This is a genomic window from Pseudomonas sp. 1, assembly GCF_056626735.1.
This window is the reverse complement of sequence record NZ_JBWXMQ010000015.1, coordinates 109,661-190,633: the sequence shown is the minus strand read 5'-3', so window position 1 is coordinate 190,633 and position 80,973 is coordinate 109,661. Positions and strand designations below refer to the sequence as shown.

Sequence of the window (80,973 nt, the reverse complement as noted above, 5' to 3'; positions counted from 1 at the left end):
CGCTATCAAGCGGGGCCTTGTGTACCGGTTACCAACGCGGACCACCGTAGTAGTGTGGCCGACCGTAGTAACCACGCGGCGGACCGTAATACACCGGGGCCGGTTGGACGTAGACCGGTTGCTGCACATAAACCGGGGCCGGCTGATAGTAGACCGGTGGCGGCGGTTGCTGCACGTAGACCGGTGCCGGTTGAGCGTAAACAGGCTGTTGGACGTACACCGGCCGATCCTGGTTGATGAGCGCCGAGCCGATGATGGCCGAGCCGACGATCGCACCAAATACCGCCGGGCCCTGCCAGCCACCGCCGTGGGCTTCTGCCTGACCCGTGATCGCGAATGCACCAATCAACAAGGCCACGATGGGGAGTTTACGAATCATGATAATTCCTCGGTTCTTCGACCCGGCGTCCGAGTCTGCAACAGGCTCGGGATGGCGCGGGGATACTTCTAAGACAGCAACATTTTGAAAAACAGCACGGCCGCTAGGTAAATTTTGTGTAAGGTCTGTACCGGTTTGTTTACCGGATTTCCGGCATCGGCTGTGATGCCCGGAACAGACCGCCTTATGATCGTTCAGAACCCGATGGTCTGGCTAATCCCGTCCATCCGAAAGTGCATTCGAAGGAGCCTCCCATGCAGATGAACCCCAACAAAGACACCCAACTGTGCATGTCCCTGTCTGGGCGTCCCGGGAATTTCGGTCTGCGGTTTCATAACCATTTGTATGAACAACTGGGACTGAATTTCTACTACAAGGCGTTCAGCAGTCAGGACCTGCCCGGTGCGGTCGGCGGAATTCGAGCGCTGGGGATTCGCGGTTGCGGCGTGTCGATGCCGTTCAAGGAGGCGAGCATTGCGTTGGTCGATGAGCTGGATGCCTCGGCGGCAGCGATCCAGTCGATCAATACCATCGTCAACACCAACGGCCATCTGAAGGCCTACAACACCGATTACATCGCCATTGCTCAATTGCTGGAAACCCACGCGGTGCCGAAGGACACGACGTTCGCCCTTCGCGGTAGCGGCGGCATGGCCAAGGCTGTGGCCAGTGCCTTGCGCGATGGCGGTTACAAAAACGGTTTGATCGTGGCCCGCAACGAGCGCGCCGGTCGGGCGCTGGCGGATTCCCTGGGCTATCGCTGGCAAGCAGAACTGGGCGACGAGCGTCCGCAGATGCTGGTCAACGTCACCCCGTTGGGCATGGACGGCGGCCCGGAGGCGGGTCAGCTTTCTTTTGACGTGGATGTGATCAAGTCTGCAGACACTGTGTTCGATGTAGTGGCGATTCCCTCGGAAACCCCGCTGATCGTGCGTGGCCGTGCCGAAGGTAAAAAGGTGATCACCGGGCTGGAAGTGATCGCGATCCAGGCGCTGGAGCAGTTCGTGCTGTACACCGGCGTGCGGCCGACGGTCGAGCAGTTCGATGCAGCGGTGGCGTTCGCGCGCAGTTGATGAAGCCTGTTCAACGGTAAATCCGCCCGGATTTGCCGTTGCCTATACTGCCGGATCAGCAGGCGCAGACTTGCCCATCACAAAAAGCCGAGGTTTGCATGCATCCGCCGATTCTCAACCTGAATGATGTCGAACTCGAACCACTGCCCGCAGCCCTGTCTCCCGAAGGCGAAACCGCCGGGCGTTATCAGCAGCGTCTGGCCCGGATCGGCCAGCAACTGGGCGCGCAGAAACTTGGTTATCGACTGTATGCGCTGCCGCCGGGCATGCGCGGCAGCCCGTTTCACAGTCATCGTGTGAATGAGGAAATGTTTTATGTGGTGGCCGGGGAAGGGGAAGTGCGCCTGGGCGCCGAACGTTTCCCGATTCGCGCCGGGGACGTGATCGCCTGCCCCCCGGGCGGCGCGGAAGCCGCGCATCAGATCATTAACACCAGTGCTGCGGAGCTGCGCTATCTGGCGGTCAGTACCCAGCAGCAACCGGAAATCTGCGAGTACCCGGATTCGAACAAATACGCGGTAATGGATAACTTCAACGTCGATGCCGAAGGCAATGCCTCGGGATTTGTCGCGGTGGCGCGGCAAGCGGACGGGGTGGATTACTGGGACGGCGAATAACGCCGCCCCGGTGCGTTTATTCTTCGAGGCGGGCCAGACGTTCTTCCAGCGCCGCAATCCGCGCTTCCAGTTCATCGATTCGCTCCACCGACACACCGCTGGCAGCCCCACGTTCGCTCGGATTCTGCCGGGCCGCGATAATCGCCTCGATGTCCGCCGGATCGCCCAGTGCGTGGGTGTAGCGATCCTCTCGTTGGCCGGCCTGGCGCGGAATCAGCACCGCCAGCTCCCGGGCGATCAGGCGTTCCAGCTGATGCACCACTTGTTCGGCGTCTTCGAATTCATGCATGCGACCGCTGCGGGTCAGCAGTTCGTTGACCGTCTGCGGGCCGCGCAGGAACATCAAGCCAGTCAGGATCAATTGCGCCGGCACCAGTTCCAGCGCCTTGTCGACCTTGTGCTCCCAGCGGTCGGCGCGGCTGCCCATCACCAGTTTGGCGAAACCGCGGCTTTCGAGGGCGCGCAGGCTTTGGCCGACCTGGCCCTGGGTCAGGTTCATCACCGGTTCCCGGCTGGTTTTCTGGTTGCAGGCCAGTACCAGCGCGTTGAGGGTCAACGGGTAGGTTTCCGGGCTGGTGGCCTGTTTCTCGATCAACGAGCCCAGAATGCGGATTTCCGTGGCGTTGAGCCGTGGTTCGTCGGAGCGGGTTTCAAATTCTGTGGTCATCGCGCGTTCCCTCTGCAGTCGAAGGCGCCTAGCCTAATCCTTGCTGGATAAAAGACAAGCCGCGCCGCCATGCGAGCATGGCTATAATCGCCCCCCAAGATTCACCCAGCCACCACGTGAGACTGCCATGACCATTTCCCTGTACGCCGCATCCGTTCCGGTTTTCCAACAAATGCTCAACGCCGTGAGCGATGTGCTGAAAAAGGCTGAAGCCCACGCCACCGAGAAAAACATCGATCCGAACGCCTTCCTGCAAGCGCGTCTGTACCCGGACATGTTTCCGCTGGTGCGTCAGGTGCAGATCGCCGTGGACTTCGCCAAAGGCGTGTCCTCGCGTCTGGCCGAAATCGAAATCCCGAAATATGACGACACTGAAACCACCTTCGCCGAGCTGCAAGCGCTGATCGCCAAGGTTCTGGCCTTCATCGGCGAGATCAAGCCAGAGCAGATCAATGGCAAGGAAGGCATCGAGATCGTGACCCGTCCGGGCACCCCGAAAGAGAAGCGCTTCAGTGGCCAGGCTTACCTGCTGAGCTACGGTCTGCCGCAGTTCTTCTTCCACGTCACCACCACTTACGCGCTGCTGCGTCACAACGGTGTGGAAGTGGGCAAGCGCGATTACATGGGCGCGTTCTAAAACGCTCTGCAACAAAAAAAGCCCGCCAAGGTTTACGCCTTGGCGGGCTTTTTGTTGCGCCGGGTTTTTACGCCGGGCGGCGGGCTTTCTGTTCTTCGCCCAGGCAAGCGGCAGCGGTGAACAGTACGTCGGTGGAGGAGTTCAGCGCCGTCTCGGCGGAATCCTGCAGCACGCCGATGATGAAGCCGACTGCCACCACCTGCATGGCGATTTCGCTCGGGATGCCAAAGAGGCTGCACGCCAGCGGAATCAGCAGCAGCGAGCCCCCGGCCACGCCCGAGGCGCCACAGGCACAGATCGCGGCGACGACGCTGAGCAGGATCGCGGTCGGGATGTCCACGGCAATGCCCAGGGTGTGCACGGCAGCGAGGGACAGCACGGTGATGGTGATCGCCGCGCCGGCCATGTTGATGGTGGCGCCGAGCGGGATCGATACCGAGTAGGTGTCTTCATGCAGACCCAGGCGCTTGCTCAGTTCCAGGTTGACCGGAATGTTCGCCGCCGAGCTGCGGGTGAAGAATGCGGTGATGCCGCTTTCGCGCAGGCACTGGAGTGTCAGTGGGTAAGGGTTGCGACGCAGCTTCCAGAACACGATTAGCGGATTCATCACCAGCGCCACGAACAACATGCAGCCGAGCAGCACTGCCAGCAGATGCGCATAACCGATCAATGCTCCAAACCCGGAGGTGGCCAGGGTCGATGCCACCAGGCCAAAAATACCCAGCGGTGCGAAACGGATGACCACCCGAACAATCACCGTCACGCCGTTGGACAGATCCCCCAGCACTTCGCGGGTGGTGTCACCGGCGTGCCGAATCGCCACGCCCATGCCGATGGCCCAGGCCAGAATGCCGATGAAGTTGGCGTTCATCAGTGCGCTCACCGGGTTATCGACCACGCTTAGCAAAAGGCTTTGCAGCACTTCACTGATGCCGCCCGGCGCGCTCACCGCGATGTTGTCGGTGGACAGCACCAGATGCGACGGGAACATCATGCTGGCAATCACCGCGACCACGGCGGCCGCGAAGGTGCCCAGCAGATACAGGAACAGAATCGGCCGGATGTGGGTTTCCTGGCCGTGCTTGTGGTTGGCGATCGAGGCCATGACCAGCACGAACACCAGGATCGGTGCCACGGCCTTCAACGCCGAGACGAACACCTTGCCGATGAAGGCCGTGGCCTTGGCCGCTTCCGGCGCGAACAGCGCGAGCGCGATGCCGGCAATCAGGCCGATCAGGATCTGTGTCACCAGGCTGAGGCTTTTAAGACGTTGCAATAGAGAAGGGGATGAAGCGGTCATGAACGGCATCTCTGTTTTTTATAGGGTGCAAGGTTGCGCAATCCGGGCGTTGAATCGGGGCAGGCCACAGACACGAACCAAAAGGACTGACGCGCCAGCCACGCCGTTAAACGGGTGGTTGAACAGGGTGTACGTTTCGCAGGGCGCGGACTTTATCACAGCGTCGTCCGATTCCTTCAGGCATGTGACGATCTGCCACCGGAACCCTCTGCAACTTAGACAGGTTTGTGCAAGTCACTCGGGAAACACTCTGTTAAGATTGCGCATCCTTATTTTCAAATTCTGCCAGCGGGCCTTCGGGTCAGCGCTGGTGTCGTCGTTTTGCTGGAGTTCCTCATGCTGTTGCCCATCCTTCTGTTGTCCGCCGCCGGATTCACGGTGCTGACTACGGAGTTCGTCATTGTCGGCCTGCTGCCGGCGATTGCCCGCGACCTGGCCGTCACCATCCCGCAGGCCGGGTTGCTGGTGACTCTATTCGCTTTCACCGTGGCCATGTTCGGTCCTTTCTTGACGGCATATTTCGCCCGCTTCGAGCGCCGCAAACTGTTCATCACCATTCTGATCATGTTTGGGCTGGCCAATACCGTTGCGGCGCTGGCGCCGAACATCTGGGTCATGGCCATTGCCCGGCTGATCCCGGCGCTGGGGCTGCCGGTGTTCTGGGCGTTGGCCAGTGAAACGGCAGTGGATATCGTCGGCCCGGACTTCGCCGGTCGCGCGATCGCCAAGATCGGCTTCGGCATCGTCTGCGCCACCGTGTTCGGGATTCCGGTCGGCACGCTGATTTCCGATGCGTTCGGCTGGCGCAGTGCGTTCGCCATTCTGGCGGTGATCGCGTTCGCCAAGGCGTTGCTGCTGTTTGTCTATCTGCCGAAAACCAGCCTGCACCAGCATCAGGTCAGCTTCGCTTCCCAGTTCAAGATACTGCGCAGCCCACTGATGCTGGGCCATGTGCTGTTGTCGATTCTGGTGTTCAGCGGCATGTTCACCGCCTACACCTATCTGGCGGATATCCTTGAGCGTCTGGCCGGCTTCAATGGCACCGTGGTCGGCTGGTGCCTGATGGGCTTTGGTGCGGTTGGCTTGATCGGTAACTCGCTGGGCGGTCGTGCGGTGGATCGCCATCCGCTGATGGCTTCGGTGATGTTCTGTGCGTTCATGATCCCGGGGATGGTGGCGCTGGTGCCGAACATCAATTCGTCGCTGGGTCTGGCGGCGGCGATGGGCATCTGGGGCGTGACCCAGGCGGCCCTGTTTCTGGTCAGCCACGTGCGTTTGATGAAAGCGGCACCGGAAGCGCCGGCCTTCGCTGCGTCGCTGAACATTGCCGGGGCCAACCTCGGGATCGGTCTGGGCGCGATCATTGGCGGTCGAGTGATCGACAGCGCTGGTCTGGGTTTTGTGGGCTTTGCCGCTGCCGGATTCATTCTGCTGTCGATTTTCCTCGCCATGGTGCTGATGGTGCTCAAGCCGCGCGACGTCTGCGCGCCGGCTTAAAACGCTGTAAACAGTTCGCGTCGGGCACCTTCGGTAATCGCTTTGATGCCGGGGTGCTTGACCTTGCGCTCCACCGAGATCGCGTAGAACGACTCGCTCACCGCATCGGTCTGGCCGATTAACTCGACGCCGTACTGGCGCTTCACCTCATCGGCAATCACGCTCGGGCCGATGAAAATCCCGCTGCCGGACTGACCAAACGCCTGCATCAAGGCGCTGTCATCGAATTCCCCGACAATCCTTGGCTGAATCTGCTGCTCGGCGAACCAGCGCTGCAAACGGCTGCGCACTACTGTTTCCGCGCCGGGGATCAACAGCGGCGCGCCGTGCAGACTGCGCGGGAAATCCTGACCGTATTGCGCTGCCAGTTCGGCGGTGGCGAAAAAACTGATCCCGCATTCCCCGAGTTTCTGACTGTAGCCCTTGATGTCCAGGTGCGAGGGCATGGGGCTGTCGGAGATCACCAGGTCCAGGCGCTGGATCGCCAGATCCGCCAGCAGGCGCTCGAGTTTGTCTTCGCGGCAGGTAATGCGCAGCGGTTCGCTCAATTCCATGGTCGGCGCGATCAGGCGATAGACGATGGATTTGGGCACCACGTCCGCCACGCCGACCCGGAACAGAATCTGCTGTTCGTTGGGCTGGGCGCGCAGCATCAGTTCCAGTTCGCCACCGAGCTGGAACATCTGTTCGGCGTAAGGCAGGGCCTGACGCCCGGCTTCGGTCAGCTCAAGCTGCCGGCCGACCCGCTGAAACAACTCGATGCCGTAGGTCTGTTCGAGCAGGGAAATCTGCCCGCTGATGGTTTGCGGCGTCAGGTTCAGTTGCTCGCAGGCGCGCACGATGCTGCCGGTCTTGGCCACCACCCAGAAGTAATGCAGTTGTCGGTAATTGAGCATGGGGTTCGGTCCGTCAAATACAGTTCGTATAAATCGAAGTATAGCCGCTAAAAATACGAATTTTCCTGAAGTGTTTGTCTCCCTAGAATGCCCAGCCATCGACGGCCGGTCTGTATGGCGCTGTCTGTTCTATCGAGGGAAGCATCATGAAACTAAAAACTACAGCGCTACTGATCGCGTCTTTACTGGTACTGGCCGGTTGCGACCAGGCCGAAAAGAGCGCCCAGCAACTGATGGGGCAGGCGGCCGAGGCGGCGAAACAAGCCATCGACGACACGCACAAAGCCGCCGAACAGGCACTCAGCGATGCCACCGGCAATCTGATCAGCAAGAAAGAACCGAAAGACGACGAAGAAAAATCCGAATCGTCCTCCCAGGAAATCTAAACCGTCTTACACAGAGTCAGGACTGACCCATGGAATACCTGTTAGAACTCGCTTCCAGCCCGACGGCCTGGATTGCCTTGGCCACACTGGTGGTGATGGAAATCGTGCTCGGCATCGATAACCTGATCTTTATCTCGATCCTGACCAACAAGCTGCCCGAGCAGTACCGGCAGAAGGCCCGTCGCCTCGGTATCGGCATGGCGCTGATCATGCGTCTGGCGCTGTTGAGCACCATCGCCTTCATCGTGCAGTTGACCGAGCCGGTCATCGAGATCCTGGGCCAGGCGTTCTCCTGGAAGGACATGATCCTGATCGCCGGTGGTCTGTTCCTGGTGTGGAAAGCGACGACCGAGATCCATCACAGCATGGATCCTGCGCCGGAAGATCCGAAGAGCGCCACCTCGACGGTGACTCTGGGCTTCGCCGCCGCGATCGGGCAGATCCTGATGCTGGACATGGTGTTCTCGATCGACAGCATCATTACCGCTGTCGGCATGACCGAACACTTGCCGATCATGGTGATTGCGGTGGTGGTTTCGGTGCTGGTGATGCTGTTTGCAGCTGATCCGCTGGCCAAGTTCATCAACGACAACCCGACGGTGGTGATGCTGGCTCTGGGCTTCCTGATCATGATCGGCATGACGCTGATCGCCGAAGGCTTCGGCGCCCACGTACCGAAAGGTTATGTGTATGCCGCCATGGCGTTCTCGGCTGCGATTGAAGTGCTGAACATGATGTCGCGCCGCGCCAAGCAGAAGAAATTGACTGCCGAAGCGTAATTGCTGGAAAACCAAAGGCCGCCTGAACTCGCGAGAGTCCAGGCGGCCTTCTTGTTTGTGTCGGCTACAGAAAATCAGTGCGCGGTGGCGTGACGAGCATTGTGTTTCTCGATCTTCCTGGTCGGTGCAGGTTGTACCGGGTGGTGATGGCGCCGGGAAATCCGCAACACGCCCCACAGCATGGCGGCCGCAACGGCCAGCCAGCCGGCAATCAGCATTACGATGGTCATGGTCAGGCTCATCTGTGCCTCCTCTTGCCCTGCGTCGGGCGCTCGCTCTTTGGCTCTTATCTGAGTGACAGTCTAGTCGCTGGTGTGTTTCAAGCTATTGACCAAAGGTCGGTGGTGACCAATCAGTTTGCTCTATGCGGCCGATGGATCTGTCGCTTTGGGCTATACCGCAGCGTGGCACCGTCCTATGATCCTCGACCAAGCCGGAACACGATGACCGGTAACTGATCAAGAGAGTGACGATGGTGCAGCTATTTTCCCGGATTCGTGCGGCGCTGCTGGTGGCCGGTTGCGTGACAGCTTTGGTGGGGTGTGCGGGCAGTGTGGCGCCGGAGGTCAAGCGCCTGCCGGAGCGGGTCGAACTCAGCGGCACCTTCTATCGCGGTGAGGCCAATCAGAGCGGGCCGCAAGTGCTGGCCAGCCTGTTGTCGCAGCAGGGCATCGTGATCACGCCGGGGCTGCTGGAAAAACCGCTGCATTTACCGGGCGCCGAGGATAAGTTGCAACAGAATCTGCAGAGTCTGGCGCGCGAGTACGGCATGGTCGTGTATCCGCTGGACAGCAATCTGCCGGCGCTGCTGACTCAGGTGGCGGCCGGGTATCCGGTAATGGTGCGTTTCAGTGAGGGTTCGGCGTTTTGGGCTGAGCCGCGTTACGCGATTCTGTCCGGTTACGATCGTCTGAAGCAGAAGGTGCTGCTGCGCGCGGGGATGAATCGCCGTGAATTGATGAGCTTCAGTTCGTTCGAGTCGGCCCTCGAAAAGTCCGGTGGCTGGGCGGTGTTGATCCAGAAACCGACGCAGATTCCGGCGGCGGTCGATCAGCAGCGCTGGCTCAAGGCCGCCGACGCGCTGGCTCAGGCCGGGCAGGAACGGGAAGCGGCGCAGGCAAGGAAGGCACTGGCAGCGCATTGAGGCTCCGTTCGTCGCCTGTCGGGCACCCTGGCGGAGCATGTGCTTCTGAACTGTAGCGTCCCGTGTTTTACGGGCCAGTATCAGGAGGCGAGCATGGCAATTCCAAATTCACCCAGCGGTCCGCATTCTTCCGAGCATGGCAATGGCGACGATCTGGGCTTCGATCCGGACTCGCCGGATCTGGACGATCCGCAAGTCGATCCCGTCGGCCCTGCAAAGGCGCCGAAGGATGTGCAGCCGGGCGATGATCCCAAGCGTCCGGCCAAGCCTTACGATCCCTTGGCTGATCTCAAGCCTTGAAGCGAGGTGCGTATGAGTACCGATTCGAGTTTCAACGACCACAAACCTGACAGTGTGCCTGCCACACCTGAGCCGGAGGTTGATCCGGTGCTGGATCCGGACAGCCCTCTACGCGATCCGTTGGCGCGTCCGGCAGTGGTCACGCCAGAGCATTCGCGCGACCCGAGCGCCGGTGACGGCATTCCCGATGACGACAAGATGCCGTTGCCCAACGACTGAGTGCATGAATGAAAAAGCCCCGACGATTCGGGGCTTTTTCATGGGGGGGCGGATTACTTTGAGGCTTCGATCACGCCGCTCTGGCGACTCTTGAGGTTCTTGTCAGCCTTGTATTGCTGGGCCACGGCCGGGACGTTGGCGCTCTTGCCGGTTTCCACCCAGCTGCGGATGCGGCTGGCATCGGCGAAGTGAGTGTATTTGCCGAACGCGTCGAGAATCACCAGCGCGACGGGACGGTTGGCCATGCGGGTCACCAGCACCAGGCAATGACCGGCGGGGTTGGTGAAACCGGTCTTGGTGATGCGGATATCCCAGTCGGCCTTGTTGACCAAGTGATCGGTGTTACGGAAACCCAGGGTGTAATTGGGTTTGCGGAACGAGACGGTCTTTTCCTTGGTGGTGGTCAGCTCGATCAGAAGCGGCTGTTTGTGCGCGGCTACCAGCAACTTGCTCAGGTCGCGGGCGGTGGAGACGTTGCGCTCCGACAGACCGGTGGGTTCCACAAAGTGCGTGCTGGTCATGCCCAGCGCCTTGGCCTTGGCGTTCATCGCTGCGATGAATGCCGCGTAACCGCCCGGATAGTGGTGAGCCAGGCTAGCGGCGGCGCGGTTTTCCGAGGACATCAGGGCAATCAGTAACATCTCTCGGCGGGGCAGTTCGCTTCGCAGTTTGACGCGAGAAAACACACCTTTCATTTCAGGTGTATGGCTGATGTCAACGTCAATCCATTCGTCCATGTTCTGGTGCGCTTCGACCACTACCAGGCCAGTCATCAACTTGCTCACGGAAGCGATGGGCACCACCACGTCCGGGTTGCTGGAATAAATGACTTTGTTGGTCTGCAGATCCATCAGCAGGGCGCTGCCGGAGGCAATCTTCAACTGCGAAGCGTCTCGAGGGGCAGCGGTGGTTTCGGCGGCGTTGACCGTTGGCGTGAGGAGCGTGCCTGAAAATGCAAAAACCAGGCTCAGGATGGACAGGCGAATATTCACGCGGGCGAACTCATGAAGGTTGGAAATGCCGTAATTTGTAACGGCCTGTGTCGTAAAAACGACGCATTTTAGGAGTATGGCTGAAGAACTGTCGATGGTTGTTTGAGGCGCATGAAAAAGTCGTGAAAAGCCCTGTAAAAATAGGGGTTTCCGGCGAACGGTAAAGGTTTTTTCGAGGGCATGAAAAACCCCGCACGAGGCGGGGTTACAGGCAAGCTGAAAACACGACTCAGGCGTGCAGGGTTTCTGCTGCGTAGAGGGTATTTTCCAGCAGGCAGGCGCGGGTCATCGGACCGACGCCGCCCGGTACCGGGGTGATCCAGCCTGCGCGCGGCAGGGCGGTTTCGTACACGACATCACCGACCAGTTTGCCGTCTTCCTGACGGTTGATGCCGACGTCGATGACGATCGCGCCTTCCTTGATCCACTCGCCCTTGACCAGACCCGGCTTGCCGGCGGCCACGACCACCAGATCGGCGCGGCCGACGTGGCCGGCCAGATCCTTGGTGAAGCGGTGGGTGACGGTCACGGTGCAACCGGCCAGCAACAGTTCCATCGCCATCGGGCGACCGACGATGTTGGACGCGCCAACAACAACGGCGTCCATCCCGTACAGATCGGCGCCGGTGCTTTCCAGCAGGGTCATGATGCCCTTCGGGGTGCACGGGCGCAGGAGCGGAATGCGCTGGGCCAGGCGGCCGACGTTATAAGGATGGAAACCGTCGACATCCTTGTCCGGGCGGATGCGCTCCAGCAGTTTGGAAGCGTCCAGGTGCTCTGGCAGAGGGAGTTGAAGCAGAACGCCGTCGATTGCCGGGTCATCGTTCAGTCGATCGATCAGATCGGTCAGCGCTTCTTGAGTGGTTTCGGAAGGCAGGTCGTAGGCTTGAGAGAGGAAGCCGACCTCTTCACAGTCTTTACGCTTGTGCGAGACATAAACCTGAGAGGCAGGATCGCTGCCAACCAGGATCACCGCGAGGCCAGGCGTGCGCAGACCTTGCTGGCGACGTTCGGCAACCCGTTGGGCGATCTGCTGGCGCAGGCTGGCGGCGATCGATTTGCCGTCGATTAGTTGTGCAGTCATTGCGCGTGATTAACCATCGAGAGGGGAAAAAAAGAGAACGCATTCTCGCATGTCAAACGGTGAGGGCAAAGGCGCTTGGTCAGCAAATTCCCCTAAGCCCTTTAATTAAATGAATTTTTTTTAAAAAGGATTTGACGACCTTCGGGTCGCTCTATACTATTCGTCGCACTTGTCGGGCACAGCCTAGCACTGGTTAAGAAGGTCGAACGGAATTACGGTTTCGAATGACTGGAAAGCACTTAGTTTGTAGTCCTCCAAGGGTACAGCTAACAAGGCGCCCGTAGCTCAGCTGGATAGAGCATCCGCCTTCTAAGCGGATGGTCGCAGGTTCGAGTCCTGCCGGGTGCGCCATTAGGCAGCATTGGCACAAGTAGCGCGATATGGTGGGCGTAGCTCAGTTGGTAGAGCACGGGATTGTGACTCCCGTTGTCGTGGGTTCGATCCCCATCGTCCACCCCATATTTCGAAAGGCGCCAGATGTAACAGTCTGGCGCCTTTGCTTTAAAAAGCTTCATCCGCGGATGTGGTGGAATTGGTAGACACACTGGATTTAGGTTCCAGCGCCGCGAGGCGTAAGAGTTCGAGTCTCTTCATCCGCACCAATCAAAGCTTCATTCATGCCGTTGGCCGGGTGAAGTTTTACAAAGAAGTTGTTTGGCTTCTTTGGCACGCAATATGGTGGGCGTAGCTCAGTTGGTAGAGCACGGGATTGTGACTCCCGTTGTCGTGGGTTCGATCCCCATCGTCCACCCCATATTCCGAAAGGCGCCAGATTTAACAGTCTGGCGCCTTTTTTGTTTTACGGTTTCGGATTTTCGCGGCTGCAGGTTTCGGGTCGCAGGGCAGGGTGCTTCGTCGTATTAATGTTGCTCGATGATGCGCGCTGCCTGCCGACCATGCTTGCGCGGTCGGCTGTCAGGGAGATGATTCAACCGCCTCTATATATAGAAGAGGTTGGTGTAGAGCCCTGGCTTGAATTGGCTGTATTTGCTAACAGGGCGAGGTGCAACCGTTTGTCCCCGCCTTCAAATGGCCTGCTGTTTTTTTACCCGTTTTCAGTAGGGTGACTTCTTGAGTTTGACCTACTAGAATGCTTGCCCTTGATTCTTGGGTCGGAAACGGCCGGCTAACGTCTGTGCAACGAGGAATATCCATGCAAGTTTCTGTTGAAAATACTACTGCTCTTGAGCGCCGCATGAGCATCACCGTGCCGGCTGAGCGCATCGAGACTCAGGTCAACAAGCGTCTGCAGCAGACTGCCCAGAAGGCCAAGATTGCTGGCTTCCGTCCAGGCAAAGTGCCAATGAGCGAAATCAAGCGCCGCTTCGGTGCTGATGCGCGCCAGGAAGCGATCGGTGACCTGATCCAGTCCTCCTTCTACGAAGCTGTGGTCGAGCAGAAGCTGAATCCGGCCGGTTCGCCGTCGATCGAGCCAAAGTCGCTCGAAGCTGGCAAGGACCTGGAATACGTAGCCGTATTCGAAGTTTTCCCTGAGTTCACCGTTGCCGGTTTCGAAAGCATCAACGTTGAGCGTCTGAGCGCTGAAGTGGCTGACGCCGATCTGGACAAGATGCTGGACATCCTGCGCAAGCAGAACACCCGTTTCGAAGTGGCTGAGCGTGCTGCCCAGAACGAAGACCAACTGAACATCGATTTCGTTGGCAAGGTCGACGGCGAAGTGTTCGCTGGCGGTTCTGCCAAGGGCACTCAGCTGGTGCTGGGTTCCGGTCGCATGATCCCTGGCTTCGAGGAAGGCCTCGTTGGCGCCAAGGCCGGTGAAGAGCGCGTTCTGAACCTGACCTTCCCAGAGGACTATCAGAACCTGGACCTGGCTGGCAAAACCGCCGAGTTCACCGTGACTGTCAACACCGTTTCCGAGCCAAAACTGCCAGAGCTGAACGAAGAGTTCTTCGCTCAATTCGGTATCAAGGAAAGCGGCATCGACGGTTTCCGCTCCGAAGTTCGCAAGAACATGGAGCGTGAACTGCGTCAGGCGATCAAATCCAAGGTCAAGAATCAGGTAATGGACGGTCTGCTGGCCACCAACCCGATCGAGGTGCCCAAGGCTCTGTTGTCCAACGAAGTTGACCGTCTGCGCGTGCAGGCTGTTCAGCAGTTCGGTGGCAACATCAAGCCTGACCAACTGCCTGCCGAGCTGTTCGAAGAACAAGCCAAGCGTCGCGTTGTACTGGGTCTGATCGTGGCCGAAGTGGTCAAGCAGTTCGAGCTGAAGCCAGACGAAGCCCGCGTTCGCGAAATGATTCAGGAAATGGCTTCGGCTTACCAGGAGCCTGAGCAGGTCGTGTCCTGGTACTACAAGAACGAGCAGCAACTGAACGAAGTCCGTTCGGTTGTGCTGGAAGAACAAGTTGTGGATACTGTTCTGCAGAAAGCTAGCGTGACCGACAAAGCGGTCTCTTACGAAGAAGCGGTCAAGCCGGTAGAAGCTCCAAAAGCCGACTGATTGTTTTTGCGTTAGAAGCACACACCATAAGCCAGCCTTCGAGCTGGCTTATGCGTATTCAAGACATGACTATTTGGGAGTGACTGCAGAGCATGTTCCGTAATTCCTATATTCAGCAGAACTCTGATATCCAGGCCGCCGGCGGCCTGGTCCCGATGGTTGTCGAGCAATCTGCTCGTGGCGAGCGCGCCTATGACATCTACTCGCGTCTTCTCAAGGAGCGAGTAATCTTTCTGGTGGGCCCTGTAGAGGACTACATGGCCAACCTGATTTGCGCGCAATTGCTGTTCCTTGAAGCGGAAAACCCGGACAAGGACATCCATCTTTATATCAACTCCCCGGGCGGTTCGGTGACAGCGGGCATGTCGATCTACGACACCATGCAGTTCATCAAGCCAAACGTATCGACTACCTGTATCGGTCAGGCGTGCAGCATGGGCGCGTTCCTGCTGACGGCCGGTGCACCTGGCAAGCGTTTCTGCCTGCCTAACTCGCGCGTGATGATTCACCAGCCACTGGGCGGTTTCCAGGGCCAGGCATCGGACATTGAAATCCATGCCAAGGAAATCCTCTTCATTCGCGAGCGTCTCAACACGCTGATGGCCAAGCACAGCGGCCGTACGCTTGAAGAAATCGAGCGCGACACCAACCGCGACAACTTCATGAGTGCAGAAGCTGCGAAGGAATACGGTCTGATCGACGAAGTGATCAACCAGCGCCCAGCTTAAAAACAAGCAGCTCAAAATAGGCTTGGTCGGCGCGTCTGATCAGCGGCGGGCTTGAAAAAGCCCGCAATAGCCTTCATCTTGTGTTGCAAGCCTATCGGATTTGGATCGAACGAATGACTGACACCCGCAACGGCGAGGACAACGGCAAGCTGCTCTATTGCTCCTTCTGTGGCAAAAGCCAGCATGAAGTGCGCAAATTGATTGCCGGCCCCTCGGTCTTTATCTGCGACGAGTGCGTCGACCTGTGCAATGACATCATCCGCGAGGAGGTGCAGGAAGCACAGGCCGAAAGCAGCGCGCATAAATTGCCTTCGCCTAAAGAAATCAGCGGCATCCTTGATCAGTATGTAATTGGTCAGGAGCGTGCCAAGAAGGTTCTGGCAGTGGCGGTGTACAACCACTACAAGCGTCTGAACCAGCGTGACAAAAAGGCTGACGACGTCGAACTCGGCAAGAGCAACATCCTGCTGATCGGCCCGACCGGCTCCGGTAAAACCCTGCTGGCCGAAACCCTGGCCCGCTTGCTGAACGTTCCGTTCACCATCGCCGACGCAACCACCCTCACCGAGGCGGGTTACGTGGGTGAAGACGTCGAGAACATCATTCAGAAGCTGCTGCAGAAGTGCGATTACGACGTAGAGAAAGCCCAGATGGGCATTGTCTACATCGACGAAATCGACAAGATTTCGCGCAAGTCCGACAACCCGTCGATCACCCGGGACGTTTCCGGTGAAGGCGTGCAGCAGGCCTTGCTCAAACTGATCGAAGGCACGGTCGCTTCGGTTCCGCCGCAAGGTGGCCGCAAGCATCCGCAGCAGGAATTCCTTCAGGTTGATACCCGCAACATCCTGTTCATCTGCGGTGGCGCATTCTCCGGTCTGGAGAAGGTCATTCAGAACCGTTCTACAAAGGGTGGCATCGGTTTCAACGCAGAAGTGCGCAGCAAGGAAGAAGGCAAGAAGGTGGGCGAGTCCCTGCGTGAAGTCGAGCCTGACGATCTGGTCAAGTTCGGTCTGATCCCGGAATTCGTCGGTCGTCTGCCGGTCCTGGCGACGCTGGACGAGCTGGATGAGGCTGCTTTGATGCAGATCCTCACCGAGCCGAAAAATGCCCTGACCAAACAGTATGCCAAGCTGTTCGAGATGGAAGGCGTGGATCTGGAATTCCGTTCCGACGCGCTGAAAGCAGTCGCCAAACGTGCCCTGGAACGTAAAACCGGTGCCCGTGGCCTGCGTTCGATTCTCGAAGGTGTACTGCTCGACACGATGTATGAGATCCCCTCGCAGTCCGAGGTGAGCAAAGTAGTGATCGATGAAAGCGTGATCGAGGGCAAGTCCAAACCACTGTATATCTACGAAAACAGTGAGCCGGCTGCCAAGGCTGCACCGGACGCGTAAGCGTCCGGTCTGCCGGAACAAAGAAGGGGCCTTCGGGCCTCTTTTTTTTTATGTCGTTTTTTACACCCCCTTTACGCTTGTTTTTTTTCAAGTCAGCCCCCATCTTGGTTTCAAGTTCAATTCCATCTGATTACGGCCATATGGCCGCCGTAGAGGCGAAATCATGAAGACCACCATCGAATTGCCTCTCCTGCCATTGCGTGATGTCGTTGTGTATCCGCACATGGTTATCCCGCTGTTCGTGGGGCGCGAGAAATCCATCGAAGCCCTCGAGGCCGCGATGACGGGCGACAAGCAGATCCTGCTGCTGGCCCAGAGAAACCCGGCTGACGACGATCCCGGTGAAGAAGCTCTCTATCGCGTAGGTACCATCGCCACAGTTCTGCAACTGCTGAAGCTTCCGGACGGCACCGTCAAGGTTCTGGTCGAAGGCGAGCAACGTGGCGCTGTCGAGCGCTTCAGCGAAGTCGATGGCCACTGTCGTGCCGAAGTCTCGTTGATCGACGAAGTCGACGCCGCCGAGCGTGAGTCCGAAGTGTTCGTGCGCAGCCTGCTGTCGCAGTTCGAACAATACGTGCAGCTGGGCAAGAAAGTCCCGGCTGAAGTCCTGTCGTCGCTCAACAGCATCGACGAGCCTGGCCGCCTGGTAGACACCATGGCCGCGCACATGGCACTGAAGATCGAGCAGAAGCAGGAAATCCTCGAAATCATCGATTTGTCAGCCCGGGTCGAGCACGTTCTGGCCCTGCTGGACGCCGAGATCGACCTGCTGCAAGTCGAAAAACGCATTCGTGGCCGCGTCAAAAAGCAAATGGAGCGCAGTCAGCGCGAGTACTACCTGAACGAGCAGATGAAGGCCATTCAGAAAGAGCTCGGCGACAGCGACGAAGGCCACAACGAAATCGAAGACCTGAAAAAGCGTATTGATGCTGCCGGTCTGCCGAAAGATGCCCTGGCCAAGGCCACTGCCGAGCTGAACAAGCTCAAGCAGATGTCGCCGATGTCTGCTGAAGCCACCGTGGTGCGCTCCTACATCGACTGGCTGGTTCAGGTGCCTTGGAAGGCTCAGAGCAAGGTGCGTCTGGACCTGGCCCGTGCCGAAGACATTCTCGACGCCGATCACTACGGCCTCGAAGAGGTCAAGGAACGCATCCTTGAATACCTCGCCGTGCAAAAACGCGTGAAGAAAATCCGTGGCCCGGTGTTGTGCCTGGTCGGTCCTCCAGGCGTGGGTAAAACCTCGCTGGCGGAGTCGATCGCTCATGCCACCAACCGCAAATTCGTGCGCATGGCCCTCGGTGGTGTGCGTGACGAAGCGGAAATCCGTGGTCACCGTCGGACTTACATCGGTTCGATGCCAGGAAGATTGATTCAAAAGATGACAAAAGTGGGTGTGCGCAACCCGCTGTTCCTGCTCGATGAAATCGACAAAATGGGCAGCGACATGCGTGGCGACCCGGCGTCGGCGCTGCTCGAGGTGCTCGATCCGGAACAGAACCACAACTTCAACGACCACTATCTGGAAGTCGATTACGACCTTTCGGATGTGATGTTCCTGTGCACCTCGAACTCGATGAACATCCCGCCAGCGCTGTTGGACCGGATGGAAGTGATCCGCCTGCCGGGTTACACCGAAGACGAGAAGATCAACATTGCGGTCAAGTACCTCTCGCCAAAGCAGATTGCAGCCAACGGCATGAAGAAGGGCGAGCTGGAATTCGACGAAGAAGCGATCCGCGACATCATCCGTTATTACACCCGCGAAGCCGGTGTGCGTGGCCTCGAGCGGCAGATTGCCAAGGTTTGCCGCAAGGCGGTCAAAGAGCACGCGCTGGAAAAACGCTTCTCGGTAAAAGTGACAGCTGACCTGCTGGAGCATTTCCTCGGTGTCCGCAAGTTCCGCTACGGTCTGGCCGAGCAGCAGGATCAGATCGGTCAAGTGACCGGCCTGGCCTGGACTCAGGTGGGTGGCGAACTGCTGACCATCGAAGCGGCTGTGGTGCCGGGTAAAGGTCAACTGATCAAGACCGGTTCGCTGGGTGACGTAATGGTCGAATCGATCACTGCGGCCCAGACCGTGGTGCGCAGCCGTGCCAAGAGCCTGGGCATTCCTCTGGACTTCCACGAGAAGCGCGACACTCACATTCACATGCCGGAAGGCGCTACGCCGAAAGACGGCCCGAGCGCCGGTGTAGGCATGTGTACTGCGCTGGTGTCGGCTTTGACGGGTATTCCTGTGCGAGCGGATGTCGCCATGACCGGCGAGATCACACTGCGTGGTCAAGTTCTCGCCATCGGCGGTTTGAAAGAAAAACTGCTGGCCGCTCACCGTGGCGGAATCAAGACAGTGATTATTCCGGAAGAGAACGTGCGCGATCTGAAGGAGATTCCTGACAATATCAAGCAGGATCTGCAGATCAAACCAGTTAAATGGATTGACGAGGTCCTGCAAATTGCGCTGCAATACGCGCCGGAGCCCTTGCCGGATGTGGCTCCGGAGATAGTTGCCAAGGACGAAAAACGTGAGTCTGACTCTAAGGAAAGAATTAGCACGCATTAATACGCTTTTGCCTGGGGGGCTTCCTTGACAGCTTTTTAGAGCCCTTGTTATAAAGCGGCTCTTAAGTGTCTGTAGGCCATTCAGCACTCGTTTTTGCTTTCACCAAAAAACTTAGAATCATCTCAAAATAGATATAAGGGGACTTAGAGTGAACAAGTCGGAACTGATTGATGCTATCGCTGCATCCGCTGATATCCCGAAAGCTGCTGCTGGCCGTGCGCTGGACGCTGTAATCGAATCCGTCACTGGCGCTCTCAAGGCTGGCGACTCCGTTGTTCTGGTTGGCTTCGGTACTTTCTCCGTAACTGATCGTCCAGCTCGCATCGGTCGTAACCCACAGACCGGCAAGACTCTGGAAATCGCGGCAGCCAAGAAGCCAGGTTTCAAAGCCGGTAAAGCCCTGAAAGAAGCCGTCAACTAAGTTTGATTCAGGTTTTTACCCATCCGGGTCGGGGTCATGCCTGACTTGGCAGCGGAGCGGTAGAGCAGGCGGTTGGAATAGCCGCCTGTCACACCGGGATCGAGGGTTCGAGCCCTGTCCGCTCCGCCAGTTACGAGAAGGCGCATCCTCGGATGCGCCTTTCTTCTATCCGGATTCTACCCACGCTCCACGGTTGCCTAATTTGAAGTTCAACCGTTTCTGGGGGACGCATGCTGCAGAATATCAGGGACAATTCACAAGGCTGGATTGCCAAGACCATTATCGGAGTCATCGTTGCACTGATGGCTCTGACCGGTTTCGACGCCATTTTCCAGGCCACGACTCACAAGAATGAGGCGGCCAAGGTCAACGGTGAAGAAATCAGCCAGAACGAGCTGAGCCAGGCGGTGGATATGCAACGCCGTCAGCTGATGCAACAACTGGGCAAGGACTTCGACGCCTCCTTGCTGGACGAAAAAATGCTGCGCGAATCAGCCCTCAAGGGTTTGATCGATCGCAAGCTGCTGCTGCAAGGCGCGGAACAATCGAAATTCGCTTTCTCCGAAGCGGCCCTGGATCAAGTGATCCTGCAGACGCCTGAATTCCAGGTCGACGGCAAGTTCAGCTCCGACCGTTTCGATCAGGTGATCCGTCAACTGGGCTACACCCGCATGCAGTTCCGCCAGATGCTGGCTCAGGAAATGCTGATCGGCCAGTTGCGCGCCGGTGTGGCGGGCAGCGGTTTCGTGACCGACGCTCAAGTGCTGGCCTTCGCCCGTCTGGAAAAACAGACCCGCGATTTTGCCACGTTGAACATCAAGGCTGATCCTTCGGCCGTTAAGCTGACCGATGACGAGGTCAAGGCTTACTACGACGAGCACGCCAAGGAATTCATGACCCCGGATCAAGTGGTCATCGATTACCTGGAGCTGAAAAAGGCTTCGTTCTTCGATCAGGTCACCGTCAAGGACGAAGACCTGCAGGCGGCGTATCAGAAAGAGATCGCCAACCTGTCGGAACAGCGTCGTGCGGCGCACATTCTGATTGAAGTCAACGACAAGACCACCGAAGCTCAGGCCAAGGCGAAGATCGAAGAAATCCAGGCGCGTCTGGCCAAGGGCGAGAAATTCGAAGCGCTGGCCAAGGAGTTCTCGCAGGATCCGGGTTCGGCCAACAACGGTGGTGACCTCGGTTATGCCGGTCCTGGCGTTTACGATCCAGCCTTCGAGAAAGCCCTGTACTCGCTGAACAAGGATCAGGTTTCCGAGCCGGTTCGCACCGACTTCGGTTACCACCTGATCAAGCTGCTGGGTGTCGAGGCGCCTGAAGTGCCGACCCTGGCCAGCCTGAAAGACAAGCTGACCCGCGAGCTGAAAACCCAGCAAGTGGAGCAGCGTTTCGTCGAGGCGACCAAGCAACTGGAAGACTCTTCGTTCGAAGCATCCGACCTGGCCCAGCCAGCGCAGGAGCTGAAACTGACCGTGCACACCTCCAAGCCGTTCGGCCGTGAAGGTGGCGAAGGCGTTACAGCCAACCGTGCCGTCGTGACCGCCGCGTTCAGCACCGAAGTGCTGGAAGAGGGTGCCAACAGCACTGCCATTGAGCTGGATCCGGAAACCGTGATCGTGCTGCGTGCCAAGGAGCATTTGAAGCCTGCTCAATTGCCGCTGGAAAGCGTAGCCGCTGCCATTCGCACCCAGTTGACCAAAGAGCACGCCAGCGCGGCTGCCAAGACCAAGGCGGAGCAACTGATCGCCAGTCTGCGTGATGGCAAGACGCCGCTGGACAAGGCGGTGGACGGTCAGAACTGGAAAGTCACTGAAGCGGCGAACCGCGCTCAGGAAGGCGTTGATCCGGCGGTGCTGCAAGCGTTGTTCCGCATGCCGAAACCGGCCGCCAAGGACAAGCCGACCTTCACCAGCGTGACGCTGGCGGATGGCAGCCTGACCATCGTGCGTCTGAACGGCGTGAACGAAGCAGCGGCTCCGACCGATGAAGAGAAAGCGCAATACCGTCGCTTCCTCGCATCGCGTGTAGGCCAGCAAGACTTCGCGGCGTACCGCAAACAGCTGGAAAGCGAAGCCGACATCAAGCGTTTCTGATGCCTGGCTGAGCCGCAAGACCCGAGCCCCGGATGAAAATCCGGGGTTTTTTTATGCGCGCTGTTTCTGCCGCGGTCTGGGCCCTGTGGCGATCAAGCCGGGATGCAACCGCCAAATTGCGCGTGTTCGTCGATCATTTATCAGCGCGACTTTTTCCTGCGATTGAAGGTCGATAGAGTTGTAACTGTTTTAAGACACTAATCCATACGCCGCGGGGCAGCGATCTGTTGCACAATACGCCCCGGACCGTTTTCCCTCAGGATGTTCAATGTTGAATTCTATTCCCGTGCGTTTCATCGGGTTGGCGTTGTTGCTGACCGCCGCTGCCGGCTGTTCCAAGGACAAGCCTATCTACGAGCATGAGAATTTCGACGACTCCGGCACCTTTTCGCGCAATTACCCGGTGACCGACACCGCCAGTTGCGAAGCGGCCCGCCGAGCGTTGCTCAGCCAGGGCTACATCATTACCAGCAATGACCCGAAACTCGTCAGCGGGCACAAGAGCTTTCAGCAGACCGGCGAAACCCATCTGGAGATCAGCTTCAACGTGGTGTGCGCCGATGATGGCAGCGCCGGCCATCACGCCACCGTGTTCGCCAACGCCCTGCAGGACCGCTACGCGCTGAAGAAGACCAACAACTCGGCCAGCCTCGGTGTCGGCGTGCTGGGCTCGGTCTCGATGCCGATCGGCTCGTCTGACGACTCGATGGTCAAGGTCGCCAGCGAAACGGTGTCGTCGCAGAAGTTCTACGAGCGCTTCTTCACGTTGGTCGAGCTGTTCCTGCCGGCTGACGCAAAGAAGGCTGCGCACATCACCGAAAAACCGAAGACCGACCTGGGCGTCCCGGAAGCCAAAGCGACGCCAGCTCCATTGGCTCCAACCCCTGCGGCTGAACCGGCCCCGGCCCCAGCACCGGCGGCCGAGCCCGCTGCGGCACCGGCGCCAACGCCTGCGGAGGCAACCCCGGCCAGTTCCGAGCCGGTAGCACCGCCGGCCGAAGCCGCGCCGATCACCCCGGCACCGGTTGCCGAACCTGCGCCCGCGACGCAAACCATCACCCCTCCGGCCAACCCGACGGACATGCCGCCGCCCTCCGAGCCGATTCCAGCCATGCCTGCCTCCGGGCAGTGAACTTTGCGCCACGTCTCCGACCTCTGTCGGACGCGTGGCGTTTTGTTGTCTCCCTTGAGCTTCTTCCTGCCAGTCCCGTCGAAAAAATTCCCGCGATAAATTCCTGACCGCCTGCTACGTTTATTTCATGAAGGACGCGTTTCATTTTTCCTTCACACGGGCACTTTATGCTCGAGGCACTGGTCATTTGTTCCAGGCCATTTCAAGCAAGCAGGTAGGGGGATTACGCAATGGATGACTATCAAGAAGAACTGCTCGAATTCCAGGCCTTTGAGCTGGATTCACCCGAGCCTGCGGAAGACGCCACCGAGCTGTGAGGCGTCAGCCTGTCTTGCGGTGACTGCGGCGAAATTCGCCCGGTGTCTGGCCGTTCCAGCGCTTGAAGGCGCGCTGGAAAGCTTCGGCCGAAGCAAACCCCAGCAGGTAGGCGATTTCACCGAATGCCAGTTCGGTGTCGCGGATGTAGGTCATCGCCAGATCACGGCGGGTGTCATTGAGGATCGCGCGAAACTGCGTGCCTTCCTCGGCCAGCTTTCGCCGTAACGTCCAGGTCGGCAGCTTCAGGCGTGCCGCCACTTCTTCCAGATCCGGTTCCCGGCCGCCATTGAGCAACGGCCCGAGCAATTGCGTGATGCGCTCACGCAGGCTGCGGGTGCGGGTCAATTGCTCCAGTTCCCGTTCACACAAACCGAGCAGATGTTTCCAGGTGCTGGGGCAATGCTCCGGGTTGCGTTGGGCCAGGCTGGTGAGGCTCAGGCGCAGTTGATTGTGTTCGGCGCCGAACTGGATCGGGCATTCGCCGAGCACCGTATAAGCGTCGCGGTAATCCGGGCTGTCGAATTCGATTTCGATCCGTTCGGCGCGCAGGGGCTCGGGGCTGACGCTGGACAACTGATGCAGCCAGCCGGCAATGATCGAATCCACCACAAAGCGGTTGTAGGCGTTGTACGGGCTGATCGAGTAGAACCGCAGCCATGCACCACTGGCGTCCTCGTGAAAACTCGACTGACCGCGATAGTTGGAGCCGTACAAGGGTTCGAAGCGAGTCAGACAGCGAGCGGCTTCGCGTACCGTCGGGGCCTGCGCCGCGGTCACGCCGGCCAGCCCGGCCTGACTCAAGCGACTGAGCCCGCCCATGCGCAAACCCAGTGCCGGATCGCCGGTCAGCTGGATCGCGCCATGCCCCAGACGCATGTAGCGCGGGATCGACAGACGCGCCCCGGCTTCGGCCAGTCGTGCGGCATCCAGGCCGTACTGTTCGAGCAATGGCAACGGATCGACGCCATGGCTGCGCACGGCATCGGCCAAGCTGTGGACGAAGCCCACCGACAGATCCCCGAGACGCATCGGCAGCGGTTTCATGGGTTACAACCAGAGATTCAGCAGGCGCGCGCCACGAGCTTCGCTGTCAGCGAACTGCTGGCCGTTACTGTTGAGGAAGCTTTGCCCGGAACTCGGTTTGTCCCAGAACTGCCCGCGCAGAAACACACTCATGCCGGCCAGCGCCTTGCTGGCCGACGGTTGCGCGGTCAGGGTCAACTGGTGCCAGGCCTGGCCTTCGCTGATTGCTCCCGGTTTCAGGCTGACCGGGCCCGGCACGCTCAAGCCTTTGTAGCCCTTCCACGGTTGATCCCAGACGCCATGACCGACGACAACCGCAGGCACTGCGATCAGCTGCGCGCCTTGTTCGTCGAGTTTGCGGTAGTTGTCCGGATACCAACTGTCCTTGCCGATCAGCACGCCAAGGCGTCCGGCCGGAGTGTCGACCACATTGATCCGTGAAGCCTCGCGGGTGCTGGGTGCTTCGTCCTGATCGAAGACCGGACGCATCTGCCGCTGAGGCTGGCCGAGCGGGGCGCCGTCACGGCCAAAGACTACGGTGCTGTTGTACAGCGCGCCACTACCGGCCTTGAGCCTGCCTTCGATGATGTTCGGCTCGGGCAACACGATCGAGCCGGCCACCAGTGTGATCCGGAATTCCTTCGCCAACCCACCGAACAGCGCTTGATAGTCCTTGGCCATGTCCCGGGACTTCATGCGCAGGTGCGCGTCATCCAGACGTTTGCTGCCCTTGGCGGTGAGCCAGGCGCGAGCAAATTGCACCGGGTTGCTCGCCGCCAGCCAGTTCATCGCTTCGGCGAGGGTGGCGGCCTGGTACAGCTCGTCTTTCTCGCCGCTGATCATCAGCCAGGTGCCGACATGCTCCGGCAGGATGACCACGGTTTTTTCATTCAACAGTCCCTGATCCTGAGCCTGCTGCAAATAGGCGGCGAGCTTGCGGTGCAGACGTTCGGGGCTTTGGTAGTCGGTGGGGAACAGTTCGGGCTGGATGCCAAGCAGATTGCCGCGGTCGGCCGGGGTGCCCTGATCGACCGCGAGTTTGATCCGCAGGTCCGACAGGTAATGACCGGCCGGGCGGTCAGCCGCCCACATGGCGTAGAAGGTGAGCGCGGCGATGAGCGCCATGGAAAAAGTCAGGTACAGAAGTTTGCGCATGAAATCCAACAACAGCCGGGTACAGGGTGTGCGGACAGGGTAGGGCGCCAGCTCCGGCTTGCCAAGGGGCGCTGCGCATTTGGATCAATAACTTGTCAGTTACGGTCATTGAGTGACAGCGATGCGACTCCTAATCTGTCGACCATGACTGACGGGGGACGCAGAGCTCCCGCATTTTCCGTGATCGCTCGCTGTGGAGTTAACGATGACCGCCACTCAATACCCGCACCTGCTGGCCCCGCTGGACCTGGGATTCACCACGCTGCGCAACCGCACCCTGATGGGCTCGATGCACACCGGCCTTGAAGAGAAGCCGGGTGGATTTGAACGCATGGCGGCATACTTCGCCGAGCGTGCCCGTGGCGGCGTCGGCCTGATGGTGACCGGCGGTATCGGTCCGAACGACGAGGGCGGTGTGTATTCCGGTGCGGCCAAGCTGACCACCGAGGAAGAAGCGCTCAAGCACCGTATCGTCACCCGCGCGGTGCATGAGGCGGGCGGCAAGATCTGCATGCAGATCCTCCACGCCGGCCGTTATGCCTACAGCCCGAAACAGGTTGCGCCGAGCGCGATTCAGGCGCCGATCAACCCGTTCAAGCCCAAGGAGCTGGACGAGGAAGGCATCGAGAAGCAGATCAACGATTTCGTCACCTGCTCGGTACTGGCCCAGACCGCCGAGTATGACGGCGTGGAAATCATGGGCTCGGAAGGTTATTTCATTAACCAGTTCCTGGCGGCCCACACCAACCATCGCACCGACCGTTGGGGCGGCAGCTACGAAAACCGCATGCGCCTGCCTGTGGAAATCGTTCGCCGCGTACGTGAAGCGGTCGGCCCGAACTTCATCATCATCTTCCGTCTGTCGATGCTCGATCTGGTGGAAGGCGGCAGCACCTGGGAAGAAATCGTCACTTTGGCCAAAGCCATCGAGCAGGCCGGCGCGACCATCATCAACACCGGCATCGGCTGGCACGAAGCGCGGATTCCGACCATCGCCACCAAAGTGCCGCGTGCAGCGTTCAGCAAGGTCACGGCCAAGCTGCGTGGCTCGGTGAAGATTCCGCTGATCACCACCAACCGCATCAACACCCCGGAAGTCGCCGAGCAGATTCTCGCCGAAGGCGATGCCGACATGGTGTCGATGGCGCGGCCGTTCCTCGCCGACCCGGATTTCGTCAACAAGGCTGCCGAAGGCCGTGCTGACGAAATCAACACCTGCATCGGCTGCAACCAGGCCTGCCTCGATCACACCTTCGGCGGCAAGCTCACCAGTTGCCTGGTCAACCCGCGCGCCTGCCACGAGACCGAACTCAATTACCTGCCGGTCAAGCAGATCAAGAAGATTGCCGTGGTCGGTGCCGGTCCTGCCGGTCTGTCCGCTGCCACCGTGGCCGCCGAGCGCGGGCACCAGGTGACCTTGTTCGATTCGGCCAGCGAGATCGGTGGCCAGTTCAACGTCGCCAAGCGTGTGCCGGGCAAGGAAGAGTTTTACGAAACCCTGCGCTACTTCAAACGCAAGTTGCAGACCACCCACGTCGAGGTGTGCCTGAACACCCGCGTCGACGTGGCGAAGCTGGTCGAGGGCGGTTACGACGAAGTCATTCTGGCGACCGGCATTGTGCCGCGTCTGCCGGCGATTCCGGGCATCGAGAACGCCAAAGTGCTGAGCTACCTGGATGTGCTGCTCGAGCGCAAACCGGTCGGCAAGCGTGTCGCAGTGATCGGCGCCGGCGGTATCGGTTTCGATGTGTCGGAATTCCTCGTGCATGAAGGTGTGGCCACCAGTCAGGATCGCGCTGCGTTCTGGAAAGAGTGGGGCATCGACTCGAATCTGGAAGCCCGTGGTGGCGTGGCCGGGATCAAGGCTGCACCGCACGCACCGGCCCGTGACGTGTTCCTGCTGCAACGCAAGAAATCCAAGGTCGGCGACGGCCTGGGCAAGACCACCGGCTGGATTCATCGCACCGGTCTGAAGAACAAGCAGGTACAGATGCTCAACAGCGTCGAATATCTGAAGATCGACGACCAGGGCCTGCACATCCGCATCGGCGAAACCGGCGAGCCGCAAGTGCTGCCGGTGGACAACATCGTCATCTGCGCCGGCCAGGATCCGCTGCGTGAGCTGCATGACGGTCTGGTCGAAGCCGGGCAGAACGTGCACCTGATCGGCGGCGCCGATGTGGCGGCCGAGCTGGATGCCAAACGTGCGATCAATCAGGGTTCGCGTCTGGCCGCCGAGCTGTAACGCTGCAACCAGGTCCAGCGTGCCAACGACCATCGCGAGCAAGCTCGCTCCCACAGGTTTTGCGTCGTTCACAGATGTTGTGAGCTCAGCAGAACCTTGTGGGAGCGAGCTTGCTCGCGATGGCGTCCTTTGAGCGACTAGAATGCTGGCTCTGTCCAGAATGAAAAGTCACCCATGCTTCTTCCCCCCGCAGACTGGCTCCCTCAAGCCCCCCTCGATCCCTTTCATCTGGACTGGCTCACTGCCGCCGGCATTGAAGTCGCGATCTTGCGTCTGGACCGGATCGATCCGCTGATCAGCGGCAACAAGTGGTTCAAACTCGTCGAGCATCTCAAAGCCGCCGATCGCGCGGGCGCCGAAGGCATCATCAGTCTGGGCGGCGCGCACTCCAATCATCTGCATGCACTGGCGGCTGCGGGCAAACGCCTGGGATTCACGACGGTCGGGCTGTTGCGCGGGCATGCGCAGGACACGCCGACGGTCAGGGATTTGCAGGATTTCGGCATGCAACTGCACTGGCTCGGGTTTGGCGGTTATCGGGCGCGGCATGAGCCGGGGTTCTGGCAGCCGTGGCGAGAGCAATATCCGACGCTGCATCCGGTGCCTGAAGGTGGCGGCGGTTTGCCGGGGGCGCAGGGTTGTGCGTCATTGAAGGATCAAGTCAATGCGCAACTCGGCAAGCTCGGCTGGAGCGACTATCACGGTTGGTGGCTGGCCTGTGGCACGGGCACCACGCTCGCGGGATTGGTTTTGGCCGAGGCAGGACAACATGCGGTGTATGGCGCAATGGCTGTGCCCGACGATCACGGCGTCGCGGCCAATGTCGAGGCGATCGTGGGTGAGGCTGGAGGCTACGAGCTGATCGAAGCCAGCCGTGGTGGTTTCGCCAAGGTCGATCCGGCGCTGCTTGAATTCATCGCGCAAACCGAACAGGCCAGCGGCATTCCCCTCGAACCGCTGTACACCGGGAAAGCCTTGCTGGCGCTCAAACAACAGATCGAATCGGGCCGCTTTGCCCGGGGTTCACGCTTGATCTTTGTCCACACCGGCGGTTTGCAGGGCCGGCGTGGATTTGATGGCTAGCCCTGATTGCGCTTGGGCATCATCCGCAGCAGCGTGTTATCGCCCACCACGTAATGGTGATACAGCCCCGCCAATGCATGCAGGCCGATCAGCCAATAGCCGATATTGCCGATCAGTACGTGCCATTGTTCAACCTGCTTGGCAAAGGCTTTGTCTTCTTGCACCAGCAACGGCAGGTCGAAACCGTAGAACATCACTTGATGGCCCTCGGCGCTGGTGATCAGCCAGCCGAGGATCGGCATGGCGATCATGAACAGGTACAGCGCCCAGTGCATCAGTCGGGCAAGCGCGGTCTGCCACAGCGGTGAAGCGGGGAAGATCTTCGGCGCCGGGCCGATGCTGCGTGCCAGCAGGCGAAACCACACCAGCACGAACACCGTCAGGCCCAGCATGTAGTGCACCTCGCGGATCAGCGAGCGGCCACCACTGCCCTTGGGGAAGATGCCGCGCAATTCCATGCTGGCGTAAACCAGCACCAACAGCACCAGCATCAACCAGTGCAACAGGACTGACACGGTGCTGTAGCGTGATTCTGAACTTGTCCACGGCATACGGTATTTCCTCACGGATCAGGGTCGAAACGTGCCGTTCTTGAGCGACGGCATGCCTTAACTGTAATCCGCTTTGGCCGAATTGCCCGTGCCTAAAAACGCTTTCATTGCGCGAAATCAGGGGTTTGCCCAAAAAAACGCCAGTGTCGGGCAGACACTGGCTTTTTTTTGCTGCAGCCGCCGCAATCAGCTGCTTTGCGGCATCTCGCCGTTGGCCAGGCGTTTGTTGATGTCGGTGATCACTTCCGGCAGATCGCTGATGGTGTCGATCATGTAGTGCGGGCGCGAGCCTTCGAACAGCGCGTGAATGCGCTTGCGTTCGCTGGCCAGCGCATCGCTGCCCAGTGCGCGAAAGCCTTCGTAATCCAGGCCCAGGGCGTTGCCGGAGCAGATCAGTGCCACGGTCCACATGCCGGCGCGACGGCCTTCGAGAATGCCCGGCACGGTGTCGTCGATCTTCACGCAGGCGGCGACATCGTCGATGCCCAGCGCAATCACGTTGGCCAGTGCTTGTGCAGGCCATGGGCGGCCGTTCGGCACTTCGTCGGTGGCCACGACGTGGTCGGCGATGTAGCCGTTGGTGGCGGCGAGTGCCACGACCTTGTCCATCACCTGCTTCGGATAACCGGAGCAGGAACCGATCTTGATCCCTTGCTGACGCAGGTTGGCGATGGTCTCCAGTGCGCCGGGGATCAGCGCTGAATGCTCGGCGATTTTCTCGATCTGCAGCGGCATGAAGCGGTTATAGATTGCAGTCACGTCATCGTCGGTCGGAGTGCGGCCGAACGCCTTGCGATAGCGCTCGGCAACCTGCGGCTGATCGCACAGGGTGCGGATGTGATCCCACTTGCCCATGCCCATCGGGCCTCGGGCTTCTTCGATGGAGACCTGGACGTCGAACTCGGCGAAGGCTTCGACGAAGATCTGGGTCGGGGCGAAAGAACCGAAATCGACAACGGTGCCGGCCCAGTCGAGGATGGCGGCTTGCAGTTTGCTCGGGTTGTTGTAGGTCATGACAAAAATTCCTGTGAGAACACGCAATTCGAAAATTTGGTGATCTTGTGGGAGCGAGCTTGCTCGCGAAGGCGTCGTGCCAGTTGGCATCTAGGTTGAATGTGTGACCGCATTCGCGAGCAAGCTCGCTCCCACAGTGGGTGGCTTAAATATCGAGCACTTCCATCTCGCGCAGCACTTCACCCACCGCTGCGACGGCTTCGCGCATCTGCGCCGGGGTGACGTGGCCGATGCAGCCGACGCGGAAGGTTTCGACCTGGGTCAACTTGCCGGGATAGAGGATGTAGCCCTTGGCCTTGACCCGTTCGTAGAAGTCCTTGAACTGGTAGCGCGGATCTTTCGGTGCGTGGAAGGTCGCAATGATCGGCGCCTGGATCGCGGCGGGCAGGAAACTGCGCAAGCCGAGCTTGCCCATCTCTTCCATCAGCGCCTGGCAGTTGGCGGCGTAACGCGCATGCCGCGCCGACAAGCCGCCTTCTTCGTTGTATTGCAGCAGGGCTTCGTGCAGCGCAGCGACCACGTGGGTCGGCGGGGTGAAGCGCCACTGGCCGGTCTTTTTCATGTAGCTGTGCTGGTCGAACAAATCCATCGCCAACGAATGCGAGTTGTCGGCGGCTGCGGCCAACGATTCTTTGCGAGCAAACACGAAACCCATGCCCGGCACGCCTTCCAGGCATTTGCCGGAGGCGGCGATCAGCGCATCGAACGGGACTTTTTGCGCATCCACCGGCAACGCGCCGAAGGAACTCATGGCATCGATGATCAGGCGTTTGCCGTGCTGTTCGACGACCTGAGCGATTTCCGGCAGTGGATTGAGAATGCCGGTGCTGGTTTCGCAGTGGATCAGCGCGACGTGGGTGATGTCGCTGTCGGCGCGCAGCAGGCGGTCGACGTCGGCGGCGGTGGTCGGTTCGTCTTCAGCGGTTTCAAAGGTGCTGAACGGGCGGCCGAGCACTTCGCAGATTTTCGCCAGACGCTTGCCGTAAGCACCGTTGATCAGCACCAGCACCTTGCCGTCGCGGGGAACGAGGGTGCCGATCGCGGCTTCGACGGCGAAGGTGCCGCTGCCCTGCAACGGTACGCAGTGGTGAGTGGCGGCGCCGTTGATGATGGCCAGCAGTTGCTCGCACAGGCTGGCGGTCAATTGGTTGAAGCGGTCATCCCATGAACCCCAGTCGACCAGCATCGACTGACGGGTGCGGGCCGAGGTGGTCAACGGGCCGGGAGTGAGCAGGATGGGTGCGGCAGTACTCATTCGTGTGTCCTCGCGATAGCGCTGTGGGATGAAGCTACGGGGCCTACGTTGCAATTCGGCGGATCATCAATCAAATTGTTTGTTGTTATGCCAGCCATCAGTGAGGGTTATTCATGAACCTGTTCCAGCTCCGCGCCTTCGACGCCGTGGCCCGGGAAGGCAGCTTTACCCGTGCGGCTGCGCGGTTGTTCATCAGCCAGCCGGCGGTCACCGGGCACATCAAGGCGCTGGAGGAGCATTACCAGATCACGCTGTTGCGACGGACGGCGCGCCGGGTCGAGCTGACGGAGGAGGGCACCAAACTGGCAGCGATCACCCGGGCGATGTTCGGCATGGCCGAAGAGGCGCAGGCGTTGCTCGAGGCCAATCGGCAGTTGCTGACCGGACGTCTTGAGGTCGCGGCGGACGGCCCGCACATGGTCATGCCGATGCTCGCGAGCCTGCGGGCACGCTATCCGGGGATCACGGTGAATCTGCGATTGGGCAATGCTCAGGAAACGTTGGCAGCGTTGTTGTCCGAGCATGCTGATGTGGCGGTGCTGACCGAAGTCGAATCGCGCAAGGGGCTGCACCTGCAAGCGCTGAGCGAATCGCGGATCTGCGCGCTGGTGCCGGCGGGGCATCCGTGGGCGGCTCGCAGCGGTGAGGTCAGGCTCAAGGAGCTGGATCAGGTGATCATGGTCTTGCGCGAGCCGAGTTCGATTACCCGGCGCACGTTTGATCAGGCCTGTGCGCAAGCGTCGGTCAGCCCACGGGTGTTGCTGGAACTGGACAGTCGCGAGGCGGTTACTGAAGCGGTGGCAGCTGAGTTGGGGGTCGGGGTGGTGTCATCGGTGGAGGTCAGCCATGACCCCCGTGTCGTCGCGATTCCCATTGCGGGAGAGGGGCTGGTGAACCGACACATGCTCGGCTGCGTGGAGCGGCGGCGGGAGTTGCGGTTGATTCAGGCGTTTTTCGGATTGGCTCCCAACTGATAACCGTATCGCGGCCATTCGCGAGCAAGCTCGCTCCCACAGGGTTTGTGCACGCCGCGGCTCCAGTGTGGGACCGAGCTTGCTCGGGAAGGGGCCGGAACTGACTACGCAAGGCTTTCGCGAACCATCTCGAGAAACGTCGCCACCACCCGCCGCGAACTCTGCTCGCGCAGGCACACCAGTGTTTCGGTCAAGCGCCGGGTGCAGTCGGTGATCGGCAGCGCGCAAACCCGTGAGTCCGCACCAAACTCTGCCGCCGACACCACGCCCACGCCAATCCCCACGACCACCGCTTCCCGCGCCGCTTCCCGGCCTTCGACCTGGATCGCCGGGCGGATGCGGAAACCGGCGCGGGCCATTTCTTCTTCCAGGGTCTGGCGAGTCACTGAACCGTGTTCGCGCAGTACCAGCGGCGTGTCATCCAGGTCTGCCAGGCAGATCGACTCGCGCTCGGCCCACGGATGATGACGCGAGACAAACGCCACCATCGGATCATTGCGCAGCGGCACGCACAGCAGACGTTCATCGCTGACATCGCGCCCAAGCAACGCCAGATCAGCCTGATAGTTGAACAGCCGAAACAGCGATTCATCGGTATTGCCAGTCTCGATCTTCACGCTGATCCCCGGGTAGCGTTCGCAGAACCGGGCAATCTGCGGCAACACGTGTACCGGCGCATCCACCGCCAGAATCAGGCTGCCGGTCTGCAAGGCCTGGGATTCCTGCAGCAGCTCCTGGGCTTCGGCCTCGACCACGAACAGACGCTGGGTGATCGCCAGCAGGCGTTCGCCCAGATCCGTCAAACGGACCGAGCGTTTGTTGCGATGGAACAGCAACACACCGAAACGTTCTTCGAGTTTGCGCACCTGGTCGGAAATCGCCGGTTGCGTCAGATAAAGCCGCTCGGCGGCTTTGGTGAAGCTTCCGTGCACGGCGACCGCGTGAAAGGCTTTGAGCTGGGCGTGGGAAACCGACATTTCTGACTCCAGTAACAAGCTGAGCTTATGTGTGAAATACGATAAATCGATTTTATTTATTAAACAGTAATTGCTTTGATCCGCTCACGCCAACGCTGACTGCCCGGTCGGGCAGCGACGCTGGCCATGAGCCTGTGCGTGCAACAGCAGGACTCATCTGACCGGTATCGCCGAAGGGACGGGGTGATATCGCAGTGCTCAACAATAAAAAACACAGGCGTTTACTTAACGATTCTGCCGGCACACTCACACCCTGAGGTCAGAACCACAATGAACAAGCACATCGGCACCCTTGCGCGTTGGCGCATGCAGATCTTCGCTGTCACCTGGCTCGCTTACGCCGCGTTCTATTTCACCCGCAAAGCCTTTTCGGTGGCCAAACTGGGCATTGCCGAAGACCCGAGTTTCACCCTCGACAAAATGGCCATGGCCAACCTCGACGCGATTTACCTGGCGGCCTACGCCATCGGCCAGTTCACCTGGGGCATGCTCGCCGACCGCTTCGGCCCACGGGTCGTGGTGCTCGGCGGTTTGCTGATTTCCGCCGCGGCGGCGCTGGTGATGGGCAGCTTCGCGACCTTGCCGATCTTCGCCACCTGCATGCTGATTCAGGGGCTGGCACAGTCCACCGGCTGGTCGGGGTTGTGCAAGAACCTCGGCAGTTTCTTTCCTTCCGAACAGCGCGGCCGAGTGCTTGGGCTGTGGAGTTCCTGCTATGCATTTGGCGGGCTGGTGGCGTCGCCGTTCGCCGGCTGGTGGGCTTACACGCTGATCGGTTCGTGGCACGCGGCATTCATTTCCAGTGCGGCGGTGGTCGCGTTGGTGGCGGTGCTGTTCTTCATTTTTCAGCGCAACAAACCGGAAGACGTCGGCCTGCCCGCTGTGGAGCCGGAGCCGGTCATCAGCGCCGAGGAAGCCGAAGGCAAAAGCAAACTCAGCGTGTGGGAGCCGCTCAAGGAAATCCTGCGCAACCGCACGGTGCTGGTGCTGGGGCTGGCGTATTTTCTGTTGAAGCCGGCGCGTTACGCGATTCTGCTGTGGGGCCCGGTGATCGTGTTCGAACAGATGCCTTCGGTCGGCAAGGTCGGCGCGGCGATCATCCCCACCGCGTTTGAACTGGCCGGGCTGCTGGGCCCGATCATGATCGGGCTGGCTTCAGACAAACTGTTCGGTGCCCGACGCATGCCGGCCTGCGTGTTGAGCCTGCTGGCGCTGACCGTGACCCTCGCGTTGTTCATGGGCGCCTTGCACACCGGCAGCGTCATGCTGGTGGTGGCACTGTTGTTCGTGATGGGCCTGACCCTGTATGGCCCGGACTCGATGATCAGCGGCGCGGCCGCCATCGATTTCGGCAAGGCCAAGGCCGGCGCCACGGCGGCCGGATTCGTCAACGGCTGCGGCTCGGTCGGTGCGGTGCTCGGTGGTTTGCTGCCGGGATACTTCGACTCGGTGACGGTGTTCATCGTGTTCGCCGGTTGCGCGCTGTTCTCGGCGCTGGTGCTGATTCCGCACTGGAACAGTCGCCCGGTCGGCGTCATGGAACCCCGTGCTTCGGTGCCCAATCGGGCCCTGACCATCAAACCCCTGCGTAACTGAATAAACCTGCCTCGCGGCCTGCTGCGCCATTCGCGGCAGGCTGTGCCGTGGCCGACTGACTGGAGAACTTTCATGAGACCGTTTTGGCTGGAGCAGGCTTTGCAACTCGACACGTCCGAACCTTGCGCGCCGCTGCAAGGCGATGTGCGCGCCGACGTGTGCATCGTCGGCGGCGGTTACACCGGGTTGTGGACGGCGATCATGCTCAAGCAGCAGAACCCCGAACTTGATGTGTTGCTGATTGAGGCCGACATCTGCGGCGCCGGCGCCAGTGGGCGCAATGGCGGTTGTGCGCTGTCGTGGTCGGCGAAGTATTTCACCCTTGAGCGGCTGTTCGGCGTCGAAGAGGCGGTGCGGCTGGTCAAGGAATCGGAGCGCAGCATCCACGCCATCGGCGAGTTCTGCGAGCAGTACGGCGTCGATGCGGATTACCGTCTCGATGGCACGCTTTACACCGCCACCAACCGCGCGCAATGCGGCCCCACCGATGCGGTGATTGCGGCGCTGGAGCGCAACGGCATCAACTCGTTTACCCAGCGTCCGGTCGCTGATGTGCAGCGCATGGCCGGTTCGGAAAAACACCTGGAAGGCTGGTTTTCGCCAGCCGCCGCCAGCGTGCAGCCGGGCAAACTGGTACGTGGCTTGCGCCGGGTGGCGTTGCAACTGGGCGTGCGGATTCATGAAGGCACGGCGATGACCGGGCTGGAGGAAGGCCGTCCGGCGCGCCTTCATACGGCGAACGGCTGCGTGACCGCCGACCGCGTGGTACTGGCGATGAACGCGTGGATGGCCCGCGCTTTCCCGCAGTTCGAGCGCAGTGTGGCGATCGTTTCAAGTGACATGCTGGTTACCGAACCGCGTCCGGATCTGTTGCAGGAAATCGGTTTGACCAGCGGCGTGACCGTGCTTGATTCGCGGATTTTCGTGCACTACTACCACAACACCCCGGACGGCCGGATCATGCTCGGCAAGGGCGGCAATACCTTCGCTTACGGCGGGCGGATGCTGCCGGTATTCGACCAGCCATCACCTTACGCCGGATTGCTCAAGCGCAGCCTCGACGATTTCTTCCCGGCTTTTGCCGATGTCAAGATCGACGCAACCTGGAATGGCCCATCGGATCGGTCAGTCACCGGCCTGCCGTTCTTCGGCCAGATGAGTGCCGGCGGCAACGTGTTCTACGGTTTCGGTTATTCCGGCAGCGGCGTCGGACCGTGCCACATGGGCGGGCAGATTCTCGCTTCGCTCGTGCAAGGTCTCGACAACCCATGGACGCGTTCACCGCTGGTCAACGGGCCGCTGGGTTACTTCCCGCCGGAACCGATTCGCTACCTCGGCTCACTGATGGTGCGCAACGCCATTCGCCGCAAGGAGCGCGCCGAGGATCACGGTCGTCGGCCCCGGCACCTTGATGTGCGTCTGGCGAAATTTGCTGCTGCGGCGGGCAAGGCTGACAAAGGTTGATGGTCAACGGGGCGGGGCGTAGCGGTTGAGCAGCCAGTCGAGCAATAAGTCGTCGTCAGGCTCGGTTTCCGTGGGCTGCGACGTTCGCGGGCGGCAGGCGTCGAGGCAGAGGATCGGCCGGTCGGGATCGCTGTCGAGAAAACTCACCCAGACCTCGCTGCCGGCGCAGGGCAGATTTTCCCGAGCCAGGCCGCTGCCGGCATGGGGCATGACCACCGCCAACCACAGCCCTTCGCTGGCGCTGGCATTCGCATGATCGGGCCATAACCGGACGGCGATCCGCCCCTGATCGTCCACTTGCGCCGGTAGCCCCGGCACGCCGAGTACCTGCGCCGACTGATACCCCGGAATTGCAGGGCGCGGTTGTTTCGGCGGCGGGCGAAACGGGGTCGACCAGGGCAGCGCCGTAAAGTCGTTGTGATAACGGCGAACCGTCTGAACGGGATCGAGAATGGAAGGTTGCTGGCCTTGATGACGCAAGTCGGTGATCAACCATTGCTCGTTGAACGCGTTTACCGGGTGCTCCATGACTTGCACCAGGCGCCCGCTGAGCAGTCGCGGGCAATCGCTGCGGCCGTGGATCGAGCGTGACCTGCAGCGTTGGCGTTCCAGCAGGCGACGACTGCGCTGGGCCGCGTGACGTTGCGCAGTCGGCAGAAATCCCGGAGGGGCGATGGCACTGCCCAACGTGTGATTGGCAGCGTCCTGGCCCGCAATCGAATACCCTCGCTCACGCACTCCGGCAGGAATCTGAGGCAGCACCGCCTCATGGCGCTGGAACAGGCTGCTGAGGCCGGTTGCTGGCGCATCGATCTGCGTGTTGAAAGGAATCGCCGTCGGTTGCTGCGGCAGGCTCAGGCTGTCATCGGCGAACACCACCACGTGGCCGTCCGGCTGATGTTCGAAGTGATAGTGGATGCCTTCCTCTTCGCAAAGCCGTTGCAAAAAGGCCAGATCGGTTTCTTCGTATTGAATGCAGAACGGGCGCGACGGGTAGTGGCCGACGGTCATCTCGATCCGATAGCTGTCGGCGGGCAGGTGATGTTCGCTGAGCAGTTGTTCAAGGATGGCGGGCACGTTCAGTTGCGTGAAGACCCGGCGAACAGGGTGTTGCTCCAGCGCCTGCAGATGCGGCATCAGCACCAGTTGGTAGGCGATCCGGTGTGTTGCGCGGTATTCGCAGCTGGCACTTTGAATGATGCCGTGAATTCCGTGGTCATCATCCAGGTGCAGAAATGCCGCCTGATGCAGCAGCGTGCCGGGGGACCAGGCGGGCGCCAGGCCCATGACTTCGATCTCGAACCGATAGGGCTGATTCAGCGCTTCATGACCGCTGAAGCGCAGGACCGGCAGGTTTATCCCGCCCTCGGCCAGGGTCAGCGAAAACGGACTTTCCTTGTCATTGAGCATTCGAGCGGGCTCTGTTCAGGCGATACGGGCCACAGAGGGTACGAAAACACGACGTTGAATGGACGTGGCAAACCGGTTTTTCAGAATCGCCCTACAAGGCGTGTAGAAGATGTCGATGCGGATCGGAATTTTTGGTCGATTGCCGACTTTAGGCCGTATAAACTTGGCGCCATGCGTCGGCCAATAGATGTCTCGGCGCCACAGATCAAGAGAGTGAGTAATGGGCGCACAGTGGAAGGTTAAACACAAAGAAGCGGCAGCCAACGCCAAGGGCAAGATCTTCGGCAAACTGGTGAAGGAAATCACCATTGCTGCGCGTAACGGTGCCGATACCGCCACCAACGCACACCTGCGTCTGGTGGTTGAACAGGCCAAGAAAGCCTCGATGCCCAAGGAAACCCTGGATCGCGCCATCAAGAAGGGTGCTGGCCTGCTGGGTGAAACCGTTCAGTACCATCGCGTGACTTACGAAGGTTTCGCACCGCATCAGGTGCCGCTGATCGTCGAGTGCGTGACCGACAACATCAACCGTACCGTGGCGGAAATTCGCGTGGCGTTCCGCAAGGGCCAACTGGGTGCTTCCGGTTCCGTTGCCTGGGACTTCAACCATGTCGGCATGATCGAAGCGTCGCCGGACACCCCGGATGCGGATCCGGAAATGGCCGCGATCGAAGCCGGCGCCCAGGATTTCGAGCCGGGCGAAGAGGGCGCGACCCTGTTCCTGACCGACCCGACCGACCTCGATGCCGTGCAGAAAGCCCTGCCGGAACAAGGCTTCACCGTGCTGTCGGCCAAACTGGGCTACCAGCCGAAGAACCCGGTCAGCGGCCTGAGCGCCGAGCAGATGGCAGAAGTCGAGGCATTCCTGGAAGGCCTGGACAACCATGACGACGTGCAAGACATGTTCGTTGGTCTCGCCGGCTGACACACCAGAAAATCGCAGCCCTCGGGCTGCGATTTTTTTCAGGCGTCTTGCAACGCCAGGCTGATCTCGCCAAACCCCGGCCGCGCCAGCACATCCGGCTGACAGCAGCGCTGTTCCAGGGCTTCCAGCACCTGACGCTGTTCATCGCTCAACCCCGAGTCGATGCGCGCCAGCAATTCCCCCAGCAAAATCCCGAACGCCCGCACTTCAAGGCGTTGCAGCGCGCGGGTTTCAGGCGTGTCCGCCGTGGCGTGGAACGATGCCGCACCAAAGTCCCCCAGCAGACAGTCGCCCCGATCGTTCAACAGAATGTTGTGTCCGTAGAGATCGCCATGGGTGATGCCGTGACCGTGCAGATGCCCGGCGACCGAGGCGATGCCCCGGGCAATGCGCAGGGCAACGTCGGCGCTGAAGCGGCAATCGTCGGCATACACATCCCGTGAACAGGATGCCAGGCTCGGCAGCCCGGCCAGGTTGCGGAAGCTCGGATCGATCAACTGCATCACCAGGCCTTGCTGGCCATCGGGATGCCGGTCGATGCGACCTTCGACGCGGATCAGGTTCGGGTGCAGCCCGGCGGTGATGCACGCGTTCATTTCATGCAGCGGCGAACCGTCACTGGTCATTTCACCCTTGTACAACTTGACTGCCACGGGCGCGGCCGCCTGATCGGCAGGTTGCCACTGCGCCCGGTAAATGACTCCGGAAGCGCCTTCGCCCAGCCGTTGCTCCAGCTGCAGCGCCGACCAGTCGATCAGGGGCGCGGCATCGAGGGCGGCGGCATCGGCTTCGGTTTCCAGCGGATTACCGGCGTAGGCCAGCCAGGTCAGGCTCGGCAGGGTCAGCAGCCATTGCGGCAGTTCGGTCAGCTGGTTGGCGGCGATGCGGATCAGCTCCAGCCGATGGCACTGGCTCAGTGACGGCGGCAGGGCGCGCAACCGATTGCCGGCGAGCATGAGTTTTTGCAGCAACGGGCGCTCGCCCAGTTCCGTGGGCAGGGTTTCGATGACGTTGTCGGTGAGGATCAGCCAGCGCAGGTTCGGCGGCAGCGCCACCCCGGGCACTTGAGTGATCCGGTTGGCCTTGAAACCGATCATCGTCAGCGCCTGGCACTGGCCCAGACACGCCGGCAATTGCGTGAACTGATTGTCGGAGCAGAACAGCACGCGCAGGTGCGTCAGACGGTGCAAGTCATCCGGCAGGCTGCTCAGGGCATTGCCGCTGAGGTTAAGCACTTCCAGCGTTTCGGCCAGGTTGAAAATCTCCGGCGGAAATTCAGTCAGGCCTTCGGCCAGGTCCAGCCGGGTGATGCCCGACAGTTCGCCGGCGCGCAGTTGTGCAAGGGTGTGCATGAGCAGGATCGCTATCGAGAAGGCGCAGAGCGCCGGAAATGGGCCGCATGATAACGGCAAATCAGCCCGGTTCGTGCACTTCGCGCAATTGCCCGAGTCGGCTGCGGGTGCGGGCCAGATCGATCGCCTGACCGCCGAGGCTTTCGTGCAACGGGCGTTGGCCGAGCAGGGTCAGGTGTTTGTCCTGATCGTAGAGCACGTCGATCAGGTTGATGAATCGCTGCTGGGCGGCGATCGAGCATTCGTCCAGCTCCGGCAGTTCATCGATGATCCAATGGTCGAAGCGTCGGCACAGCTCCAGATAATCCATCACGGCCGTGGGCTGTTCGCAGAGGTCGTTGAAGGTAAAACCGACGCGCCGGCCTTCGCACAACCGCGCCTGCAAGTGCCGGCTGCCGACCGCCAGAGGCAACGGTGTGGCGTCGAGTGGCGGCAGGTTCAAGGCGAGGCGCTGCGCCGGACTGGCCGGCCAGACGTAATGGCCCTGGGTGAACACCTGATGCTCATGCCGGCGCGCCTGGCTGCGGTAATCGTGCGGACCGCCGACTTCCATGACCTGCATGCGCGCGTTGATCAGGTCGATCACCGGTTTGAAGCGCGCGTGGTACAGCGGGTTGGGCAGCAAGCCTTCGGGCGGGTAATTGGAGGTCACCAGCAACAGGATCCCGCGCTTGAACAACGCCTTGAACAATCGGGTGATGAGCATCGCATCGCCGATGTCATGCACATGAAATTCATCGAAACACAGCACCCGACAGTCCATCAGCAGCGCATCGAGGGTGACGGCGAGGGCGTCGTCGCGGTCGCGGTGCTCGAACATGCCTTGATGCAGTTGGGCGAAGAATCCATGGAAATGCAGACGGCGTTTTTGCTGAATCGGCAATGCCTGGAAGAATCCGTCCAGCAACCAGCTCTTGCCTCGCCCGACGGCTCCGTGCAGATACAGGCTGCGCGGGGTTCGCGCAGGCGTGCCAAACATCAGGCCGGCCTGCTGCGCCATGCAATCGATGACCCGTTGCTGGCTGTGGCTGAGGGTGTAGCCCTGGCCGTGGGCCTTTTGCCGGAAATAGTCACGCATCGATTGCGCGCTGGCAGCGCACTGGCCCGCGTTTGTAACGGAGCGTTTGCCGAAGAGATGGCGCAAGGCTGACCAGCGCTGGGTCAGACGCGAACGTTCGGGCGGTCGGGCGGGCACTGCAATCACTCCGTCATCATCGGGCCGGCTCCCCCCGAGCGCGGCGGCGTAGTTTAACCAGACGGGTAGTTTTGCATCCACTGCGCTTTATCGTTTTTCCGGGGAGCAAGCTGCGGCGTGTAGAGGGCAGTGCCTGCACCGTGGGGCTGAGCGACGGGCAGAATGCGCAATGACAACGCGAGAATCCACACCGACCAGACCACACCGCCCGCTGGAACCTGCCTGGACAATGTGGTGCTGGATGTGGGGTTCTGACCCGGCTAGAAGCTTACGGATTGCTTGAGCATTTTCGCTGCCGGGGTATCGGTCGGGCTGACCATCGCGTAGTTGTAGCCCTTGCCGGACCAGTACTCGGCCTGCAGATCTCCGTCCTGGCGGCTGCCCCGGGGCAGAAAGGTATTTTTCGGTCCTGGTGGACGCACGTAGAAACTGACCTTGTGCCCGCTCTGGTCTTCATACATCACCATCGCCGCCGGGCCTTCATCGGTGCTCAGCAGACGACCGCTGACCGGTGTAAATCCAGCCGATGTCAGGTCCGGCAGGCGATTGGCCTGAGTGAAATAACGGTCGAGCCAGCGCTGGATGTCGCCGTCGCCGTCGACCTTGTAGTCCGCCGGCAAAAGCCCTTGCTGGGCGATCAAACGGTAGGCCTGCAAGGCGTCCGTCATCGGTGCCGGAGGATGAAACACGGTCATGTCCCGAGCCTTCCAGCCACCGACACCGCCGAGGCTGACGGCAATCAGCAGCACCGCCGCGCTGGCCCACTGGCGGCGCGACTGGCGCTTGAGTCGCTGACGGATCAGCGACGGATCGAGGTTCGGATTGGCCGGTTGTTGCAAGGCACCGCCGAGGGCGGCGCGCAGGTGCTGGGCATCCTGTTGCCAGGCACGAACCTGCGCCGCTTCGTCCGGATGGCTGGCGAGCCAGGTTTCCAGCACATGTCGGTCGGCCTCGTTGAGCTGGTGGTCGACGTAGGCGTGCAGGTCACGTTCGTTGGGAGGCAGACTGATCATTTGAGTATCCGCAAGGAAGGGCTGCTGATTTCCCCGTCGCTGAGCTGGCGCAGGGCCTGGCGAGCACGGGACAGGCGCGACATCACGGTGCCGGTGGGGACGTCGAGAATCTCGGCGACCTCCTTATAAGTCAGGCCTTCCACCGACACCATCAACAGCAGCGCGCGCTGTTCGGTGGGCAGTCGGTCGAAGACCTGCAAGGTCGATTGGGCAATGACGGTGCGTTCCACCGAGGGCTCGGCGTCATCGCGGCCGGTGAAGAACTCGAGCATCCGCGCATACCGCCGCGAACGCCGATGCGCATCGAGGAACTGCCGGTACAGGATCGAAAACAGCCAGGCGCGCAGATCGCCGTCGGCGCGTTTGTCGCCCCAACTCGACAGCGCCCGCTCCAGGCTGGCCTGTACCAGATCGTCGGCGCTGCTGCCGTTGCGGGTCAACGACACGGCAAAGCGCCGCAATCTGGGAATGATTTCTCTCAGTTGTTCGTCGAATTCGCTCATGAAGTTCTACTAGTCACTACGCTGTGGACTAGGAAGACGTCCGGCATTGGAGGTTATTCCACGTTCTGAAAAATAAATACCGGACCGTGGAATAAATCCCGATGGCGTGCGTCTTGCTGATTCTTCCTACTTGTGGCCGATGGCCCTGGAGTGCTTCATGGTTGATCGCAGCTCATCGCCCGGCGGGCCACAACGCCCGCCACTGAGTGCCGCGAGCCTGGTGTTGCGGCTTGGCGGAATCGCCGTGGTGGTCGCAGCCCTGGCCGGGGCGTTTGCCTACGTTCATGGTTCATTTGACCCACAACGACTGACGCCGAAAGCGTTGGTCGATGTGCTGGAAAAGAACAACGGCGTGCATCCCGGCTTTCGCCGTAATCACGCCAAAGGTGTTTGCGTGATCGGCCACTTCGAGAGCAGCGGTGAGGCCCGCTCGTATTCGGTCGCGCAAGTGTTCAACGAGCCGCGCACCCCGGTGGTCGGGCGCTTTGCGTTACCGGCCGGCAATCCGTACGCACCGGACAGCGCCGTACCGATCCGCAGTCTGGCGCTGCGTTTCACTCAGGCCAACGGCCAGCAGTGGCGCACCGGGATGAACAGCATGCCGGTATTCCCGGTCGGTACGCCCGAGGCGTTCTATCAGTTGCAGCAGGCGCAATCGCCGGATCCCGCCACGGGCAAGCCGGATCCGGCCAAGGTGCCGGCATTTTTTGCCGCACACCCGGAAACCGTGCCGTTTCTGACCTGGATAAAAACCGCCAGACCGTCGGCCAGTTACGCGACGGAAACCTACAACAGCATCAACGCGTTTTATCTGGTGGATGCCAGCGGCAAGAAGCAGGCGGTGCGCTGGAGCATGACGCCTCTGGCCCAGGATGCTGCCGGTGCGACTGCGCCTGAAGGAAGCGACTTCCTTGAGAAGGACCTGGTGCAACGCCTGGCCGAAGGGCCGCTGCGCTTTCAGTTGAACATCACCTTGGCCAACGCCGACGATCCGGTGAACGACGCGAGCAAAACCTGGCCCGCCGGCCGCAAAGTGTTGAACGCCGGCACTCTGGTACTGGAAAAGACCCAGCCGCAGCTCAGCGGTGAATGCCGTGACATCAACTACGATCCGCTGGTGCTGCCGGCCGGCATTCAGGGTTCCGGCGATCCGTTGCTGGCCGCGCGCTCGGCCAGTTACGCCGATTCCTACCTGCGTCGCACCAGCGAAGTCAGCCAACTGCCGACCGGCAAAAAGGAGGCTCGCCCATGAGCACGCAACCGACTCATTTCAATCCGCTGGCGCGGTTGCTGCACTGGCTGATGGCGTTGATGATCATCGCGATGTTGTTCATCGGTGCCGGCATGGTGACCTCGGTGTCGGCGCGGCATGAATGGCTGATCAATCTGCACAAGCCGCTGGGCATCGCGATTCTGTTGCTGGTGATCGTGCGCATTCTTGTACGGCTGGGCACCCGCCAGCCGCCGCTGCCAGCGGATCTGCCGGGCTGGCAAGTGCTGGCGGCCAAGGCCTCTCATCTGTTGCTGTACGCGCTGATGCTGGTGTTGCCGCTGCTGGGCTGGGCGATGATCAGCGCGGCGGGGGATCCGGTGATGCTCGGCGCGTCCCTGCAATTGCCGTCGATCGTGCCGGCGGATGCGCAGGTGTTTGCGTTGCTGCGCAAGGCTCACGGGTATCTGGCGTATTTGTTGTTCCTGACCGTGCTGCTGCATCTGGCGGCGGCGCTGTTTCATGGCTGGGTGCGCCGCGACGAAGTGCTCGACAGCATGCTGCGGGGACGCAATCGCGGTTGATTGTGTCAGTCCGACGTGGTGAGGGCGCAAGCAGCCTCGCCACGTTTCTGGCCGGCCAGTGATCGCCACCAATAAAGCAACGCGACCATGTTGATTGCGGCACCCAGCCAGCAGACGCCCGGCCATCCTGCCCAGGCGTACATGGCCGTCGAGGCGATCGAGCCCAAGGCGCTGCCAATGGAGTAAAACAGCATGTAGCCGGCGGTCAGTCGGCTCTGCGCCTCCGGGCGGACGCTGTAGATCATGCTCTGGCTGGTGACGTGCACGGCCTGCAAGCCCAGATCCAGGGTGATGACGCCAAGCAGCAGCGCCCACAACGAAGTCTGGGTGAGTGCGATCGGCAGCCACGAGCCCAGCATCAGCAACAGTGACAGACCGCTGACCCACTGTCCCCATCCTCGATCCGCCAGGTGACCGGCTCTGGCGGCGGCGAGTGCGCCTGCCGCGCCGGCGAGTCCGAACAATCCGATTTCGCTGTGGGAAAGCGACAACGGCGGGGCGGACAGCGGCAACACCATCGGCGTCCACAGCACCATGGCGCTGGCGAAGGTGAGCAGCGCCAGGATTGCTCGTCGGCGCAGCACCGGCTCCTCACGAAACAGAGTGAACACTGAAGTGATCAGTGCCACGTAATGCGTGTCCGGTCGTGCTTCTTCATCCTTGGGCAATACCCGAAACAGCAGCGCGGCCATCACCAGCGTCAATCCCGCCGACAACAGATAGATCGAACGCCAGCCGGCCAGATCAGCCATGCCGCCCGCTACCGTGCGCGCGAGCAGAATGCCGACGACGATGCCGCTGGTGATCATGCCGACAACCTTTCCGCGTTGCGCGGGGACGGCAAGGGTTGCGGCGTAGGCGACCAGCACTTGGGTGACCACCGCAAGCAGACCGGTCAGGGTGACGCCGATCATCAGCCACGCGCTGTTCGGGGCCAGAGCAATCATCAGCAAGGCTGCGGCGGACAACAGCGTTTGCGTGACGATCAGCCGCCGCCGATTGAGCAGATCGCCGAGGGGCACGAGCAATAACAGACCGAGTCCATAACCGATCTGAGTCAAGGTCATGACGACGCCGATGCTGCCCGGCGTCAGACCGAAGGCGTCGGCCATCGCATCCAGCAGCGGCTGGGCGTAATACACGTTGCCCACCGCGAGGCCGCAAGCGATGGCGAAAAGCAGTACGACAGCGTTATCGAGTGTTGCAGTTTTCATGTCCCGGATCCTTTCAGGTTTCAAGTTGAAACTTGATTGACGGTAAGTAATCCAGTTTTGATTTGCAACCTGATTGGGTAAGAGACGGCACAAAAAAAGATCGCAGACAGGCTGCGATCTTTCGTGAAGCGAAAAACGGGGAGGGATCAGCGCAGGGTGTCGACCATGTCGGCGATGGTGGTCAGCACGTCTTTGCCCAGTTGCTTCGAGCGTTTGCCCGACCAGCCGGTGATCGGGTTCGGCGCGTCGTCGTGATCCTTGAACGGCATTTCCAGAGTCAGCGACAGGCAGTCGAATTTCTGGCCGACGCTGTTGCAGGCCAGGGTCATGTTGGCCTGGCCTGGTTCGTCGCGTGTATAGCCGTACTTGGTCTGGAAGTCTTTGGTGGTGTGTTTCAGGTGACTGCGAAAGTGCTCTTCAAGCTTCTCCAGGCGCGGGGTGTAGCCCGGATTGCCCTCGCAGCCGGCGGTGAACACGTGGGGGATTTCTTCGTCGCCGTGTACGTCGAGGAACAGATCGACGCCGTACTTTTCCATCTGCTGCTGTACGAAAAATACTTCCGGGCTGATTTCCTGACTGGCGTTCTGCCAGGCGCGGTTCAGGTCCTGGCCCATGGCGTTGGTGCGCAGGTGGCCGTGGAAGGCGCCGTCCGGGTTCATGTTCGGGACCAGGTACAGATCGGCGCTGGCCAGCAGTTTGTTCAGTACCGGATCGTCATGATGTTCCAGGCGTTCGATAACGCCTTCCATGAACCACTCGGCCATGTGCTCGCCCGGATGCTGCTGGGCGATGATCCAGATCTTGCGGCGACCTTCAGCGCCGGTGCCTTTGCGTAGCAGCTGGATGTCGCGGCCTTCGACGCTTTTGCCGGTGGCCAGCAGTTCGGTGCCGGCCTTGGTCAGCGCCTGTTCGATCAGCCAGTCGTGACGGCCACGGCTGTAAGGTTCGAAGTAGGCGAACCAGGCGTGGGTCTGCTCGGCTTCGAGGCAGAAGCGCAGGCTGTCGCCTTCGAATTGGGTAGGAATACGGAACCAGTTGACGTGGTCGTAGGAAGCGACCGCCTGATAGCCGGTCCAGGCTTTGTTGTAGGAAGACTGGCTGGCGTTGACCAGACGAAACCAGTGCTCCTGATGGACGTGCAGGCCGCTGGCCTTGAAGTGGAACCACTGGAAATGGGCGCTGCGGGTATCTGGCCGAATTGCCAGAACCGGGTTGAGCGGATTGCTGATGTCGATGACTTGGATGTTGCCGCTGTCGAAGTTTGCGCTGATGTCGAACGAGGATTTGGCCACGGTCATAATCGGTTCCTGAATATGATTTTTATGGCGGCTACTTTACACGCAAGACAGGGGTGAAACCGAGGGAAATTGCGGGGTGTGGCGGGGGGCGTCCTCCATGACGCGGATGCAGCTTAGTGACTGTGCGATTGATTCTCAAGTGCTGATTGGCATTACTTAGCCCCAATGTGGCCGGGGTCCGCTTGCCAAGCAATATTCTTTTGATATTATCCGCGCCATCGAATTTGCAGCACCCAAAGACTTCATTAGCCTGAAGCCATAAGCCAGAAAACTGGCAAAAAAAGACCCGGCAAAAAGCCGGGTCAAAAACCGTGATTAGCCTGATGAGGAGATAGTCCAGAAGACCGACCTAAGGTCTCTGGTCCATCGACTGATCTCGCGACCAGTTGCTTGCAATAGTAATCATTATCATTTGCAAGTCAAATGTTTTTATCTGCGCGATTGGAAAATTCTTTTCCTTCCGTCCGAACTCCCGTCTTCAGCGAACCGCGCCATCGAGCGAGTGATCAACCATCGCCCGCGCCATGTCCACCATGTGCACGACTGAAAAAGCCAGATCCCGACTCACGCCCTGCAAGCCGTCCGCCGCCTTGAACGCGGTAGCCGCTGCACATCGCAGCAGATCGGAAGCGTGGACCAGGGATTCTTCGCCACTCAGGTTGCTGTTCACACCGAAAAAACGCTCATCCACTTCCGGTTCTGACACAGCTGGTTTCAAGTAATAGTCCAACGCCCGTTGCGCAGCGGCGCACCCTTGCGGGGAGGTGAAGGTGGTGTCCATTTGCAGATCGGGCAAGTCTTTGCTGGTGATGGTCATGGTGAAAGGTCACTCCTTGGTCGATTCAAATCCGTGACTCAAGAATAGTACTATCAGTATTTGTGACCAGAATTTAAATACTACAATATGTGTTTTGCCGGCCGCAGGCGTCCACGTATGGTGCCGCACATGGATAAATGGATTGAGTTGGTCAAGGCCAAAATGAGTGAACTCAACGTCACTCAAGTCGAACTCGGCGAGCGCGTCGGCATGTCTCAGGGCGGTATCGGCCATTGGCTGAACAAGCGCCGCGAGCCCGGCATCACGCAGATGAACCGCGTGCTGAAAGCGCTGGGCATGGAGTATCTCGAGGTCGCGGTGGTGATTCGTGAACCGCAGGTCGATGCGGACGACGAAATGCCCCTTGCGCAGAAGTACAACCCTTACTTTCGCTATCCGGTCAGCGAGTGGAATTCGCCGGTCGAGGCCCGTGAGAGCCAGCCAGCGTATTCGAGTGCCAAGGACAAGCGACGTTTCGTACTGACGGATTACCACGCCCGCGGCCCGGCGTTCTGGCTCACGGTGACGGGTAACGCGATGACGGCGCCCACCGGGCAGAGCATCGGCGAGGGAATGATGATTCTGGTGGATCCGGCACTGGAAGCCGAGCCCGGGAAATTGGTAATCGCCCAGTGGCCGGACAGCGACGAGGCGATTTTCCGCAAACTGATCGAAGAGGGCGGCCAGCGTTACCTGGTGCCGCTCAATCCGACCTGGCCGAAAGCCTTGTTGACCGACGAGTGCCGAATCATCGGTGTCGTGGTTCAGGCAACCGCCAAATACTAGTCAGATCGATCCTCGCCAGGCGCAGGATCGATCCACCTTTCAAGCTTCTTCCAGCTCGACCAGTGCACTGCCTTCGCTGACCATTTCACCTTCCTGGCAATACAGTGACTTGATCACACCGGCGTGGGGCGCGCGAATGCTGTGCTCCATCTTCATCGCCTCAAGCACCACCAATTGCGCACCGGCTTCAACCGATTGCCCGGCCTCCACAAGCACCCGCACAATGCTGCCGTTCATCGGCGCGGTCAGACCGCCCTGATGGCTGTGACTGGCTTCGACAGCGCTGATCGGGTCGTACGTTTCAACGCGTCGCAGCTCGCCGTCCCATTGCAGATACAGAACTTCTCCACGACGAATCGCCCGCAGCTGTCGACGCAGTCCATCGTGCTCGACCACCAATTGCTCGCCGATCAGTTTTGCTTTGCCGCCGGCACCGAGCGTCAGCGCTCGATCCTGCCCCTCGCAGCTCAAATGCAGAGTGATTTCGCGAGGCAAACCGGTGCGCAAACCGCTGTGAAGCGCCCAAGGCGAAGCCGGATCATCTGCCCGAGCCATCCCCGGCAAACTCTGCGCAAAAGCCTGCGCCGCCGCATCCCAGAACTCATCACTCAGCGCAGCGGGCGCTGGCAGCAACTGTTCCTGATAGCGCGGAATGAACCCGGTATCCAGCTCCGCCGCCGCAAACGCCGGATGACCGATGATCCGTCGCAGGAAGTTGATGTTGGTTTTCAACCCGCCAATCGCAAACTCATCGAGCATGCTCAGCAGTCGCAAGCGCGCCTGCTCACGATCCTCGCCCCAGGCGATCAGCTTGCCGAGCATCGGGTCATAGAAGGGCGAAACCTCATCGCCTTCCTCAACGCCGCTGTCCACACGGCGCCCCGGCCCAGCGGTGGATTCGCGATACAGATCCAGACGCCCGGTCGCCGGCAGAAAATCATTCGACGGATCTTCCGCGTACAACCGAACCTCAATCGCATGCCCGTTCAGCGGCACTTGATCCTGAGTGATCGGCAACGCTTCGCCACGGGCGACGCGAATTTGCCAGGCCACCAGATCGAGCCCGGTGATGGCTTCGGTGACCGGGTGCTCGACCTGCAAGCGCGTGTTCATTTCCATGAAAAAGAATTCGCCGCGAGCGTCCAGCAAAAACTCCACGGTGCCGGCGCCGACGTAACCGATGGCTTGCGCTGAACGCACAGCGGCTTCGCCCATGGCCCGACGAAGTTCTGGACTCAGGCCTGGAGCCGGCGCTTCTTCGACGACTTTCTGGTGCCGACGCTGAATCGAGCAGTCGCGCTCGTTCAGGTACAGGCAATTGCCATGCTGATCGGCAAACACCTGGATTTCCACGTGACGCGGCTTGAGCAGGTATTTCTCCACCAGCATCCGCGAGTCGCCGAACGACGACTGCGCTTCACGCTGAGCCGAGGCCAGCGCTTCAGCCAGTTGGCTGACGTCTTCAACGACCTTCATGCCCTTGCCGCCACCGCCGGCCGTGGCCTTGAGCAGCACCGGGTAGCCGATGCGTTCGCACGCGTCGCGGAAAGTGTCCAGATCCTGGGCTTCGCCGTGATAACCCGGCACCAGCGGCACGCCGGCGGTTTCCATCAACGCTTTTGCGGCGGATTTGCTGCCCATCGCGTCGATGGCCGAGGCGGGCGGGCCGAGGAAGATCAGGCCGGCCGCTTCAATGGCGCGGGCAAACCCGGCGTTTTCTGAAAGAAAGCCGTAACCCGGATGAATCGCCTGAGCGCCGCTGGCCTTTGCCGCCGCGATCAGTTTGTCGATTTGCAGGTAACTGTCGGCCGCTTTGCTGCCGCCCAGATCAACACGGATGTCCGCTTCACGGCTGTGCCGCGCTTCCCGGTCGGTGGCGCTGTGCACGGCAACGGTGGTCAGGCCCAGCGACTTGGCGGTGCGCATGACCCGGCAAGCGATTTCGCCACGGTTGGCCACCAGCAGGGTGGTGAGAACAGGTGCGCTCATCAACGCGGCTCCTTGGTGGTGGTTGCGGCTTGCCAGCTCGGTGGACGTTTCTGCAAAAAGGCCCGCAGACCTTCCTGTCCCTCTGGGCTGACGCGGATGCGGGCGATGGCGTTTTCGGTGTAGCGGCGCAGGGCCGGAGTCAGCGCGCCGTTGCCGACTTCACGCAGCAAATCCTTGCTGGCGCGCATGGCGGCGGGGCTGTTGAGCAGCAGGTTGTCGATCCATTGCTCGACGTTCTGTTCAAACTCATTCGCTGGATAGCTCTCGGACAACAAACCGATTTCCCGCGCCCGTTGCCCGCCGAAACGTTCGGCCGTCAGCGCATAACGCCGCGCCGCGCGTTCGCCGATGGCTTGCACCACGAACGGGCTGATCACCGCTGGCGCAAGACCGATGCGCACTTCCGACAGGCAGAACTGCGCGTCATCGGCGCCAATCGCCATGTCGCAGCAACTGATCAGACCCAGCGCGCCGCCGAACGCCGCGCCTTGCACCACAGCCACGGTCGGGATTTTCAGTTTGGCGAGGTTGTACATCAGCTCCGCCAGTTCCCGGGCGTCGTCGAGGTTGGTGTGGTAATCGAGTTCGGCCGATTGCTGCATCCAGGCCAGATCGGCACCAGCGCTGAAATGTTTGCCGCGTCCGCGTACCAGCAGAAAGCGCAGGCTGGCGTCGCTGGCGACCTTGTCCAGCGCCAGGATCAGTTCGCGAATCATCTCGGCGTTGAACGCGTTGTTCTTTTCTTCGCGGCTCAGCCACAGGGTCGCGAAACCCCGTGGATCGCTGTGCAATTCGAGGGTGTTGAAGTCGCTCATGAGGTTCTCCCGATCACATCCGGAACACGCCGAAGCGGCTCGGTTCGATAGGCGCGTTCAACGACGCGGACAAGGCCAGGGCCAGCACATCGCGGGTCTGCGCCGGGTCGATGACGCCGTCGTCCCACAGCCGCGCGCTGGAATAGTAGGGGTGACCCTGCTCTTCGTATTGGTCGAGAATCGGCTGCTTGATCTCGTTTTCCTGCTCGGCACTGAACGCCTGACCGCTGCGTTCGGCCTGCTCGCGCTTGACCTGAACCAGCACGCCGGCCGCCTGTTCGGCGCCCATCACGCCGATCCGCGCGTTCGGCCACATCCACAGGAAACGCGGATCATAGGCCCGCCCGCACATGCCGTAGTTACCGGCACCGAAGCTGCCGCCGATGATGACGGTGAATTTCGGCACCTTGGCGCATGCCACGGCGGTCACCAGTTTGGCGCCGTGCTTGGCGATGCCGCCGGCCTCGTATTTCTGACCGACCATGAAGCCAGTAATGTTCTGCAGGAACAGCAACGGAATGCCGCGTTGGCAGGCCAGTTCAATGAAGTGCGCGCCTTTTTGCGCGGCTTCGGCGAACAGGATGCCGTTGTTGGCGAGGATCGCGATCGGGTAGCCGTGCAGGTGGGCGAAACCGCACACCAGCGTGGTGCCGAACAAGGCTTTGAATTCATCGAACACCGAGCCGTCGACCAGTCGCGCGATCACTTCGCGCACATCGAACGGCTGCTTGGCGTCCGCCGAAACCACCCCGTACAACTCATCGCTGGCGTACAGCGGCGCAATCGGCGTGCGCTGCTGCACTTCGCCGAGCTTGCGCCAGTTGAGGTTGGCGACGCTGCGCCGGGCGAGGGCGAGGGCGTGCTCATCGCTTTCCGCGTAATGGTCGGCGACCCCGGACGTCTTGCAGTGCACGTCGGCCCCGCCGAGGTCTTCGGCGCTGACCACTTCACCGGTCGCGGCTTTCACCAAGGGCGGGCCGGCGAGGAAAATCGTCGCCTGATTGCGCACCATGATCGCTTCGTCGGCCATCGCCGGTACATAAGCGCCGCCGGCGGTGCAGGAACCCATGACCACGGCAATCTGCGGAATGCCCATGGCGCTCATGTTGGCCTGGTTGAAGAAGATCCGCCCGAAGTGTTCGCGATCCGGGAACACTTCGTCCTGACGCGGCAGGTTGGCGCCACCCGAATCCACCAGATAAATGCACGGCAGGCGGTTTTGCTGGGCGATGGTCTGGGCGCGCAGGTGTTTCTTCACGGTCAGCGGGTAGTACGAGCCACCTTTCACCGTCGCGTCGTTGGCGACAATCATGCATTCGACGCCTTCCACACGACCGATCCCGGCAATCACGCCAGCGGCTGGCACGTCTTCGCCATAAACGGCGTGGGCGGCCAACTGGCTGATTTCCAGAAACGGCGAGCCCGGATCGAGCAAGCGGTTGATCCGCTCACGGGGCAGCAGCTTGCCGCGCGAGGTGTGACGTTCCTGAGCTTTCGCGCCGCCGCCCTGAGCCACTTGAGCGAGCAGAGTGTGCAGGGCGTCGACCTGTTCGAGCATCGCCGCGCTGTTGGCGGCGAACTCCGCTGAACGAGGGTTGAGCTGGGTATGCAGGATGGCCATGGACAGCTCCGTTTAGCGGGTTTCGTTGAACAGTTCGCGACCGATCAGCATGCGACGGATCTCACTGGTACCGGCGCCGATTTCGTACAGCTTGGCGTCACGCAGCAGGCGGCCGGCCGGGAATTCGTTGATGTAACCGTTACCACCGAGAATCTGGATCGCGTCGAGGGCCATTTGCGTGGCGCGTTCGGCGGTGTAGAGGATCACGCCAGCGGCGTCCTTGCGTGTGGTTTCGTTGCGCTCGCAGGCCTGAGCCACAGCGTAGAGATAGGCGCGGCTGGCGTTCAGCTGGGTGTACATGTCGGCGACTTTGCCCTGGATCAGCTGGAATTCGCCGATGCTCTGGCCGAACTGCTTGCGGTCATGGATGTACGGCACGATCAGGTCCATGCACGACTGCATGATCCCGGTCGGGCCACCGGACAGCACGACGCGCTCGTAATCGAGGCCGCTCATCAGCACTTTTACGCCGCCGTTGAGTACGCCGAGGATGTTTTCTTCAGGCACTTCGACGTCGTCGAAAAACAGCTCGCAAGTGTTGGAGCCGCGCATGCCGAGCTTGTCGAACTTGTTGCTGCGGCTGAAGCCTTTCCAGTCGCGTTCGACGATGAAGGCGGTGATGCCGTGCGGGCCCTTTTCCAGGTCGGTCTTGGCGTAGATCACGTAGGTGTTGGCGTCGGGGCCGTTGGTGATCCAGGTCTTGCTGCCGTTGAGCACGAAACGGTCGCCGCGTTTATCTGCGCGCAGTTTCATCGAAACCACGTCGGAACCGGCGTTTGGCTCGCTCATGGCGAGTGCGCCGACGTGTTCGCCGCTGATCAGTTTTGGCAGGTATTTGGCTTTCTGTTCGTGGTTGCCGTTGCGGTTGATCTGGTTGACGCAGAGATTGGAGTGGGCGCCGTAGGACAACGCCACCGAAGCCGAGCCACGGCTGATTTCTTCCATCGCAACGACGTGCGCCAGGTAACCCAGGCCAGCGCCGCCGTATTCTTCCGGCACGGTGATGCCGAGCAGGCCCATGTCACCGAACTTGCGCCACAAATCGGCCGGGAACAGGTTGTCGCTGTCGATCTGCGCGGCACGCGGCGCGATCTCGTTGGCGACGAAGGACTGAACCTGATCGCGCAGCATGTCGATGGTTTCACCGAGGGCAAAGTTCAGGGATGGGTAGCTCATGGGTCACCTTTTGGCTTTTTTGTAGGGTGGGGAGAAGGGCGTTTCAGTTCTCACCTTTACGTTAACGTAAGCCTGTGACGAATGGCTGTCAATCACCCTTTACGTTAACGTCAACTTGAGCGAGAGTAGAGCCAGTTCTGAATGGTCGGAGCTGCCGTAGCTCCGTTCCAACACCCACTAATAAAGACAATAGGGGTCGTCATGGATCAACCCAGTGCAAACCCGCAGCGCAGCTACACCCGCGGTTCCCAGGATAAAGCCTTGCTGGCGATGACCATCGGGCAGAAGTTCGACGAGACCGTCGCGCAGTACCCGGACGGCGAGGCGCTGGTGGTGCGCCATCAGCAGCTGCGTTACACCTGGCGGCAACTGGCCGACGCGGTGGATGTTCACGCCAGAGCCCTGCTGGCGTTGGGTTTGCAAGCCGGTGACCGGCTCGGCATCTGGGCGCCGAACTGCGCGCAGTGGTGCATCACACAGTTCGCCACCGCGAAGCTCGGTGTGATCCTGGTCAACATCAACCCGGCCTACCGCAGCTCTGAACTCGAATACGTGCTCAAGCAATCCGGTTGCCAATGGCTGATCTGCGCCGGGGCGTTCAAGAGCTCCAACTATCACGGCATGTTGCAAGGCTTGCTGCCGGAACTGGCCGAGCAATCCATCGGCGAGCTGCACAGTGAGCGGCTGCCGGAACTGCGCGGTCTGATCAGCCTCGATCCACAGCCGCCTTCGAGTTTTCTCCCGTGGTCGCAACTGGCAGATCTGGCCGCCAGTGTCACTGCGCAACAATTGCGTGAACGCAGCGACAGCCTGCACTTCGATCAGCCCGTCAATATTCAGTACACCTCTGGCACCACCGGTTTCCCCAAGGGCGCGACCCTCAGTCACTACAACATCCTCAACAACGGTTACATGGTCGGCGAAAGCCTTGGCCTGACCGCTGTTGATCGCCTGGTGATCCCGGTGCCGCTGTATCACTGCTTCGGCATGGTCATGGGCAACCTCGGCTGCATCACCCACGGCAGCACCATGATTTATCCCAACGACGCCTTCGATCCGCTGCTGACCCTGAGCACCGTCGCCGAAGAAAAAGCCACCGCGCTGTACGGCGTACCCACCATGTTCATCGCCATGCTCGATCAGCCGCAACGCGCCGAGTTCGACCTGTCGACCCTGCGCACCGGAATCATGGCCGGCGCCACGTGCCCGATCGAGGTGATGCGCCGGGTCATCAGCGAAATGCACATGAGTGAAGTGCAGATCGCCTACGGCATGACCGAAACCAGCCCCGTCTCCCTGCAGACCGGACCATCCGACGAACTGGAACTGCGCGTCACCACCGTCGGCCGCACCCAGCCGCAACTCGAAAGCAAAATCATCGACGAGGCCGGCAACCCGGTACCACGCGGCACCATCGGCGAACTGTGCACCCGTGGCTACAGCGTGATGCTCGGCTACTGGAACAATCCGCAGGCGACTGCCGAAGCCATCGACGCGGCGGGCTGGATGCACACCGGTGATCTGGCAAGCATGAACGACGAGGGTTACGTGTGCATCGCCGGGCGCAACAAGGACATGATCATCCGTGGCGGCGAGAACATTTACCCGCGCGAACTGGAAGAGTTCTTCTTCACTCACCCGGCGGTGGCAGACGTGCAGGTGATCGGCATTCCCTGCTCGCGTTACGGTGAGGAAATCGTCGCCTGGATCAAATTCCATCCCGGCCACAGCGCCACCGAACAAGAGCTGCAAGCGTGGTGCAAGGAACGCATCGCCCACTTCAAGACGCCGCGTTACTTCAAGTTTGTGGAGGAGTTTCCGATGACGGTAACAGGCAAGATCCAGAAATTCCGGATGCGTGAGATCAGTATCGAGGAGTTGCGAGAAAAGCAGGCCTGACGAAGATCGAATGTGGGAGCGAGCAAGCCCGCTCCCACAAGGGGGCGGCGGTGAAAACAGGAATCGTGGAAAGCACAAAGGGGAGCCGAAGCTCCCCTTTAATTTTGTCGTCGCGTGCTCTTTTTTATTATTGAGGGGCGGTCTGTTGTTGTTTTTGGCAACCGTGGCCCTTTACCGCTGTTTTTGGCGACCCCCATCCGGGGTCAAGAGCAAACGTATTTTTTTGAGCGCTGATCTGCTTTCTCGCCAAGCGATCCAACCGATTCGGGAGCTACCTGAAGGTAGTTTTATTGTTCTCTGCCCGGTTGCGGGTCATTCCGAGGAACACCCTGAAAAGCACACCTTCTCCAAAAAAATCTGTTAGCTGCGTCTCTGCCGTGTTGTTTTTGTTATGTCAGAGTCGGTACGTCTTATTTTTATTGGTTTGCTGCTTTTTATTCTTGTTATGCCATAGAGATAGCAGAAGCCGTGCCAACTTTTAAAAACCCTTGTAAATCAAGGGTTTGAATTTTTTGAAAGATTTCTCATTCAGGCAAAACCAGACAATTTGTTTCCGTGTTACTCGCCTATGCCCACGTTTCGGACGCAGCGGTAACACCTTCGCCCTCACTGTGCGCTACGGGCCTTGGCTACGCGCGAACCGGTCGGGCGACCCAGCACTGCACTGATCTGTTGGCCGGCGGCAATCAAGGCGTCGAGGTCGATACCGGTCTCGATGCCCAGGCCGTTGAGCAGGTACACCACGTCTTCGGTGGCAACGTTGCCGCTGGCGCCCTTGGCGTACGGGCAGCCGCCGAGGCCGGCGATCGAGCTGTCGAACACCGCGATGCCTTCCAGCAGACTGGCGTAGATATTGGCCATGGCCTGGCCGTAGGTATCGTGGAAGTGGCCGGCGAGTTTCTCTCGCGGCACCTGTTTCGAGACCACTTCGAACAGACGGCGGGTGGCGCCCGCGGTGCCGGTGCCGATGGTGTCACCCAGCGACACTTCGTAGCAGCCCATCGCGTACAGCTCGCGGGCCACCATGGCCACTTGTTCCGGGGCGATCTCGCCTTCGTAAGGGCAGCCGAGCACGCAAGACACGTAACCGCGCACGGTAACGCCGTGTTGTTTCGCCGATTCCATGATCGGCGCGAACCGCGCCAGACTTTCGCTGATCGAGCAATTGATGTTGCGTTGCGAGAACGCTTCGGACGCTGCAGCGAATACCGCGACTTCCTTGACCCCCGCCGCCAGCGCATCTTCAAAACCACGCAGGTTCGGCGCCAGTGCGCCGTAGGTCACGCCGGCCTTGCGCCGGATCTGCGCGAACACCTCGGCGGAGCCGGCCATCTGCGGCACCCACTTGGGCGAAACGAAACTGCCGACTTCGATATAACCGAGGCCGGCGGCGCTCAGCGCGTCGACCAGTTGCACCTTGTCGGCGACGCTGATGGGCTGGGCTTCGTTCTGCAGGCCGTCACGGGGGCCGACTTCGATCAGGCGTACTTTGGAGGGGAGGGACATGGGCTGAACCTGCTCATTATCTGACTGTATCGAGAACCCTGTGGGAGCGAGCCTGCTCGCGATGGCGGTGGGTCAGTCAACATCAATACTGGATGTTCCGGCCTCATCGCGAGCAAGCCCGCTCCCACATTGGGATTTATTTGGATTACTGAACTGATTGCTGACTCTTGAGCGTCTGCTCCAGCGCCTGCACGCAGCGTTCTTCGGCGGTGTCGAGTTCCAGCTTCATCTGTTCGATGTCCAGCAATTGCTGCTCGAGCTGTTCCCGGCGTTCGCTGATTTTCGCCAGCATGCTGTTGAGTTGTTTGGTGTTGCCGCTGGACGGGTCGTAGAGCTCGATCAGTTCGCGGCACTCGGCCAGGGAAAAACCGATGCGCTTGCCCCGCAGGATCAGCTTCAGGCTGACCTTGTCGCGCGGCGAGTAGATGCGTTCCTGGCCTCGGCGCTCAGGGCTGAGCAGGCCTTGTTCTTCATAGAAGCGGATCGCCCGGGTGGTGATGTCCAGCTCGCGGGCGAGGTCGGAAATGCTGTAGGTCTGGCTGCTCATGAAAGCGCTCGAAGAAGGGGCTTGGCGCTAAGCTAATGGCAGGTTGACGTTTACGTCAAGTAGCGGGCGCCTGCAGCTTGTCGAGCTTCTTCTCATGCGCCGTCACTTGCTGGCACAACTCGATCATCTGCTCGCGCATCCAGCGGTTGGCCGGATCCTGATCGGTGCTTTCATGCCAGTACAAATGGGTTTCCACCGGCGGCACATCGTTGACCGGCAGATTGAACGCATGCAGGTCATGGCGGCGGGCGAAACGCTCCGGCACGGTCATCACCATGTCGGTCTGCTGCAACACCTGGGAAGCCATCAGGTAATGCTGCGAGCGCAGGGCAATCTTGCGCTGAATGCCCATCTTGCCCAGTGCCAGATCGACATGACCCAGGCCACTGCGACGGCTGGAAATATGAATGTGGGTCAGCGACAGGTAATCGTCGAGGGTGAATTTTTCCTTGGTCGCCAGCGGGTGGCCTTTGCGCATCGCGCAGACGTAACGGTCTTCCATCAGCTTGACGTGGCGTACCTGCGGGTCGGTGTTGAGCGGCGCATCCACGGCAAAGTCGAGACGCCCGGCGGCCAGTTCCTTGGTGGTTTCCCGGCGTTTGGACAAGAAGCTTTCGATGATCACCGTCGGCGCCAGACGACGCAGGCGCTGGAACAGCGGCGGCAGAATCACCGCTTCGGTCAGGTCAGTCATGCTGATGCGGTAGGTCTTGACCGCTTGCGAGGGGTTGAAAATCCGACTTTCCTGAACTGACACCCGCAGCAGCGACAGTGCGTTGCGCACCGGGCCGATGATGTTTTGCGCCATGGGCGTCGGCACCATGCCCTGAGCGGTGCGCACGAAGAGCGGGTCGTTGAAGGTTTCGCGCAACCGCGCCAATGCGTTGGACACCGCTGGCTGGGTAATGCCGACAATCTGCCCGGCGCGGGTCAGGTTGGCTTCGGTGTAGATCGCGTCGAAGACGATGAAAAGGTTGAGGTCGACCTTGCTCAGATTCATTACGCGGCTCTCTTTTTATAGGTGCTTGTTATAGATGGATGGCACGGGTCAGGGCGGCCAGGAAAATCAACCAATCATATATCGGTGATGAATGTTTATACACGCCGAGAATAGGCTAGGTAAATTATCAACGCTGTTCTAGCATCGATTGCATGACTTAAACAACCTGCCGAAAAAAGGTAATTGCTCATGGATTTCGCTTATTCGCCCAAGGTGCAAGAACTGCGTGAGCGCGTGACCGCGTTCATGGACACTTACGTTTACCCGGCCGAAGCCGTGTTCGAGCGCCAGGTCGCCGAAGGCGATCGCTGGCAGCCGACGGCGATCATGGAAGAACTCAAGGCCAAGGCAAAAGCCGAAGGGCTGTGGAATTTGTTTCTGCCTGAGTCGGAACTCGGCGCCGGCCTGACCAACCTCGAATACGCGCCATTGGCGGAAATCATGGGTCGTTCGCTGCTCGGTCCCGAGCCGTTCAACTGCTCGGCGCCGGACACCGGCAACATGGAAGTGCTGGTGCGTTACGCCAACGAAGAACAGAAGCAACGCTGGCTCGAACCGCTGCTGCGCGGCGAAATCCGCTCGGCGTTCGCCATGACCGAGCCCGACGTCGCGTCCTCCGACGCCACCAACATGGCCGCCCGTGCCGTGCGCGATGGCGACGAGTGGGTGATCAACGGCAAGAAATGGTGGACCTCCGGCGCCTGCGATCCGCGCTGCAAAATCCTGATCTTCATGGGCCTGAGCAACCCCGATGCGCCGCGCCACGCCCAGCACTCGATGATCCTGGTGCCGGTCGACACCCCCGGCGTGAAGATCATCCGTCCGCTGCCGGTGTTCGGTTACGACGACGCACCTCACGGCCACGCCGAAGTGCTGTTCGACAACGTGCGGGTGCCGTACGAAAACGTCCTGCTCGGTGAAGGACGCGGCTTCGAAATTGCTCAGGGTCGCCTTGGCCCGGGCCGAATTCACCACTGCATGCGTTCGATCGGCATGGCCGAGCGTGCACTGGAACTGATGTGCAAACGTTCGGTAAGCCGGACTGCATTCGGCAAACCGCTGGCGCGTCTGGGCGGTAACGTCGACAAGATCGCCGACTCGCGGATGGAAATCGACATGGCGCGTCTGCTGACCCTGAAAGCGGCGTACATGATGGACACCGTGGGTAACAAGGTCGCCAAGAGCGAAATCGCGCAAATCAAGGTCGTTGCGCCGAACGTCGCGTTGCGGGTGATCGACCGGGCGATCCAGATTCATGGCGGGGCAGGGGTCTCGAACGATTTCCCGCTGGCCTACATGTACGCCATGCAACGCACCCTGCGCCTGGCCGACGGCCCGGACGAGGTGCACCGCGCGGCAATCGGCAAGTTCGAGATCGGCAAGTATGTGCCGAAGGAAATGCTGCGTAGCGAGCGCTGATTACAGACATTCCGCGTCAGCCCTGATCGTTACCACGCAGAGCGGGGGAACGATCAGTGGTTCGACGCTCAGTAAACCCACACCTCAACCCGCCGATTCTTGATCCGGCCTTCATCCCCGCTGTTGGTCGCCACCGGCATCAGCGCGCCAAACCCGCGCACTTCGCGCAGTACCACGCCGTTTTTCACCAGCTCCCGGCGTACCGCCATCGCCCGCAGCTTCGACAGCAAATCCGCCCGTGCCGGGTCGTCCTTGGCGTCGCCGAATCCCACCAGTGTTACCGCACGGTCAGTCTTGTCGTGGTGCTTTATATAGTCGAACACCCGGGCCAGATCCTGGCGGGCCTTGTTGTCGAGGCTGGCGCTGCCTTCTTCGAAGCGGAAGTTCACCGTCAGACGCTGGGCGTGGCGGCTGAGGGATTGATAACCCTCGGGCATCAGCGCATTCGGCGTGACGGCGATGGCCTGCACGGTCTGGGCGATAAAACCGTTGGCCGCGACAATTGCCTGACCCCGACGACTCTGCGCAAACTCCACCAAGGCCTTGGCCCAGGGATTGTTGCTGTCGGGTGGCAGATAGAAGAACAGCCGCCGCGACAGCGGATAGTCTTCAGTGGCGATCAGGCTGGCGAGTGGCAGCATCGCCTGGGATTGCCCGTCGACAATCGCCACGGCCTTGGCCTGACGCACATAGGGCAGGCCGATGAAACCGATGGCCTGCGGATCTGCACTCACGGCGTCGGACAACTGCTCGCTGGATTCAAACCGTTTCGCGGCATTGCTCAGGGATTTCCCACGACGGCTGAGAACCAATTCCTTGAACGTGTCGTAGGTACCGGACTGATCATCCCGCGCATACAGATGAATCGTCCCACCCTTGCCGCCGACGTCGTCCCACGTCTTCGCCTCGCCGCTGAAGATCCGCGCCAGTTGTTCAGTGTTCAATTGATTCAGCGGGTTGGCGGGGTGAAGGATGATCGCCAGGCCGTCGATGGCGATGACCTGCTCGGCGTCAGGGCTTTTCAGATCGCCCCGGGCTTGCAGGTTCAGCAGTTCGCTGTCCTTGATCGGGCGTGACGAGGCGGCCAGATCGGCGCTGGCGTTCTTGAGTGCAGTGAAACCGGTGCTCGAGCCGTGGGCGGCGATCTCCACGACGACCCTTTGGCCTTGGGCCGTCAAGCCGACGACTCGCTGTTCGTTGGCGGTGTCCGGCGTTTCGCTGTGGACTTTCAGCAGTCCCTGGTCTTGCAGCAGGCCTTCCACCAACGCCGGGCCGAGCGCCGCGCCAATGGTGTTGGAACCCTGGATGCGCAATACCGGGCCGTTCTCGGGAATGGGCAACGCCGCAACCGCAACCTGCAGCCAGGCGCTGAGGAGTAAGACGAACAGAGCACGCAGGGTCATGCCGGCACCGAATGCAGCCAAGGGGATTGCCGGGGAGATTAAGTCAGGCGCATGACCAAAACATTACAGCTGAATCAATGTGGGAGCGAGCTTGCTCGCGATTGCGGTGTGCCAGTCAAGCTTTTGCAGCCTGACACTCTGCTATCGCGAGCAAGCTCGCTCCCACAGGATCTCAGCTCAATTCAAGCCAGATCGGCGCATGGTCCGAAGGCTTTTCCATTGCGCGCAGTTCATAGTCGACACCGGCGGCTTTCACCCGTGGCAGCAAGCCGTGGGACGCCAGAATCACATCGATGCGCAGACCACGCTTCGGCTCGTCTTCAAAGCCACGGCTGCGGTAGTCGAACCAGCTGAACATGTCGGTCACGTCCGGGTTAAGGTGACGGAAGCTGTCGGTCAGGCCCCAGTTTTTCAGGCGGGCCATCCACTCGCGCTCTTCCGGCAGGAAACTGCATTTGCCGGTTTTCAGCCAGCGCTTCATGTTGTCCGGGCCGATGCCGATGTCGCTGTCTTCCGGCGAGATGTTGACGTCGCCCATCACCACCAGCGGTTGTTCATTGTGGAACTGGCTTTCCAGCAACGCCTGCAAATCGCTGTAGAAGCGCTGCTTGGCCGGGAACTTGGTTGGATGGTCGCGGCTTTCGCCCTGTGGGAAATAGCCGTTCATGATCGTTACCGGCACGCCTTTGGCGTCGGCGAATGTGCCCCAGATAAAGCGTCGCTGCGCGTCTTCTTCATCGGTGGCGAAGCCTTTGTGCACGGCGATCGGTTCCTGGCGCGAGAGCAGGGCAACGCCGTAATGGCTTTTCTGGCCGTGGAAATACACGTGATAACCCAGGGCCCGCACTTCTTCCAGCGGAAACTGGTCGTCGTGGACCTTGGTTTCCTGCAGGCCGATGACGTCCGGCTGATGCTTTTCGATCAGCGCCGCCAGCTGATGCGGACGGGCCCGCAGTCCGTTGATGTTGAAGGAAACGATCTTCATGGTCGGCAGTCCTGGCAAAAGGGCGATGCTAGCTGACATGTAGGATCTGGGCCAGCGTGGCGGTAGTCCATATGCGCTGCTAATGTCTTTCGGGTGTGGGAACGATCCCTTCAGCCCAAGGCTCGTATAACAAGAACGGGGCCTGTCGAGTCCTGTCCAGGGAGAATCACCGTCATGCCTGAAACCCAAACTGCCATCGCCGACATCCACATGCTCGACCGCGGCTATTCCCGGGAAGCGCGATCCCTTCTTTATCAGGCGTATCGCCACGAGCCGACTTTCGCTTATCTGTTCGAGGCCGAACGTCCGGGTTACGAGCAGCGGGTGCGCGCGACGGTGCGGGAACTGGTCAAACAGCATTTCCTGCAAGATCTGCCGGCCATCGGCCTGTTGGTCAACGACCGCTTGATCGGCATCGCCCTGATCGCGCCGCCGCAACGGCGTCTGGGCGTCACCGAGAGTTGGGCCTGGCGTTTGCGCATGGTGCTGAGCACCGGTTTTCGCTGCACCCGCCGTTATCTGGAATACCACGCCGCTGTCGAAGCCTGCGTGCCGACCGACTCGGTGCACATGCTGCCGCTGCTCGGTGTGCACCCACAATTTCAGGGCAAGCATTTCGGCGAACAATTGTTGCAAGCGGTGCACAATTGGTGCGCGGTGGACGAAAGTTCTCAAGGCGTGATCCTCGACACCGGCAACCCGCGTTATCTGGAGTTCTACAAGCGTCAGGGTTACGAAGAAATCGGCGAAGTCGCTGTCGGCCCGGTGCGCGAGCACGTGTTTTTCCATGCCAACCCGCAGGTGTTACAAACTGCAACGGGATAACCATCGAACTTTTTCGGAAATTTCCTCTTCTATCACGCTCCCAAGCCCGTGATAGCATCCGCGCCTATGAAGTTTCCAGGAAGATTTACCAGTGGCGTGCTCATGCTGTTAACCAGCTGCGCGGCGCTGGCGCAAAGTGAATTGGATGTGCGGATCAAACCGTCCAACGATGAACTGAAAGCCAATATAGAAGGCTATATCGGCAGCCTCGGCGATCGTGACGAAGAAGCCTTGCAGCGCTTCAGTCGCGGCGCCGAAGAACAGGCGCGCAAGGCCGCCCAGGCCTTGGGCTATTACCAGCCGCAGATCGAAAGTGACGTCAAGGGCGGCGAAAAACCGCGACTGGTGCTGAACATCGATCCCGGCGAGCCGATCCGCCTGCGTAACGTGACCGTGCGCATCGACGGCCCGGCGGCCTCCCTCAAATCCTTTCGAGTCCCGAAAAGCGACGTGCTCAAGCCCGGCGCGGTGCTCAACCATGGGCGTTACGAAGACGCCAAACGCCTGATTCAGAACCAGGCTTCGCGCTATGGCTTCTTCAGCGGTCGTTTCACCAGTCAGAAATTGATGGTCGATCCCCGCGCCGGGGTCGCCGACGTCGAACTGATCTACGAAAGCGGCCCGCGTTATGCGCTGGGCAAAGTCAGTTTTGAAGGCGACACACCGTTCGATGAAGACCTGCTGCAACGCATGGTGCCGTTCAAGGCCGGCGAGCCGTATGATTCCGAGCTGATCGCCGAACTCAACCGCGACCTGCAATCGAGCGGTTACTTCGAAGGCGTGCGGGTCGACGCCGCGCCGACCGCCGCAAAAAACGACGTGATCCCGGTGGACGTCAAACTCGATACCCGCAAGCCGCGCACCATGGGCCTGGGTCTTGGTTATTCCACCGACGTCGGCCCGCGAATCAAGGCCAACTGGACCCGTCACTGGGTCAATCCGCAGGGCGACAGTTATGGCTGGGAGGCCGAACTGTCCGCGCCACGGCAGAACGTCGGCCTGTTTTACGACATCCCGCTCGACCCGCCGCTGACCGACAAGCTGCGCTGGGCCGGCGGTTATCAATACGAGGACATCGACGGCTCCGACACCCTGAGCAAGCTGCTGACCTTCGGCCCGGAATGGCACAGCAAACTGCCGAGCGGCTGGCAGCGGGTGATCTCTTTGAAATGGCAGCGCGAGGAATACCAGCTCGGTGACGACTCCGGCCTGAGCACCTTGCTGATGCCCGGCGTCAGCTATTCCTACCTCAAGAGCGACAACCGCATCGATCCGCACAATGGCTATCGCCTGACCTTCGAAAGCAAAGTGGCGAAAGAAGGCCTCGGCTCGGACAACAACCTGGTTTACGGCACGGCGCTGGTCAAAGGCTTGACCACCGTGTTCGACAAGCACCGTTTGCTCGGCCGGGTACAGGTCGGCGGGAGCGCCACCAACGGCTACAAGTCGGTGCCGCCGTCACTGCGCTTCTTCGCCGGTGGCGATCAGAGCGTGCGTGGTTACGACTATCAGAGCCTGTCCCCGGAGAACTCCGAAGGCGACCGCATCGGCGGGCGCTACATGGTGGCCGGCAGCGTCGAATACCAATACTCGATTGCCGAGAAGTGGCGCGTGGCGACCTTCGTCGATCAGGGCAACTCCTTCAACAAACTCGAACTGCCGAACCTCAAGACCGGGGTCGGTATCGGTGTGCGCTGGGTCTCGCCGGTGGGGCCGATCCGCCTCGACCTGGCCCACGCGCTGGACGACGATGGCGGCATCCGGCTGCACTTTTCCATGGGGCCTGAGCTGTGAAGCGTGGTTTGAAAATGTCGGCGCTGGCGCTGTTGTCGCTGGTGCTGCTGATGGTATTGAGCATTGCCGTTGTACTCGGAACGCAGGCCGGCAGCCGTTGGGTGTTGGGACTGGTTCCGGGCTTGAGCGTCGACAATTTCCAGGGTCGCCTCGGCGGGCAGTGGAGCGCCGATCACCTGTTGTGGCAGCAGGACACCAGCCGCGTCGAACTGGACAAGCCGATCTTCGAATGGTCGCCGCTGTGCCTGACGCGCATGACGCTATGCATCGAACAGCTCAAGGCAGATACCGTCAGCCTGCAATTTCCGCCGAGCGAAGAAGTCACCGAAAGCGGTCCGATCAAACTTCCTGATCTGCAATTGCCCGTGGCCATCGAGTTGGGCGACGTGCAGGTCGGCAGTCTGCTGTTCAACGGCAGTGAAGAGCTCAAAGGCCTGCAACTGGCGGCGCACTGGACCGCCAAAGGCCTGCAGATCGACAGCGTGAAACTGCAGCGTGACGACTTGAGCCTGAATCTGTCCGGTCTGTTGCAACCGACCGGCAACTGGCCGCTGAACATCGCCGGTGATCTGACCTTGCCGTCGCCGGCTCCCGAGCCGTGGACGCTGGCGCTGAAAATCGACGGCGACCTGCTGAAAACCCTCAACCTGCACGCCGACAGCCGTGGCTACCTCGACGGCCAGTTGAGCGGCGAGCTGCAACCGCTGGTGGAAAACCTGCCGGCCAATGTGCGGATCACCTCGGAGGCGTTCAAGCCGAGCGCCGACCTGCCGGACACCCTGCAATTGAATCAACTGGTATTGACCGGCGAAGGCGACCTGAAAAACGGTTACCAATTGCTCGGCAATGCGACGCTGCCTGCCGAGAAAGGTCCGATGGCGTTGCTGCTCAAAGGCAAGGTCGACGCCAATGGCGCGCAGATCGCCGGCCTCGATCTGACGGCCAGCGACAAGCAAAGCCTCAAGCTCACCGGTAATGTCGACTGGAGCAAAGGCCTCAGCGCCCAGGCCAATATCAACTGGCTGGATTTTCCCTGGCATCGGCTGTATCCGGAAATCGACGAGCCGCAGGTCACGTTGCGTACCTTCACCGGCGAAGTCTCCTACACCGACGGTCAATACATTGGTAACTTTGCCGCCGCTGCAGATGGGCCGGCGGGGGCGTTCACCCTGAGCAGTCCGTTCAGCGGCAATCTCAAGCAGATCTTCCTGCCACAGCTGAAACTCGAAGCCGGGCAGGGCAAGGCCGAAGGCCATGTGAACGTGCAGTTCGCCGATGGCATCGCCTGGGACACCGCGCTGGAACTGTCGGCGCTCAACCCGGCGTATTGGGTCGCGGAATTGCCGGGCACGCTGGCCGGCCCATTGAAGAGCAAAGGCGAAATGAAGAACGAGCGCCTGAGCCTGAATGCCGACCTCGATCTGAAAGGCAAACTGCGCGGCCAGCCGGCGATCCTGCAAGCCAAGGCCGACGGCGCCGGCGAGCAGTGGAATCTGAATGCCCTGCAAATCCGTCTCGGCGACAACAGCATCAACGGCAAGGGCAGCCTGCAACAGAAGCTTGCCGGGCAGATCGATATCAAGCTGCCGCGTCTGGCCCAGCTCTGGCCGCAGTTGCGCGGGCAGATCAACGGTCGAGTCGATGTCGCCGGTACGCTGAAAGCACCGCAAGGCAAGCTCGACCTGCAAGGCTCGCAATTGGTGTTCCAGGACAACCGCCTGCAAAGCCTCAACCTCGATGCCACCCTCGACAGCGCGCAGCGGGCGAAAATCGATCTGAAGGGTAGCGGCATCCAGGCTGGCGACACGAACCTGGGTGTGTTGACCGTCAGCGCTCAGGGCGATATCAAGAATCAGAAGCTCAACCTCGACCTGCTCGGGCCGAAGCTGAAACTCGCGCTGGGGCTGGACGGCAACCTGGACAAAGGCAACTGGCGCGGGCGTCTGGCCAGCGGCGATATCCAGGCCGGCGGTCAGGACTGGAAGCTGCAAAACCCGGCGAAACTCGAACGTCTGGCCGACGGCAAGATCAACTTCGGCGCCCATTGCTGGATGTCCGGCAATGCCAGCCTGTGTGGCGAAGATCAGCGGTTGATGCCGGAGCCGAAGCTGCGTTACCACCTCAAGCAGTTTCCGATCGAAAGCCTCGCGCAATGGTTGCCGAAGGATTTCGCCTGGCAGGGCAAGCTCAATGCCGACCTGCAACTGGACCTGCCGGCCAGCGGCCCGAACGGCCAGATCAGCGTCGATGCCAGCGGTGGCACTTTGCGCATGAAGGAAAAGGATCAGTGGGTCGACTTCCCGTACCAGACCCTCAAGCTGACCAGCAAACTCACGCCCAAACGCATTGACACTGACCTCAATTTCGCCGGTGGCAAGCTCGGTGAATTGATGGTGCAGGCACAGATCAATCCGCTGCCGAAGAACAAACCGCTGAATGGCTCGTTCCGTCTCAGCGGGCTGGATCTGTCGGTGGCCCGGCCGTTCGTGCCGATGGTCGAGAAACTCACCGGGCGCCTGAACGGCAGCGGCACGATTTCCGGCGGCCTGCTCGCGCCGCTGGTCAACGGCACCGTGCAACTCAGTGACGGTGAAGTGTCCGGCCCGGAACTGCCGTTGCAGTTGCAGGATCTGCGACTGCAAGCGGTGATCGCTGGCGAATCGGTGCGCCTGGACGGCGGCTGGAAAAGCGGCAAGACCGGGCAGGGCAGCCTCAGCGGCAACGTCGCATGGGGCCAGGCGCTGGTGGTGGATCTGGCGCTCAAGGGTACGCAACTGCCGGTGACCGTCGAACCCTACGCCAAGCTTGAAGTGGCGCCGGACCTGAAGATTTCCATGGCCGGCGAAGAACTGGCGGTCGCCGGCAAAGTGCTGGTGCCCCGAGGCGAAATCACCGTGCGCGAGCTGCCGCCATCGACGGTGAAAGTCAGCGATGACACGATCATCGTCGGCGCGCAGACCGAAGAGGGCAAACCACCGATGGCCATGAAGATGGACATCGACGTGGTGGTCGGCGAGGACAAACTGAGCTTCGCCGGGTTCGGCCTGACCGCCAATCTGCAAGGTCACGTGCACATCGGCGACAACATGGACACCCGTGGCGAACTGTGGCTCAACGACGGTCGCTACCGTGCCTACGGCCAGCGCCTGACGGTGCGCCGTGCGCGCCTGTTGTTTGCCGGGCCGATCGATCAGCCGTATCTGGACATCGAAGCGATTCGCCAGACTGACGACGTGATCGCCGGTATTCGACTGAGCGGCAGCGCCGAGCAGCCGACTACGCAGATTTTTTCCGAGCCGGCGATGAGCCAGGAGCAGGCGCTGTCCTATCTGGTGCTGGGGCGTCCGCTGAGCACCACCGGCGAGGACAACAACATGCTCGCGCAGGCGGCGCTCGGTCTGGGTCTGATGGGCAGTTCCGGGGTCACGAGCAGTCTGGCCAGTGATCTGGGCATTCAGGACTTCCAGCTCGACACCCAGGGCAGCGGCAACACCACCAGCGTGGTGGCCAGCGGCAATATCTCGGAGAAGCTCAGTTTGCGTTATGGCGTCGGTGTGTTCGAACCGGCCAATACCATTGCCTTGCGTTACAAACTGAGCAAGAAGGTCTACCTCGAAGCCGCCAGCGGCGTGGCCAGTTCGCTGGACATCTTCTACAAGCGGGATTTCTAGCCCGCTTTTTCCATCGCCGGATTGCCTGATCGTCCCCACGCCCAAACACCTGATCGTTCCCACGCTCCGCGTGGGAATGCCTCAATGGACGCTCCGCGTCCGCTGTTGAATGGGACGCGGAGCGTCCCGGGCTGCATTCCCACGCAGAGCGTGGGAACGATCTCGTGCGGTCAATTATCGGCTAATTACAAAGCAACCTAACTATTACGTTGACATTCGCTGCCTAGGCAGTAACATCTCGACATGCATTCACTGCCTAGGCAGTTATTAGGTGCGTACATGAAGCATTTCACCCCGGACGAATTCAAGCATTGTCACCTCGGCCTGTTGCTCGGCCGTGCCGCCTTGCTCAAGGACAGGATCATCGACACCCACATGGAACCCCACGGCATCACCGCCGCGCAGTTCAAGGTCTTGATCATCATGGCCCAGTACGGCGTCGACACCCCGGCCGAGCTGTGCCGGCACCTGTCGCTGGACAGCGGTTCGATGACTCGCATGCTCGACCGTCTGGAGCAGAAAGGTTTTCTGGTTCGCCAACGCAGCGAAGGCGATCGCCGTCAGGTGCAACTCAAACTCACCGAGCAGGGCCAGCAACTGGCCGATCGCCTGCCATACATCGGCGCCGACGCCATGAATGAACTGGCTGGCGCTGTCACTACGGACGAGTTGAAAACCCTGGAATACATCCTCAAGAAAATTTTGCTGGCGGCCGGTGACCCGATCACCATCCAGCGGCTAGGTGAACACAATGAGCGGTAAAACCTTGCGCAGCAGCCTGACACTGGTGCTGTCGGCGATGATCCTCGCCGGTTGCGCCAACTACAGTGGCCTCGATACCCAGGGTGCCAGCCTCGATGCGAAAACCCTCAAGGCCGGGCAATCGCTCAACGGCGTCACCCTGTCCCAGGCCGCGTGGCCGAAGAGCGACTGGTGGACCAGCCTCGGCGATCCGCAGCTCGACGGCCTGATCCGCGAGGCCCTGAAAGACAGCCCGGACATGCAGATCGCCGACGCCCGTGCCCATCAGGCCAGCGCCGCCGCGTATGCCGCTGATGCCGAGCGCTATCCGACCCTCGACGCCAGCGCAGGCATCAGCCGTTCGCGTCTGGCCAAGGATCAGGACCCGCGAGGGCAGGGCGATGCCTACGCCACCACGCGCAACATCAGCGCCGGCTTCAATTACAACTTCGACCTGTGGGGCGGTCAGCGCGATGCCTGGGAAGCCGCACTCGGTCAGGCCCGTGCCGCCGAAGTCGACCGTCAGGCCGCGCAACTGACCCTGGCTGCCGACGTTGCCCGGGCCTACAGCGATCTGGGTCAGGCGCATATCGTTTATGACCTGGCCAATGAAGACCTCAAGCGCACCAAGCAGATGCTCGACCTGAGCCAGCGTCGTTTGAGCTCGGGGATCGACAGTCAGTACCAGTTCCAGCAGACCCAAAGCCTGGAAGCCAGCTCCGAAGCCAGCCTGATCGAGGCCGAAAAGCGCCTGAACAGCGCGAAAATCGCCTTGGCCGTGCTGCTCGGCAAAGGCCCGGATCGCGCCAACGAAATCGCCCGGCCGAAAGTCCTGCAAGCCAGCGCCGTCGCGCTGCCATCGGTCTTGCCGGCCGAACTGCTGGGCCGTCGCCCGGATCTGGTAGCCGCGCGCTGGCGTGTCGAGGCGGCGAGCAAGGACATCGACTCGGCCAAGACTCGTTTCTATCCCAACTTGAACCTGTCGGCTTCCGCCGGTGCCGAATCCTTGTTAGGGGACGCGATGTTCGGTTCCGCCAGTCGCTTCTTCAACATTGCCCCGACGATTTCGGTGCCGATCTTCGATGGCGGACGCCTGCGCGCCAACCTCGATGCCCGCGACGCCGACTACGACCTCGCCGTGGCGCAGTACAACAAAAACCTGGTGAAAGCCCTGGGCGATGTCAGCGACACGATCAACCAGTTGCGTGATATCGGCCGGCAGATCGGCGCCCAGCAGCACGCGACCGAGATTGCCCAGGACTCTTACAACACCGTCGTCCAGCGTTACGGTTCCGGCATCGGCAACTACCTGGACGTGCTCAGCATCGAGCAGCAATTGCTGCAGGCCCAGCGTCAGTTGGCCAACCTGAATGCCGAGCAGATCGACCTGTCGATTCAACTGATGCAAGCGCTGGGCGGCGGCTTCCAGGGGCAAGCCCTGACCGCAGCCAACGCCACCCCAGCCACGCCGCACAACTAATTCAAGGTATTTGTCATGGCCACTGCCGAAAACACACAAGCTCAAGACAACGCACAGGACACTGGCAATCCGCGCAAACGCAAGGTGATGCTGCTGGTGCTGGCCGTTGTGGTTGCCCTCGCCGGTGCCGGTGTCTGGGCGTATCACGAATTCATCGGGCGCTGGAGCGAAAGCACCGACGACGCCTACGTCAACGGCAACGTGGTGGAAATCACCCCGCTGGTGACCGGCACCGTGGTCAGCATCGGCGCCGACGATGGCGATCTGGTTCAGGAAGGCCAGGTGCTGATCAACTTCGACCCGAACGACGCCGAAGTCGGCCTGCAAAGTGCCAAGGCCAATCTGGCCCGCACCGTGCGTCAGGTGCGCGGTCTGTACAGCAACGTCGACGGCATGAAGGCTCAGGTCAACGCGCAACAGGCCGAAGTGCAGAAAGCCCAGGACAACTTCAACCGGCGGAAAAATCTCGCGGCCGGCGGGGCGATTTCCCAGGAAGAACTGTCCCACGCCCGCGATGACCTGACCTCGGCACAGAACGCTCTGGCCAATGCCAAACAGCAACTGAAAACCACCAGCGCGCTGGTCGATGACACTGTGGTTTCCTCGCACCCGGACGTGATGGCCGCCGCCGCGCAACTGCGTCAGGCCTACCTGACCAACGCTCGCAGCACCTTGATTGCGCCGGTTACCGGTTATGTCGCCAAACGTACCGTGCAACTCGGCCAGCGTGTGCAGCCGGGCACCGCACTGATGGCGGTGATTCCACTGGATCAGCTGTGGATCGACGCCAACTTCAAGGAAACCCAGCTGCGTGACATGCGCATTGGCCAACCGGTGGAGATCGAGTCGGACATCTACGGCAGCGACGTGAAGTTCAGCGGCACTGTCGACAGCCTCGGCGCAGGCACCGGCAGCGCGTTCGCTCTGTTGCCGGCGCAGAACGCCACCGGTAACTGGATCAAGATCGTGCAACGGGTGCCGGTACGGATTCACGTCAACGCCGAAGAACTGGCCAAACACCCGCTGCGCGTCGGTCTGTCGACCAATGTCGAGGTCAACCTGCATGACCAGAGCGGCCCGGTACTGGCCCAGCAGCCGCCGCAAAAAGCTTCGTTCAGCACCAACGTCTACGACCGTCAATTGGCCGAAGCCGACGCGATGATCACCCAATTGATCCACGACAACAGCGCGGCGGTCAGCAAGACCGCGCAACGCTGATCCCTTCCCCTGTGGGAACGAGCTTGCTCGCGAGAGCGGTGTGTCATTCAGCATTAATTTATCGGACAGACCGCCATCGCGAGCAAACTCGCTCCCACAAAGGTTACTGCGTCTGTAACAAGCGCGGCACCCGCCGAGTTCCAAAGGATTCGCGATGAGCAATAACGCCTCTTTTTCGCCGCCCAGCCTGTTGCTCAGCACCATCGGCCTGTCGCTGGCGACCTTCATGCAGGTGCTCGATACCACCATCGCCAACGTGGCGCTGCCGACCATTTCCGGCAACCTCGGCGTGAGTTCGGAGCAGGGCACCTGGGTCATCACCTCGTTCGCCGTGAGCAACGCCATCGCGCTGCCGCTCACTGGCTGGCTGAGCCGTCGCTTCGGCGAGGTGAAGCTGTTTCTGTGGGCGACCATCCTGTTTGTGCTGGCCTCGTTCCTCTGCGGTATTTCCACCTCGATGCCGGAACTGATCGGTTTTCGCGTGTTGCAAGGCCTGGTGGCCGGGCCGTTGTACCCGATGACCCAGACACTGTTGATTGCGGTCTATCCGCCAGCAAGGCGGGGCATGGCCTTGGCGTTGCTGGCGATGGTCACGGTGGTGGCGCCCATCGCCGGGCCGATCCTCGGCGGCTGGATTACCGACAGTTACAGCTGGCCTTGGATCTTCTTCATCAACGTGCCGATCGGGATCTTCGCGGTGATGGTGGTGCGCCAGCAGCTGGCCAAGCGCCCGGTGGTCACCAGTCGTCAGCCAATGGATTACGTCGGGCTGATCACGCTGATCATCGGCGTGGGCGCCTTGCAGGTGATCCTCGACAAGGGCAATGACCTGGACTGGTTCGAATCGAACTTCATCATCATCGGCGCGGCGATTTCGGTGATTGCGCTGGCGGTGTTCGTGATCTGGGAAATGACCGACCAGCATCCGGTGGTCAACCTGCGGCTGTTTGCCTATCGCAACTTCCGCATCGGCACGCTGGTGCTGGTGTTGGGGTATGCCGGATTCTTCGGCATCAACCTGATCCTGCCGCAGTGGTTGCAGACCCAGATGGGTTACACCGCGACCTGGGCCGGGCTGGCGGTGGCCCCGATCGGCATTCTGCCGGTGCTGCTGTCACCGTTTGTCGGCAAGTACGCGCACAAGTTCGACCTGCGCCTGCTGGCCGGTCTGGCGTTCCTGGCGATCGGCCTGAGCTGCTTCATGCGTGCCGAATTCACCAACGAGGTGGATTTCCAGCACATCGCCCTGGTGCAGCTGTTCATGGGGATTGGGGTGGCGCTGTTCTTCATGCCGACCTTGAGCATTCTGATGTCGGATCTACCGCCAAGTCAGATTGCCGATGGCGCCGGTCTGGCGACGTTCCTGCGGACATTGGGCGGCAGCTTTGCGGCGTCGTTGACGACATGGATCTGGATTCGCCGGGCGGATCAGCATCATGCCTATATGAGCGAGAGCATCAGCACCTTCGAACCAGCGACTCGCGAGACCTTGCATTCGCTGGGTGGCGCGAGCCAATCGGCGTATGCGCAGATGGATCAGATCCTCACCAGCCAGGCTTACATGCTTTCCACCGTGGATTACTTCACGTTGTTGGGATGGGGCTTTATGGGGTTGATTCTGATTGTGTGGCTGGCGAAACCGCCGTTTGCTGCCAAGGCAGGCCCGGCCGCCAGCGGTCACTAAGTCAGGCAGATCGTTCCCACGTCGAGGCGTCGAACCGTCTGCGTGGGAATGCAGCCCGGGACGCTCCGCGTCCCATGCCGAAGCGGACGCGGAGCGTCCATTGAGGCATTCCCACGCAGAGCGTGGGAACGATCAACTAAGTCCGGGAACGATCAGGCGGTGGCAGGGGCGGGTAGTGCAGGCGGCGGCGCAAAGTCAAAGGGCGCCAACGCAAACCCGTTCTCATCCACCTGCAATGCCCAACCCTGACGATCCCAATCCCCCAGCACAATCCGCTTCGCCGCCTGATCGCCGATCTGCAACTTGTGGATCGCCGGGCGATGGGTGTGCCCGTGAACCAGGGTTTTCACTCCGTATTCCTGCATGATCCGCGGAATTTCCTGCGGCGTGACATCGACGATGTCATTGGCCTTCATCCGTGTCTGCGCGCGGCTTTCGCTGCGCAACTTGCGGGCGAGCTTGTGGCGGGTGCGCAAGGGCAGGTTGCGCAGGATGAACAGGCTGAGCGGGTTGCGCAGATAACGGCGCAGCTTCATATAGGCTTCGTCGCGGGTGCACAGGCTGTCGCCGTGCATCAGCAATACCGGTTCGCCGTAAAACTGCACGACACTCGGATCCTTCAACAGCGTGCAGCCGGCCTGTTTGCAAAAGGCCTTGCCGAGCATGAAGTCGCGATTGCCGTGCATCAGAAATATGGCCGTGCCGCTGTCGCTGAGTTCGCGCAGGGCCTGGCAGATGGAACGCTGGAAAGGGGTCATGGCGTCGTCGCCAATCCACGCTTCGAAGAAGTCGCCCAGAATGTACAACGCACTCGCCGAGCGGGCGCGTCCGGCGAGCAAATCCAGAAACGCCCGGGTAATGTCCGGGCGCTCCTCTTCCAGATGCAAGTCTGAAATCAGCAATATCACGCTTCGATGATCTCGGCTTTCTCGATGATCACGTCGTCTGCGGGTACGTCCTGGTGGCCTGCCTTGGACGTGGTGGAAACGCCTTCGATCTTGTCGACAACGTCGGTGCCCGCAACCACTTTACCGAACACGGCATAACCCCAGCCCTGAGCGGTCTTGGCGGTGTGGTTCAGGAAGCTGTTGTCGGAGGCGTTGATGAAGAACTGCGCCGAAGCCGAATGCGGGTCCATGGTACGGGCCATGGCGATGGTGTACTTGTCGTTCTTCAGACCGTTGTCGGCTTCGTTCTGGATGCTCGGGCTCTTGTCTTTCTTTTCTTTCATGCCTGGCTCGAAACCGCCGCCCTGGATCATGAAACCTTTGATGACGCGGTGGAACACGACGTTCTCGTAGTGACCCTTTTTAACGTACTCGATGAAGTTGGCGGTGGTGACCGGCGCCTTTTCAGCGTCCAGTTGCAGGACGATGTCACCGAAGTTGGTGGTCAATTTAACTTGAGTCATGATCGCTACTCTTTATAAGGAATTCGTGGGTATTGGGACATTTCGGCCCCGTACCGGTTCAGCCTCTGAGGGCCAAGGTGCGCAGTTTAGCGTGACAGGCGCGAATTTCGAGGCTGTTTTTCAAAACCCGGCGATTAAATGCATTCCTTTTAAGCCCCGCTCTGTCAGGGGCTTGACAGCATCGGCTATGATAGCGGCTTTGTTTTGTCAGGCCTGTGTCCCGGCCGCGCACTGTACGTTCAAGGATCCTATGAGCAAGCCCACTGTCGACCCTACCTCGAATTCCAAGACCGGCCCCGTTACGCCGGTCAATTTCCTGCGCCCGATCATCCAGGCGGACCTGGACTCGGGTAAGCACACGCAGATCGTCACCCGTTTCCCGCCTGAGCCCAACGGTTACCTGCACATCGGTCACGCCAAGTCGATCTGTGTGAACTTCGGCCTGGCCCAGGAGTTCGGCGGCGTCACGCACCTGCGTTTCGACGACACCAACCCGGCCAAGGAAGACCAGGAATACATCGACGCGATCGAAAGCGACGTCAAATGGCTGGGCTTCGAATGGTCCGGCGAAGTGCGCTATGCCTCGCAATACTTTGACCAGCTGCACGACTGGGCCGTCGAGCTGATCAAGGCCGGCAAGGCCTACGTCGACGACCTGACGCCTGAGCAGGCCAAGGAGTACCGCGGCAGCCTGACCGAGCCTGGCAAGAACAGCCCGTTCCGCGACCGTTCGGTGGAAGAGAACCTGGACTGGTTCGCCCGCATGCGTGCCGGCGAGTTCCCGGACGGTGCCCGCGTGCTGCGCGCCAAGATCGACATGGCCTCGCCGAACATGAACCTGCGCGACCCGATCATGTACCGCATCCGCCACGCCCATCACCACCAGACCGGTGACAAGTGGTGCATCTACCCGAACTACGACTTCACCCACGGTCAGTCGGACGCCATCGAAGGCATCACTCACTCGATCTGCACCCTGGAGTTCGAAAGCCATCGTCCGCTGTACGAGTGGTTCCTCGACGCACTGCCAGTGCCGGCGCACCCGCGTCAGTACGAGTTCAGCCGTCTGAACCTCAACTACACCATCACCAGCAAGCGCAAGCTCAAGCAACTGGTTGACGAGAAACACGTCAACGGCTGGGACGATCCGCGCATGTCGACGCTGTCGGGCTTCCGCCGCCGTGGCTACACCCCGGCGTCGATCCGCAACTTCTGCGAGATGATCGGCACCAACCGTTCCGACGGCGTGGTCGACTTCGGCATGCTCGAGTTCAGCATCCGTCAGGACCTGGACGCGAACGCCCCGCGCGCCATGTGCGTGCTGCGTCCGTTGAAAGTCGTGATCACCAACTATCCGCAAGACCAGGTCGAGAACCTCGAACTGCCGCGTCATCCGCAGAAAGAAGAACTCGGCGTGCGCAAGCTGCCGTTCGCCCGTGAAATCTACATCGACCGCGATGACTTCATGGAAGAGCCGCCAAAAGGCTACAAGCGCCTGGAGCCTAACGGCGAAGTGCGTCTGCGCGGCAGCTACGTGATCCGTGCCGACGAAGCGATCAAGGACGCCGACGGCAACATCGTCGAACTGCGTTGCTCGTATGATCCGGACACCCTGGGCAAGAACCCTGAAGGCCGCAAGGTCAAGGGCGTGATCCACTGGGTGCCGGCCGCTGCCAGCATCGAGTGCGAAGTGCGTCTGTACGATCGCCTGTTCCGTTCTCCGAACCCGGAGAAGGCCGAAGACAGCGCGAGTTTCCTGGACAACATCAACCCTGACTCACTGCAAGTGCTGACCGGTTGTCGTGCTGAGCCTTCGCTGGGCAATGCACAGCCGGAAGACCGTTTCCAGTTCGAGCGTGAAGGCTACTTCGTCGCGGATATCAAGGACTCGAAACCCGGTCAGCCGGTATTCAACCGTACCGTGACCCTGCGTGATTCGTGGGGCCAGTGATCAAGTCTTAAGGAAACACCGTGCTTACGATCTACAACACGCTCACCAAGAGCAAAGAAGTCTTCAAGCCGCTGGATGGCAACAAGGTGCGCATGTACGTCTGCGGGATGACCGTGTACGACTACTGCCACCTGGGCCACGGCCGCAGTATGGTCGCGTTCGACCTGGTGACCCGCTGGTTGCGGTTCAGCGGTTATGACCTGACCTACGTGCGCAACATCACCGACATCGACGACAAGATCATCAACCGGGCCAACGAGAACGGCGAGTCGTTCGAAGCGTTGACCGAGCGCATGATCGCGGCGATGCACGAAGACGAAGCGCGCCTGAACATCAAGAAGCCGGACATGGAACCGCGCGCCACGGATCACATCCCTGGCATGCACGCGATGATCCAGACCCTGATCGACAAGGGTTACGCCTACGCCCCGGGCAATGGCGACGTGTACTACCGCGTCGGCAAGTTCATGGGTTACGGCAAGCTGTCGCGCAAGAAGGTCGAAGACCTGCGCATCGGCGCGCGGATCGAAGTCGACGAAGCCAAGGAAGATCCGCTGGACTTCGTGCTGTGGAAAGGCGTCAAGCCGGGCGAGCCGAGCTGGGAGTCGCCGTGGGGCGCCGGGCGTCCGGGCTGGCACATCGAGTGCTCGGTGATGTCCACCTGCTGCCTCGGTGAGACTTTCGACATTCATGGCGGCGGCAGCGACCTCGAATTTCCGCACCACGAAAACGAAATCGCCCAGAGCGAAGCGGCCACCGGCAAGACCTACGCCAACGCGTGGATGCATTGCGGCATGATCCGTATCAATGGCGAGAAGATGTCCAAGTCGTTGAACAACTTCTTCACCATTCGCGACGTGCTCGACAAGTACCACCCGGAAGTCGTGCGTTATCTGCTGGTGTCGAGCCACTACCGCAGCGCGATCAACTACTCGGAAGACAACCTCAAGGACGCCAAGGGCGCACTGGAGCGTTTCTACCACGCGTTGAAAGGCCTGCCGAACGTGGCGCCGGCTGGCGGCGAAGCGTTCGTCGAGCGTTTCACCACGGTGATGAACGACGACTTCGGCACGCCGGAAGCCTGCGCGGTGCTGTTCGAGATGGTCCGTGAGATCAACCGTCTGCGCGAGAGCGATCTCGATGCCGCGGCCGGTCTGGCGGCGCGCCTGAAAGAACTGGCCAGCGTGCTCGGTGTGTTGCAGCTCGAGGCCGATGACTTCCTGCAGGCCGGCGCCGAAGGGCGTGTCGATGCAGCTGAAGTCGAGGCGCTGATCGCTGCGCGTCTGGCGGCACGTGCCGGCAAGGACTGGGCCGAATCCGACCGCATCCGTGACCAGCTCACCGCCATGGGCGTGGTGCTGGAAGACGGCAAGGGCGGCACGACCTGGCGTCTGGCTGACTGATTGCTGCGCCTGTTACAAACAAAACCCGCCTTGTGCGGGTTTTTGTTTTTCTGACGGCGTGATCGTTCCCACGCAGAGCATGGGAACGATCACGTGGGGCGCTCAGTTTTCAAGCTGCCGCAATCGCTTGTACAGCGTGTTGCGGCTCACCCCCAACCGTCGCGCCAGATGGGAAATATTGCCCCCGGCCAACTGCAACTCCCGGTTCAGCGCCTCGGCATCGTTCAGATCAATGCCCAACGGCTCGGCCACCTCTACCGGCTCCATCTCCAGATCGACGAAAAAATCGTCCGGCAGATGCTCGGGTCGAATCGGTTGTTCCTCGGCCATCGCCAGCGCCACCTGCATCACGCTGCTGACCTGACGCAGATTGCCCGGCCACGGGTGCCGTTCGAACAGTTCCAGCACTTCACGACTCAATCCCGCCCACTGCGTCGGCTCGCGATGCTGTTCCCACAGCCGTTTGAACAGCGCCTGCTTGTCGCTGCGCTCGCGCAGCGGTGGCAACTCCAGAGTCAAACCGCCAATGCGGTAGTACAAGTCTTCGCGAAAGCGCCCCAGTTGTACCTGTTCCCTGAGCGAACGGTTGGTGGCGGAGATGATCCGCAGATCCACAGGAAACAGCTCGCTGCTGCCCACCGGTTGCACGCAGCGCTCCTGCAACACCCGCAACAGCCTTGCCTGGGTTGGCAGGGGCATGTCGCCAATTTCATCGAGAAACAGCGTGCCTTTGTCGGCCTTGCGGATCAGCCCGATGCTGCCTTTCTGGTTGGCGCCGGTGAACGCGCCTTTCTCGTAGCCGAACAGCTCTGACTCCACCAGTTCGGCGGGGATCGCCGCGCAGTTGACGGCGATGAACGCCTGTTTGCAGCGTGAGCTGGCCTGATGCAGGGCTTTGACGAAGACTTCTTTGCCAACCCCGGTTTCGCCGTGAATCAGCAGCGGGATGTCCTTTTCCAGCAGGCGTTCAGCCTGGCGCACGGCTTTTTCCACGCGGCTGTCGCCGAAATGCAAAGTGCTCAGGCTGATCGCCGTCGGTACGGCGACTTTCGGTTCGGCGGTTCTGGTTTCAGTGGTTCTGGTTTCATTGAAGACCCGCGCCTGAATCGGCACCTGTTTAGGCCGTTTCAACAAACACTGGAAACGATTGCGCCCCGAGGTCTGCAAGGCAAACGGCAATCCGTCCGGCTGATTGATCAACTCCAGCAACGACACCTTGAACAGGCTTTCAACGCTGACCCGGGATAACCGCACACCCAACAGATTGTCGGCCCGACGGTTGGCCGACAGCACCTGACCGCTCTCATCAAAGATCAGCAGCCCGGCCCACTGGCTGTCGAGGTTGTTCAACCCGGTGTTGAATGTCAGTTGAAAGTGCTGGCCGTGGAACAGGTTGAGGATCAGTCGGTTCTCCACCGTCTGGCTCATCATCTTGACCATGCCGAGGGTGTGCGAGGGCGGCAGGTAGCTGTCGCTGGACACGTCGAGCACGGCGATGACCTTGCGCTCGGCATCGAAAATCGGTGCAGCGGAACCGGTCATGAAACGGTTGGCCTTGAGAAAGTGTTCATCGTGTTCGATGTGCACCGCCTGCTCACAGGCCAGCGCCGTGCCGATGGCGTTGGTGCCGCTGGCGCGCTCGACCCAACTGGCGCCGGCCTGAAAACCCCGCGCCAGATTCGGCTCGATGAAGCGCTGG

Annotated in this window: 69 protein-coding genes, 4 tRNA genes and 1 pseudogene (1 of these 74 running past the window's edge); 41 read left to right on the top strand and 33 right to left on the bottom strand. The window is 60.6% G+C overall.

The annotated features are described in order from the left end of the window. Positions 1-28: 28 nt before the first annotated feature. The gene (locus tag AC1MDC_RS22280) at positions 29-379 is read right to left on the bottom strand and encodes a hypothetical protein (RefSeq protein WP_007951578.1); all 351 of its coding nucleotides are present in this window, start codon (positions 377-379) and stop codon (positions 29-31) included. A gap of 254 nt (positions 380-633) precedes the next feature. Here AC1MDC_RS22280 and AC1MDC_RS22275 point away from each other — a divergent pair, with 254 nt between their 5' ends. Together AC1MDC_RS22275 and AC1MDC_RS22270 are read left to right on the top strand one after the other, a co-directional pair. Further along, on the top strand, positions 634-1,452 hold the full coding sequence (locus AC1MDC_RS22275; protein ID WP_480393666.1) for a shikimate 5-dehydrogenase: 819 nt from the start codon (positions 634-636) through the stop codon (positions 1,450-1,452). A gap of 98 nt (positions 1,453-1,550) precedes the next feature. Continuing rightward, positions 1,551-2,069 (top strand): cupin domain-containing protein, encoded by a 519-nt coding sequence (locus AC1MDC_RS22270; protein WP_480393665.1) that lies wholly within the window; start codon positions 1,551-1,553, stop codon positions 2,067-2,069. A gap of 16 nt (positions 2,070-2,085) precedes the next feature. Here the strand turns inward: AC1MDC_RS22270 and AC1MDC_RS22265 are convergent, their stop codons facing one another. Further along, positions 2,086-2,736, bottom strand: coding sequence for a YceH family protein (locus tag AC1MDC_RS22265; RefSeq protein WP_480393664.1), 651 nt, complete (start codon positions 2,734-2,736; stop codon positions 2,086-2,088). A 127-nt stretch (positions 2,737-2,863) separates the two neighbouring features. On the opposite strand from AC1MDC_RS22265, the gene AC1MDC_RS22260 reads away from it, so the two are divergent. Beyond that, positions 2,864-3,373, top strand: a complete 510-nt coding sequence (locus AC1MDC_RS22260) for a DUF1993 domain-containing protein (protein WP_007951572.1) — start codon at positions 2,864-2,866, stop codon at positions 3,371-3,373. 67 nt (positions 3,374-3,440) lie between these two features. Here the strand turns inward: AC1MDC_RS22260 and sstT are convergent, their stop codons facing one another. Next, entirely contained in the window at positions 3,441-4,673 is a 1,233-nt protein-coding gene (sstT, locus tag AC1MDC_RS22255) for a serine/threonine transporter SstT (RefSeq protein ID WP_480393663.1), read from the bottom strand. A gap of 336 nt (positions 4,674-5,009) precedes the next feature. Here sstT and AC1MDC_RS22250 point away from each other — a divergent pair, with 336 nt between their 5' ends. Next, on the top strand, positions 5,010-6,170 hold the full coding sequence (locus tag AC1MDC_RS22250) for an MFS transporter (protein ID WP_007951570.1): 1,161 nt from the start codon (positions 5,010-5,012) through the stop codon (positions 6,168-6,170). Here AC1MDC_RS22250 and nhaR read toward each other — a convergent pair. Then, on the bottom strand, positions 6,167-7,066 hold the full coding sequence (nhaR, locus tag AC1MDC_RS22245; protein WP_007951569.1) for a transcriptional activator NhaR: 900 nt from the start codon (positions 7,064-7,066) through the stop codon (positions 6,167-6,169). The two genes, AC1MDC_RS22250 and nhaR, sit on opposite strands and share 4 nt — an antisense overlap. Before the next feature lie 146 nt (positions 7,067-7,212). Between nhaR and AC1MDC_RS22240 the strand changes: the two genes are divergently transcribed. Next, positions 7,213-7,452, top strand: a complete 240-nt coding sequence (locus AC1MDC_RS22240; RefSeq protein WP_039767627.1) for a hypothetical protein — start codon at positions 7,213-7,215, stop codon at positions 7,450-7,452. 29 nt (positions 7,453-7,481) lie between these two features. Further along, positions 7,482-8,231, top strand: a complete 750-nt coding sequence (locus AC1MDC_RS22235) for a TerC family protein (protein WP_085686574.1) — start codon at positions 7,482-7,484, stop codon at positions 8,229-8,231. A gap of 74 nt (positions 8,232-8,305) precedes the next feature. Here the strand turns inward: AC1MDC_RS22235 and AC1MDC_RS22230 are convergent, their stop codons facing one another. Beyond that, positions 8,306-8,473 carry a hypothetical protein gene (locus tag AC1MDC_RS22230; protein WP_169431021.1) on the bottom strand — a complete coding sequence of 56 codons (168 nt, stop codon included), beginning with the start codon at positions 8,471-8,473 and terminating at the stop codon, positions 8,306-8,308. Positions 8,474-8,703: 230 nt separating this feature from the next. On the opposite strand from AC1MDC_RS22230, the gene AC1MDC_RS22225 reads away from it, so the two are divergent. The 3 genes from AC1MDC_RS22225 to AC1MDC_RS22215 all read left to right on the top strand — a co-directional run bounded on the left by AC1MDC_RS22225 (position 8,704) and on the right by AC1MDC_RS22215 (position 9,894). Continuing rightward, on the top strand, positions 8,704-9,375 hold the full coding sequence (locus tag AC1MDC_RS22225; protein WP_480393662.1) for a peptidase C39 family protein: 672 nt from the start codon (positions 8,704-8,706) through the stop codon (positions 9,373-9,375). A gap of 93 nt (positions 9,376-9,468) precedes the next feature. Beyond that, positions 9,469-9,675, top strand: a complete 207-nt coding sequence (locus AC1MDC_RS22220) for a DUF6021 family protein (protein ID WP_085698993.1) — start codon at positions 9,469-9,471, stop codon at positions 9,673-9,675. Positions 9,676-9,687: 12 nt separating this feature from the next. Next, positions 9,688-9,894, top strand: a complete 207-nt coding sequence (locus tag AC1MDC_RS22215) for a hypothetical protein (RefSeq protein ID WP_480393661.1) — start codon at positions 9,688-9,690, stop codon at positions 9,892-9,894. 53 nt (positions 9,895-9,947) lie between these two features. Here AC1MDC_RS22215 and pbpG read toward each other — a convergent pair whose 3' ends face one another. Together pbpG and folD are read right to left on the bottom strand one after the other, a co-directional pair. Further along, positions 9,948-10,886 (bottom strand): D-alanyl-D-alanine endopeptidase, encoded by a 939-nt coding sequence (gene pbpG, locus AC1MDC_RS22210; RefSeq protein WP_011335039.1) that lies wholly within the window; start codon positions 10,884-10,886, stop codon positions 9,948-9,950. A 229-nt stretch (positions 10,887-11,115) separates the two neighbouring features. Then, on the bottom strand, positions 11,116-11,970 hold the full coding sequence (folD, locus tag AC1MDC_RS22205) for a bifunctional methylenetetrahydrofolate dehydrogenase/methenyltetrahydrofolate cyclohydrolase FolD (RefSeq protein WP_011335038.1): 855 nt from the start codon (positions 11,968-11,970) through the stop codon (positions 11,116-11,118). A gap of 274 nt (positions 11,971-12,244) precedes the next feature. Between folD and AC1MDC_RS22200 the strand changes: the two genes are divergently transcribed. The 12 genes and pseudogenes from AC1MDC_RS22200 to AC1MDC_RS22145 all read left to right on the top strand — a co-directional run bounded on the left by AC1MDC_RS22200 (position 12,245) and on the right by AC1MDC_RS22145 (position 22,774). Continuing rightward, positions 12,245-12,321: transfer RNA gene (locus AC1MDC_RS22200), tRNA-Arg, on the top strand. A gap of 32 nt (positions 12,322-12,353) precedes the next feature. Then, positions 12,354-12,429, top strand: a tRNA-His gene (locus tag AC1MDC_RS22195). Positions 12,430-12,487: 58 nt separating this feature from the next. Then, positions 12,488-12,572, top strand: a tRNA-Leu gene (locus AC1MDC_RS22190). 76 nt (positions 12,573-12,648) lie between these two features. Next, a tRNA-His gene (locus AC1MDC_RS22185) sits at positions 12,649-12,724 on the top strand. A gap of 399 nt (positions 12,725-13,123) precedes the next feature. Further along, positions 13,124-14,434, top strand: coding sequence for a trigger factor (gene tig, locus AC1MDC_RS22180; RefSeq protein WP_480393660.1), 1,311 nt, complete (start codon positions 13,124-13,126; stop codon positions 14,432-14,434). A gap of 92 nt (positions 14,435-14,526) precedes the next feature. Next, positions 14,527-15,162: an ATP-dependent Clp endopeptidase proteolytic subunit ClpP gene (gene clpP / locus AC1MDC_RS22175; protein ID WP_007951559.1), complete on the top strand. Its 636-nt coding sequence runs from the start codon at positions 14,527-14,529 to the stop codon at positions 15,160-15,162. 113 nt (positions 15,163-15,275) lie between these two features. Further along, on the top strand, positions 15,276-16,559 hold the full coding sequence (gene clpX / locus AC1MDC_RS22170) for an ATP-dependent Clp protease ATP-binding subunit ClpX (protein WP_085699001.1): 1,284 nt from the start codon (positions 15,276-15,278) through the stop codon (positions 16,557-16,559). A 163-nt stretch (positions 16,560-16,722) separates the two neighbouring features. Then, the gene (gene lon, locus AC1MDC_RS22165) at positions 16,723-19,119 is read left to right on the top strand and encodes an endopeptidase La (protein WP_085690114.1); all 2,397 of its coding nucleotides are present in this window, start codon (positions 16,723-16,725) and stop codon (positions 19,117-19,119) included. 148 nt (positions 19,120-19,267) lie between these two features. After that, on the top strand, positions 19,268-19,540 hold the full coding sequence (locus tag AC1MDC_RS22160) for an HU family DNA-binding protein (RefSeq protein WP_002552737.1): 273 nt from the start codon (positions 19,268-19,270) through the stop codon (positions 19,538-19,540). Between the two features lie 230 nt (positions 19,541-19,770). After that, positions 19,771-21,642 carry a SurA N-terminal domain-containing protein gene (locus tag AC1MDC_RS22155; protein WP_480393659.1) on the top strand — a complete coding sequence of 624 codons (1,872 nt, stop codon included), beginning with the start codon at positions 19,771-19,773 and terminating at the stop codon, positions 21,640-21,642. Between the two features lie 77 nt (positions 21,643-21,719). Then, positions 21,720-21,818: pseudogene (locus tag AC1MDC_RS22150) on the top strand (LysR family transcriptional regulator); the annotation flags it as partial. Positions 21,819-21,910: 92 nt separating this feature from the next. Further along, complete coding sequence (locus AC1MDC_RS22145) at positions 21,911-22,774, top strand: DUF2242 domain-containing protein (RefSeq protein ID WP_266202043.1); 864 nt, start codon at positions 21,911-21,913, stop codon at positions 22,772-22,774. A gap of 321 nt (positions 22,775-23,095) precedes the next feature. Here AC1MDC_RS22145 and AC1MDC_RS22140 read toward each other — a convergent pair whose 3' ends face one another. Together AC1MDC_RS22140 and AC1MDC_RS22135 are read right to left on the bottom strand one after the other, a co-directional pair. Next, on the bottom strand, positions 23,096-24,136 hold the full coding sequence (locus AC1MDC_RS22140) for an AraC family transcriptional regulator (protein ID WP_480393658.1): 1,041 nt from the start codon (positions 24,134-24,136) through the stop codon (positions 23,096-23,098). 3 nt (positions 24,137-24,139) lie between these two features. Next, positions 24,140-25,270, bottom strand: coding sequence for a nitrilase-related carbon-nitrogen hydrolase (locus AC1MDC_RS22135; RefSeq protein ID WP_480393657.1), 1,131 nt, complete (start codon positions 25,268-25,270; stop codon positions 24,140-24,142). Positions 25,271-25,475: 205 nt separating this feature from the next. On the opposite strand from AC1MDC_RS22135, the gene AC1MDC_RS22130 reads away from it, so the two are divergent. Beyond that, positions 25,476-27,515: a 2,4-dienoyl-CoA reductase FMN-binding domain-containing protein gene (locus AC1MDC_RS22130; protein WP_480393656.1), complete on the top strand. Its 2,040-nt coding sequence runs from the start codon at positions 25,476-25,478 to the stop codon at positions 27,513-27,515. Between the two features lie 174 nt (positions 27,516-27,689). Next, positions 27,690-28,598, top strand: coding sequence for a 1-aminocyclopropane-1-carboxylate deaminase/D-cysteine desulfhydrase (locus AC1MDC_RS22125; protein ID WP_480393655.1), 909 nt, complete (start codon positions 27,690-27,692; stop codon positions 28,596-28,598). Here the strand turns inward: AC1MDC_RS22125 and AC1MDC_RS22120 are convergent. From AC1MDC_RS22120 to AC1MDC_RS22110, 3 genes are all read right to left on the bottom strand, one after another. After that, positions 28,595-29,149, bottom strand: coding sequence for a cytochrome b (locus tag AC1MDC_RS22120; RefSeq protein WP_085699015.1), 555 nt, complete (start codon positions 29,147-29,149; stop codon positions 28,595-28,597). The two genes, AC1MDC_RS22125 and AC1MDC_RS22120, sit on opposite strands and share 4 nt — an antisense overlap. A 186-nt stretch (positions 29,150-29,335) precedes the next feature. Then, the gene (gene phnX, locus AC1MDC_RS22115) at positions 29,336-30,163 is read right to left on the bottom strand and encodes a phosphonoacetaldehyde hydrolase (protein ID WP_480393654.1); all 828 of its coding nucleotides are present in this window, start codon (positions 30,161-30,163) and stop codon (positions 29,336-29,338) included. 145 nt (positions 30,164-30,308) lie between these two features. Beyond that, positions 30,309-31,418: a 2-aminoethylphosphonate--pyruvate transaminase gene (locus tag AC1MDC_RS22110; protein ID WP_480393653.1), complete on the bottom strand. Its 1,110-nt coding sequence runs from the start codon at positions 31,416-31,418 to the stop codon at positions 30,309-30,311. A 113-nt stretch (positions 31,419-31,531) separates the two neighbouring features. Between AC1MDC_RS22110 and AC1MDC_RS22105 the strand changes: the two genes are divergently transcribed. Next, positions 31,532-32,392 carry a LysR substrate-binding domain-containing protein gene (locus tag AC1MDC_RS22105; protein ID WP_085703270.1) on the top strand — a complete coding sequence of 287 codons (861 nt, stop codon included), beginning with the start codon at positions 31,532-31,534 and terminating at the stop codon, positions 32,390-32,392. A gap of 104 nt (positions 32,393-32,496) precedes the next feature. Here the strand turns inward: AC1MDC_RS22105 and AC1MDC_RS22100 are convergent, their stop codons facing one another. Next, positions 32,497-33,369, bottom strand: coding sequence for a LysR family transcriptional regulator (locus tag AC1MDC_RS22100; protein WP_085703269.1), 873 nt, complete (start codon positions 33,367-33,369; stop codon positions 32,497-32,499). 270 nt (positions 33,370-33,639) lie between these two features. On the opposite strand from AC1MDC_RS22100, the gene AC1MDC_RS22095 reads away from it, so the two are divergent. Then, positions 33,640-34,965, top strand: coding sequence for an MFS transporter (locus tag AC1MDC_RS22095; RefSeq protein ID WP_480393652.1), 1,326 nt, complete (start codon positions 33,640-33,642; stop codon positions 34,963-34,965). Positions 34,966-35,037: 72 nt separating this feature from the next. After that, positions 35,038-36,429, top strand: a complete 1,392-nt coding sequence (locus AC1MDC_RS22090) for an FAD-dependent oxidoreductase (RefSeq protein ID WP_480393651.1) — start codon at positions 35,038-35,040, stop codon at positions 36,427-36,429. 3 nt (positions 36,430-36,432) lie between these two features. Here AC1MDC_RS22090 and AC1MDC_RS22085 read toward each other — a convergent pair whose 3' ends face one another. Further along, entirely contained in the window at positions 36,433-37,839 is a 1,407-nt protein-coding gene (locus tag AC1MDC_RS22085; RefSeq protein ID WP_480393650.1) for a type VI secretion system Vgr family protein, read from the bottom strand. A 220-nt stretch (positions 37,840-38,059) separates the two neighbouring features. Between AC1MDC_RS22085 and AC1MDC_RS22080 the strand changes: the two genes are divergently transcribed. Further along, positions 38,060-38,764 (top strand): YebC/PmpR family DNA-binding transcriptional regulator, encoded by a 705-nt coding sequence (locus AC1MDC_RS22080; RefSeq protein ID WP_027614601.1) that lies wholly within the window; start codon positions 38,060-38,062, stop codon positions 38,762-38,764. A gap of 38 nt (positions 38,765-38,802) precedes the next feature. On the opposite strand, the gene AC1MDC_RS22075 is transcribed toward AC1MDC_RS22080, so the two are convergent. The 4 genes from AC1MDC_RS22075 to AC1MDC_RS22060 form a co-directional block, all read right to left on the bottom strand. Beyond that, entirely contained in the window at positions 38,803-40,116 is a 1,314-nt protein-coding gene (locus AC1MDC_RS22075) for a leucine-rich repeat-containing protein kinase family protein (RefSeq protein ID WP_480393649.1), read from the bottom strand. Between the two features lie 61 nt (positions 40,117-40,177). Continuing rightward, complete coding sequence (gene zapE / locus AC1MDC_RS22070; RefSeq protein ID WP_085699032.1) at positions 40,178-41,311, bottom strand: cell division protein ZapE; 1,134 nt, start codon at positions 41,309-41,311, stop codon at positions 40,178-40,180. Between the two features lie 260 nt (positions 41,312-41,571). Then, a complete protein-coding gene (locus AC1MDC_RS22065; RefSeq protein WP_480393648.1) occupies positions 41,572-42,324 on the bottom strand; it encodes an anti-sigma factor family protein in 753 nt (250 codons plus the stop codon). Further along, positions 42,321-42,827 (bottom strand): RNA polymerase sigma factor, encoded by a 507-nt coding sequence (locus tag AC1MDC_RS22060; RefSeq protein WP_085699036.1) that lies wholly within the window; start codon positions 42,825-42,827, stop codon positions 42,321-42,323. The genes AC1MDC_RS22065 and AC1MDC_RS22060 overlap by 4 nt, the downstream gene beginning before the upstream one ends. A 157-nt stretch (positions 42,828-42,984) precedes the next feature. On the opposite strand from AC1MDC_RS22060, the gene AC1MDC_RS22055 reads away from it, so the two are divergent. After that, positions 42,985-44,079 carry a catalase family peroxidase gene (locus AC1MDC_RS22055; protein WP_480393647.1) on the top strand — a complete coding sequence of 365 codons (1,095 nt, stop codon included), beginning with the start codon at positions 42,985-42,987 and terminating at the stop codon, positions 44,077-44,079. Then, the gene (locus AC1MDC_RS22050; RefSeq protein ID WP_085699041.1) at positions 44,076-44,621 is read left to right on the top strand and encodes a cytochrome b; all 546 of its coding nucleotides are present in this window, start codon (positions 44,076-44,078) and stop codon (positions 44,619-44,621) included. Before AC1MDC_RS22055 ends, AC1MDC_RS22050 begins: the two co-directional genes overlap by 4 nt. 5 nt (positions 44,622-44,626) lie before the next feature. Here AC1MDC_RS22050 and AC1MDC_RS22045 read toward each other — a convergent pair whose 3' ends face one another. The 3 genes from AC1MDC_RS22045 to AC1MDC_RS22035 all read right to left on the bottom strand — a co-directional run bounded on the left by AC1MDC_RS22045 (position 44,627) and on the right by AC1MDC_RS22035 (position 47,950). Then, on the bottom strand, positions 44,627-45,835 hold the full coding sequence (locus AC1MDC_RS22045) for an MFS transporter (protein WP_480393646.1): 1,209 nt from the start codon (positions 45,833-45,835) through the stop codon (positions 44,627-44,629). Between the two features lie 146 nt (positions 45,836-45,981). Beyond that, positions 45,982-47,133, bottom strand: coding sequence for a M14 family metallopeptidase (locus AC1MDC_RS22040; RefSeq protein ID WP_085699045.1), 1,152 nt, complete (start codon positions 47,131-47,133; stop codon positions 45,982-45,984). 478 nt (positions 47,134-47,611) lie between these two features. Then, entirely contained in the window at positions 47,612-47,950 is a 339-nt protein-coding gene (locus AC1MDC_RS22035; RefSeq protein WP_085699047.1) for a DUF6124 family protein, read from the bottom strand. A gap of 129 nt (positions 47,951-48,079) precedes the next feature. Here AC1MDC_RS22035 and AC1MDC_RS22030 point away from each other — a divergent pair, with 129 nt between their 5' ends. Further along, positions 48,080-48,736, top strand: a complete 657-nt coding sequence (locus AC1MDC_RS22030; RefSeq protein ID WP_085699254.1) for a LexA family protein — start codon at positions 48,080-48,082, stop codon at positions 48,734-48,736. Positions 48,737-48,775: 39 nt separating this feature from the next. Here the strand turns inward: AC1MDC_RS22030 and AC1MDC_RS22025 are convergent, their stop codons facing one another. Genes AC1MDC_RS22025 through AC1MDC_RS22010 form a run of 4 tightly spaced genes read right to left on the bottom strand, consistent with a single transcriptional unit; the run spans position 48,776 to position 54,337 of the window. Continuing rightward, on the bottom strand, positions 48,776-50,725 hold the full coding sequence (locus AC1MDC_RS22025; protein ID WP_480393645.1) for an acetyl/propionyl/methylcrotonyl-CoA carboxylase subunit alpha: 1,950 nt from the start codon (positions 50,723-50,725) through the stop codon (positions 48,776-48,778). Further along, entirely contained in the window at positions 50,725-51,540 is an 816-nt protein-coding gene (locus tag AC1MDC_RS22020; RefSeq protein ID WP_480393644.1) for a gamma-carboxygeranoyl-CoA hydratase, read from the bottom strand. The genes AC1MDC_RS22025 and AC1MDC_RS22020 overlap by 1 nt, the downstream gene beginning before the upstream one ends. Before the next feature lie 13 nt (positions 51,541-51,553). Further along, positions 51,554-53,161 (bottom strand): carboxyl transferase domain-containing protein, encoded by a 1,608-nt coding sequence (locus AC1MDC_RS22015; protein ID WP_480393643.1) that lies wholly within the window; start codon positions 53,159-53,161, stop codon positions 51,554-51,556. A 12-nt stretch (positions 53,162-53,173) separates the two neighbouring features. Beyond that, the gene (locus tag AC1MDC_RS22010) at positions 53,174-54,337 is read right to left on the bottom strand and encodes an isovaleryl-CoA dehydrogenase (protein WP_085699055.1); all 1,164 of its coding nucleotides are present in this window, start codon (positions 54,335-54,337) and stop codon (positions 53,174-53,176) included. Positions 54,338-54,538: 201 nt separating this feature from the next. Here AC1MDC_RS22010 and AC1MDC_RS22005 point away from each other — a divergent pair, with 201 nt between their 5' ends. Next, on the top strand, positions 54,539-56,236 hold the full coding sequence (locus tag AC1MDC_RS22005; protein WP_480393642.1) for an AMP-binding protein: 1,698 nt from the start codon (positions 54,539-54,541) through the stop codon (positions 56,234-56,236). Positions 56,237-56,842: 606 nt separating this feature from the next. Here AC1MDC_RS22005 and AC1MDC_RS22000 read toward each other — a convergent pair. The 3 genes from AC1MDC_RS22000 to AC1MDC_RS21990 all read right to left on the bottom strand — a co-directional run bounded on the left by AC1MDC_RS22000 (position 56,843) and on the right by AC1MDC_RS21990 (position 59,289). Continuing rightward, positions 56,843-57,742 carry a hydroxymethylglutaryl-CoA lyase gene (locus AC1MDC_RS22000; RefSeq protein ID WP_480393641.1) on the bottom strand — a complete coding sequence of 300 codons (900 nt, stop codon included), beginning with the start codon at positions 57,740-57,742 and terminating at the stop codon, positions 56,843-56,845. 145 nt (positions 57,743-57,887) lie between these two features. Then, the gene (locus AC1MDC_RS21995) at positions 57,888-58,289 is read right to left on the bottom strand and encodes a MerR family transcriptional regulator (RefSeq protein WP_085690041.1); all 402 of its coding nucleotides are present in this window, start codon (positions 58,287-58,289) and stop codon (positions 57,888-57,890) included. A 55-nt stretch (positions 58,290-58,344) separates the two neighbouring features. Then, entirely contained in the window at positions 58,345-59,289 is a 945-nt protein-coding gene (locus tag AC1MDC_RS21990; RefSeq protein ID WP_011334997.1) for a LysR family transcriptional regulator, read from the bottom strand. Positions 59,290-59,478: 189 nt separating this feature from the next. Between AC1MDC_RS21990 and AC1MDC_RS21985 the strand changes: the two genes are divergently transcribed. Beyond that, positions 59,479-60,708: an acyl-CoA dehydrogenase gene (locus AC1MDC_RS21985; protein ID WP_011334996.1), complete on the top strand. Its 1,230-nt coding sequence runs from the start codon at positions 59,479-59,481 to the stop codon at positions 60,706-60,708. Between the two features lie 68 nt (positions 60,709-60,776). Here the strand turns inward: AC1MDC_RS21985 and AC1MDC_RS21980 are convergent, their stop codons facing one another. After that, positions 60,777-62,111, bottom strand: coding sequence for a substrate-binding domain-containing protein (locus tag AC1MDC_RS21980; protein WP_480393640.1), 1,335 nt, complete (start codon positions 62,109-62,111; stop codon positions 60,777-60,779). Between the two features lie 172 nt (positions 62,112-62,283). After that, complete coding sequence (gene xthA, locus AC1MDC_RS21975) at positions 62,284-63,096, bottom strand: exodeoxyribonuclease III (protein ID WP_480393639.1); 813 nt, start codon at positions 63,094-63,096, stop codon at positions 62,284-62,286. Positions 63,097-63,270: 174 nt separating this feature from the next. On the opposite strand from xthA, the gene AC1MDC_RS21970 reads away from it, so the two are divergent. The 7 genes from AC1MDC_RS21970 (at position 63,271) to AC1MDC_RS21940 (ending at position 74,509) form a co-directional block, all read left to right on the top strand. Further along, entirely contained in the window at positions 63,271-63,921 is a 651-nt protein-coding gene (locus tag AC1MDC_RS21970; RefSeq protein WP_007951503.1) for a GNAT family N-acetyltransferase, read from the top strand. A gap of 66 nt (positions 63,922-63,987) precedes the next feature. Then, complete coding sequence (locus AC1MDC_RS21965) at positions 63,988-65,715, top strand: autotransporter assembly complex protein TamA (RefSeq protein WP_085699065.1); 1,728 nt, start codon at positions 63,988-63,990, stop codon at positions 65,713-65,715. Further along, entirely contained in the window at positions 65,712-69,386 is a 3,675-nt protein-coding gene (locus AC1MDC_RS21960) for a translocation/assembly module TamB domain-containing protein (RefSeq protein WP_480393638.1), read from the top strand. Before AC1MDC_RS21965 ends, AC1MDC_RS21960 begins: the two co-directional genes overlap by 4 nt. A gap of 279 nt (positions 69,387-69,665) precedes the next feature. Further along, entirely contained in the window at positions 69,666-70,148 is a 483-nt protein-coding gene (locus AC1MDC_RS21955) for a MarR family winged helix-turn-helix transcriptional regulator (RefSeq protein ID WP_480393637.1), read from the top strand. After that, on the top strand, positions 70,138-71,607 hold the full coding sequence (locus AC1MDC_RS21950; protein ID WP_480393636.1) for an efflux transporter outer membrane subunit: 1,470 nt from the start codon (positions 70,138-70,140) through the stop codon (positions 71,605-71,607). The genes AC1MDC_RS21955 and AC1MDC_RS21950 overlap by 11 nt, the downstream gene beginning before the upstream one ends. A gap of 15 nt (positions 71,608-71,622) precedes the next feature. Further along, entirely contained in the window at positions 71,623-72,825 is a 1,203-nt protein-coding gene (locus tag AC1MDC_RS21945) for an HlyD/EmrA/EmrK family protein (RefSeq protein WP_085699073.1), read from the top strand. A gap of 154 nt (positions 72,826-72,979) precedes the next feature. After that, entirely contained in the window at positions 72,980-74,509 is a 1,530-nt protein-coding gene (locus AC1MDC_RS21940) for a DHA2 family efflux MFS transporter permease subunit (RefSeq protein WP_085703252.1), read from the top strand. Between the two features lie 152 nt (positions 74,510-74,661). Here AC1MDC_RS21940 and lpxH read toward each other — a convergent pair whose 3' ends face one another. Then, positions 74,662-75,417 carry a UDP-2,3-diacylglucosamine diphosphatase gene (lpxH, locus tag AC1MDC_RS21935; RefSeq protein WP_085699077.1) on the bottom strand — a complete coding sequence of 252 codons (756 nt, stop codon included), beginning with the start codon at positions 75,415-75,417 and terminating at the stop codon, positions 74,662-74,664. Then, entirely contained in the window at positions 75,414-75,920 is a 507-nt protein-coding gene (locus tag AC1MDC_RS21930) for a peptidylprolyl isomerase (protein WP_085690022.1), read from the bottom strand. Before AC1MDC_RS21930 ends, lpxH begins: the two co-directional genes overlap by 4 nt. Before the next feature lie 250 nt (positions 75,921-76,170). On the opposite strand from AC1MDC_RS21930, the gene AC1MDC_RS21925 reads away from it, so the two are divergent. Further along, positions 76,171-77,871 (top strand): glutamine--tRNA ligase/YqeY domain fusion protein, encoded by a 1,701-nt coding sequence (locus AC1MDC_RS21925; RefSeq protein WP_480393635.1) that lies wholly within the window; start codon positions 76,171-76,173, stop codon positions 77,869-77,871. A gap of 20 nt (positions 77,872-77,891) precedes the next feature. Beyond that, on the top strand, positions 77,892-79,274 hold the full coding sequence (gene cysS, locus AC1MDC_RS21920; protein ID WP_480393634.1) for a cysteine--tRNA ligase: 1,383 nt from the start codon (positions 77,892-77,894) through the stop codon (positions 79,272-79,274). Positions 79,275-79,376: 102 nt separating this feature from the next. Here cysS and AC1MDC_RS21915 read toward each other — a convergent pair whose 3' ends face one another. Then, on the bottom strand, positions 79,377-80,973 hold the 3' portion of the coding sequence (locus tag AC1MDC_RS21915; protein ID WP_480393633.1) for a sigma-54-dependent Fis family transcriptional regulator. The gene runs 269 nt beyond the window's last position; the window shows 1,597 of its 1,866 coding nt (coding positions 270-1,866); its start codon lies beyond the right edge, outside the window; it ends in the stop codon at positions 79,377-79,379.

Coding starts and splice junctions, on each gene's coding strand:
- AC1MDC_RS22280 (WP_007951578.1), bottom strand. CDS start 379: ATGATTCGTAAACTCCCCATCGTGGCCTTGTTGATTGGTGCATTCGCG.
- AC1MDC_RS22275 (WP_480393666.1), top strand. CDS start 634: ATGCAGATGAACCCCAACAAAGACACCCAACTGTGCATGTCCCTGTCT.
- AC1MDC_RS22270 (WP_480393665.1), top strand. CDS start 1,551: ATGCATCCGCCGATTCTCAACCTGAATGATGTCGAACTCGAACCACTG.
- AC1MDC_RS22265 (WP_480393664.1), bottom strand. CDS start 2,736: ATGACCACAGAATTTGAAACCCGCTCCGACGAACCACGGCTCAACGCC.
- AC1MDC_RS22260 (WP_007951572.1), top strand. CDS start 2,864: ATGACCATTTCCCTGTACGCCGCATCCGTTCCGGTTTTCCAACAAATG.
- sstT (WP_480393663.1), bottom strand. CDS start 4,673: ATGACCGCTTCATCCCCTTCTCTATTGCAACGTCTTAAAAGCCTCAGC.
- AC1MDC_RS22250 (WP_007951570.1), top strand. CDS start 5,010: ATGCTGTTGCCCATCCTTCTGTTGTCCGCCGCCGGATTCACGGTGCTG.
- nhaR (WP_007951569.1), bottom strand. CDS start 7,066: ATGCTCAATTACCGACAACTGCATTACTTCTGGGTGGTGGCCAAGACC.
- AC1MDC_RS22240 (WP_039767627.1), top strand. CDS start 7,213: ATGAAACTAAAAACTACAGCGCTACTGATCGCGTCTTTACTGGTACTG.
- AC1MDC_RS22235 (WP_085686574.1), top strand. CDS start 7,482: ATGGAATACCTGTTAGAACTCGCTTCCAGCCCGACGGCCTGGATTGCC.
- AC1MDC_RS22230 (WP_169431021.1), bottom strand. CDS start 8,473: ATGAGCCTGACCATGACCATCGTAATGCTGATTGCCGGCTGGCTGGCC.
- AC1MDC_RS22225 (WP_480393662.1), top strand. CDS start 8,704: ATGGTGCAGCTATTTTCCCGGATTCGTGCGGCGCTGCTGGTGGCCGGT.
- AC1MDC_RS22220 (WP_085698993.1), top strand. CDS start 9,469: ATGGCAATTCCAAATTCACCCAGCGGTCCGCATTCTTCCGAGCATGGC.
- AC1MDC_RS22215 (WP_480393661.1), top strand. CDS start 9,688: ATGAGTACCGATTCGAGTTTCAACGACCACAAACCTGACAGTGTGCCT.
- folD (WP_011335038.1), bottom strand. CDS start 11,970: ATGACTGCACAACTAATCGACGGCAAATCGATCGCCGCCAGCCTGCGC.
- tig (WP_480393660.1), top strand. CDS start 13,124: ATGCAAGTTTCTGTTGAAAATACTACTGCTCTTGAGCGCCGCATGAGC.
- clpP (WP_007951559.1), top strand. CDS start 14,527: ATGTTCCGTAATTCCTATATTCAGCAGAACTCTGATATCCAGGCCGCC.
- clpX (WP_085699001.1), top strand. CDS start 15,276: ATGACTGACACCCGCAACGGCGAGGACAACGGCAAGCTGCTCTATTGC.
- lon (WP_085690114.1), top strand. CDS start 16,723: ATGAAGACCACCATCGAATTGCCTCTCCTGCCATTGCGTGATGTCGTT.
- AC1MDC_RS22155 (WP_480393659.1), top strand. CDS start 19,771: ATGCTGCAGAATATCAGGGACAATTCACAAGGCTGGATTGCCAAGACC.
- AC1MDC_RS22145 (WP_266202043.1), top strand. CDS start 21,911: ATGTTGAATTCTATTCCCGTGCGTTTCATCGGGTTGGCGTTGTTGCTG.
- AC1MDC_RS22140 (WP_480393658.1), bottom strand. CDS start 24,136: ATGAAACCGCTGCCGATGCGTCTCGGGGATCTGTCGGTGGGCTTCGTC.
- AC1MDC_RS22135 (WP_480393657.1), bottom strand. CDS start 25,270: ATGCGCAAACTTCTGTACCTGACTTTTTCCATGGCGCTCATCGCCGCG.
- AC1MDC_RS22130 (WP_480393656.1), top strand. CDS start 25,476: ATGACCGCCACTCAATACCCGCACCTGCTGGCCCCGCTGGACCTGGGA.
- AC1MDC_RS22125 (WP_480393655.1), top strand. CDS start 27,690: ATGCTTCTTCCCCCCGCAGACTGGCTCCCTCAAGCCCCCCTCGATCCC.
- AC1MDC_RS22120 (WP_085699015.1), bottom strand. CDS start 29,149: ATGCCGTGGACAAGTTCAGAATCACGCTACAGCACCGTGTCAGTCCTG.
- phnX (WP_480393654.1), bottom strand. CDS start 30,163: ATGACCTACAACAACCCGAGCAAACTGCAAGCCGCCATCCTCGACTGG.
- AC1MDC_RS22110 (WP_480393653.1), bottom strand. CDS start 31,418: ATGAGTACTGCCGCACCCATCCTGCTCACTCCCGGCCCGTTGACCACC.
- AC1MDC_RS22105 (WP_085703270.1), top strand. CDS start 31,532: ATGAACCTGTTCCAGCTCCGCGCCTTCGACGCCGTGGCCCGGGAAGGC.
- AC1MDC_RS22100 (WP_085703269.1), bottom strand. CDS start 33,369: ATGTCGGTTTCCCACGCCCAGCTCAAAGCCTTTCACGCGGTCGCCGTG.
- AC1MDC_RS22095 (WP_480393652.1), top strand. CDS start 33,640: ATGAACAAGCACATCGGCACCCTTGCGCGTTGGCGCATGCAGATCTTC.
- AC1MDC_RS22090 (WP_480393651.1), top strand. CDS start 35,038: ATGAGACCGTTTTGGCTGGAGCAGGCTTTGCAACTCGACACGTCCGAA.
- AC1MDC_RS22085 (WP_480393650.1), bottom strand. CDS start 37,839: ATGCTCAATGACAAGGAAAGTCCGTTTTCGCTGACCCTGGCCGAGGGC.
- AC1MDC_RS22080 (WP_027614601.1), top strand. CDS start 38,060: ATGGGCGCACAGTGGAAGGTTAAACACAAAGAAGCGGCAGCCAACGCC.
- AC1MDC_RS22075 (WP_480393649.1), bottom strand. CDS start 40,116: ATGCACACCCTTGCACAACTGCGCGCCGGCGAACTGTCGGGCATCACC.
- AC1MDC_RS22065 (WP_480393648.1), bottom strand. CDS start 42,324: ATGATCAGTCTGCCTCCCAACGAACGTGACCTGCACGCCTACGTCGAC.
- AC1MDC_RS22060 (WP_085699036.1), bottom strand. CDS start 42,827: ATGAGCGAATTCGACGAACAACTGAGAGAAATCATTCCCAGATTGCGG.
- AC1MDC_RS22055 (WP_480393647.1), top strand. CDS start 42,985: ATGGTTGATCGCAGCTCATCGCCCGGCGGGCCACAACGCCCGCCACTG.
- AC1MDC_RS22050 (WP_085699041.1), top strand. CDS start 44,076: ATGAGCACGCAACCGACTCATTTCAATCCGCTGGCGCGGTTGCTGCAC.
- AC1MDC_RS22045 (WP_480393646.1), bottom strand. CDS start 45,835: ATGAAAACTGCAACACTCGATAACGCTGTCGTACTGCTTTTCGCCATC.
- AC1MDC_RS22040 (WP_085699045.1), bottom strand. CDS start 47,133: ATGACCGTGGCCAAATCCTCGTTCGACATCAGCGCAAACTTCGACAGC.
- AC1MDC_RS22035 (WP_085699047.1), bottom strand. CDS start 47,950: ATGACCATCACCAGCAAAGACTTGCCCGATCTGCAAATGGACACCACC.
- AC1MDC_RS22030 (WP_085699254.1), top strand. CDS start 48,080: ATGGATAAATGGATTGAGTTGGTCAAGGCCAAAATGAGTGAACTCAAC.
- AC1MDC_RS22025 (WP_480393645.1), bottom strand. CDS start 50,725: ATGAGCGCACCTGTTCTCACCACCCTGCTGGTGGCCAACCGTGGCGAA.
- AC1MDC_RS22020 (WP_480393644.1), bottom strand. CDS start 51,540: ATGAGCGACTTCAACACCCTCGAATTGCACAGCGATCCACGGGGTTTC.
- AC1MDC_RS22015 (WP_480393643.1), bottom strand. CDS start 53,161: ATGGCCATCCTGCATACCCAGCTCAACCCTCGTTCAGCGGAGTTCGCC.
- AC1MDC_RS22010 (WP_085699055.1), bottom strand. CDS start 54,337: ATGAGCTACCCATCCCTGAACTTTGCCCTCGGTGAAACCATCGACATG.
- AC1MDC_RS22005 (WP_480393642.1), top strand. CDS start 54,539: ATGGATCAACCCAGTGCAAACCCGCAGCGCAGCTACACCCGCGGTTCC.
- AC1MDC_RS22000 (WP_480393641.1), bottom strand. CDS start 57,742: ATGTCCCTCCCCTCCAAAGTACGCCTGATCGAAGTCGGCCCCCGTGAC.
- AC1MDC_RS21995 (WP_085690041.1), bottom strand. CDS start 58,289: ATGAGCAGCCAGACCTACAGCATTTCCGACCTCGCCCGCGAGCTGGAC.
- AC1MDC_RS21990 (WP_011334997.1), bottom strand. CDS start 59,289: ATGAATCTGAGCAAGGTCGACCTCAACCTTTTCATCGTCTTCGACGCG.
- AC1MDC_RS21985 (WP_011334996.1), top strand. CDS start 59,479: ATGGATTTCGCTTATTCGCCCAAGGTGCAAGAACTGCGTGAGCGCGTG.
- AC1MDC_RS21980 (WP_480393640.1), bottom strand. CDS start 62,111: ATGACCCTGCGTGCTCTGTTCGTCTTACTCCTCAGCGCCTGGCTGCAG.
- xthA (WP_480393639.1), bottom strand. CDS start 63,096: ATGAAGATCGTTTCCTTCAACATCAACGGACTGCGGGCCCGTCCGCAT.
- AC1MDC_RS21970 (WP_007951503.1), top strand. CDS start 63,271: ATGCCTGAAACCCAAACTGCCATCGCCGACATCCACATGCTCGACCGC.
- AC1MDC_RS21965 (WP_085699065.1), top strand. CDS start 63,988: ATGAAGTTTCCAGGAAGATTTACCAGTGGCGTGCTCATGCTGTTAACC.
- AC1MDC_RS21955 (WP_480393637.1), top strand. CDS start 69,666: ATGAAGCATTTCACCCCGGACGAATTCAAGCATTGTCACCTCGGCCTG.
- AC1MDC_RS21950 (WP_480393636.1), top strand. CDS start 70,138: ATGAGCGGTAAAACCTTGCGCAGCAGCCTGACACTGGTGCTGTCGGCG.
- AC1MDC_RS21945 (WP_085699073.1), top strand. CDS start 71,623: ATGGCCACTGCCGAAAACACACAAGCTCAAGACAACGCACAGGACACT.
- AC1MDC_RS21940 (WP_085703252.1), top strand. CDS start 72,980: ATGAGCAATAACGCCTCTTTTTCGCCGCCCAGCCTGTTGCTCAGCACC.
- AC1MDC_RS21930 (WP_085690022.1), bottom strand. CDS start 75,920: ATGACTCAAGTTAAATTGACCACCAACTTCGGTGACATCGTCCTGCAA.
- AC1MDC_RS21925 (WP_480393635.1), top strand. CDS start 76,171: ATGAGCAAGCCCACTGTCGACCCTACCTCGAATTCCAAGACCGGCCCC.